We start from the raw sequence: 115101 nt of genomic DNA, 5'->3' as shown, positions 1-115101 counted from the left end.
CACGAAACACAGCGCGTCTCGCCAGTACATCGCGATCCTGCCAGGTGAATATGAAGGCACCGTGTATGTTCCGGCGGCACCGGGCAGCATTACGCTTTACGGTCTGGGCGAAAAAGCGATCGACGTAAAAATTGGCCTGGCGATTGATTCCGAAATCGACAGCAACACCTGGCGTCACCTGGTGAACCCGGCCGGTAAATATATGCCGGGTAAACCGGCGTGGTACATGTTTGATAACTGCCAGAGCAAGCGTGCCGCCACCATTGGCGTGATGTGCTCTGCGGTGTTCTGGTCCCAGAATAACGGTCTGCAGCTGCAGAACCTGACCATTCAGAATACCCTGGGTGACAGCGTTGACGCCGGTAACCACCAGGCCGTCGCGCTGCGCAGCGATGGCGATAAGGTGCAGATTAACAACGTCAACATTCTGGGTCGTCAGAACACCTTCTTCGTGACCAACAGCGGTGTACAGAACACGCTGCAGAATAATCGTCTGACCCGTACGCTGGTGACCAACAGCTACGTTGAAGGTGATGTGGATCTGGTGTCCGGCCGCGGCGCGGTGGTATTTGATAACACCGATTTCCGCGTGGTGAACTCACGTACTCAGCAAGAAGGTTACGTGTTTGCTCCGGCAACCCAGTCGAACCTCTTCTTCGGCTTCCTGGCCGTGAACAGCCGCTTTAACGCTGCCGGTGACGGCGTGGCGCAGCTGGGACGCTCCCTGGACGTGGACGCTGCGACCAACGGTCAGGTTGTGATCCGCGACAGCGTGATCAACGAAGGCTTCAACATGGCGAAGCCGTGGGCGGATGCGGCAATCTCCAAACGTCCGTTCTCCGGCAATACCGGTGCGGTGGACGATAAAGGGAACGTGCAGCGTAACCTGAACGACGCTAACTTCAACCGCATGTGGGAGTACAACAACCGCGGTCTGGGTAGCAAAGTGGTTGCTGAGCCGAAGCAGTAAGCTGTCCTTTTGCCGGGTGGCGGCTTCGCCTTACCCGGCCTACAGGTTATGTAGGCCCGGTAAACGCAGTGCCACCGGGCATAAAAAAACCTCGCATTCGCGAGGTTTTTTGTTTTAAGCCGCTTAGTGAGCGTTAACCACCACCCACATCGGCCCCTGGCCTACGGCGTAGCGCCCTTTCTCTTTCAGCAGCCCCTGCTCGCCTTTAATTTCATACAGCGCGATATGGTGGGATTTCTGCCCCGCCGCAATCAGGTATTTGCCGCTGTGATCGATATTAAAGCCGCGCGGCTGGGTTTCCGTCGGCTGGAAGCCTTCTACCGCCAGCACGCTGCCGTCTTCGGAAACGCTAAACACGGTAATCAGGCTGGAGGTACGGTCACAGGCGTACAGATGACGGCCATCTGGCGTAATGTGGATATCTGCCGCCCAGCGGGTGTCGGAGAAATCAGACGGCATCATGTCCAGCGTCTGCACGCACTCAATCTGACCGTTTGGATCTTTCAGCTCCCATACGTCCACAGAGCTGTTCAGTTCGTTGACCACGTAGGCGTACTGCTGGTTCGGATGGAAGACCATATGACGCGGACCTGCACCTTCTACCGTCGTGACTTCAGCTGGATTCTGCGCCACCAGGTGACCATCGTCGCTCAGGGTGAACAGGCAGATACGATCCTGCTTCAGCGCAGGCACCCACAGCGTGCGGTTATCCGGAGAGATATTCGCCGAGTGGCAGCCTTCAAGCCCTTCCACCACATCCACGGTTTCGACCGGAATGCCATCTTCAAGACGGGTTACGCTGACGCAACCCGCGTTATAAGAGCCGCTGAAGACAAAGTTGCCTTTACGATCGGTTGAGATATGGGTTGGACTGCCCGGCAGCGGCGCTTCGGCAGTGTAAGTCAGCGCGCCGTCGTCCGGAGAGATGCGATAGGCCAGCACGCGAAACTCCGGGCGCACACCCACGTACAAGAAACGTTTATCCGGGCTGATAACCATCGGTTGCACCTGACCTGGCACATCAACAACCTGAACCAGCGTGAGTGTCCCCTCGGTATTTAAACGCCAGACGTGGATCTGCTGGCTTTCAGGACTGGCGGTATAAACGGTTTGTTTCATGAATATTCACTCCTCACTGCGCATGAAAGTAGTTAACTTTTGACGGTGAATGCTGAATTGTCGACAGGAGTTTTGAAGCGTTCGCCTCTCGGTGTACCATCCCATCAAAACGTAAATTCAATATTAACCCGGAAAAACAAATGACCTCGCGTGTGATTGCTCTGGATTTAGACGGTACCTTACTGACGCCGCAAAAAACCCTTCTCCCCTCTTCTCTGGAAGCGCTTAAACGCGCACAGGAAGCGGGATATCAACTCCTTATCGTAACGGGTCGACATCACGTTGCCATTCACCCTTTTTATCAGGCACTCGCGTTAGATACACCTGCAATTTGTTGTAATGGCACTTATTTGTATGATTATCAGGCAAAAAAGGTTTTAGCCTCCGACCCGCTGCCGGTTCCCCAGGCTCTGCAACTGATTGATCTGCTGGATGAGCATGCCATTCACGGCCTGATGTACGTGGATAACGCGATGGTGTACGAGCGCCCAACCGGCCATGTGGTGCGCACCAGCAACTGGGCGTTGTCCCTGCCTGAAGCGCAGCGTCCGGTCTTTACTCAGGTAACTTCCCTGCGTCAGGCAGCCCAGGACGTTGAGGCTATCTGGAAATTCGCCCTGACGGATGAAGACACCACCAAACTGAATGCCTTCGCGAAACACGTGGAACAGACGCTGGGTCTGGAGTGTGAATGGTCCTGGCACGATCAGGTGGATATTGCCCGCAAAGGCAATAGCAAAGGCAAGCGTCTGACGCAGTATGTGGAATCGCAGGGCTGGTCAATGCAGGACGCGATCGCCTTCGGCGACAACTACAACGACATCAGCATGCTGGAAGCCGTCGGCACGGGCGTGGCGATGGGCAATGCCGACGACGCGGTAAAAGCGCGCGCTAACGTGGTGATTGGCGACAACACCACCGACAGCATCGCGCAGTACATTTATACCCACCTGCTGTAATCAGGCGGTGATCGAGACGCTCTTGATTTGCGCGTAGAGCCACAGGCCAGGTTTGATCCCTAACTCATCCCTGGCCCACGGGCTGATGCGTGCCCAGAGCGTTCTGCTTCCCACCTCGAGCTTCACTTCCACCTGGCCGTTATCATCAAAACACTCCGCGACTTTGGCGCGCAGGATATTTCGAATACTGGTTTGCAGCGGCGGCTGCAGCACCAGCGAAACGTCAGATGCCTGAATACGAATACGCAGCGCGGACTGTAATGGCTTGTCGATCTTATTGACCCACAGGTGCTGATCGCCCAGCGCCAGCGCCGTCATCGCGTAGTGCGGATGATGTTCCAGCACGCTCACTTTCAGGATGCTGCTCTGCTGTTCCCTGGGTAACCACGGGTGCATTACGCTGCTGCCCCACACCTCTTCAAGGTTGCCGAAGGCCTTGACGCTGCCCTCTTCCAGCACCAGCACTTTGTCGGCCAGATGCAGGATCTCATCCAGCGAATGGCTGACGTAGAGCATCGGAATATTAATTTCCCGCGTCAGGCGCTGCAGGTAGGGCAGGAGCTCACGTTTGCGCGGAATATCCAGCGAGGCCAGCGGTTCGTCGAGCAGCAGCAGTTCGGGTGCGGTCAGCAACGCGCGGCCAATGGCCACGCGCTGTTTTTCTCCGCCGGAAAGCGAGGATGGCAGCCTGTCGAGCAGTGGCTCAATGCCTAAAAGCGTCACCAGCTTATCAAACTGCCCGGCCATGCTTTTCGCCATGCCGTAACGCAGGTTGCCGCGCACGCTGTAGTGCGGGAATAAGCGCGCGTCCTGGAAAACATAGCCAATGCGGCGTTTATCCGGCGACAGATACACCTTGTTTTCCACGTCATTCAGAACGCGGTTATTCAATACAATCCGTCCTGACTGCGGGCGCGTCAGGCCGCTGATGGCATTTATCAGCGACGTTTTTCCCGCCCCCGACACGCCGAAAATGGCGGTGATACCGCTTGCAGGCAGCGTCTCGTTAAGCGTCAGGGTATGGTTTCCCAGCGTCTGAGTGAAATTCAGTTCCAGCATGCTTATTTCCCCATCCGCTCACGGCTCAGCCGCGCCAGCCATTCCGACACCAGCAGCGATACCAGGGCTAATACGATTGAGATGATACAGAGCCGCGCCGCCGCGCCCTCTCCGCCCGGCGTTTGAATCAGGGTATACATGGCCGATGGAATGGTTCGCGTCTCGCCAGGGATGTTCGACACAAACGTGATCGTCGCACCAAACTCGCCCAGCGAGCGGGCGAAGGCCAGTACCGTCCCGACAATAATGCCGGGTAACGTCAGGGGAAGCGTGATGGTGAAAAAGACGCGCCAGCGCCCGGCACCCAGCGTACGCGCCGCCTGTTCGAGCTTTATGTCCACGCCTTCCAGCGCGAGGCGGATCGCCCTCACCATCAGCGGGAATGACATTACCGCTGCCGCCAGTACCGCACCGCGCCAGCTAAAAGCGAACGTCAGCCCAAACCAGTCGTAGAGCTTCTCGCCGATAAAACCGCGCCGCCCCATCGAAACCAGCAGCAGATAACCGACCACCACGGGCGGCAACACGAGCGGAAGATGAAGCACGCTGTCGAGCAGCGCTTTACCGGGAAACTGACAGCGAACCAGTAACCAGGCAAAGAAGATCCCAAAGGGCAAACTCAGCGCAACCGCCAGGGAAGAGACTTTAAGGCTCAGCAGAACAGCCTGCCATTCAGGATCGGTCAATATCATCAGTGAGTCGTAAATCCGTAACGTTTAAAGATTGCGGACGCTTCCGGCCCCTTCAGATAATCGCGGAAAGCCGTCACGGTCGCATTTTTATGTCCATCAACAATCGCAACAGGATATTCCACTTTCTTGTGGGAGTCTTCCGGGAACGTAGCCACCACTTTCACACCCTTACTGGCTACGGCATCAGAGCCATACACAATGCCCAGCGGGGCTTCGTTGCGTTCCACCAGCGCCAGCGCGCCGCGGACATCTTCCGCCGGAGCCAGCTTCGGTGACAATGTTTCCCACGCGCCCAGCTTTTGCAGCGCTTCTTTGGCGTAGATCCCGGCCGGAACGTGCTCCGGATCGCCCACCGCCAGACGCCCGCCGTTCAGCAGACTTATCCAGTTGGTCTCTTTGTTGATAGTGAAGTCAGCCTGAGCGCTGGCTTTTGGTGCCACGACAACCAGGCTATTCCCCAGCAGCGTTTCGCGGGTTGCCGCATCAATCGCTTTCTTCTCCACCGCGTAATCCATCCACTTCTGGTCAGCCGAGATGAACAGATCCGCCGGTGCGCCCGCTTCTATCTGGCGCGCCAGCGTCGAGGAAGAGGCAAACGAGGAGACAACCTCGACGTTTTTCTCTTTTTTATACGCCGCCGCGATATCCTGCAGCGCGTTGGTCAGCGACGCCGCCGCAAAGACCGTGATTTTACCGTCGTCCGCCAGCGCGTGGCCGGTAAGTGAAAGCGTCAGCGTTGCCCCTGCGAAAAGGCGTACCCAGGTACGTGCCATTTTTAACTCCTGTGAGTAGCGTTATATACACGTTAATATAACGGTAACGTCAGGGAGATCCCAGCGTTAAATCGTACCGCTGAAGAGGTAAACCGGTGTGATACGTTAAATATTATCGGCGAAAACGGGAAAATCTTGAGAGCAAAACGCCCGGGCAAGCCGGGCGTTTTGGGGGGAATCAATGCTGCTTTTTAGCCTGGTCTCTGTGACCAATGTTCGAAAAGACGTTGAACACTTCACCCAGGCCGTAGATGGCACCGAGGATGATGGCCATCACTACTGGTACCATGATCACGGCGAATACCAGACTTTTCAACAACTCTAACATGGTTTTCTCCAGATATTGTGAATAGCGTATTCTACCCTTTCAACTGAGAAAAACATCCCCTTTTGTGCGGTACCCTTTGCACCCTGCACCATTTGGGCCACAATACCCTTTTTGCCAGGACACTGTTATGCAGGCCGAAATTCTCCTCACACTCCGACTTCAGCAAAAGCTTTTCGCCGATCCGCGACGTATCGCCCTGCTTAAACAAATAGAACAAACGGGCTCGATTAGCCAGGGGGCGAAAAACGCGGGCATCAGTTATAAAAGCGCCTGGGACGCCATCAATGAAATGAACACCCTGAGCGAACAGCCGCTGGTGGACAGAGCCACGGGCGGCAAAGGTGGCGGCGGTGCGATCGTGACACGTTATGGACAGCGCCTTATTCAGCTTTACGATCTGCTGGCCCAGATTCAGCAAAAAGCGTTCGATGTGTTAAGCGATGACGATAACGTGCCACTGGACAGTCTGCTGGCCGCCATTTCCCGCTTCTCGCTACAAACCAGCGCCCGCAACCAGTGGTTTGGAACGGTGACGGCGCGCGATAATCTGCAGATACAGCAGCATATTGAGATCCTGCTTGCCGATGGCACCACCCGCCTGAAAGCCGCCATAACGGCGCAAAGCGCGGAACGTCTTGAACTGGATGAAGGTAAAGAGGTGCTGGTGCTGCTGAAGGCGCCGTGGGTCACTATCACGCGCGATCCCGACGCGGCAAAGGCAGCAGATAACCAGTTGCAGGGCACAATCAGCCACATCGAACGCGGCCAGGCGCAGTGCGAAGTGCTCATGACCCTGGCAGACGGGCAACCCCTTTGCGCGACCCTACCGCTCAGCGAGTCGGACGACTTAGAAGAAGGTGCTGTCGTCACCGCGTATTTCAACGCGGACCGGGTGATTATCGCCACTTTGTGCTGAGCGCATTGACAATCGTACCGACAGTGCGTATCCCTGATATCTATTGCTGCAAAAACAGGGATAAATCATGTCATCATTGCATATTTCGCAAGGCACGTTTCGTCTTAGCGATACCCGAACGCTGACGATTGCTGATTTGACACTACGCGCGGGTGAAAGCTGGGCGTTTGTCGGCACCAACGGCAGCGGTAAATCTGCGCTGGCCCGTGCGCTGGCGGGAGAGCTCAACCTCCTCAAGGGCGAATACCAGAGCGACTTTACGCGCCTGACGCGCCTGTCGTTTGAACAACTGCAAAAGCTGGTCAGCGACGAGTGGCAGCGCAACAACACCGATTTGCTCAGCCCTGGCGAAGACGATACCGGCCGTACGACCGCAGAAATTATACAGGATGAGGTGAAAGACCCCGCCCGCTGTGAGCACCTGGCAGAACAGTTCGGTATCACCCCTCTGCTGGACCGGCGCTTTAAATACCTTTCGACCGGCGAGACGCGAAAAACGCTGCTTTGTCAGGCGCTGATGAGCCAACCTGAACTGCTTATTCTGGACGAACCGTTTGACGGTCTTGACGTGCAGTCCCGGGCGCAGCTGGCGTCCCTGCTGGCATCGCTTAATCAGCAGGGATATACCCTCGTGCTGGTGCTTAACCGCTTCGATGAAATTCCGGACTTTATCCAGCACGCGGGCGTCCTGGCCGACTGTAACCTGACCGAGACCGGCGAAAAAACCGCGCTGCTTAAGCAGGCGCTGATTGCCCAGCTCGCCCACAGCGAACAGCTCGACGGTATTACCCTTCCAGAACCTGACGCCCCTTCGGCCCGCCATGCGCTTGATCCCCACCAGCCGCGCATCGTGCTGCGTGACGGGATGGTTGCTTATGACGATCGCCCGATTCTTAACCGCCTCAGCTGGACGGTCAATCCGGGCGAGCACTGGCAGATTGTTGGCCCCAACGGCGCGGGGAAATCCACGCTGCTGAGCCTGATCACCGGCGATCACCCGCAGGGCTATAGCAACGATCTGACGCTGTTCGGTCGGCGTCGCGGCAGCGGCGAAACCATCTGGGATATTAAAAAACATATCGGCTATGTCAGCAGCAGCCTGCATCTGGATTATCGGGTCAGTACCACGGTACGCAACGTGATCCTCTCCGGCTATTTTGACTCGATCGGCATTTATCAGGCGGTGTCGGACAAACAGCACAAGCTGGCCCAGCAGTGGCTGGATATCCTGGGCATGGACAACCGGTTCGCTGACGCGCCGTTTCATAGCCTGTCGTGGGGGCAACAGCGTCTGGCACTGATCGTTCGCGCGCTGGTGAAACACCCTACGCTGCTGATCCTCGACGAACCGCTGCAGGGACTCGACCCGCTGAACCGACAGCTTATCCGCCGCTTTGTGGACGTGCTGATTAGCGAAGGTGAAACGCAGCTGCTGTTTGTTTCACATCATGCCGAAGATGCCCCCTCCTGCATCACGCATCGCCTGGAGTTTGTTCCGGATGGCGAGCACTATCGTTATCTGCAAAGCAAAATCGATTGACCCCCGGAGGGCACCGCCCTCCGTTTTTCAGATAACCTGCACTAATACATTGCTATCCCGTTGATCTACAATGCCTCATAGCAGCTGAAAATCGGATTTTAAAAACAGTGTAAACGATTCCACTATTTTATCCCATGTCACACTTTTTGCGTCTCTGTTATGCTATGGTTATTACATACCATAAGCCCAATGGAGCGAAATATGCGAGTTCTGGTAACAGGTGGTAGCGGTTACATCGGTAGTCATACCTGCGTGCAGCTGCTGCAAAACGGCCATGACGTCATCATTCTCGACAACCTGTGCAACAGTAAGCGCAGCGTGCTGCCTGTGATTGAACGTCTTGGCGGTAAACAACCGACTTTCGTGGAAGGCGACATCCGCAACGAAGCGTTGATGACCGAGATCCTTCACGACCACGCTATTGAAGCGGTGATCCACTTCGCGGGTCTGAAAGCCGTCGGGGAGTCCGTTGCAAAACCGCTCGAGTATTACGACAACAACGTCAACGGTACCCTGCGTCTCATCTCCGCCATGCGTGCGGCCAACGTCAAAAACTTCATCTTTAGCTCTTCCGCCACCGTCTACGGCGATCAGCCCAAAATTCCTTACGTTGAAAGCTTCCCGACCGGGACGCCGCAGAGCCCGTACGGCAAAAGCAAGCTGATGGTGGAGCAGATCCTGACCGACCTGCAAAAAGCCCAGCCGGAGTGGAGCATCGCGCTGCTGCGCTACTTCAATCCGGTCGGTGCCCATCCGTCAGGCGATATGGGTGAAGATCCGCAGGGCATTCCGAACAACCTGATGCCGTATATCGCGCAGGTTGCCGTCGGTCGTCGCGATTCGCTGGCGATTTTTGGCAATGATTACCCCACCGAAGATGGCACTGGCGTGCGCGACTATATCCACGTGATGGATCTGGCAGACGGCCACGTTGCCGCCATGCAGCAGCTGGCGGATAAACCTGGCGTGCATATTTACAACCTCGGCGCCGGGGTCGGCAGCAGCGTGCTGGACGTGGTCAATGCTTTCAGCAAAGCCTGCGGCAAGCCGGTGAACTACCACTTCGCACCGCGTCGTGAGGGCGATCTGCCTGCTTACTGGGCCGACGCCACCAAAGCCGACAAAGAGCTTAACTGGCGTGTTACGCGCACGCTTGATGAAATGGCACAGGATACCTGGCACTGGCAGTCACGCCACCCGCAAGGCTATCCGGACTAAGGATCCGTCATGACGCAATTTAATCCCGTCGATCATCCGCATCGTCGCTTTAACCCGTTAAGCGGGCAATGGATTTTAGTTTCTCCGCATCGCGCCAAGCGCCCCTGGCAGGGGGCGCAGGAGACGCCTGCAAAACAGACCTTGCCGCAGCACGACCCGGACTGCTTCCTCTGTCCGGGCAACACGCGCGTGACCGGGGATAAAAACCCGGACTACAAAGGCACCTTCGTGTTTACCAACGATTTTGCCGCCCTGATGACCGACACGCCGGACGCGCCGGAAAGCCACGATCCGCTGATGCGCTGTGAAAGCGCGCGCGGTACCAGCCGCGTGATCTGCTTCTCTCCCGATCACAGCAAAACGCTGCCGGAGCTGAGCGTTGAGGCACTGAAAGAGGTGGTCAGCACCTGGCAGGCGCAAACTGCCGAGCTGGGTCAAACTTACCCATGGGTGCAGGTGTTTGAAAATAAAGGTGCGGCAATGGGCTGCTCCAACCCGCATCCGCATGGCCAGGTCTGGGCGAACAGCTTCCTGCCTAACGAAGCCGAGCGTGAAGACCGTCTGCAAAAAGCGTATTACGCGGAAAACGGCTCGCCGATGCTGGTGGATTACGCGCAGCGTGAGCAGGCAGACGGCAGCCGTACCGTGGTGGAAACCGAACACTGGCTGGCCGTCGTCCCTTACTGGGCCGCCTGGCCGTTTGAGACGCTGCTGCTGCCGAAAGCACACGTGCTGCGCATCACCGAACTCAGCGACGCGCAGCGCGACGACCTTGCCCTGGCGCTGAAAAAACTGACCAGCCGTTATGACAACCTGTTCCAGTGCTCCTTCCCGTACTCCATGGGCTGGCACGGCGCACCGTTTAACGGGGAAGAGAATCCGCACTGGCAGCTGCATGCCCATTTCTATCCGCCGCTGCTGCGCTCTGCGACGGTACGTAAATTTATGGTGGGCTACGAAATGCTGGCGGAAACCCAGCGTGATCTGACGGCGGAACAGGCGGCAGAACGTCTGCGTGCCGTTAGCGACGTCCACTATCGCGAATCAGGAGTTTAAAAATGAGTCTGAAAGATAAAACACAATCCCTGTTTGCTGAGAAATTTGGCTACCCTGCCACCCACGTAATTCAGGCGCCTGGCCGCGTTAACCTGATCGGTGAACACACCGACTACAACGACGGTTTTGTGCTGCCGTGCGCCATCGATTACCAGACGGTCATCAGCTGCGCGAAGCGCGACGACCGCCAGGTTCGCGTGATTGCGGCGGATTACGGTAATGAGACGGACGCGTTTTCCCTCGATGCCCCGATTGTGACGCACGACAGCCAGCAGTGGTCTAACTACGTGCGCGGTGTGGTGAAGCATCTGCAGAAGCGTAATAAAAACTTCGGCGGCGCCGATTTGGTTATCAGCGGCAACGTGCCGCAGGGGGCGGGCTTAAGCTCCTCTGCGTCTCTGGAGGTCGCCGTGGGCACCGTGTTCCAGCAGCTCTATCATTTACCGCTGGATGGCGCACAAATCGCCCTGAATGGTCAGGAAGCGGAAAACCAGTTCGTGGGCTGCAACTGCGGCATCATGGACCAGCTGATCTCCGCGCTGGGCAAAAAAGAACACGCGCTGCTGATCGACTGCCGCTCGCTTGGCACCAAAGCCGTTCCTCTGCCAAAAGGCGCGGCTGTCGTGATCATCAACAGCAACTTTAAGCGCACGCTGGTGGGCAGCGAGTACAACACCCGCCGCGAGCAGTGCGAAACTGGCGCCCGCTTCTTCCAGCAGCCCGCCCTGCGCGACGTGACGCTCAATGAATTTAACAAAGTGGCGCACGAGCTGGATCCGATTGTCGCCAAACGCGTTCGTCACGTGCTGACGGAAAATGCCCGTACCGTTGAAGCCGCCTCCGCGCTGGCGAAAGGTGACCTGAAACGCATGGGTGAGCTGATGGCAGAATCGCACGCCTCTATGCGCGATGATTTCGAGATCACCGTTCCGCAAATCGACACCCTGGTGGAGATCGTCAAAGCGGTCATTGGCGACAAAGGCGGTGTACGCATGACAGGCGGCGGTTTTGGCGGCTGCATCGTTGCGCTGGTCCCGGAAGAGCTGGTCCCTGCCGTACAGGACGTCGTGGCGAAGCAGTACGAAGCGAAAACAGGTATCAAAGAAACCTTCTATGTTTGCAAAGCATCACAAGGAGCCGGACAGTGCTAAACGAAACACCTACCCTCGCACCGGATGGTCTGCCGTATCGCCTGTTAACCCTGCGCAACCGCGCGGGGATGGTGGTTACGCTTATGGACTGGGGTGCAACCCTGCTTTCAGCCCGCGTACCGATGCCGGACGGCAGCGTGCGCGAAACCCTGCTCGGCTGCGCATCGCCCGAGCAGTATGTTAATCAGTCCGCCTATCTGGGCGCATCCGTAGGACGCTATGCTAACCGCATCGCGAAGAGCCGCTTTGAGCTCGACGGCGTACAGTACACCCTGCTTCCAAGCCAGGGTGAAAACCAGCTTCACGGCGGCCCGCAAGGCTTTGATAAACGCCGCTGGAAGATTGTTCGTCAAAACGACGGCGAAGTGCTGTTCTCGCTGGATTCTCAGGACGGCGATCAGGGCTTCCCGGGTAACCTTATCGCCTCCGCGCGCTTTACATTGACCGACGACAACCGTATCGCCATTGAATACCGTGCGACGGTCGACAAGCCGTGTCCGGTCAACCTGACCAATCACGCGTACTTTAATCTGGACGGCAACCAGTGCGACGTGCGTGAGCACAAGCTGCAGATCCTGGCGGATGCGTATCTGCCGGTTGACGAAATGGGCATTCCGTATCAGGGGCTCAAAGACGTGAGCGGGACCAGCTTTGATTTCCGCCGCGCGAAAACGATCGCCCAGGATTTCCTGAGCGATGACGATCAGCGCAAGGTGAAAGGTTACGACCACGCGTTCCTGCTGCAGGCCAAAGGTGATGTGAAACAACCTGCCGCACAGGTCTGGTCTGCGGATGAGAAGCTGCAGATGACGGTTTATACCACTGCCCCTGCCCTGCAGTTTTACTCAGGTAACTATCTCGGCGGCACAACGGCGCGCGAACACGAAGAGTACAGCGACTGGCAAGGCCTGGCGCTGGAGAGCGAGTTCCTGCCGGACAGCCCGAATCATCCGGAATGGCCGCAGCCAGACTGCGTGCTGCGCCCGGGGGAAGAGTATGTTAGCGTGACGGAATATCATTTTATTCCACATTAATATTCAGCCCTCCCTCTGGAGGGCTTTTTTCTGCGCGCCTTGCTGAAAATAGCGCCGATCGCAGACAAAATCATAACCCTGGATTCACAAGCATCTTACACTCAGAGACTATTTTCGCTATGGTTAGGGTTAAGCGTTGCTGCTGGCACGGCCACGGCAATATAATGAGAATTGTTATCATTCTAAAAATGCTTGAGGAGTAAGAGATGGCTATTACTAAGCTGGTTCTGGTGCGTCACGGCGAAAGCCAGTGGAACAACGAAAACCGCTTTACCGGTTGGTACGACGTTGATCTGTCCGAGAAAGGCGTAAGCGAAGCAAAAGCAGCAGGTAAACTGCTGAAGGAAGAAGGCTTCAGCTTTGATTTTGCTTACACCTCTGTGCTGAAACGTGCCATCCACACCCTGTGGAACGTGCTGGACGAACTGGACCAGGCCTGGCTGCCGGTTGAGAAATCCTGGAAACTGAACGAGCGTCACTACGGTGCGCTGCAGGGCCTGAACAAAGCGGAAACCGCTGAGAAATATGGTGACGAGCAGGTTAAACAGTGGCGTCGCGGCTTCGCGGTCACCCCACCAGAGCTGACCAAAGATGACGAGCGCTACCCGGGCCACGACCCGCGTTACGCGAAACTGACCGACGCTGAGCTGCCAACCACCGAGAGCCTGGCGCTGACCATCGACCGCGTTGTGCCTTACTGGAACGAAACCATTCTGCCACGCCTGAAAAGCGGCGAGCGCGTGATTATCGCGGCTCACGGTAACTCCCTGCGTGCGCTGGTGAAATACCTGGACAACATGGGTGAAGACGAAATTCTCGAACTGAACATCCCAACTGGCGTACCGCTGGTGTATGAGTTCGACGAAAACTTCAAGCCAATCAAACACTACTACCTGGGTAACGCGGACGAAATCGCAGCGAAAGCGGCGGCCGTTGCGAACCAGGGTAAAGCGAAGTAATTTTCGCTGACCATAAAAAAAGCGCGGAACCGTCCGCGCTTTTTTATTTGAGCCGTCAGAATTAACCGCGACGCGCTTTCACTGCGTTAGCCAGCTGGCGCAGGATGGCGTCGGTATCGTCCCAGCCGATGCAGGCATCGGTCACGCTCTTGCCATATACCAGCGGCTCGCTGCCTTCCAGGTTCTGGTTACCTTCAACCAGATGACTTTCGATCATCACCCCAATTACCGCCTTCTCACCGCCGGCAATCTGCTGACAGACATCTGCGCCCACTTCCATCTGCTTTTTAAACTGCTTGCTGGAGTTGGCGTGGCTGAAATCGATCATCACCTGCGGTGGCAGCCCGGCTTTTTCCAGCCCGACTTTGACTTCGGCCACATGTTTTGCGCTGTAGTTCGGCTCTTTGCCGCCGCGCAGAATGATATGACAGTCACCGTTACCGCTGGTGTTAACGATGGCAGAGTGACCCCACTTGGTCACGGACAGGAAGCAGTGCGGTGCACCCGCTGCGTTGATGGCGTCGATAGCCACCTTAATGGTGCCGTCAGTGCCGTTTTTGAAGCCCACCGGACAAGAGAGACCGGACGCCAGCTCGCGGTGAACCTGAGATTCAGTAGTGCGGGCACCAATTGCCCCCCAGCTCATCAGGTCTGCCAGATACTGGGGCGTAATCATGTCCAGGAATTCACCGGCCGCAGGCAGACCGCTGTCGTTGATCTCCAGCAGCAGCTTGCGCGCAATGCGCAGACCGTCGTTGATCTGGAAACTGTTATCCATGTGCGGATCGTTAATCAGCCCTTTCCAGCCAACGGTGGTGCGCGGTTTTTCAAAATAGACGCGCATGACGATTTCCAGCTCGTCCTTCAGCTCTTCACGCAGGGTGAGCAGACGGGCTGCGTATTCTTTCGCGGCAGCAGGATCGTGAATCGAGCACGGGCCAATCACCACCAGAAGACGATCGTCATTACCTTTCAGGATCTTATGGATCGCTTTACGAGCATGAGAAACCGTGTTTGCGGCATTTTCAGTGGCGGGGAATTTCTCAAGGAGTGCTACAGGAGGTAATAACTCATTGATCTCTTTAATGCGTAAATCGTCGTTCTGATAATTCATCTTCGTTCCAGCTCTGCCATATCTTTAGTAATGAAAGCAATCCTTTCAATCTATCTTGTCGACCAGGAAGTGTAAACACGGTTTTACACTTCACGCAGATAATTCCTGGAATTCGCCTAAAAATCGCCACAAAATAGCGAAAAATGAGATCTAACCTAAGCTTTTTAACTGTAACAACCAATTTTAAACGCTTAAACGCGATTCCCTACTGACGTAAGTCCGTAAGGCGGAATCTTTCGCCTCAAAAAAGATGCACTGTTGGAGAATGTTATCCAGCGTAACGACAAGAACAGGAGCACCATGATGAAAATGACAAAACTGGCAACCCTCTTCCTGACCGCCACCCTTACCCTGGCCAGCGGCAGCGTCCTGGCCGCCGAAACGGGCACCTCAGAGAGCAACGGTGACGCGAATGCGGCTGCGGCGGCAGGTCAGCCTGCGCCTGATGCAAAACAGAATATTGCCCCGAATAACGTCGACAACGGCCAGATCAATACCGGCAATACCAACACGGGCGGCACCATGCTGCATCCAGACGGTAGCGGTTCCGGCACCATGAACCATGACAATATGAGTTCAGACGAGGTCCACAAGAACTCCATGTGTAAGGACGGCAAATGCCCGGACCCTAACGACAAAGTGGGTAACGACGCCAATACCAAAACGGATGGTACCACACAGTAATTTGTATGAACCGTCAGAAAAAGGAGAGCCCAGGCTCTCCTTTCTTTTTGGAGTAACCTATTAAAAACGCTACACTAAAAACAATAACACTTCAGGAAAGCAGACATGGCGCACTCCCATTCCCACTCGCATGCACCCGGCAACGACAACGCTAAACGACTGATGCTGGCCTTTGGCGTCACGGCAACGTTTATGATTATCGAGGTCATTGGCGGCCTGGTTTCCGGCTCTCTGGCGCTTCTGGCCGATGCCGGACATATGCTGACCGATGCCGCCGCCCTGCTCTTCGCCCTGCTGGCCGTGCAGTTTGCGCGCCGCCCACCGAATGCGCGCCACACCTTCGGCTGGCTGAGGCTGACCACCCTGGCCGCGTTTGTTAACGCCATAGCGCTGGTGGTCATTACCGTGCTTATCGTCTGGGAGGCCATACAGCGCTTTCGGCATCCACAGCCGATCGCCGGGGCGACAATGATGGTCATTGCCGTGGCAGGGTTGCTGGCGAATATTCTGGCCTTCTGGATCCTGCACCGCGGGAGCGGGGAAAAAAACCTCAACGTGCGCGCGGCGGCACTGCATGTGCTGGGGGATTTGCTCGGTTCTGTCGGGGCGATTGTCGCCGCGCTGGTGATCCTCTATACCGGCTGGACGCCTGTCGATCCGATTCTGTCCGTACTGGTGTCGTGTCTGGTCTTGCGTAGCGCCTGGCGGCTGCTGAAGGAGAGCGTGAACGAACTGCTTGAAGGGGCGCCAGCATCCCTGGACATCGACGAGCTGAAGCGTAACCTGCGCCGTACTGTCCCGGAAGTCCGTAATGTCCATCACGTGCACGTCTGGCTGGTGGGAGAGAAACCGGTCATGACGCTGCACGTCCAGGTGATCCCACCTCACGACCACGATGCGCTGCTCGATCGCATTCAGCACTTCCTGGAGCACCACTACGACATTAGCCACGCTACCGTCCAGATGGAGTATCAGCCCTGTAGCGGACCGGACTGCCACCTTAACGAGGCGCAGTCCGGTCATTCACATCATCATGACCACTAGCTGGAAAGCGCGCGAGAGCCTCGCTCACGCGCGCTGTTAATCCACATTCGGCTGCCGTTCAGTGCGATGAAGGTCAGCAGCAGATATTCCAGCGACATGGCATACACGCCCTGCAGGGCGAAGATCGCCACGCTGATCACGTTGATGATGACCCACAGCAGCCAGTTCTCAACGTATTTGCGGGTCATCAGAATCATTGCCGCAATCGACAGCACCATCATGCAGGAATCCCAGAACGGGAAAGCATCCGGCTGGAGTTCTGGCATCGTCACGTTCAGGCCGATGCCAGACATGACCGAAACAGCAACGCGGGTCAGGAAGGCAAACACCGGGTTGATGTAAACGGTCATTAAGCCAATGGCCACCACGCAGGCGACGAACCAGGCGATGGCTTTCGGCAGGGGCAGCCAACGGATCTGCAGCTCGGCCTCCTGCTGGCTGTTCTGACGCGACCAGGCATACCAGCCGTAAATATTGGCGGCAAAGAAGAACAGCTGCAAAAGCAGGCTGGCGTACAGCTGGATCTGGAAGAAGATAATCGCAAACAGCGTGACGTTAATCAGCCCGAACGCGTAGTTACTGATCTTCTCAAGGCTTGCCAACCAGATACACAATAAGCCCGCCAGCGTACCAACGGCCTCAATCCATGACAGGTCATAGCCACCTGCACCAATCGGTATATGAACCAGAATGTTATGTGTGCTAAAAAAATCCATCTTTTCCCCGGGGCGAGTTGAATTAAGTACGTAGTGTAGCCGCAAAATCCAGCATGCGGTTAAGCGGAATTAACGCGCCTTCACGCAGGGCGGCATCCACATGGATTTCATGCGCCGCACCACCGGTTTCTAACCCTTCGGCAATTGCTTTCAGGCCGTTCATCGCCATCCAGGGACAATGCGCGCAGCTGCGGCACGTTGCGCCCTCGCCCGCCGTTGGTGCTTCAAGAAGCTCTTTCTCCGGCACGGCCTGCTGCATCTTATAGAAGATACCGCGATCGGTCGCGACAATGAGCTGCTTGTGAGGCAACGTCCTGGCCGCGTTGATAAGCTGGCTGGTTGAGCCCACGGCATCCGCCATGTCGACAATTGACTGCGGTGACTCGGGGTGAACAAGAATGGCGGCGTCAGGATAAAGCGCCTTCATGCGCGCCAGCGCCTGAGTTTTGAATTCATCATGCACAATGCAGGCACCCTGCCAGCAAAGAACGTCAGCCCCCGTCTGCTTCTGAACATAATTGCCGAGATGACGGTCAGGCGCCCAGATAATTTTTTCCCCCAGGCTGTCCAGATGTTCAATCAGCTCAACGGCGATGCTCGACGTGACCACCCAGTCAGCCCGCGCTTTTACCGCCGCAGAGGTGTTAGCGTAGACCACCACGGTCCGGTCAGGGTGAGCGTCACAGAAGGCCGTGAATTCGTCAATCGGACAGCCGAGATCCAGGGAACACTCCGCGTTAAGCGTGGGCATCAGAATGGTTTTTTCCGGGCTCAGAATCTTTGCCGTCTCGCCCATAAAACGCACGCCGGCAACCAGCAGCGTGGAAGCGGGATGTCGTGCACCGAAGCGCGCCATCTCCAGTGAGTCAGAAATGCAGCCGCCGGTCTCTTCCGCCAGCTGCTGGATTTCCGGGTCGGTGTAGTAATGGGCCACCATTACCGCATCGCGCTCTTTAAGAAGACGTTTGATCTTCTCGCGGTAGAACTGCTTTTCGTCCTGGCTCAGCGGGACAGGCTTTGGCGGAAACGGATAGATTGCGGCTTCAGGATCAAACATCACACTCATTATGGCTTCTCGTTTTACGGGCTTAACAATATTGCCTTTCATTTGCCTGACATAGCAAAACGCGTGGCAATTGTGTTTTGTATACTAAACAAGATAGCGAATCTGGCGTGAAAAGTCACCGGGAATAGATGGGCGGAGCATTTGTTGTACCGCAGATAGCAAAAAGGCGCCTTTAGGGCGCCTTTCTACACTGGTGGGTCGTGCAGGATTCGAACCTGCGACCAATTGATTAAAAGTCAACTGCTCTACCAACTGAGCTAACGACCCCTTGCGGGATTTTTTTCTTCGAAGTGGTGGGTCGTGCAGGATTCGAACCTGCGACCAATTGATTAAAAGTCAACTGCTCTACCAACTGAGCTAACGACCCATTCGGGTGCTGACTTCGAAGATTTTTACTCGGTACCACTTTAAAGTGGTGGGTCGTGCAGGATTCGAACCTGCGACCAATTGATTAAAAGTCAACTGCTCTACCAACTGAGCTAACGACCCGAGTGGTGGGTGATGACGGGCTCGAACCGCCGACCCCCTCCGTGTAAAGGAGATGCTCTACCAACTGAGCTAATCACCCACTTCTGTACTGCCGGAACTGCGTTAAGTGGTGGGTCGTGCAGGATGACTCGGCTTCGCCTCGCCCTACGGGCCGTTGCTGACGCAACGTTATCCTTCACGTTTTACTACTACTTCCACCTGACTTAGTGGTGGGTCGTGCAGGATTCGAACCTGCGACCAATTGATTAAAAGTCAACTGCTCTACCAACTGAGCTAACGACCCACTTTTATGCTGCTTTCACGTTGTTTGATATCCCGTGGCAACGGCGGCATATATTACTGATTTAAGAATTCTGCGCAACAAAAATTTCGATGAAGATCACTTAACTGCTTAGTAATCATGCTGCACGACCAGAAATAACGCGATTTCTGGTCATGCGATAATCATCCCATCGAATTCAGACGTTTTTGCGCCTGCTTAGCACCTTCGGTACCCGGGAATTTTGCGACCACCTGCTGATAAACCGCTTTGGCTTTCGCGGTGTCGCCTTTGTCCTGCATGATCACGCCAACCTTATACATCGCATCGGGCGCTTTCGGCGATTTTGGGTAATTTTTCACCACTGAGGCAAAATAAAACGCCGCATCGTCCTTTTTACCCTTGTTGTAATTCAACTGACCGAGCCAGTAATTGGCATTTGGCTGATAAGTGGAATCAGGGTATTTCTTAACAAAGCTCTGAAACGCTGCAATCGCGTCATCCTGACGAGATTGATCCTGCACCAGGGCAATGGCCGCATTGTAGTCCGTATTCGCGTCACCGCTCTGTACAGGCGCGCCTGTTGAGGCTGACGTATCAGCAGATGGCGCTGGCGTAGACGTCGCCGCACCACTCTGATCGCCTGCGGCTGGCTGTGCTGCTGCACCACCACCACTGCTCAGGCTATCGATCTGCAACAAGATTTGCTTCTGACGTTCCACAACCTGGTTAAGCTGATACTGGCTTTCCTGAATCTGACCGCGGAGAGAGTCAATATCATTCTGGTTATCGGAAAGTTGTTGCTGGAGTTGGGTTAAAAGCTGGCTGTGAGCGTTAGAAATACGCTCGAGTTGAGTGACCCGGTCTTCTACCGAGCCTGAGCCGACACTACTGATTGGTGCCTGAGCAAAAGCGGCCCAGGGGGCCGCTATTCCAACCAGTAACGACAGACTCAACAGATGATGTCTGAAGTTACTGCTCATGCAATTCTCTTAGTAAACCAGTACGGCACGACGGTTTTTGGAGTAAGCCGCTTCGTCGTGACCCAGTACTGCAGGTTTTTCTTTACCGTAAGAAACGATGGAGATCTGGTCAGCAGAAACGCCTTTACCCTGCAGGTACATTTTAACAGCGTTAGCACGACGTTCACCCAGGGAGATGTTGTACTCTGGAGTACCACGTTCGTCCGCGTGACCTTCTACGGTGACTTTGTAAGATGGGTTGCTACGCAGGAAGTTAGCGTGCGCATCCAGCATCGCAGCGAAGTCAGAACGGATGTCGTATTTATCCAGATCGAAGTAAACGATGTTGTTCTGCTGCAGCTGCTGCATCTGAAGACGCGCCTGCTCTTCAGAAGACATGTTGCCATTGCCGTTCGCGTCCATACCGGTGCCGGCACCCATCATGCCTTCGCCGCTCTGGTCATTGCTGGCGTTCTTGTTAGAAGAACACGCTGCGATTGCCATTACAGGCAGAGCGATCATCAGCCCCTTCAGCACTTTGTTCAGTTGCATTTCTATGATTCCTTTAGTAATCAATTAATTATTATTTACAGATACGGCGACCAGGCAGGTGATTTTACCTGTCCATCAGTAGCCGGAATACGCGCTTTGAAACGCCCATCTGTAGAAACCAGATTCAGCACAGATCCCATCCCCTGAGAAGAGCTGTAGATTACCATCGTGCCGTTAGGTGCCAGACTTGGCGTTTCATCCAGGAACGTTGACGACAGAACTTGAACGCCACCCGCTACCAGATCTTGTTTGGCAATGTGCTGCTGCCCACCGTTAGAGCTGACCATTACCATAAATTTACCGTCGCTGCTCACGTCTGAGTTCTGGTTCTGTGAACCTTCCCAGGTAATACGCTGCGGAGCACCGCCGTTGATGTTGACTTTATAGATTTGTGGACGGCCGGCCTGGTCAGAGGTAAACGCCAGGTTTTGACTGTCCGGGAACCATGAAGGTTCGGTGTTGTTGCTGCGACCGTCGGTCACCTGACGGATCTGGCCAGAGCCAATGTCCATCACGTACAGGTTCAGGCTACCGGTTTTAGACAACGCAAACGCCAGTTTAGAGCCGTCTGGAGAGAACGAAGGCGCACCGTTGTGACGTGGGAAAGACGCCACCTGACGAACCGCACCGTTTGCCAGCGTCTGGATAACCAGCGCAGAACGGCCGCTTTCGAAGGTGACATACGCCAGCTTAGAACCGTCCGGAGACCAGGCTGGAGACATCAGTGGCTGCGAAGAGCGTTTCACCAGGAACTGGTTGTAGCCATCGTAATCAGATACGCGCAGCTCATACGGGAATTGACCACCGTTGGTCTGCACCACGTATGCAATACGGGTACGGAACGCACCTTTAATGCCGGTCAGTTTTTCAAATACCGCATCGCTGGCAGCGTGTGCCGCGTAGCGCAGGTACTGCTTAGTGACCTTGTAAGAGTTCTGGGCCAGAACGGTACCCGGTGCACCGCCGGTATCCACCAACTGCCAGGCCACGTTGTATGAACCGTCTGGATTAGGGGTAACCTGACCCACAACCACGGCATCAATACCCAGTGCAGACCATGCTGCAGGCTGAACTTCCTGCGCGCTACCCGGCTGCTGAGGCAGACGAGAACGATCTAACGGGTTGAATTTACCGCTGTTACGCAGGTCAGCCGCCACGATGCCACCGGCATCTTCAGGTGCAGCGCCAGGACCGGCCCACTGGAACGGAACAACACCGATTGGGCGTGCCGAGTCCACCCCCTGGGTGATCTCGATACGTACTTCTGCGTGCAGTACTGCTGCCCACAGCATTAAAAAACTAAATGCTACACGTAATGCCTGCTTCATCATATCTCCCTTATCCGGGTAACCTTACCCACGATAATTTAGCAGAATGTTAACAAACTCAAATAGACAAAACTACCCGAACCCTGTGACTAAACCTGGTCTATTTTTCCCCGTTTGCACGGGGAAAATGTAACTTAAGGTTTGAAGTCCAGCGGCGCATTTTTGAAGACTTCGTAGACTGCCTGCGAAGGCGGTTTAGGCATCTTCGCCTGACGCGCTGCAGCCAGGGCCGCAGTACATAAAGCCGGGTCGCCACCTTCAGACTTAATATCCAGCAGCATGCCATCCGGAGCCAGTTTTATACGTAACGTACACGTTTTACCGGTATAGGAAGACGCATCATAGAATCGGCTTTCAATAGCGGATTTAATCTGCGCGGCATAACCGTTGATTTCAGCCCCTGTCGCACCGTTACTCTTAGTGTTACCACTTCCGGTCGGCGCTGCGTTGTTTCCTTTCGCCCCACCGCCCGTTTTCGGCGCATTCTTACCGGAGCTCAAATCGCCCAGCAGATCGTCAACCCCTGCGGCAGCAGCGGCTTTTTCAGCGGCGGCAGCCTTTTTAGCAGCCGCTTTTTCAGCTGCTGCTTTCTTATCGGCAGCGGCCTTCTCAGCAGCAGCTTTTTTGTCAGCAGCGGCTTTTTCGGCGGCTGCCGCTTTTTCTGCCGCGGCTTTTTCTGCTGCTGCTTTCTCGGCAGCAGCCGCTTTCTTCGCGGCCTCGGCAGCAGCTTTCTTCTCTGCTTCCTGAGCGGCCTTCTTCGCGGCTTCCGCTTCTGCTTTCTTCTGAGCATCAGCTGCGGCTTTCTTCGCGGCTTCGGCTTCCGCTTTCTTCTGAGCATCAGCGGCGGCTTTCTTCGCGGCTTCGGCTTCCGCTTTCTTCTGGGCATCAGCAGCCGCTTTCTTCGCCGCTTCTGCCGCTAATTTCGCCTGGGCATCAGCCTGTGCTTTCGCGTCCGCTGCGGCTTTTGCTGCCGCCTCTTCCGCCTGCTTTTGCTGTTCCTGTGCTTTTTTCGCGGCCTCTTCGGCTTGTTTCTGCTGTTCTGCCTGCGCTTTCGCGGCTTCCTGCGCCTGCAAACGCTCTTTCTCAAGCTGCTTCAGACGCTCCTGCTCTGCGGCCTGCTTTTCACGCAGTTCTTCCGCTTGCTGTTGCGCCTGTTTTTCACGCTGCTCTTCAGCCCGTTTTGCACTCGCCTTCTGCTGTTGTTGGCGATTATAGTTCTGTACTACCGCACCGGGATCCACCATCACGGCGTCAATGGAAGACCCTCCACCGCCGCCGGCTGATGCATCAATATGCTCGTCGAACGAACTCCAGATCAGCGCTGCAAAAAGAATAACGTGCAGCACTGCGGAGACGATTATCGCTCGCTTAAGCTTGTCGTTCTGTTCGGTTGCCTTTGACACTATCGGTTCCCAAAAACTACGCGGATGATCAAATAGGTTGGGTCATTAAGCCAACTGACTTAACACCCGCACTATGTAGCAAGTTCAGCGCTTTAATAATTTCATCGTAGGGTACGTCTTTCGCGCCACCGATTAAGAAGACCGTTTTCGGATTTGACTCCAGGCGACGCTGCGCTTCGGCAATAACCTGCTCAGGTGGCAGCTGATCCATACGATCCTTCTCTACCACGACGCTGTATTGCCCTACGCCGGAAACCTCAATGATAACCGGAGGATCGTCATTGGTGCTCACCGCCTGTGATTCTGTCGCATCCGGCAGATCCACTTCCACGCTCTGGGTAATGATTGGCGCTGTTGCCATGAAGATCAGCAGCAGTACCAGCAGGACGTCCAGCAGTGGAACGATATTGATTTCGGACTTGAGCTCGCGACGACCTCGTCCACGCGATCTGGCCATGGTTTACCCCTTGTTGCTCTCGGTGCTGGTAAACGCCTGACGGTGCAGAATCGCAGTGAACTCTTCCATAAAGTTGTCGTAGTTCAGTTCCAGTTTGTTCACGCGCTGGTTCAGACGGTTATAGGCCATAACTGCCGGAATTGCCGCAAACAGACCGATAGCGGTCGCAATCAGTGCTTCAGCGATACCCGGTGCAACCATCTGCAACGTCGCCTGCTTCACCGCGCCCAGCGCGATAAAGGCGTGCATGATCCCCCACACGGTACCAAACAGACCGATATACGGGCTGATGGAACCGACAGTACCGAGGAAAGGAATATGCGTTTCAAGGTTTTCCAGCTCGCGGTTCATCGAGATGCGCATCGCACGCGAGGCACCTTCCACCACCGCTTCCGGCGCATGATTGTTTGCACGATGCAGACGGGCGAACTCTTTGAAACCGCTATAGAAAATTTGCTCGGAGCCGGTCAGGTTTTCACGGCGTCCCTGGCTCTCCTGATACAGACGAGAAAGCTCAATGCCCGACCAGAACTTATCTTCGAACGCTTCTGCTTCACGGCCAGCGGCATTGAGGATACGCGTTCTCTGGATGATGATGGCCCAGGATGCGATTGAAAAACCAATCAAAATCAACATGATAAGTTTAACCAGAAGGCTTGCCTTCAGGAACAAATCAAGGATATTCATGTCAGTCACTGCTTAAACTCCGCGACAATAGACTTAGGAAGCGCACGAGGCTTCATTATGGTTGGATCAACACAAACAATCAGTACTTCAGCTGAGTTCAGTACGGTGTTCTCTGCGTTGACTATCCGCTGCGTGAAAACCAGTGAGGTCCCGCGCATTGATGTAATTTCAGTTTGGACTTCGAGCATATCGTCGAGTCTGGCAGGCGCAAAATACTCAAGCGTCATCTTGCGTACCACGAAGGCAACTCGCTCAGCCAACAGCACCTGTTGACTAAAGTGATGATGGCGCAGCATCTCTGTGCGTGCCCGTTCATAAAAAGCAACGTAGCTGGCGTGGTAAACCACACCACCGGCATCGGTATCTTCGTAATAGACACGAACCGGCCATCGAAACAGCGTTGTATTCACTTTACATCCCAGTAATGCAACAAAAGTTAGAGCTTTTAAACTTCGCTACTATACGCGCGGGAAAGATGGTTTGGAATGGGGGAAAGTAAACGGAGAGTAAATTTTTATGGGCTCGGGTAAGCCCATAACGTTAACGGACATTTCTTATTCAGAAGAAGAAGAAAATCAAACCGGCGAGAAGCACCAGATCGGCAATCAGCGGGCAGAAAATTCCCTGCCAGTGAACGGCTTTCGGACGAAAGCCCACGCCGTGGATCACGCCTGCGCACACCGCCCACATGATGAGGAAGCCGTGCCAGATTTCAAGCTCGCTGGTTTTCGCTGCAAAGCGCGAAGGGTCCCAGAAGATACAACCTGCCAGCAGTAATGCCATCACTAAAGAAAGCGCCCGTAACGGGCGCTTGTCCATTACCGCGTAAAGTTTCGCGATAATATTCATCAGTGTTTTTCTTCACCCGCTTTGGTCGCTTCTACGTGCTCAAGCGCCAGGGCAGTGATGACACCAAATGCACAGGCAAGAAGCGTCCCTAAAATCCATGCGAAATACCACATATTCAGCTCCTTACTTAGTACATAGAGTGGGTGTTGCTTTCGATATGTTCTTTCGTGATACGACCGAACATTTTCCAGTAACACCAGATGGTGTAGGCCAGAACGATCGGAACGAACACGCATGCAACATACGTCATCAGGTTCAGCGTCATATGGCTGGACGTTGCATCCCACATAGTCAGGCTAGCATTCAGCATGGTGCTGGATGGCATGACGAATGGGAACATCGCAATACCCGCCGTCAGGATAATGCATGCCAGGGTCAGTGAAGAGAACACGAACGCCAGCGCGCCTTTTTCCAGACGAGACGTCAGCACGGTCAGCAGCGGCAGCAGCACGCCCAGCGCCGGGATCGCCCACAGCACAGGGGTATTGTTGAAGTTCACCAGCCATGCCCCCGCCTGACGCGCCACTTCTTTGGTCAGCGGGTTAGACGGTGCGGTGTGGTTGATCGCAGACGTCACCACGTAGCCATCAATACCGTACACCACCCACACACCAGCCAGCGCGAAGCAGACCAGCGTAACCAGCGCAGCAACCTGAGCCGTCGCGCGAGAACGCAGATGCAGCTCACCCACGGTACGCATCTGCAGATAGGTTGCGCCCTGAGTGATGATCATCGCCACGCTCACGACGCCGGCCAGCAGACCAAACGGATTCAGCAGCTGGAAGAAGTTACCGGTGTAGTAAAGACGCATGTATTCGTCCAGGTGGAACGGCACGCCCTGCAGCAGGTTACCGAACGCCACGCCAATCACCAGCGGTGGAACGAAGCTACCGATGAAGATGCCCCAGTCCCACATGTTACGCCAGCGGGTATCTTCAATCTTGGAACGGTAGTCGAAACCGACCGGACGGAAGAATAAAGAGGCCAGCACCAGAATCATCGCCACATAGAAACCGGAGAACGCAGCCGCGTAGACCATCGGCCAGGCAGCGAACAGCGCGCCGCCTGCGGTGATCAGCCACACCTGGTTACCGTCCCAGTGCGGGGCGATGGAGTTGATCATGATTCGACGCTCGGTGTCATTACGACCGAGGAAACGGGTGAGCATCCCCACCCCCATGTCGAAACCATCCGTGACGGCGAAACCGATCAGCAGAACGCCAACCAGCAGCCACCAGATAAAACGCAATACTTCATAATCGATCATTTGATGACTCCTGTCTTAGCGTGCCGGCTGAGTAGTCGCAGTGGACTGCTCGTAGTGATAGCGACCGGTTTTCAGGCTGCTTGGGCCAAGGCGCGCGAACTTGAACATCAGGAACAGTTCAGCCACCAGGAACAGGGTGTACAGACCACAAATCAGCAGCATGGAGAAGATCAGGTCGCCTGCGGTCAGGGACGAGTTCGCTACCGCCGTTGGCAGCACCTCACCGATCGCCCATGGCTGACGGCCATACTCCGCCACAAACCAGCCGGATTCAATTGCGATCCACGGCAGTGGAATACCGTACAGCGCAGTGCGCAGCAGCCATTTTTTCTCGCCGATACGGTTGCGAATCACGGACCAGAAGGACGCCGCAATGATCAGCAGCATGATGATGCCGCAGCCCACCATGATACGGAATGCGAAGTACAGTGGCGCAACGCGTGGAATCGAGTCTTTGGTTGCCATCTGGATCTGGGCTTCCGTCGCATCAGACACGTTCGGGGTATAACGCTTCAGCAGCAGACCGTAACCCAGATCTTTCTTCACATCGTTAAACTGGTCGCGAACGGCCTGGTCGGTAGAACCGGCACGCAGCTGTTCCAGCAGCGAGTAGGCTTTCATACCGTTACGGATACGCTCTTCGTGCTGCACCATCAGCTCTTTCAGACCCGTCACCTGCTTATCAACAGAACGGGTGGCGATAATACCCAGCGCGTAAGGGATCTGAATGGCGAAGCGGTTTTCCTGCGCGTCCTGATCGGGAATACCGAACAGCGTAAAGGCAGCAGGCGCCGGCTGGGTTTCCCATTCGGCTTCGATGGCGGCCAGTTTGGTTTTCTGCACGTCACCCATTTCGTAACCGGATTCATCACCCAGAACGATAACGGAGAGGATAGCAGCCATACCGAAGCTTGCAGCGATAGCAAAGGAGCGCTTAGCAAACGCGAAGTCACGACCGCGCAGCATATAGTAAGAACTGATGCCCAGTACAAACATAGCGCCGCACACATAGCCAGAAGCGACGGTGTGAACGAATTTAACCTGAGCAACCGGGTTCAGGACCAGCTCGGCAAAGCTGACCATCTCCATACGCATGGTTTCGAAGTTAAAATCAGACGCGATAGGGTTCTGCATCCAGCCGTTCGCGACCAGGATCCACAGCGCGGACAGGTTCGAACCTAATGCCACCAGCCAGGTCACCGCCATATGCTGGACTTTACCCAGACGGTCCCAACCGAAGAAGAACAGACCTACAAAGGTGGATTCGAGGAAGAATGCCATCAGACCTTCAATGGCCAGCGGCGCACCGAAGATATCCCCGACATAGTGGGAATAGTAAGACCAGTTAGTCCCGAACTGGAACTCCATGGTCAGACCGGTGGCCACGCCCAGTGCGAAGTTGATACCAAACAACTTGCCCCAGAACTTGGTCATATCTTTATAAATCTGTTTGCCGGAGAGAACGTATACCGTTTCCATGATGGCCAGCAGGAACGCCATACCGAGCGTCAGTGGCACAAACAGGAAGTGGTACATCGCGGTCAAGGCAAACTGTAAGCGCGACAGTTCGACTATATCTAACATTATGACTCCTTGCTCATCGCATGAAGACTCCGAGAGTGAACCCCGTCAAAGCGATCCACACGCATGCCCCAATACAAATTATTCGCATCCTTGTCGTCGTTATTACCCTGAAGGAGGATAAAAACGATGACGTGAGGTTACAAATACGTTAATAAAAAACTCAAATTGATCCCGCAAATATAATACGCTGCAAAACCCTTACAATAAACAGGTTTTTATAGAGTCACATTTACGTTTTTCGACGGTGATCAATTTATAGCAAAATTACCACTTTTCGGCCATTTTGATCGGGGACAATTTAGCGCTTTTCAGCACCTTTTTCCAAGGATTAAACATTGATTTAAATCAAAAAACAATCCGTTATGTTAATTGTGTTTTGATGTGGTGAACATGGTAAAAACCATGTTAAAGATATGTATATGAAATACAATTAAGGTTATCGAATCGAATGATGAATATAAACAGAAGTGATTTTTATTAACTCAGTAGCGCTTAATGACTGATTTATTCAGGACATAAATTTTAGTGCGTTTTTCATTTTTTTCCATCTGCCCTCTTAAAGGCAAATAAATAACAATTATTTTACTTTTGCATCCTCTGTAATTAACACCACTTTGTGACTATTGCATGACACCCGGCAGGCAATAAAAAAGGCCGCTTTACAGCGGCCAACCATGTCGAAACGGACATTTTTATACTGCAACGCCCCCCTTTCGGGGAGCAGAGAGGACTTACTTAATGATGGATTTCAGTGCTTCGCCGATATCCGCCAGGCTGCGAACGGTTTTCACGCCTGCGGCTTCCAGCGCTGCGAATTTCTCATCAGCCGTACCTTTACCACCGGCGATGATCGCGCCTGCGTGACCCATACGCTTGCCTTTCGGCGCAGTCACACCCGCGATGTAACCCACTACTGGCTTGGTCACGTGTTCTTTGATGTAAGCAGCCGCTTCTTCTTCCGCGCTACCACCGATCTCACCGATCATCACGATCGCTTCGGTCTGTGGATCTTCCTGGAACAGCTTCAGGATGTCGATGAAGTTAGAACCCGGGATTGGGTCACCGCCGATGCCCACGCAGGTGGACTGGCCGAAACCGTAGTCGGTGGTCTGCTTAACCGCTTCATAGGTCAGGGTACCGGAACGGGACACGATGCCCACTTTACCCGGCTTGTGAATGTGGCCCGGCATGATGCCGATTTTGCATTCGCCCGGGGTGATAACGCCTGGGCAGTTCGGGCCGATCATACGCACGCCAGCTTCATCCAGCTTCACCTTCACGGTCAGCATATCCAGCGTCGGGATGCCTTCAGTGATGGTGATGATCAGTTTGATGCCTGCGTCGATCGCTTCCAGAATAGAATCTTTGCAGAACGGCGCCGGAACGTAGATCACGGTCGCGGTTGCGCCCGTCGCTTCTACGGCTTCACGCACGGTGTTGAACACCGGAAGGCCCAGGTGGGTAGTGCCACCTTTACCTGGCGTTACGCCGCCAACCATCTGCGTGCCGTAGGCAATCGCCTGTTCGGAGTGGAAAGTCCCCTGGCTACCGGTGAAGCCCTGGCAGATAACCTTGGTATCTTTATTAATTAAAACTGACATTATTTCCCCTCCACTGCGGCAACAACCTGCTGAGCTGCATCCGTCAGACTTTTCGCTGCAATAATATTCAGGCCGCTGTCAGCCAGTTTTTTCGCGCCGAGTTCAGCGTTGTTACCTTCCAGACGCACAACCACCGGAACGTTAACACCTACTTCTTCTACCGCGCCGATGATACCGTCGGCGATCAGGTCACAACGGACAATACCGCCGAAGATGTTAACCAGAACGGCCTTCACGTTGTCGTCGGAGAGAATGATTTTGAACGCTTCGGTTACGCGCTCTTTGGTAGCGCCACCGCCCACGTCGAGGAAGTTTGCTGGCTCACCGCCGTGCAGCTTAACGATGTCCATGGTGCCCATTGCCAGGCCCGCACCGTTAACCATGCAGCCGATGTTACCGTCCAGCGCCACATAGTTCAGTTCCCACTGTGCCGCCTGCGCTTCACGCGGGTCTTCCTGAGACTGGTCGCGCATTTCGCGCAGATCCGGCTGGCGGAACAGCGCGTTGCCGTCAGCGCCCAGCTTGCCGTCGAGGCAGATCAGATCGCCCTGGGTCGTGATCACCAGCGGGTTGATCTCGATCAGCGCCAGATCGCGCTCCAGGAAGATGGTCGCCAGACCCATGAAGATCTTGGTGAACTGCTGAACCAGTTTACCTTCCAGACCCAGCTTGAACGCCAGCTCGCGACCCTGGTAAGGCATTGGGCCTGCCAGCGGATCGATAGCCACTTTGTGGATCAGGTGTGGGGTTTCTTCCGCCACTTTTTCGATTTCCACGCCGCCTTCGGTAGACGCCATGAACACCACGCGACGGGAGCTACGGTCAACCACCGCGCCCAGATAAAGTTCTTTCGCGATATCGGTCGCCGCTTCCACCAGGATCTGGTTAACCGGCTGGCCGTTCGCATCTGTCTGGTACGTTACCAGACGCTTGCCGAGCCAATGTTCAGCAAACGCACGAATCTCTTCTTTGCTCTTAACAACCTTCACACCGCCCGCTTTACCACGGCCACCAGCGTGAACCTGACACTTAACTACCCACGGGCCGGAACCGATTTTAGATGCGGCTTCTTCTGCTTCACGCGGGGTAGTACAGGCATAACCCACCGGAGCCGGTAAGCCATACCGGGCAAACAGCTGTTTGGCCTGATATTCATGTAAGTTCATGTGTTCTATCCATCCTTCAGGGTAATCGTTATCTTCAAACCTGTAGACCGGCGCAGCGTGTGCCGGTCCACGGGGCAGGTGATGCTAAATCGTGACTAGACGTCCAGCAGCAGACGCGTTGGATCTTCCAGCAGCTCTTTAATGGCAACCAGGAAGCCCACGGACTCGCGGCCGTCGATCAGGCGGTGGTCGTAAGAGAGCGCCAGGTACATCATCGGCAGGATCTCAACTTTACCGTCTACCGCCATCGGGCGATCTTTAATGGCATGCATACCCAGGATCGCGCTCTGCGGCGGGTTAATGATCGGGGTAGACATCAGCGAGCCGAATACGCCGCCGTTGGTAATGGTGAAGTTACCGCCGGTCAGATCGTCTACGGTCAGCTTGCCGTCGCGGCCTTTCACAGCCAGCTCTTTAATGTTTTTCTCGATGTCAGCCATACCCAGGGTATCCACATCACGCAGAACCGGCGTTACCAGGCCACGTGGGGTCGAAACCGCCATGCTAACGTCGAAATAGTTGTGGTAAACCACATCATCGCCATCGATAGACGCGTTCACTTCCGGGTAGCGTTTCAGCGCTTCAACCACCGCCTTCACGTAGAAGGACATAAAGCCCAGACGGATACCGTGACGTTTTTCAAACGCGTCACCGTACTGCTTACGCAGGTCCATGATTGGCTTCATGTTTACTTCGTTGAAGGTGGTAAGCATCGCGGTAGAGTTTTTCGCTTCCAGCAGACGCTCGGCCACGCGCTTACGCAGACGGGTCATTGGCACGCGTTTTTCGCTGCGTGCGCCCAGAGCAGGCTGTGCTGCCGGTGCTGCCGCAGGGGCTTTCGCTTCTGCCTGAGCTGGCGCTTTCGCCAGATGCTTGTCGATGTCTTCGCGGGTCAGACGACCGCCCACACCGGTGCCTTTAATGGCTGCCGGGTCAAGGCTGTGTTCCGCCAGCAGGCGACGGATCGCCGGGCTGAGGGCGTCGTTAGACTGCTCTTCCAGAGAGGCCTGCTGGCGCTGCGCTGGCGTAGACGCTTTCTCTTCAGATTTCGCGCTGGACTCTTTGCCCGCGCTGTTGCCTTCACGCAGGCGACCCAGGATCTGACGAGAAGTAACGGTAGTACCTTCATCTTCCAGCACCGCGTCCAGAACGCCATCCGCCGAAGCCGGTACTTCCAGTACCACTTTGTCAGTTTCGATTTCTACCAGCACTTCATCGCGCTTAACGGCATCGCCTGGTTTTTTGTGCCAGGTAGCGACGGTCGCATCTGCTACAGATTCAGGCAGGTCGGGAACAAGAATATCTACGCTACTCATTATGTATCCTTTAATTAATCGACGTTCAGCGCGTCATTGACCAGATCTTGTTGCTGCTTCTGGTGAACGGACATATACCCTACCGCCGGAGAGGCGGAGGCCGGGCGACCTGCATAACGCAGGGCTGACCCAAATGGAATCACTTCACGGAAATGATGCTGGCTGCAGTACCATGCGCCCTGGTTGAGCGGCTCTTCCTGGCACCAGACAAAATCATGAACGTGAGCGTACGGTTTCAGCGCTTCCTGCACCGCCTGGTGCGGGAACGGATAAAGCTGTTCGATACGCACGATGGCGACATCTTTCTGATCGTTCTTACGGCGCTGTTCCAGCAGGTCGTAATAAACCTTACCAGAACACATCACCACACGCTTCACGGCCTGTGGATCCAGCTCGTCAATTTCGCCGATGGCTGGCAGGAAGGTACCGTTAGCCAGCTCTTCCAGGCTGGACACCGCCAGCGGGTGACGCAGCAGGGATTTCGGCGACATGACCACCAGCGGACGACGCATACCGCGCAGCGCCTGACGACGCAGCATGTGGTATACCTGCGCTGGGGTCGACGGTACGCAAACCTGCATGTTCTGCTCAGCGCAGAGCTGCAGATAACGTTCCAGACGCGCGGAGGAGTGCTCCGGACCCTGGCCTTCATAGCCGTGCGGCAGCAGCATCACCAGGCCACACATACGGCCCCATTTCTGCTCGCCGGAGGAGATGAACTGGTCGATAACCACCTGCGCACCGTTGGCGAAGTCGCCGAACTGCGCTTCCCAGATGGTCAGGGTGCGCGGTTCTGCCGTGGCGTAACCGTACTCGAAAGCCAGTACCGCTTCTTCAGACAGCACGGAGTCCCAGACCTTGAACTGGCCCTGACCGTTGTGCACGTGCTGCAGCGGGGTGTAGGTTGAACCGTTAGACTGGTTGTGAACGACCGCGTGACGGTGGAAGAAGGTTCCACGGCCCGCATCTTCACCGGACAGACGCACAGGAATGCCTTCGTCAACCAGCGTCGCGTAAGCCAGCGTTTCCGCGCCGCCCCAGTCGAACAGCTTCTCGCCTGCCGCCATGGCCTGACGGTCAGCATAAATTTTCGCTACGCGAGACTGCATCTCGATAGCGTCCGGCACGGTGCTGATGCGTTTAGCCAGCTCCTGCAGGCGCTTCATCTCCACCTTGTTCGGGTAACTCTCATCCCACTCGTGGTTGAGGTACGGCGACCAGGTAAAGGAGTGCATGTTCATCGGGCGCAGCTCTTTCACTACGCACTCACCCGCATCCAGCGCGTCGCGGTAGAGGTTGACCATTTCGGTCGCATCTTCCAGCGTCGCCACTTTGTCGCTCTCCAGCTTGTCAGCATAGATTTTGCGCGGGGTCGGGTGTTTTTTGATTTTCTGGTACATCAGCGGCTGGGTTGCACTTGGCTCATCCGCTTCGTTGTGGCCGTGACGGCGGTAGCAGAAGAGATCAATGAACACATCGCGTTTGAAGGTGTTACGGAAGTCCAGCGCCAGACGGGTAACGAAAGCCACGGCTTCCGGGTCATCCGCGTTAACGTGGAAGATAGGCGCCTGCACCATCTTACCGATGTCGGTGCAGTACGGGGTAGAACGCGCATCCAGCGGGTTAGAGGTGGTGAAGCCCACCTGGTTGTTGATTACGATGCGAACGGTACCGCCCACTTCATAACCACGCGCTTTCGACATGTTCAGGGTTTCCTGCACCACGCCCTGCCCTGTGACCGCCGCATCACCGTGGATGGTGATTGGCAGAACTTTGTTGCTGCTCGGCTCGTCCAGACGATCCAGACGCGCGCGCACGGAACCGATAACCACCGGGCTGACGATTTCCAGGTGTGACGGGTTAAACGCCAGCGCCAGGTGAACCAGACCGCCTTCGGTTTCGATATCAGACGAGAAGCCCATGTGGTACTTCACGTCGCCGGTGCCGAGGTGTTCTTTATGTTTGCCCGCGAATTCGTCGAACAGGTCCTGCGGTTTTTTACCCAGCACGTTGACCAGTACGTTCAGACGACCACGGTGTGCCATGCCCAGCACCACTTCACGGGTGCCGCTCTTGCCTGCGTGACGAATCAGCTCTTTCAGCATCGGCACCAGGGCGTCACCACCTTCCAGCGAGAAGCGTTTTGCGCCCGGGAACTTCGCGCCCAGATAGCGCTCAAGGCCTTCCGCTGCGGTCAGTTCGCTGAGGAAGCGTTTTTTCTCGTCAGCCGAGAAGGTCGCGTGGCCCGCTACGGATTCGATGCGCTGCTGGATCCAGCGCTTCTCTTCGGTAGAGGTAATGTGCATGTATTCCGCGCCGATGGAGCCGCAGTAGGTTTGCTTGAGCGCGTCAATCAGATCGCCCAGCTTCATCGTGTCTTTGCCGATGGCAAAGGAACCTACGTTAAAGCTTTCCTGGAAATCGGCCTCGGTCAGATCGTGATACGCCGGATCGAGATCGGCCACACGGTCTTGTTTCCACAGTCCCAGCGGATCGAGATTCGCATGCTGGTGACCACGGAAGCGATAAGCGTTGATAAGCTGCAGGACTTTAACCTGCTTCGCATTGGTGTCAGGGTCGGAAATCGCAGAAGAGTAACGTGAGGCATCCTTCGCCAGACGACGGAAATAATCACGTGTTTTGGAATGGAATTGATCCGGTTTGACCCCTGTACCAGGCAACTGCTGGAACATGGAACGCCAGTTTGCGTCCACTGAGTCAGGATCGGTTAAGAAGTCTTCATAGAGCTGTTCTATCCAGCTCTGGTTGGCACCAGAGAGGTAAGAAGAGTCCAGCCAGGCTTTCATTGCGCCGTTCTGCATCGTGATCCCTTAAGCATTTTTATGCTTACTTTCGCCGTAGAAACTACCACGCACACCACGTGTACGTGCCGGGGTTCACCTGCGAGCTCTTTGTGGCCCGCGAAGGAACCTTTAGAAACTGTCTAGACTTCAGGGCAGTTTTTAAAGGTTTCTGCATTTTGCCCGGTGGCGCTACGCTTACCGGGCCTACAGTTTCGTAGGCCGGATAAGCGCAGCGCCATCCGGCAAATTTACTTACGCACTGCGCTGCAGCAGCATCGACTTAATATGGCCGATGGCGCGCGTCGGGTTCAGCCCCTTCGGACACACACTGACGCAGTTCATGATGCTATGGCAGCGGAATACGCTGAAAGCGTCACTCAGTCCTTCCAGACGGCTGTCGGTTTCGGTGTCGCGGCTATCGATCAGGAAGCGATAGGCAGCCAGCAGACCGGCCGGGCCGATAAACTTGTCCGGGTTCCACCAGAACGACGGGCAGGACGTAGAACAGCATGCGCAGAGAATACACTCGTACAGACCATCGAGTTTTTCACGCTGCTCAGGCGACTGTAAGTGCTCACGAGCAGGTGGATTTTGCCCATTATTCAATAAGTAAGGCTTAATCTTCTCATATTGTGCATAGAATTGCCCCATGTCTACCACCAAATCACGCACGACCGGCAGGCCTGGCAGAGGACGGATAACAATTTTCTGACCAGGACGCTGCAACGCTGAAATTGGCGTGATGCAGGCCAGGCCATTTTTGCCGTTCATATTCACACCGTCAGAGCCACACACCCCTTCACGGCAGGAGCGGCGGAACGACAGGGTTGGATCTTTTTCTTTCAGCTGGATTAAGGCATCCAGCAGCATCATGTCACGACCTTCTTCCGCTTCCAGCGTGTAATCCTGCATGCGCGGAGCGTCGTCTACATCCGGGTTATAACGATAAACTGAGAATTCGAGTTTCATTATCCTGTCTCCGCATTAGTAAGTACGAATCTTCGGCGGGAACGCCGGACGCAGTTTCGGTTCCATGTTGACGCTACGACGCGTCATGGTTTCCGACTCTGGCAGATACAGGGAATGGCACAGCCAGTTTTCGTCATCACGCTCCGGGAAGTCGAAGCGGCTATGCGCGCCACGGCTTTCGGTACGGAAGTTTGCCGACATCGCGGTCGCGAACGCGGTTTCCATCAGGTTATCCAGCTCCAGGCACTCAACGCGCTGGGTGTTGAACTCGCTGGAGGTATCGTCCAGACGGGCATTTTTCAGACGCTCGCGGATCGCTTTCAGCTGCTCAAGACCTTTGGCCATCGCGTCGCCTTCACGGAATACCGAGAAGTTGTGCTGCATGCACTCCTGCAGCGCTTTGCGGATTTCCACCGGATCTTCGCCGTTACGGTTGCCGTTCCAGCGGTTGAGGCGCTCAAGAGAGGCATCAATTTCGTCGTCGGTTGCGTCACGCAGCGCGCCCTGCTCGGCAATGGATTCCTGCAGATGCAGACCCACCGCACGACCAAACACCACCAGATCCAGCAGCGAGTTGCCGCCCAGACGGTTTGCGCCGTGTACGGATACGCAGGCAATTTCGCCTACCGCGAACAGGCCAGGAATGACCACGTCTTCGCCCTGCTCGTTCACGGTCAGCGCCTGACCGGTCACTTTGGTCGGAATACCGCCCATCATGTAGTGGCAGGTTGGGATAACCGGAATCGGCTCTTTCACCGGATCGACGTGCGCGAAGGTGCGGGAGAGTTCAAGGATACCCGGCAGACGGGACTCCAGCACTTCTTTACCCAGATGGTCGAGTTTCAGCTTGGCGTGTGGACCCCATGGGCCGTCGCAGCCGCGACCTTCACGGATTTCGATCATGATGGAGCGCGCCACCACGTCACGACCCGCAAGGTCTTTCGCATTCGGGGCATAACGCTCCATGAAGCGCTCGCCGTGTTTGTTCAGCAGGTAGCCACCTTCACCACGGCAGCCTTCCGTCACCAGAACGCCCGCACCGGCGATACCGGTTGGGTGGAACTGCCACATCTCCATATCCTGCACCGGCACGCCCGCGCGGATAGCCATACCGACACCGTCACCGGTGTTGATGTGGGCGTTGGTGGTGGACTGGTAAATACGGCCTGCACCGCCGGTCGCCAGCACGGTAGCACGGGCTTTGAAGTAAACCACTTCACCGGTTTCGATACACAGCGCGGTACAGCCAACAATTGCGCCATCGGCGTTTTTCACCAGATCCAGCGCATACCACTCGGAGAAGATGGTGGTGTGGTTTTTCAGGTTCTGCTGATACAGGGTGTGCAGCAGCGCGTGACCGGTACGGTCAGCCGCCGCCGCGGTGCGTGCCGCCTGCTCGCCGCCGAAGTTTTTCGACTGGCCGCCAAACGGACGCTGATAGATGGTGCCATTTTCCAGACGGGAGAACGGCAGACCCATATGGTCCAGCTCCAGAATCGCTTCCGGGCCGGTTTTACACATATATTCGATGGCATCCTGGTCGCCGATGTAATCGGAACCTTTTACCGTGTCATACATGTGCCATTCCCAGTTATCTTCATGGGAGTTACCCAGCGCAACGGTGATACCGCCCTGCGCGGACACAGTGTGGGAACGGGTCGGGAAAACTTTAGAGAGCAGCGCACAGCTCTGGCCGCTCTGGGAAATTTGCAGTGCGGCACGCATACCTGCGCCACCGGCACCAATCACAACAGCATCAAATTCTCTGACTGGCAGTTTCATTACACACCCCACACCACAACGAATCCATAAATAACGTAAACCACCAGTGCAACGACAATGGCCAGCTGCAGTGGGAGGCGAATCGCCAGCGGTTTAACGTAATCGGTCAACACCTGCCACATGCCAATCCAGGCATGAATAAGGATGGAGAACAGGGCCAGCAGGGTGAACACTTTGGTGAAGGCGGATCCGAAGAACCCACTCCAGATTTCCCACGTCAGCGTGCCGCTGGTCGCGAAGAAACCGATCATATAGATGATGTAGAGGGTGAGAACGATGGCGGTAGCACGGACCAGAATGAAGTCATGTACGCCGTTGCGTCCTAATGCGGAGGCGTTGCTTACCATACGAGAACTCCTGCGAGAAGTGAAAGCACGACTGTAATCACAAATGAAATGTTAGCGGAGCGTTTTCCGGCTTCGAAGGTTTCTTCCAGGTAGCCAAAGTCCATCAGCATATGGCGAACACCCACCACAACGTGGTACGCCAGTGCGGTCAGAATGCCCCACATGATGAATTTCACGAAGAAGCTGTTCATGATGGCTGAGGCCTGGAGGAATCCTTCAGGGGAAGAGAGGCTGGTGCCCAGTAACCACAGCAGAATACCGACCGCCACAAACGTAATCACACCAGAAACACGGTGCAGAATGGACGCTATTGCTGTTACGGGGAACCGGATCGTTTTGAGATCCAGATTGACAGGTCTTTGTTTTTTCACATTTCTTATCATGAATAACGCCCACATGCTGTTCTTATTGTTTCCTTCCTCCGGACTGCGATGCGGGTCAGACAGCGTTCCTTTTCTATAACTGCGCGTCATGCAAAACAGTGCTTACAGATGCTTAAACGACACATTACAACGCTGGGTGGCTCGGGATTGCAGGGTGTTCCGGAGACCTGGCGGCAGTATAGGCCGTTCACAAAATCATTACAATTAACCTACATACAGTTTGTCGGGTTTTCTCTGGAACAGTGATCAGGGTCACGATAACAACATCTTTTTAATTTTTAATCATCTGATTTGACAAATGTTAAACAATATTGTTACAAACATCATCAGAAAAGGCATATAATGCGCAAAAGTTATGAGGTCTCTCTTTCACCTGACAAATAGTTATGTAACAGTGTGATGGTATTGACCGAAGTTATCAGGACAGTTATTAGTGATATACAGGTTTGAATAATTCGGACTGCAAAAACGCTGATTTGCTGTTGTTTCACTGATATTTCATTCGTTTACCTGCAAGGCGCCATAGCTCTGTACCCTGGTTTGTCCTCGTGAGCTGAGCGGTAAGCCAAATAACAATCTGGTAACGGTGATTAACAGCTGAAAGCAAATCCGGTAAAGCGCAGTCTTAAGCATAAGGCGCTAAGGAGACCGTAAATGGCTGATACAAAGGCAACGCTCACCCTAAATGGTGACACTGCTATTGAACTGGATGTGCTAAAAGGCACGCTCGGTCAGGATGTTATTGATATCCGTACGCTGGGTTCCAAAGGGATGTTTACCTTTGACCCTGGATTTACCTCTACCGCATCTTGCGAATCCAAAATCACCTTCATTGACGGTGACGAAGGTATCCTGCTCCATCGCGGCTTCCCTATCGATCAGTTAGCCACCGAATCCAACTACCTGGAAGTGTGCTACATCCTGCTGAACGGCGAAAAACCGACGCAGGCCCAGTTCGATGAATTTAAAACCACCGTGACCCGTCACACCATGATCCATGAGCAGATTACCCGTCTGTTCCATGCGTTCCGTCGTGACTCTCACCCAATGGCTGTGATGTGCGGAATTACCGGTGCGCTGGCAGCGTTCTACCACGATTCCCTTGACGTAAATAATCCGCGTCACCGTGAAATCGCCGCTTACCGTCTGCTGTCCAAAATGCCGACCATGGCGGCGATGTGTTACAAATACTCCATCGGTCAGCCGTTTGTGTATCCGCGCAACGACCTCTCCTACGCGGGCAACTTCCTGCGCATGATGTTCTCCACGCCGTGCGAAGAGTATGAAGTGAACCCGGTTCTGGAACGCGCGATGGACCGTATTCTGATCCTGCATGCTGACCACGAACAGAACGCCTCGACCTCCACTGTCCGTACCGCGGGCTCTTCAGGCGCGAACCCGTTCGCCTGTATCGCTGCGGGCATCGCCTCCCTGTGGGGACCGGCGCACGGCGGCGCGAACGAAGCGGCACTGAAGATGCTGGAAGAGATCAGCACCGTTGAGCATATTCCTGAGTTCGTGCGTCGCGCGAAAGACAAGAATGATTCCTTCCGCCTGATGGGCTTCGGTCACCGTGTTTACAAAAACTACGACCCACGCGCCACCGTGATGCGTGAGACCTGCCACGAAGTGCTGAAAGAGCTGGGTACCAAAGATGACCTGCTGGAAGTGGCGATGGAGCTGGAACACATCGCGCTGAACGACCCGTACTTCATCGAGAAGAAACTCTACCCGAACGTCGATTTCTACTCTGGTATCATCCTGAAAGCGATGGGCATTCCGTCTTCCATGTTCACCGTCATCTTCGCGATGGCCCGTACCGTAGGATGGATTGCGCACTGGAACGAAATGCACAGCGAAGGCATGAAGATCGCCCGTCCTCGTCAGCTGTATACCGGCTACGAGCAGCGTGATTTTAAGTCTGACCTGAAGCGCTAAAAGTTAAGCCCGGTGGCGCTACCGCTTACCGGGCCTACAATTAAATGCGAAACGTAGGCCGGGTAAGGCGTAGCCGCCACCCGGCTTTTTTACATCTGGCACCCTGGACACCAGTAAAACGGTCTGGAAGAGATCGTAGCCTTCTCAATCACGCCGCCGCACCGCTCGCACTTTTTCCCCGCCCGATGAAACACCTTGAACCGGAACAGCGCCCCGTGGTGCTTGTTTTCATCTACGATGCCGCGCGTGTTGTACGACAGCCGCGGGATGTCCAGCAGCGCGTGGGACAGCGCCTCCAGCTGTTCATCGCTCAGCTGAGAGGCTTTGTGCTGCGGCGCCAGCCCGACTTCCCAGAGGATTTCCACCCGCAGGTAGTTGCCAAGCCCGGCCAGAAACGCCTGGTCAAGAAACAGGCCGGAAAACTGCCGGTTGCGGAATGTGGGCGATAGCAGTCGGGCCTTCACATCGCTCGCCGTCAGACGCATATCCAGCACGTCCGGCCCCACTCGCTGTAGAAACGGGTGCGTGAGGAGTTGCTCCGGCGTTAACATTTCGATATCAGAGGCGCTATAGAGCAGGATCGCCTTATCGGCCGTTTGCAGCCTGACGCGCAGCACGCGGGTAGTCTGCGGCTGTTCACCCGCCTCCACCACTCGCCAGACGCCGTAAAGCTGGTTATGGCTATATAACGTCAGGTTATGGGAAAAATGCGTGAGCAGCGCTTTGCCGCGCGTTTCAATATGCGTTACCGACTGCCCCACCAGCTGTGATTCAAACGGTTTCAGTTGAGGAAAAGCAAACCAGACCTCCGTCAGGGGTTTGCCCTTTATCGCCGCCTCGAGGCTATCCGCCGCGCGGCGGATCTCCGGGCCTTCTGGCATTTTTCCGTCCTTTCATGATTAGTCTGCGCTGACAAGAATGCCCTCTTCAGAGAACGCTGCCCGCAAGCGGCGCGCGAACTGGAGCGCATGCTCGCCATCACCATGTAAACATACCGTATCAGCCTGAACGTGCGCCGTTGTGCCATCCACGGCGGTCACTCGTCTGTAGCGCACCATCTCCAGCGTCTGCGCCAGCGCTTGACCTTCGTCCGTTATCAACGCACCAGCTTGCGTACGCGGTACAAGACTGCCATCGGGTTGATAACCCCGGTCGGCAAACACCTCCTGCCGCGTGGTTAACCCCAGACGCTGGCCGGCGCGAATAAGCTCGCTGCCTGCCAGCCCCACAAGGATCAGCTGCGGGTTGCAATCGCGTACCGCGCGGGCAATCGCCTCCGCCAGCGCCGGATCTTTTGCCGCCTGGTTATAGAGCATGCCGTGCGGCTTCACGTGGCGCAGCACGCCCTTCCCGGCGCGAACCATCGCCTCCAGCGCGCCAATCTGGTAGAGCACCTGAGCGTAGACCGTCTCAGGCGGCAGGTCCATCGCGGTGCGGCCAAAGTTTTCCCGGTCAGGGAAGCTCGGGTGAGCGCCAATCGCTACGCCATTTTTGATGGCATGGCGCACGCTCTCTAGCATGGTTTGCGCATCGCCCGCGTGAAAGCCGCAGGCGATATTGACCGAGGAGACCAGCGTCATCAGCGCCGCATCGGCGCTGCCGCCCTCGCCCAGATCGGCATTCAAATCAATCTTTACCATCGAGCCTCCACGCCAGCTGTTCGAGATAGCGCTGCTGATCCTGCCGCGCCTTTAGCGCCTCCTCCAGCGAACACTGCACAAAGTGAATCGGCTGTCCGAGGGGAATTTGCGCCAGATGGTAGCGATCGGCTTCAATGATGCAGGCAATTCGCGGATAGCCGCCCGTCGTCTGCGCGTCGTTCATTAACACGATCGGTTGCCCGTTGCCCGGCACCTGAATAACCCCAGGCAGTAAACCGTGGGAAAGCAGTTCCCTGTCGGTCGTCCGGATCAGCGGCTGCCCCTGCAGGCGGTAGCCCATACGGTTACTCTGCGGACTGAGCTTCCACGGCGAGCGCCAGAAGGACTCTTTGGAGGCCTCGTCGAACTCATGATATTCCGGCCCCGGTAAGGCGCGGATCTGGTTTCCCCAGAGAAGTTGTTTCACCCCCTGCGCCGTCGAGAAGTGACGCGAGGAGGGCTTAATCGCCAGGCGATCGCCATCGCGCAACAAACGTCCCTGATGACCACCAATCCCGGCTTTCTGATCGGTACTGGATGAGCCCAGCACCTCAGGCACATCAATGCCACCAGCCACCGCGAGATAGCTACGTACGCCGTGCAAAGGACGCTTTAAGGTCAGACGCTGTCCGGCTTTCGCCCGCAGACGCCAGCCGGTCCACACCGCTTTGCCGTCCAGCGTGGCATCACAGCCTGCGCCGGTGAGCGCGAACCAGGTCTCCTGACCAAACTCAATGACGCACTGGCCGAGCGTAATTTCGAGCGCCGCCGTGCTGCCGGGGTTGCCCACCAGCACGTTAGCGATTTCCAGCGCAGGACGGTCCAGCGCGCCACAATAGCTCACGCCCGACTGGCGCATGCCAAAGCGGCCGGCATCCTGTACGGAGGTATAAAGCCCGGCGCGAATAAGCGTTAACATACCCCCTCCTTCTGCGGGATAAAGCGAAGTGTATCGCCCGGGCGCAGGAGTATTGGCGACGCCAGCCCGGGGTCAAATAACGGGGTGGCGGTATGCCCAATAAGCTGCCAACCACCGGGCGAAGTCAGCGGATATACGCCGGTCTGCTCGCCACCAATCGCGACCGTCCCCGCCGGTACGCTCAGGCGCGGTTCAGCGCGGCGCGGCGTATGCAGCCGGGGAGATAAGCCCCCCAGATACGGGAATCCGGGCTGGAATCCCAGGAACCAGACGACGTAATCCACCGAACTGTGCAGCTCAACAACCTGCTTTTCGGTGAGTCCGCAATGGTCTGCGACCACACCAAGATCCGGTCCCCCCGTACCGCCATAAACGACCGGGATCTCAATGGCACGCGATTCCGGCTCCAGCGCCTCGCTCTCTTCCCACCAGCGCTGTAAACGTTCAATGGCATCCAGCGCCAGCGTATGCGGACTACGCAGCACCACCGTGATGTTATTCATCCCCGGAATGGCTTCAACTACGTCCGGCAGTTCGACCAGACGCTGGGTTAGTCGCCAGATACGCTTTTGCGTGGCAAGGGTCACCGGCGGCTCGAGCTCCAGAACCACTGCCGTTTCTCCCAGAAGATAACAACGCGCTCGCTGCACTCAGGCACCTCTCATCAGGCCGGATTAGTGATATCAATAAAGGTTACATCCAGTTCGGTATTTTCCGTCAGCCACTCGCTGAGGGCACGAATACCGCCGCGCTCGGTGGCATGATGCCCGGCCGCGTAGAAATGCAGCCCCTGTTCACGTGCCGAATGAATGGTCTGCTCGGAAACCTCGCCGGTGATAAAGGCATCGACACCGAAGCGCGCGGCGCTGTCGATAAAGCCCTGCCCGCCCCCGGTGCACCAGGCAACACGCTTCACCGTATCCGGACCGGTATCGCCGCTCCACAGTGGACGACGTCCCAGGCGCGCTTCAATCCACGAGGCAAGCTCCAGTCCGGGAACCGGCATCGCCAGCTCGCCCCACGGCACCAGCGGCTCAATTTCGCCCATTACGGTGATCCCCAACAGTCGGGCAAGCTGAACGTTGTTGCCAAGCTCCGGGTGCGCGTCCAGCGGCAGGTGGTAACCGTACAGGTTGATGTCATTTGCCAGCAACGTTTTCAGGCGGTTGCGCTTCATGCCGCGAATAATCGGTGATTCGTTTTTCCAGAAGTAACCGTGATGGACAATCACCGCATCGGCTTCCTGACGGACAGCCTCGTCCAGCAGCGCCTGGCTTGCCGTGACGCCGGTGATAATTTTCTGCACCGTTTCGCGCCCTTCTACCTGCAGGCCATTTGGACCGTAGTCGCTAAAGGAGGCGGTATTGAGTTTTTCGTTAATCAGGCGTTCCAGTTCGCTGTTTTTCATCATCACTCTCTTATGCTTTGCGGGCCGCTTCGTACGCAGCCAGCGTGGCGACACGCGCCTGTTTATGGTCAACGATCGGACGGGGATAATTCAGTTTTACACGCTGTTTATCCGCCCATGCCCACGGTTCGTGGATCGCTTTAGCCGGTATCTCTTTTAGTTCAGGGAGCCAGCGGCGGATAAACTCGCCGTTCTCATCAAATTTTTGTCCCTGAGTGGTTGGATTAAATATCCGAAAATAGGGAGCCGCATCGGTGCCCGTAGAGGCCGCCCACTGCCAGCCGCCGTTATTCGCGGCGAGATCGCCGTCGATCAGCTGAGAAATAAAATAGCGCTCTCCGATACGCCAGTCGATAAGCAGATCCTTCACCAGAAAGCTCGCGGTAATCATTCGCAGGCGGTTGTGCATCCACCCCGTCTCATTGAGCTGACGCATCGCGGCATCAACAATCGGATAGCCCGTCTCCCCTTTTTTCCAGGCCTGTAAAAGTGCCTCATCATGCTGCCATTTTACGTTGTCGGTCCAGGGAATGAACGGACGATGCTTACAGAGATCGGGATGATACGTCATCAGATGGCGGTAGAACTCACGCCAGATAAGCTCGTTCAGCCAGACAGAACCGGTGCCTCCATCCAGCGCCTGCGGCTGCTCGGCCAGAAGACGGTGTAAACACTGGCGAGGAGAGATCGCGCCCAGCGCCAGACAGGCCGACAGGCGGCTGGTGCCCTCGATGGCCGGAAAATCCCGCCGCGCGTCGTAGTTGGCCGCGTCCTGTTTGCAGAACTGGCGGAGTTGAGCGATGGCCGCTTTTTCATCGGCGGGGAACAGCGTTTTATCAAACGGCTCCTGTGGGTAGTCAAACGTCAGTTCAGACAGGTCCTTCAGGGGTTCGCCCCTCGCGGCAGGCGCGGCAACGCACTCCGGCAGCGACTCTTTCAGACGCTTGATAAAGGCATTTTTAAACGGAGTGAAAACTTTATACATCTCACGGTTGCCGGTCATCACGCTGCCCGGCGCCAGCATCACGCTGTCATCAAATCCTTCACAGACCACATCTTCCAGTATCTTCTCCAGCTGACGGTCGCGCTGCTGCTCGTTGAATTCGTACTGATAGTTGTAAAAAAGATGCGTGACGTTGTGCTGCTTACAGGTCTCCTGCACCGTCTGCAGCTGTGCGGCAAAATCACTTACCTCTTTATAAATCAGCGGTATGCCTTTTCCGGCAAGCGAATGCTGCAGATCGGTCAGATACGCACGCAGCAAGGCCGCCTGGCGTGGCGCCATATCATGCTGCCGCCACTGCTCGGGCGTAGCCACAAACAGAGCCAGTACGTTAGCGTCTTTGGCGCGGCAGGCCGCCGCCAGGGCGATGTTGTCATGTACGCGCAGGTCCGCGCGAAACCAAACCAGATGGGTGGGCATAAAACTCCAGGCAAATATCCATTATGTCCGTAAGGGCATGCCGTAAAAGGAAAAAGCATGTATTGAACTACTTTGCCATGAAGTGTAGACGGGATGAAATAAAAAAGGCCGCCCAAGGCGGCCTTAACGCTACTTGTCCTGCGCTATCGTGGTAAATGCAACAAACCCGATCGGTTCATCACTTTTGACAACGAGTACGCTGGCGACAATGAACGCGATGCAAAAATAGCGTTTCATTATGCGGTCCCTGCTGCTAACCGCTCCACCGTTCACCACCGGTGATAAGTCGGTGGACACAAGCCCGGGTAGGCGGGCTGCTTTACGGCTGTAAAAGTACCTTTCCCAGGACCGATGCCCATTTGCGAGATGGCGGAAAGGGACGCCGCATCATAATGAACATCCGCTGCAAAGGTAAGATACTCGAAGAAAATTAGGATTTTATAAAGGCCTGGAGGGATTGCCATCTGCTTACAGGAGGGTATGATAAAAATCCCGGGTAGGGGCTGCAAGACCACCCAACGGACCGCGAATCCCGAGGGACAAAAAAACCGCCACATTGCTGTTGGCGGTTTTTTTATTGCTGTGTGTAGTCTTAGTAGAAGTCGCAGGTCGCTTTCTCGGCCTGATCCATCCATACCGGCTTCTCGCTGGTTTTCGCCCAGACGCGGTGCAGATAGCTATAAAAACGTGCACGATCTTTCCAGAACAGCATCACCGGCAGAGCCAGCACGCCAGCCACTACGGCGAAAGCGCGGCGCATGAACACGATATGAGCCGGAAACTCTTTATAAAGATCCATATTTTTCTCCCCTATAGTTGGCCGGAAACGTCATCCGGAAAATTCAAAATCTGTGACCTGGCTAAAATAATATCGCTTTGTTTGTAATTTTACTACTCATCCGACCACTTATTTTCGTCCGTTTAGCCAAAATTTACATTCACGCCGTAATTAAGTTACAAAAAAGTTAACGATTTACTTATCAATAGTTAAATTGTGGACTTTGCCATTTTTATACTTTTTTTACACCCACCCTTCTCATTTTTGCGAAATCTTTGCGCCATAAATCCTACCGTTAGCACAACAACAAAAGTCACCCGGAGGTGGATTGTGAGTGCAGGTCTTATTGCCGGTATCGTGCTGGTGTTCCTGTTATTGGGTTATCTGGTTTATGCCCTGATTAATGCGGAGGCATTCTGATGGCTGCTCAGGCGTTTTTGCTTATTGCCAGTTTCTTAGTGGTGTTGTTCGTCCTGGCAAGGCCACTGGGCTCGGGGCTGGCACGGCTGATCAATAACGTTCCCCTGCCCGGCACGGGAAGCGTTGAAAAAGGGATCTGGCGTGTACTGGGTGTAGACGATCGGGAGATGAACTGGCGTGATTATCTGATCGCCATTCTGCTGCTGAACATTGTCGGGCTCATTGCGCTTTTTGCCATGCTGATGTTGCAGGGTATCCTGCCGCTGAATCCGCAACAATTACCGGGCCTGTCCTGGCATCTTGCGCTGAACACGGCAGTCAGTTTTGTCACCAACACCAACTGGCAGTCCTATTCCGGTGAAACCACGCTCAGCTACTTCAGCCAGATGGTCGGATTAACCGTGCAGAACTTCCTCTCTGCCGCCAGCGGTATTGCGGTGATCTTCGCGCTGACGCGTGCGTTTGCACGTCAGAAAGTGAGTACGTTAGGTAACGCATGGGTAGACCTGACGCGCATTACGCTGTGGATCCTGCTGCCGATTGCGCTGCTGATCGCGCTGTTCTTCATTCAGCAGGGCAGCCTGCAAAACCTGCTGCCTTACGCCCCTTATACCTCGCTGGAAGGCGCAAAACAGCTCTTGACGATGGGGCCAGTAGCGTCGCAGGAAGCCATCAAAATGCTCGGAACGAACGGTGGCGGCTTCTTCAACGCCAACTCCTCGCACCCGTTTGAAAACCCTACCGCCCTGACCAATTTTGTGCAGATGCTGGCGATTTTCCTGATCCCCGCCGCGCTCTGCTTTGCCTTTGGCGACGTGGTTAACGATCGCCGTCAGGGGCGTACCCTGCTCTGGACCATGTCGCTTATCTTTGTGGTCTGTGTTGCGCTGGTGATGTGGGCCGAATGGCAGGGTAATCCGCACTTCCTCTCACTCGGGGCCGATAGTGCAATCAATATGGAAGGTAAAGAGAGCCGCTTTGGCATTCTCGCCAGCAGCCTGTATGCGGTGGTCACCACGGCTGCGTCGTGCGGGGCCGTCAATGCCATGCATGATTCCTTTACGGCGCTGGGCGGCATGATCCCGATGTGGCTGATGCAGATTGGCGAGGTGGTGTTTGGCGGCGTGGGCTCCGGTCTTTACGGCATGCTGCTGTTCGTGCTGCTGGCGGTGTTTATTGCCGGTCTGATGATTGGCCGCACCCCGGAATATCTGGGTAAAAAAATCGACGTCCGCGAGATGAAATTAACCGCGCTGGCAATCCTGGTCACCCCGGCTCTCGTGCTGCTCGGCACCGCGCTGGCGCTGATGACCGAGGCCGGACGCAGCGGCATCTTTAACCCCGGCATTCACGGTTTTAGTGAAGTGCTGTATGCCGTCTCCTCTGCCGCCAACAACAACGGCAGCGCCTTTGCAGGCTTAAGCGCCAACTCTCCGTTCTGGAACTGTCTGCTGGCGTTCTGCATGTTCGTGGGCCGCTTCGGGATCATTGTGCCGGTTATGGCGATAGCCGGATCGCTGGTGAACAAAAAAATCCAACCGACCACCACCGGGACATTACCGACCCACGGCGCGCTGTTTATCGGCCTGCTGACGGGCACCGTGTTGCTGGTCGGCGCCCTGACCTTTATCCCCGCCCTCGCGTTAGGCCCGGTCGCGGAATACCTCTCTTTACGCTGATTTTGCGGAGAAATTGTCATGAGTCGTAAACAACTGGCCCTGTTCGAACCGTCATTAGTTCGCCAGGCGCTCATGGATGCGGTGAAAAAGCTGAGCCCGCGCGTGCAGTGGCACAACCCGGTGATGTTTATCGTCTGGGCGGGAAGCGTCCTGACCACCGCCCTGGCGATTGCCATGGGAACGGGCCATATGCCGGGAAATGCGATGTTTACCGGCGCCATCAGCCTGTGGCTGTGGTTTACCGTGCTGTTCGCCAACTTTGCAGAAGCGCTGGCGGAAGGCCGGAGTAAAGCCCAGGCCAACAGCCTGAAAGGGGTGAAAAAAACCGCCTTCGCGCGCAAGTTACGTGAGCCGAAATACGGTGCCCAGATGGACCACGTTCCGGCGGATGAACTGCGTAAAGGCGATGTGGTGCTGGTGGAAGCCGGTGACATCATCCCTTGCGACGGCGAAGTCATTGAAGGGGGCGCATCGGTGGATGAAAGCGCCATCACCGGCGAATCCGCGCCGGTGATCCGTGAGTCCGGCGGCGATTTCGCCTCCGTGACGGGCGGGACGCGCATTCTCTCCGACTGGCTGGTGATCCAGTGCAGCGTTAACCCGGGTGAAACCTTCCTCGACCGGATGATCGCCATGGTGGAAGGCGCACAGCGCCGGAAAACGCCAAACGAGATTGCCCTGACCATCCTGCTGGTGGCCCTGACCATTGTCTTCCTGCTGGCAACCGCCACGCTGTGGCCGTTCTCCGCCTATGGCGGCACCGCGGTCACCGTCACGGTGCTGGTGGCGCTGCTGGTTTGTCTGATCCCTACCACCATCGGCGGCCTGCTGTCGGCCATCGGCGTGGCTGGCATGAGCCGTATGCTCGGTGCCAACGTCATCGCCACCAGCGGGCGTGCCGTAGAAGCCGCCGGTGACGTGGATGTGTTGCTGCTGGATAAAACCGGCACCATTACCCTCGGTAACCGCCAGGCGTCGGATTTCTTACCCGCCCCGGGCGTGGATGAAAAAACGCTGGCGGATGCCGCCCAGCTCTCATCCCTTGCCGATGAAACCCCGGAAGGCCGCAGTATTGTGATCCTCGCCAAGCAGCGCTTTAACCTGCGCCAGCGCGACGTTCAGAGCCTGCACGCCACGTTCGTGCCCTTCACGGCACAAACCCGCATGAGCGGCATCAACATTCAGGATCGCATGATCCGTAAAGGCTCGGTTGACGCGATTCGCCGCCACATTGAGGCCAACAACGGTCACTTCCCGCCGGAAGTGGACAGTCTGGTCGAAAGCGTGGCCCGTCAGGGGGCGACGCCGCTGGTGGTGGCCGAAGGCGCGCGCGTGCTCGGGGTGATTGCGCTGAAGGATATCGTCAAGGGCGGCATTAAGGAGCGCTTTGCCCAGCTGCGTAAGATGGGGATCAAAACGGTAATGATCACCGGGGATAACCGTCTTACCGCCGCGGCGATTGCCGCCGAAGCGGGCGTGGATGATTTCCTTTCTGAAGCCACCCCGGAAGCCAAGCTGGCACTGATTCGTCAGTATCAGGCGGAAGGCCGTCTGGTGGCGATGACCGGCGACGGGACCAACGATGCCCCTGCCCTGGCACAGGCCGACGTGGCGGTGGCGATGAACTCCGGAACCCAGGCGGCAAAAGAGGCGGGCAATATGGTCGACCTCGACTCTAACCCAACCAAGCTGATTGAGGTGGTGCACATCGGCAAGCAGATGCTGATGACGCGCGGTTCGCTGACCACGTTCAGCATCGCCAACGACGTGGCGAAGTATTTCGCCATCATTCCGGCCGCGTTTGCCGCGACCTATCCGCAATTAAATGCGTTGAACGTGATGCACCTGCACTCTCCGGCCTCGGCCATTCTGAGCGCAGTCATCTTTAACGCCCTGATTATTGTCTTCCTGATCCCGCTGGCGCTGAAGGGCGTGAGCTACAAGCCGCTCACGGCGGCCGCCATGCTGCGCCGTAACCTGTGGATTTATGGCCTGGGCGGTCTGGTGGTGCCCTTCGTCGGTATCAAGGTTATCGACCTGCTGTTGACGCTGTTCGGCCTGGTTTAAAAGGTGAATCAAATGACCATGTTACGCCCCGCTATACTTCTGTTTATTCTGCTGTCTCTCATTACCGGCGGGCTGTACCCGCTGGTGACCACCGCGCTGGGCCAGTGGTGGTTTAAGGATCAGGCTAACGGCTCGCTGATACTGCAAAACGGTGAAAACCGCGGCTCTCGCCTGATTGGTCAGAACTTTACGGATGCCCGCTACTTCCAGGGACGCCCTTCCGCCACTGCCGAAAGCCCGTATAATCCGATGGCATCCGGCGGCAGCAACCTGGCGGGCAGCAACCCTGAGCTGGACAAAGCCGTCGCTGAGCGCGTAGCAGCCCTGCGCGCCGCGAATCCGCAGGCCAGCCGTGACGTCCCCGTGGAGCTGGTGACCGCCTCGGCCAGCGGGCTGGACTACAGCCTGACGCCGGCAGCGGTGGCATGGCAGATCCCGCGCGTTGCCGCTGCCCGTCAGCTGACCGTCGAACAGGTGAGCAGGCTTGTGGCAGAGCACACGCAAAAGCCGCTGGTCAGCTTCATCGGCATGCCCGTGGTAAATATTGTTGAGCTGAATCTGGCGCTGGACGCGCTAAGGAAAAACTAAATGACCGACGAGCCCATGCGCCCGGATCCGGACAGGCTGCTCGAACAAACAGCTGAAGCCCATCGCGGCAAACTGAAAATTTTCTTCGGCGCCTGCGCGGGCGTCGGGAAAACCTTCGCCATGCTGACGGAAGCCCAGCGGCTTCGGGCGCAGGGGCTCGATATTCTGATCGGCGTGGTTGAAACCCACGGACGTAAAGAGACAGCATCACTGCTGAAGGGGCTGGCTACCCAGCCGCCCCGCCGCATCAGCCATCGCGGTCGGTTAGTTACTGAATTCGATCTCGATGCCGCCCTCGCCCGCCGTCCCGCGCTTATCCTGATGGACGAGCTGGCGCACAGCAATGCGCCTGGCTCACGCCATCCAAAACGCTGGCAGGATGTTGAAGAATTACTTGAAGCCGGTATCGATGTGTTCACCACGGTAAACGTTCAGCATCTCGAAAGTCTGAACGACGTGGTCAGCGGCGTGACCGGCATTCAGGTGCGCGAGACGGTGCCCGATCCCTTCTTTGATTCCGCGGACGAGGTGGTGCTGGTCGACCTTCCGCCCGATGATTTGCGCCAGCGCCTGCACGAAGGCAAAGTGTATATCGCCGGCCAGGCCGAGCGCGCCATCGAACATTTCTTCCGTAAAGGCAACCTGATAGCCCTGCGCGAGCTGGCCCTGCGCCGAACCGCCGACCGGGTGGACGATCAGATGCGTGCCTGGCGCGACCTGCAGGGCCAGGAACGCGTCTGGCACACGCGGGATGCCATCCTGCTGTGCGTGGGCCACGGCAGCGGCAATGAAAAGCTTGTCCGCACCGCCGCACGCCTGGCGGCCAAATTTGGCAGCGTCTGGCATGCGGTGTATGTCGAAACGCCGCAGCTGCACGCGCTGCCCGAAAACCAGCGTCGCGCGATCCTGAGTTCGCTGCGCCTGGCGCAGGAGTTGGGCGCGGAGACCGCCACCCTTTCCGATCCGCAGGAAGATAAAGCGATTCTGCGCTACGCGCGCGAGCATAACCTGGGGAAAATCGTCATCGGCCGTCGCCAGCATCGCCGCTGGTTTAGCCGCGAATCCTTTGCCGACAAGCTGGCCCGTCGTGCGCCGGATCTGGATCTGGTGATCGTGGCGCTGGATGACAAACCTACCCCCTTACCCAATCGTGCGCCGGACAGCCGCACCTTCAGCGATAAATGGCGCATTCAGCTTCGCGGCTGTCTTGTCGCCGTCGTGCTCTGCGCCCTGATTACCGTGATTGCCAGCCAGTGGCTGATTGCGTTTGATGCCGCCAACCTGGTGATGATCTACCTCCTGGGCGTGGTAGTGGTGGCCCTCTTTTACGGGCGCTGGCCGTCGGTCCTGGCGACGGTTGTTAACGTCATCAGCTTCGATCTGTTCTTTATTGCCCCCCGCGGGACGCTGGCCGTCTCGGACGTACAGTACATCCTCACCTTCGCGGTGATGCTCACCGTCGGGCTGGTGATCGGGAATCTGACGGCGGGCGTGCGCTATCAGGCGCGTATCGCCCGCTATCGCGAACAGCGTACGCGTCATCTCTACGAGATGTCGAAATCGCTGGCGGTGGGCCGTACGCCGCTGGATATCGTGCAGACCAGCGAGCAGTTTATTCGCTCGACGTTTCATGCCAGCAACCTGATTTTACTCCCGGACGAACACGGTAAGCTGCGCCCGCTGACCTCGGCCACCGGCATGACGCCCTGGGACGAGGCCATCGCACGCTGGAGCTTTGACAAAGGCTTACCGGCGGGCGCAGGGACCGACACCCTCCCCGGCGTGCCCTATCAAATTCTGCCGCTGCGCAGTGCCGATAAAAATCAGGGGCTGGTCATCGTGGAGCCTTCCAACCTGCGCCAGCTGATGATCCCCGAACAGCAGCGTTTACTGGAGACATTTACCCTACTGGTGGCCAGCGCGCTGGAACGACTGGCCCTCACCGCCAGCGAGGAACAGGCCCGGCTGGCGAGCGAGCGTGAAAGCATTCGTAACTCGCTGCTGGCGGCGCTGTCTCACGATCTGCGTACCCCGCTCACCGTCCTGTTTGGTCAGTCAGAAATTCTGACGCTGGACCTGGCGGCGGAAGGCTCTAAACATGCCCTTCAGGCCAGCGAGATCCGCCAGCACGTGCTGAATACCACGCGCCTGGTGAATAACCTGCTCGACATGGCGCGTATCCAGTCAGGCGGATTTAACCTCAAAAAAGAGTGGCTAACGCTGGAAGAGGTGGTGGGCAGCGCGCTGAAAATGCTCGAGCCGGGCCTGGGCGGACGACATATTGCGCTGAACATGCCCGAGCCCCTGACCTTAATTCACGTTGATGGGCCCTTGTTCGAGCGGGTGCTGATCAACCTGCTGGAAAATGCCGCCAAATATGCGGGTGCCAGTGCTCAGATTGGGGTGGATGCGACAGTGGAAGATGGCACGCTTCGCCTTAACGTCTGGGATACCGGCCCCGGCATTCCAGCCGGGCAGGAGTTGGCTATTTTCGAGAAATTTGCACGCGGCAATAAGGAGTCGGCCATTCCGGGTGTGGGGCTGGGGCTGGCAATATGCCAGGCAATCATTGACGTCCACGGCGGGTCCATTTCCGCAGAGAATCGTCCCGAAGGCGGCGCACGTTTTTGTGTTACACTTCCTCTGGAAACCCCGCCAGAACTTAATGAATTACCAGAGGATTTGTGATCAACGTTCTGATTGTTGAAGATGAGATCGCCATTAGCCGTTTTCTGCGCGCTGCGCTGGAAGGAGACGGTCTGCGCGTCCATGATGCGGGTACGCTTCAGCGGGGTTTAATTGAAGCCGCCACCCGCAAGCCGGACCTGGTGATCCTCGATCTTGGACTCCCGGACGGCGACGGCATCGATTTTATTCGTGAAGTCCGGCAGTGGAGCCAGATGCCGATCCTCGTGCTCTCCGCCCGTACTGAAGAGACGGATAAAATCGCCGCGCTGGATGCCGGGGCGGATGACTATCTGATTAAACCGTTTGGTATCGGCGAGCTACAGGCTCGCCTTCGCGTGGCGCTGCGTCGCCACAGCGCCACCACGCCTGCCGATCCAACCTACACGTTTGGGGATATCCGGGTTGACCTGGCCGCGCGGCGCATTGTGCGCGGCGAAGAGGAAATTCACCTCACGCCCATCGAATTTCGCCTGCTCGCCGTGCTGCTTAACAATCACGGCAAGGTTCTCACCCAGCGCCAGCTGCTAAGTCAGGTATGGGGACCTAACGCCGTGGAACATAGTCACTATTTACGCATATATATGGGACACCTTCGTCAGAAACTCGAAGTCGACCCCGCTCGCCCTCGCCATTTATTAACTGAAACCGGTATCGGTTATCGGTTTATGCTCTGAATAACTATTCATTTTATTTTTAAATAGTATCTAAACATCTCAGAAAATATGTCAAAAATAATCCAGTCAGTGTTTTTTCGGATTATTTATGCCCATTTAAAACATTGATAAAACATCCTGTTAACTCATCGATAACAAATCAGAGTTTTGATCTGCGATATTCATCAAAAACGACTATTTATTTCTAAAATGATCGGTTAACGGTGATCTTCTTCACAGTTAATCGCCTTTTCCTAGATAAAATGACCGTGCTTTCAATTACTGAAAGGAAAATGAATCATGGAAAACAACAATCGTTTAATGCCACATATAAGGCGGACAACACATATCATGATGTTTGCCCACCGAAACTGCTTTGACTTTCATCTCTTTAATGCCCGGTAGTCCTTCGACTTCTGGCGCACTCGCTTACAGGTTACCCTGAAACATCTTATTTTACAGGCTATTGCCTGTGAACTCGTGCGCTCATTCATTTTGATTCAGACTCATCCGCACCGGGCGGACTGAATTTCAATCATCAAAAAAGCAATGTACTGATTTTAATCAGCGGCCACCCTTTGCTTTTTTTCCGGAAAATTATCGATTTCTTTTTTGCAAGAAATCGAGGGACGCTTATTACCTAAAATAAAGAGAGAAAGATGAAAAGTTTAAAAATCGCAGCCAGCCGTGCATGCCCGGATTGCTTTATCACCCAGCGTGAACTAGTAGATGTCAGAACCTCTGATTATATCGACGTTGCCGCTATTGTGCTGGCGGTCAGTGATATTACCGACGGCATACTGGAGGAAATAGAAGCCACCGGATTTGGCATTCCTGTTTTTGTTGCGACGCATAAAGAAGAGATCATTCCGGCAGACTATTTATCGCGCATTCATGGCGTATTTGAGTATTCAGACACCAGCAACGACTTTTATGGACGCCAGCTGGAAGCGGCTGCCCTGCGGTATGAAACCCAGCTGCGCCCGCCGTTTTTCCGCGCCCTGGTCGACTACGTGAAGCAGGGCAACAGCGCGTTTGACTGCCCGGGCCATCAGGGCGGCCAGTTCTTCCGTCGCCATCCAGCCGGTAACCAGTTCGTTGATTTCTTTGGCGAGACGCTTTTCCGCGCCGATCTGTGTAACGCCGACGTCGCAATGGGCGATCTGCTGATTCACGAGGGCGCGCCGTGCATTGCGCAGCAACATGCGGCGAAGGTCTTTAATGCCGATAAGACCTACTTCGTGCTGAACGGCACCTCGTCATCTAACAAAGTGGTGCTTAACGCTCTGCTCACCCCGGGCGACCTGGTACTGTTCGACCGTAATAACCACAAATCCAACCATCACGGTGCCCTCCTCCAGGCAGGCGCAACGCCGGTCTATCTGGAAACGGCGCGCAACCCGTACGGCTTTATCGGTGGCATTGACGCCCACTGTTTTGAAGAACATTACCTGCGCGAGCTGGTGGCCGAAGTTGCACCGGGCCGTGCGCGCGATGCGCGTCCGTTCCGTCTGGCGGTGATCCAGCTGGGCACCTATGATGGCACCATCTACAACGCCCGTCAGGTGGTGGATAAGATTGGGCATCTGTGTGATTACATCCTGTTTGACTCCGCCTGGGTGGGTTACGAGCAGTTTATTCCGATGATGGCCGACTGCTCGCCGCTGCTGCTGGAGCTGACCGAAAACGACCCGGGGATTTTGGTTACCCAGTCCGTGCATAAACAGCAGGCTGGCTTCTCGCAGACCTCGCAAATTCACAAGAAAGACAGCCACATCAAAGGCCAGCAGCGCTATGTCCCGCATAAGCGGCTGAATAATGCCTTTATGATGCACGCCTCCACCAGCCCGTTTTATCCGCTGTTTGCCGCGCTGGACATCAACGCCCGTATGCATGAAGGCCAGAGCGGCCGCAACATGTGGATGGACTGCGTGGTGAACGGTATTGAAGCGCGTAAGCTAATCCTGGAGAACTGCCGGTATCTGCGCCCCTTCGTGCCGGAGACGGTGGAGGGCCGTCCGTGGGAAAGCTGGGACACGGCGGAGATTGCGACCAATCTGCGCTTCTTCCACTTCGTGCCGGGTGAAAACTGGCACGCTTTTGAAGGTTACGCTGAGCATCAGTATTTTATCGACCCGTGCAAGCTGCTGCTAACCACGCCGGGCATTAACGCCCGCACCGGCGAGTATGACGATTTCGGCGTGCCCGCCACCATCCTCGCCAACTTCCTGCGTGAAAACGGCATCGTGCCGGAGAAATGCGATCTCAACTCGATCCTGTTCCTGCTCACGCCTGCGGAAGATATGGGCAAACTGCAGCAGCTGGTGGCGCAACTGGTGCGCTTCGAAAAACTGCTCGAGAGCGATGCTCCGCTGAAAGACGTCCTGCCTTCTCTTTACAAACAACATCCGGAACGTTACGCGGATTACACCCTGCGCCAGATCTGCCAGGAGATGCATCACCTGTACGCCCGTCACAACGTGAAACAGCTGCAGAAAGAGATGTTCCGCAAGTCCCATTTCCCACGCGTGATGATGAACCCGCAGGACGCGAACTATGCCTATCTGCGCGGAGAAGTGGAACTGGTCTCCCTGCGCGACGCGGAAGGCCGCATCGCCGCGGAAGGCGCCCTGCCTTATCCGCCGGGGGTGCTGTGCGTTGTCCCTGGGGAGGTCTGGGGCGGCTCCGTGCTGCGCTACTTCACCGCGCTGGAAGAAGGCATCAACCAGCTGCCGGGCTTTGCGCCGGAGCTGCAGGGTGTGTACGTCGAGGAGTGCGAGGGCCGTAAACAGGTTCGCTGTAATGTCATCAAACAACCCGCCGCTCAGCCCGCGCTGCTGAAAGGAGAGAAATTATGAGTAAGTCCAATAAGATGGGCGTGGTGCAGCTGACCATCCTCACCATGGTGAACATGATGGGCTCCGGCATCATCATGCTGCCCACCAAGCTCGCCGAAGTAGGAACTATTTCAATCATCTCCTGGCTGGTGACGGCCGTCGGCTCGATGGCGCTGGCGTGGGCATTTGCCAAGTGCGGGATGTTCAGCCGCAAGTCAGGCGGCATGGGAGGCTACGCCGAGTATGCCTTTGGCAAGTCGGGCAACTTTATGGCCAACTATACCTACGGGGTATCACTGCTGATCGCCAACGTGGCGATTGCCATCTCCGCCGTGGGCTACGGTACGGAGCTGTTTGGCGCGACGCTCAGCCCGGTACAGATTGGTTTAGCCACCATCGGCGTGCTGTGGATCTGCACCGTGGCTAACTTTGGCGGCGCGCGTATCACCGGACAGCTCAGCAGCATCACCGTCTGGGGCGTGATTATTCCGGTTGTCGGCCTGTGCATCATCGGCTGGTTCTGGTTCAGCCCGACCCTGTACGCCAACTCCTGGAACCCGCACCATGTGCCGTTCTTCAGCGCAGTCGGCTCTTCTATCGCCATGACGCTCTGGGCCTTCCTCGGTCTGGAATCCGCCTGCGCGAACGCAGAAGTTGTTGATAATCCGGAAAAGAACGTCCCGATTGCGGTCCTCGGCGGTACGCTGGGCGCGGCGGTGATCTATATCGTCTCGACGAACGTCATTGCGGGCATCGTTCCAAACATGGATCTGGCCAACTCCACGGCGCCGTTCGGGCTGGCCTTCGCGCAGATGTTCACGCCGGAAGTCGGGAAAGTGATTATGGGTCTGATGGTCATGTCGTGCTGCGGTTCACTCCTTGGCTGGCAGTTCACCATCGCGCAGGTGTTTAAATCCTCGGCTGATGAAGGTTACTTCCCAAAAATCTTCTCCCGCGTCACCAAAGCCGATGCGCCGGTGCAGGGCATGCTGGCGATTGTCATCTTCCAGAGTGGATTGTCGCTGATGACCATTAGCCCGTCGCTGAACAGCCAGTTTAACGTGCTGGTCAACCTGGCGGTCGTGACGAATATCATTCCGTATATCCTGTCGATGGCGGCGCTGGTGATTATTCAGAAAGTCGCGAAGGTTGATCCACGCAAGGCGCGTGCGGCAAATATCGTGGCGCTGATTGGGGCAATCTACAGCTTCTATGCACTCTATTCCTCCGGCCAGGAAGCGATGCTGTATGGCGCGATGGTGACCTTTATGGGCTGGACGCTGTACGGTCTGGTGTCACCGCGGTTTGAATTGAAGAATAAGCACAGTTAGGTAAAAGCAAAACGGCAACCCATGGGTTGCCGTTTTTAGTGTTTTCTCCCTCTCCCTGTGGGAGAGGGCCGGGGGTGAGGGCATCAGCCCGCACCCGAACACCACTTACGCGTTTTTCAGCACTTCGCTGACAATCTCTACCGCTTCTTTCTCAATCTGCTGACGATGCTCAGCGCCGAGGAAGCTTTCGCAATAGATTTTATACGCATCTTCCGTGCCGGATGGACGCGCAGCGAACCAGCCGTTTTCGGTCATTACTTTCAGCCCACCAATGGAGGCGCCGTTACCCGGTGCCGCCGTCAGACGCGCGGTGATCGGGTCACCGGCCAGGGTGCTTGCGCTGACCATCTCAGGAGAGAGTTTGGACAGGGCTGCTTTCTGGGCTGACGTTGCGCTGGCCTGAATACGGTTATAGCTTGGCGCACCAAAGCGTGCCGCCAGGTCGTTGTAATGTTCCTGCGGGTTTTTACCGGTGACCGCGGTGATTTCCGCCGCCAGCAGGCACATGATGATGCCGTCTTTATCGGTTGACCACGGCGTGCCGTCGAAGCGCAGGAAAGAAGCTCCCGCGCTCTCTTCACCACCGAAGCCAAAGCTGCCGTCGTGCAGACCGTCAACAAACCATTTGAAGCCCACCGGCACTTCCACCAGCTTGCGGCCCAGCGCGTCCACCACGCGGTCGATCATCGCGGAGGAAACCAGCGTCTTACCGACAGCCACCTCTTTGCCCCACTGCGGACGGTGCTGGAACAGGTAGTTAATCGCGACTGCCAGATAGTGGTTCGGGTTCATCAGCCCGGCAGGGGTGACGATACCGTGGCGGTCGTAATCCGGGTCGTTAGCAAACGCCAGATCGAATTTATCACGCAGCGCCAGCAGGCCCGCCATTGCGCACTCGGAGGAGCAGTCCATGCGGATCGCGCCGTCTTTGTCCAGGTGCATAAAACGGAAGGTCTGATCGACGTGATCGTTCACGATGGTCAGATCCAGCTTGTAGTGCTCGGCAATACGTTTCCAGTATTCAATACCGGAGCCGCCCAGCGGATCCACACCCAGCTTCAGGCCGGCTTTCTGGATGGCCGCCATATCGACGATATCCGCCAGACCTTCCACGAACGGCTGAACCAGATCCTGCTCTTTTACGTGGCCGGACGCCATGGCCGCATCCAGAGAGATGCGCTTCACGCCTTTCAGACCGTCGGCCAGCAAGGCATTCGCACGATCTTCAACCACTTTGGTGACGTTGGTGTCTGCCGGGCCACCGTTAGGCGGGTTGTATTTAATACCACCGTCTTCCGGCGGGTTGTGGGATGGCGTGATAACGATACCGTCAGCCAGCGCGCCACCTTTTTTGTTGTGTACCAGGATGGCGTTAGACACCGCAGGCGTTGGGGTGAAGCCGTTGTTCTCCTGAACAATCACATCAACGCCGTTCGCTGTCAGAACTTCCAGCACGGAAATAAAGGCCGGTTCAGACAGGGCATGGGTATCTTTCCCCACGTAGCACGGACCGGTAACGCCGTTTTTAGCGCGCTCTTCCGCAATGGCCTGAGCAATGGCCAGAATGTGCGGTTCGTTAAAGCTGTGGCGCGCCGCGCTGCCGCGGTGACCAGATGTACCAAACTTCACTGCGTGTTCTGCGTTGCCCACGACCGGCTTCAGCACGTAATACTGCGCGGTCAGCTGAGCGACGTTAATCAAATCGCTTTGTTGTGCAGGTTGGCCTGCACGGCTGTGATTTGCCATTACCGGGTCCTTCTGATGCAAGGGTTAAATTGTACCGCAAACCTTTTCAATCAATTCCGCCGGGAACTGCATGGACTGCATGATGTGTTCAATCATGCTGCACTTGCGGCCCGTATTGGTATTGGTGATCACCCAGTACGGGGTGCCAGGAACATGTTTGGGTTTGGTTTGATTGCCATTTTGCAGCAGCGTCTGCTCGTCGCCCGCGAAGTAGACGCGAGTACGACCGTGCAGCGACTCGGTCGCTTCAGCAAACGCTTTGTTATCCAGTGAATAAAGTGTAGACAGCACCAGCATAAAGCGGTTAACCGCCTTTTTCTGCTCCGCGTATTCATCGGAGAGCAGCAGCTCGCGCATCGCGCGCACTTTATCTTTTGCCGGCGTCACGGCAGGTTTTGCTTGTGCAACAACGCTTGGCTGAGACACGACATCTTTGGTGACTGGGGTAGCAGGCTGTGAAGCGGCGGAAATTTTAAGCATGCGCCGTAAAATGTCGGACGCGCTCTCCCCGATATGCCGCGTCTGGCTGGCAATATACTGATAGAGTTCGTCATCAACTTCGATTGTTTTCATCTTAATCCAGTGCGATATCTTATCTGAATACAAGTCATTGGGATTATAAGGTCAAATCCCAACAGCGGATAGCGTCAAACCAGGTTGGCGGCAAAAGTCAGATTAAACTGGAACCTTGCAGCCGGGCGGCAGAATGGTCAACATGATACCCTAACCTGACATACGTAAAAAAAGAACTTTGCCATGAAATTGAATACCCGAGCGCAAACTGCACAATCGCCGAACAATAATTCTCCCATCGTACTGGTTCACGGGCTTTTTGGCAGCCTGGATAACCTGGGCGTGCTGGCGCGCGATCTGGTTACCGATCACGATATCTTACAGGTTGATATGCGCAATCACGGTCTTTCCGGCCGTTCCGACGAGATGACCTACGCTGCGATGGCGCAGGATCTGCTGGATACGCTGGATGCCAACGATCTGCAAAAGGTCACCCTCATCGGGCATTCAATGGGCGGCAAAGCGGTGATGGCCCTGACGGCGCTGGCCCCGGAGCGTATTAACGGCCTGGTGGTGATTGATGTTGCGCCCGTGGATTACGACGTGCGCCGTCACGACGAGATTTTTGCCGCCATCAATGCGGTCACCGAAGCGGGTGTCGCGACCCGCCAGCAGGCCGCTACCGTCATGCGTGAGCATCTTGATGAAGAAGGTGTCGTGCAGTTCCTGCTGAAGTCGTTTGTTGACGGCCAGTGGCGTTTTAACGTGCCGGTGCTCTGGAACCAGTACAACAATATTGTGGGCTGGCAAACCGTGCCCGCCTGGCCGCACCCTACCCTCTTTATTCGCGGCGGTAACTCCCCTTACGTTACCGACGCGTACCGCGACGCCATACTGGCGCAATTCCCGCAGGCTCGCGCCCACGTCATTGCCGGAGCCGGGCACTGGGTGCATGCGGAAAAACCTGACGCCGTACTGCGCGCCATTCGCCGCTATCTTTCTGATACTGCAAATTGATTAAAAAGAGAGCGACTGGAAGGCTGCGGGCTTCCAGTCGTTGGCGCGCCGTTTTTGGTGATGTATGATGGCGCGCTTATCGCCCGGGCATTAGCAGGGCGGCGTGTTTCCCCCGAAGTCTCAGAATCATGGCCAAAGAACAAACGGACCGTACGACACTAGATCTGTTCGCGAATGAGCGTCGCCCGGGACGACCGAAGACGAATCCGCTTTCGCGCGATGAACAGCTGCGTATCAATAAACGCAATCAGCTTAAACGCGATAAAAATCGTGGGCTTAAGCGTGTCGAACTGAAGCTCAACGCTGACGCGGTCGATGCACTTAACGAGCTGGCCGAGGCGCGAAATATCAGCCGCAGCGAGCTCATTGAAGAGATGCTGATCGCCCAGCTTGAGACATTGCGCGGCCAGGCATAAGTCTGAAAATTCCCTTAATTACCCTTTTCATGTAGCACAGAGTGCAGTCCTGCGCGATAGCTGTTTCCGCAGGGTTGCCAGTTCTGCTATTATTGCCCTTATCCGTGGCCGAATTGCGCCACCATACTATTAAGTTTCAAGAGGTTATTTTACTCATGGCAATCATCGGCATTTTCTTTGGCAGTGATACCGGCAATACCGAAAATATCGCGAAAAACATTCAAAAACAGCTCGGTAAAGACGTTGCTGATGTGCATGACATCGCCAAGAGCAGCAAAGAAGATCTCGAAGGCTATGACATTCTGCTGCTGGGTATTCCGACCTGGTACTACGGTGAAGCCCAGTGTGACTGGGATGATTTCTTCCCGACGCTGGAAGAAGTGGACTTCAACGGTAAGCTGGTCGCCCTGTTTGGCTGCGGCGATCAGGAAGACTACGCCGAATACTTCTGTGACGCGCTGGGTACCATCCGCGACATCATTGAGCCGAATGGCGCAGTGATCGTCGGCCACTGGCCGACCGCCGGTTACCACTTCGAAGCGTCTAAAGGCCTGGCCGATGACGATCACTTCGTGGGCCTGGCCATCGACGAAGACCGTCAGCCAGAACTGACCGCAGAGCGCGTTGAGAAATGGGTTAAGCAGATTCGTGAAGAACTGCACCTGGACGATATTCTTAACGCCTGATTTTTCTCGCGGCGCAACGGCGGTTGCGCCCGTGCACCAGGTCAAACCGATTAAATTAATTGCTACAATCTTTTAACTTTTTCGCCCAGACCTGTACAATGTCTCCCTGATAAATGTGGTTTTCCATCGAGCAAGTTTGTTGGTGATACCCCATTTTTATAAGCATATTTTGCCTGAGACTTGCAGTTTTCATTTAGCCATGGCAGTTCTATAATGAGACGCATTATCCCAGGTGCATTTTCTGTCACTTCCTACAGAAGTGAATCGTTTAGCAACAGGACAGATTCCGCATGACTGACAACAATACCGCATTAAAGAAGGCTGGCCTGAAAGTTACGCTTCCTCGGTTAAAAATCCTCGAAGTGCTTCAGGGTCCAGACAATCACCATGTCAGTGCGGAAGACCTTTATAAACGTCTTATCGACATGGGTGAAGAGATTGGGCTGGCTACCGTCTATCGCGTGCTGAACCAGTTTGATGACGCGGGCATTGTCACCCGTCATAATTTCGAAGGCGGTAAATCTGTATTCGAACTGACCCAGCAGCAGCACCACGATCACCTGATCTGCCTCGACTGTGGCAAGGTCATTGAATTTAGCGATGATTCCATCGAAGCTCGCCAGCGTGAAATCGCCGCGCGTCACGGTATCCGCCTCACCAACCACAGCCTGTACCTTTACGGTCACTGCGCTGAAGGCGACTGCCGTGAAGATGACCACGCGCACGACGCAAAATAAGCGAGTATTCATACTCTGAGCCAGCCGCAAGGTTGGCTTTTTTTTGCCAGAAAAAAGCCCGGTGGCGCAGCGCCACCGGGCGTAAAGCAACTTATTTATTGTTATTGCGTATCTCGGTCCAGATCTTGTCGCAACGCTTCGCCACTTCCTGATCGTTACCGGTTTTACGCGCCTGGATACAGGCCTGGTAATCCATCACCCGGACATTTTCCTGCGTCGCAAACTGCTCGTGCGCTTTTTCTTTCTTCAGCACATTCAGCACGCTCTGGCAGGCTTCAATTTTCTCCGGCGAGCCTTCCGCAGTATTAATACAGGCGCTGTAGGCCTCCCTGAGACGGGAGTCCTCTTTCGGCGCCTGAGTCTGGGCACACGCCACCAGCCCCGATGCCAACAGCGCGACGATTACGATTTTTTTCATCATATGCAGTCTCCGGTCCGGCGGGAGCTGGCCCGCCGGACGATTCATCAGAAGATGGTGAACGGTGCGATAACCATGAATTTCACGTCACGTTCATCCTGGAAGATGTTGCCGTAACCGCCCGCGTAGCTCGGGATATCGGAGTGGTTGTCGTACTGGGTGAAGTGCAGTTTGAACATCGTGCCTTTCGCGCGGCCATCCTGCAGGGTATAGATTGCATCCAGACTGTAGGAAGACTCTTTCAGGCGATAGTTTGGATCGTAGTAAGCATCCGGTGTTGCCATGTCGGCAGGTTTTGCATCCCAGGCGTAAGCGTAAGACGCGCCCACCGCCCAGCCAGGCAGGTTCCAGTTTTTCAGATCGTACATTGCGCCGAAGAAGACCGCTTTCTCACCGTCGGCGTTGAAGTCGGAGCGGTTATCCCACCAGATATCAAGACGACCGTTGGAGGAGGCGTAGGTCGGGGTCATACGCTGCAGGAAGTAGCCCTGCTGCCCTTCCGCTTTCACCCATGTGCCTTCCAGACGCAAATCAACCTGACCGACCTTGTAGCCAAAGGTGAGCGCCTGCAGCCACGCGGTGCCGTCGTAGATGTCGTTGACACCACCGTTACTGACTTTGTCGCGCGTACCGTAGAACTGGTAGCTGGTACTCAATGGGCTACCCGCGATATCGAACTTATAGCTGGCCTTGGCAAAGTATTGATCGATATACCCTTGCGCCTGGCCAAATGCCGCTTCGAGAACCAGATCGTTTTTGAAGTCGTATTTCGCACCCAGCGAGTGGAGGTAATCGACCTTGGTTTTCTTGTCGTTCTGGTAGAACTTGTCCATCTCAATGTGCCACGGTGCTTTGTACTCGTTGGTCCACATATAGGAGAAACTCAGCGTACCCGCATCGCCGTAGTCAAAGTTAGCCCCTGCTTCCGCCCCCTGATAGGTACCCGGCATAAAGCTCCAGTGTGGGGCTAACAGCGTCTGGCCAGTTGGCTGAATATACCCCCCGCGGGCCCAGACCGGGCCGTATTTGAATTTCGCTGCGGCTTTGTAAAGGCTGATTCCGCTCTTATCCCCGGACCAGTCTTCATCATAGGCTTTGTTGCTGGAGGAGAAGGCGATTTCGTTCGGATGGCCGCTGTCGCCGTTTTCCGCCATTTCGATCGCGGTGAACGCGGCAATATCCAGACCGAACATATCCGCGGCGTAGCCTGACTGGAAGTCCAGGTTGGCGTTCCAGGTGGAGTGCGAGAGGTTGGTTTTGTATTTATCTTCAGTGACGTCTTTACGGTCACGCTCACGCTGCCAGTAATAAATACCGCCCGTGAGGGTAGAATCTTCGATGAAACCCGCTGCTTTTGCCTCTGGCGCAATCACCAGGCCCGACATTGCTGTCACACCGGCAATAGCCAGCGCCAGCGCACTACGTTTGCCACTGAACGTACGCATAGATTATTCCTCTTTGACGAATTAAAACGCCTGAAACGGCGTAAATAAAAAAGACCAAATGGTCAGGGGTAGTTTTAAATACCCTCGAATTAACTACCGTCTTTAGGTTATTTTTCGCGACGCGAATTATCAATGCTTTTCAGCGGGCAAAAGTCAGGATTATGACGAAGTGCACATAATTGGTAGTGCTTTGTAACATTTACAGGAAGGCGAGGAATGACGGGCAATTCTCAGGTTTTTCAGTGGCAAGGCGCGGGATCGCTTTCCTTTTTTATCACCTTTTTAATTTTGGCAATGATACAAACTTTTTTTTAAAAAATAAGTAGCACCTCATTGACCTGTTATTTTCAGAACGCCTCTTTAGTCCCAGGCTTAATACTCTGATCGTTAAATAAAAAAAACGCCGCATAATGCGGCGTTTGTCTCTCATTGACCAGAACAGGAATATTATTCGCCGATCTTCGTCCAGGTATCACGCAGGCCTACGGTACGGTTAAATACCGGTTTTTCCGCCGTGCTGTAACGGCTGTCCAGGCAGAAGTAACCTTCACGTTCGAACTGGAACGCTTTGCCCGCTTCAGCCGCTTTCAGGGACGGCTCCGCATAACCCTGCTTAATCACCAGCGATTCCGGGTTGATGGTCGCCAGGAAGTCTTCCGCCGCACCTGGGTTAGGCACGCTGAACAGACGATCGTAAAGACGGATCTCGACCGGCAGCGCGTGGGTTGCGCTCACCCAGTGGATAACGCCTTTCACCTTGCGGCCATCCGCCGGATCTTTACTCAGCGTTTCAGCGTCATAAGAACAGAAGATGGTGGTGATATTCCCTTCCGCATCTTTTTCAACGCGCTCGGCTTTGATGACGTAAGCATTACGCAGACGCACTTCTTTACCCAGCACCAGACGCTTGTACTGCTTGTTGGCTTCTTCACGGAAGTCAGCGCGGTCAATCCAGATCTCGCCGCTGAACGGCACGTCACGGCTTCCCATTTCCGGTTTGTTCGGATGGTTAGGCATGGAGACCAGTTCGCTCTCGCCCTGCGGATAGTTCTCGATGACCAGTTTCACCGGATCGATAACGGCCATCGCGCGCGGGGCGTTTTCGTTGAGATCTTCGCGAATGCAGGATTCCAGTGAGGCCATCTCAATGGTGTTGTCCTGCTTGGTCACGCCGATACGCTTGCAGAATTCACGGATTGACGCCGCGGTGTAACCACGACGGCGCAGACCGGAGATGGTCGGCATACGCGGGTCATCCCAGCCTTCAACGTGCTTGTCGGTCACCAGCAGGTTCAGCTTACGCTTGGACATCACGGTGTATTCCAGATTCAGACGAGAGAACTCGTACTGGCGCGGATGCACCGGAATGGTGATGTTATCCAGCACCCAGTCGTACAGACGACGGTTGTCCTGGAACTCCAGCGTACACAGCGAGTGGGTGATGCCTTCCAGCGCATCGCTAATGCAGTGGGTGAAGTCGTACATCGGGTAGATGCACCACTTGTTGCCAGTCTGGTGGTGTTCAGCGAACTTAATACGATACAGCACCGGATCGCGCATCACGATGAACGGCGATGCCATGTCAATTTTGGCACGCAGGCAGGCTTTGCCTTCTTCGAAACCACCTGCGCGCATTTTTTCAAACAGCGCCAGGTTCTCTTCCACGCTGCGATCGCGGAACGGGCTGTTTTTGCCCGGCGCGGTCAACGTACCGCGGTACTCACGGATCTCATCTGCAGACAGTTCGTCAACATACGCCAGACCTTTGTTGATAAGCTCTACCGCGTAGGCATACAGCTGATCAAAGTAGTCAGAGGAGTAGCAGATATCGCCAGACCAGTTGAAGCCCAGCCATTGCACGTCATTTTTGATGGACTCAACGTATTCGATGTCTTCTTTTACTGGGTTGGTGTCATCGAAACGCAGGTTGCACTGTCCCTGGTAGTCTTGCGCAATGCCAAAGTTCAGGCAGATGGACTTCGCATGCCCGATATGCAGGTAGCCATTCGGCTCCGGCGGAAAACGGGTATGAATTGTGGTGTGCTTACCACTGGCCAGATCTTCATCGATGATCTGACGAATAAAGTTACTCGGGCGGGCTTCAGCCTCACTCATCGTGGATTCCTCAAAGCGTAAACAACGTATAACGGCATATGATCTTATAAGCCGGACGTAGTGACAACCCTTAAAACGTCTCTGAAGAAAATAATGGGGGCATTTGCTGCAAAAAAAAGCGGCGGAGGATATCCCCCGCCGCTTAAGGCATGACTCTACTCAGGAGCGATTACTTGCCTTTAATCTCGTACAGCGGGGTTTGACCCGCAACAACCTGACCTTTCGCCTGGATGACCAGACCGCTGAAGTCGTCGATGTTGCTGCAAACCACCGGGCTAATCATGGAACGCGCGTTGACATTCAGGAAGTCCAGATCCATTTCCAGAATCGGCTGCCCGGCCACCACTTCAGCACCCTCTTCCACCAGGCGAGTAAAGCCCTGACCATTCAGCGCAACGGTATCGATACCCATGTGGACAACGATCTCCGCGCCCTTTTCGGTTTCGAGGCAGAACGCGTGGTTGGTGTTGAAGATTTTCACGATGGTACCTGCCGCCGGAGACACCACGGTTTTATCCGTTGGTTTCACCGCCACACCGTCACCGACCGCTTTGCTGGCGAACGCTTCATCAGGTACCTGCTCAAGGTCAACCACGTCACCCGTTACCGGAGAGACCAGCGCGGCCACCGTCACGGCGTTAGGCACGGCCTGCGGCTTCGCTACCGGGGCAGCCGTCGACGCAGGTGCGCTGTCGGTTGACGCCGCCGCGACCGGTCCACGGGCAACCACTTTTTTCATTTCGTCACCGATGGATTCCGCTTTGGCACCCACGATAACCTGGATAGTTTGTTTGTTCAGTTTAACCACGCCCGATGCACCAAGGCGTTTACACATTGCGTCGCTGACGCGCGCAGAGTCACCCACCGTCAGACGCAGACGGGTGATGCAGGCATCAATGGCTTTCAGGTTGTCAGTCCCCCCGACGGCAGCGATATAGCTGGTCGCCAGTTGAGTCAGACCCTCTTCGGTATTGCTGTTGGCTTCGTTGGTGACCACTTCGTCTTTGGTGTCCTCGCGGCCCGGCGTTTTGAGGTTAAACATACGAATAACCGCAGTGAACAGCACGAAGTAGATGACGAAGAAGACCAGACCCATTACCACCAGCATCCAGACGTTCTTGCTTGCCGCCGGCAGGTTGTACATCAACACGTAGTCGATCGCGCCAGCAGAGAAGGAGAAGCCAGCATGGATACCCAGCAGGGTCGCCACAAACAGGCTGATACCGGTAAGCACCGCATGCATGAGGTACAGCACCGGCGCCAGGAACATGAACAGGAATTCCAGCGGCTCGGTTACGCCGGTCAGGAACGCGGTAATCGCAACGGACAGCAGCATGCCGCCAACCATTGGGCGACGCGCTTTTGGCGCAGCCAGGTACATTGCCAGCGCAGCGCCCGGCAGACCAAACATCATGATTGGGAAGAAGCCAGACATGAACATGCCTGCGGTGCCGTCACCCGCGTAGAAGCGGTTGATGTCGCCGTGGAATACGGTGCCCGCAGCATTGGTGAACTCACCAATCTGGAACCATGCGATAGTGTTCAGCACCTGATGCAGACCGGTTGGGATCAGCAGACGGTTGATAAAACCAAAGATACCTGAGCCCACTGCACCCGCTGAAACAATCCACTCACCGCCCGCATGGATCGCATGCTGTACCGGTGGCCAGACGTAGCCAAAGATAGCGGCCAGAACCAGACAGAAGAAGCCCGTCGCGATCGGCACGAAACGTTTGCCGCCAAAGAAACTCAGGAAGTCTGGCAGCTTAATGTTTGCCCAGCGGTTGTACACAGCACCACCGACCAGACCGGTAATGATACCTGCCAGCACGCCCATGTTGATTTCCGGGTTAATCGTTACCATCGCTTTCGTCAGGATGAAATAACCGACTGCCCCTGCCAGCGCTGCAGCACCCGCGCTGTCTTTTGACCAGCTTGAGGCAACACCGATGGCGAAAATCAGCGCCAGGTTGTCAAAAATAGCACCGCCAGCCTGAGCAATAAACGGTACGTTAAGAAGATCGGGTTGCCCGAATCGCAGCAGCAATGCTGCAACCGGTAGCACGGCGATAGGGAGCTGCAAAGCCCTACCGAGGCGCTGGAAAAAACCTAAAATATTCATCCTATTCCCCCTACGAGACCCGTTTTTCAGGCTCGCGCATAAACTATGTTTTTATTGTGTCACGAACGATAGATACCGTTGATAATTCACTGGCAGTCTGAGTGTGTGAAAAATTAATTCGTATCGCAAATTAAACACCTATTTTTTGTGATTTTTGTCACCAAATATCGTATTCAGCCCTCCCTTACACTGGCTAACAGCGAAAACTTATTTTATCATTCAAAAAATCAAGACGGATTGATCCGGCCTGAAAGTTTCCAGGTTACGCTTTAGTATCAGGTTCCGAAGCCATCCGCCCACTCTTCTACTTAAACTTTGAGGTGAACAATGAGACTGATTCCCTTGGCAACTGCTGAACAAGTCGGTAAATGGGCCGCTCGCCATATCGTAAACCGCATTAACGCGTTCAAGCCGACCGCCGATCGTCCTTTCGTTCTTGGCCTTCCGACTGGCGGCACGCCGCTGACCGCCTACAAGGCGCTGGTTGAGATGCATAAAGCAGGCCAGGTTAGCTTCAAACATGTTGTGACCTTCAATATGGATGAATACGTTGGCTTACCGAAAGACCATCCGGAAAGCTACCATAGCTTTATGCACCGCAATTTCTTTGATCACGTTGATATCCCTGCTGAAAATATTAACCTGCTGAATGGAAACGCGCCGGATATTGACGCAGAATGCCGTCAGTATGAAGAAAAAATCCGTTCCTACGGTAAAATCCACCTGTTCATGGGTGGCGTAGGTAATGATGGTCATATCGCGTTTAACGAACCGGCGTCCTCTCTGGCTTCCCGTACCCGTATTAAAACGCTGACCCATGACACGCGCGTGGCAAACTCCCGCTTCTTTGACGGTGACGTTAACCAGGTTCCAAAATACGCCCTGACCGTAGGCGTAGGCACCCTGCTGGATGCCGAAGAAGTGATGATTCTGGTGCTGGGCGGCGTGAAAGCGCAGGCGCTCCAGGCTGCTGTTGAAGGCAACGTTAACCATATGTGGACCATCAGCTGTCTGCAGCTGCATCCTAAATCAGTCATCGTCTGCGACGAGCCGTCCACGATGGAGCTGAAGGTTAAGACGCTGAAATACTTCAACGAGTTAGAAGCCGAGAACATCAAAGGTCTGTAATTGAATAACCGCCTCTTTCTCAAGAGGCGGCCGCTTTTTTTAACCGGGGGTCGTTATGTACGCTTTAACCCACGGTCGGATTTATACCGGCCATGAAATTCTGGATGACCACGCGATTGTTATCGCGAATGGCCTGATTGAACGTGTTTGCCCGCTGGCAGAACTGCCGCCGGAGATTGAACAGCGCTCACTCAATGGAGCAGTAATCTCCCCCGGTTTCATCGACGTACAGCTCAACGGCTGCGGCGGTGTGCAATTCAATGATACCGCCGATGCGGTAACGGTAGAAACGCTGGAGATCATGCAGAAAGCCAACGAGAAATCGGGCTGCACCAGCTATCTGCCGACGCTCATCACCAGCAGTGATGACCTGATGAAGCAGGGTATCCGCGTGATGCGCGAATATCTGGCCAAACATCCAAATCAGGCGCTCGGTCTGCACCTTGAAGGGCCATGGCTGAACATGGTCAAGAAAGGAACGCATAACCCGGATTACGTGCGTAAGCCCGATGCAGAGCTGGTTGACTACATGTGTGCCAACGCCGATGTGATCACCAAAGTGACGCTGGCACCGGAAATGACCGGCACGGACGTCATCAGCAAGCTAGCCGCCGCCGGAATTGTGGTTTCAGCAGGCCACTCAAACGCCACGCTGAAAGAAGCGAAAGCCGGTTTCCGCGCGGGTATTACCTTTGCGACGCACCTGTATAACGCGATGCCGTATATCACGGGGCGTGAACCGGGTCTGGTCGGGGCGATTCTGGATGAGCCAGACGTCTACTGCGGCATTATTGCTGACGGCTTACACGTCGATTACACCAACATTCGCAATGCCAAGCGGCTGAAAGGTGACAAGCTTTGCCTGGTGACGGACGCTACCGCGCCGGCAGGTGCAAATATTGAGCAGTTCATTTTTGCCGGTAAAACAATATACTACCGCAATGGACTGTGTGTGGATGAAAACGGTACGCTGAGCGGTTCCTCTTTGACCATGATTGAAGGGGTACGTAACCTGGTTGAGCACTGCGGGATTGCGCTTGAGGAAGTCCTGCGCATGGCAACCCTTTATCCGGCCCGCGCAATCGGCGTGGATAAACAGCTCGGCGGAATTGCACCAGGTATGGTTGCAAACCTGACGGCATTCACACACGATTATAAAATTATTAAGACCATCGTTAATGGTAACGAGGTCGTCACTGAGTAAGTAAAAGTATGACACCTGGCGGACAAGCTCAAATCGGTAATGTCGATCTCGTTAAACAACTTAACAGTGCGGCGGTGTATCGCCTGATTGACCAACACGGACCCATCTCGCGAATTCAGATAGCCGAACAAAGCCAGCTTGCTCCCGCCAGCGTGACAAAAATTACCCGCCAGCTCATTGAGCGCGGTCTGATCAAAGAAGTCGATCAGCAGGCCTCCACCGGGGGCCGCCGCGCCATCTCTATTATTACCGAAACCCGCAATTTCCAGGCGATTGGCGTCCGGCTCGGCCGTCATGACACCACGCTCACGCTGTACGATCTGAGTAGCAAAGCCATTGCGGAAGAGCATTATCCCCTTCCGGAACGCACCCAGGAGACGCTGGAGCATGCGCTGCTGAATACTATCGCGCAGTTTATTGAAAGCTGTCAGCGTAAGATCCGCGAACTCATCGCCATCTCGGTGATACTGCCCGGTCTGGTCGACCCGGAAAGCGGCGTGATCCGCTATATGCCGCACATTCAGGTTGAAAACTGGGGGCTGGTCGACGCGCTGGAAAAGCGCTTCAAAGTGACCTGCTTTGTGGGCCATGACATCCGCTCTCTGGCGCTGGCAGAGCACTACTTTGGTGCGAGCCAGGACTGCGAAGACTCTATTCTGGTGCGTGTCCACCGCGGTACGGGCGCAGGCATTATCTCTAATGGCCGAATCTTTATTGGTCGCAACGGTAACGTCGGTGAGATCGGCCACATTCAGGTTGAGCCCCTCGGGGAACGGTGCCACTGCGGCAACTTTGGCTGCCTTGAAACCATCGCCGCCAACACGGCCATCGAGCAGCGCGTTCGCCATCTGCTTGAACAGGGTTATCAAAGCCGCGTCACGCTGGACGACTGCAAGATAGGCACCATCTGCAAAGCCGCTAATAAAGGCGACGCGCTGGCCTGTGAAGTGATCGAGCAGGTGGGGCGCCATCTGGGGAAAACCATCGCCATCGCCATTAACCTGTTTAACCCACAAAAAGTGGTGATCGCCGGTGAAATTGTGGAAGCGGAAAAGGTGCTGCTCCCCGCGATTGAAGGCTGTATTAACACCCAGGCGCTGAAAGCATTCCGCCAGAATCTTCCGGTGGTTCGTTCAAAGCTTGACCATCGTTCGGCGATTGGCGCGTTCGCGCTGGTCAAACGCGCCATGCTCAACGGAATTCTGCTCCAGCATTTGCTGGAAAGTTGATCGGACCTTATAGTAACGCCTTCTTTTTTTAATGTCGGACTGTCCATGACCATTAAGAATGTAATTTGTGATATCGACGGCGTGCTGATGCACGACAACGTTGCCGTGCCGGGTGCTGCGGAGTTTCTTCACCGCATCATCGACAAAGGAATGCCTCTGGTTCTTCTCACGAACTACCCTTCTCAGACCGGTCAGGATCTGGCAAACCGCTTTGCCACGGCAGGGGTCGACGTCCCGGACAGCGTGTTTTATACCTCGGCGATGGCCACGGCGGATTTTCTGAAACGTCAGGAAGGAAAAAAAGCCTATGTGGTGGGTGAAGGTGCGCTGATCCATGAACTATACAAAGCGGGCTTTACCATCACCGACGTCAACCCGGACTTTGTGATTGTGGGTGAAACGCGCTCCTACAACTGGGAGATGATGCATAAGGCATCCTTCTTTGTGGCTAACGGCGCGCGCTTTATTGCGACCAACCCGGATACCCACGGTCGTGGTTTTTATCCGGCCTGCGGTGCGCTGTGTGCCGGTATCGAGAAGATCTCCGGGCGCAAGCCGTTCTACGTCGGCAAGCCCAGCCCGTGGATCATCCGTGCCGCACTCAACAAGATGCAGGCCCACTCAGAAGAGACCGTGATTGTCGGCGACAACCTGCGCACCGATATTCTTGCCGGTTTCCAGGCAGGTCTGGAGACGATTCTGGTCCTCTCTGGCGTCTCTCAGCTTGATGACATTGATTCGATGCCGTTCCGGCCAAGCTGGATTTACCCCTCCGTCGACGAAATCGACATTATCTGATTCCGAACCACGCCTCAGGGCGTGGTTTTTTATTTTCTCGCCTGCAAAACATGGCCATATCTAAAGAAAAAGCGTTTTCATTGCATAATCATCAATAAAACCGCTCATGGCATACGCATTTTTCACCGATCCGCAACCGCCATTGCACTATTTCCGTTTTCATCCGTAAAACGCTTGCGCGCCCTGCCCCTTTGCGGCATTTTCATAAGCAAGCAACATTACAAAGCAACAGGGTTAACGGAGAAGGTTATGTGTTCAATTTTTGGCGTACTGGATATTAAAACTGACGCAGGCGAACTGCGTAAAAAGGCACTCGAACTGTCCCGCCTGATGCGCCATCGCGGACCGGACTGGTCAGGCGTTTACGCCAGTGACAAAGCGATTCTGGCTCACGAACGTCTGTCTATTGTTGACGTCAACGCCGGTGCACAGCCGCTGTATAACGAGAAAAAAACGCACGCGCTGGCTGTCAACGGTGAGATCTACAACCATCAGGCGCTGCGCGCCGAGTACGGCGACCGCTACGCGTTCCAGACCGGGTCCGACTGTGAAGTGATCCTGGCGCTGTATCAGGAGAAAGGTCCCGAGTTTCTGGACGACCTGCAGGGTATGTTTGCCTTTGCCCTGTACGACAGCGAAAAAGACGCTTACCTGATTGGCCGTGACCACATCGGTATTATCCCGCTGTACATGGGCCACGATGAACACGGCAACTTCTACGTTGCCTCTGAAATGAAAGCCCTGGTTCCGGTCTGCCGCACCATCAAAGAGTTCCCGGCGGGTAGCTACCTGTGGAGTAAAGACGGCGAGATCCGTCCATACTACCAGCGTGACTGGTTCGATTACGACGCGGTAAAAGACAACGTCACGGACAAAGCCGAGCTGCGTCAGGCGCTGGAAGATTCCGTGAAAAGCCACCTGATGTCAGACGTACCTTACGGCGTGCTGCTCTCTGGCGGTCTGGACTCCTCCGTGATCTCCGCAATCACCAAGAAATTTGCGGCTCGTCGCGTGGAAGATCAGGAGCGCTCAGAAGCCTGGTGGCCACAGCTGCACTCCTTTGCCGTGGGCCTGGAAGGCGCGCCGGATCTGAAAGCCGCGCAGGAAGTTGCAAACCACCTCGGCACCGTGCACCATGAAATTCACTTCACCGTCCAGGAAGGCCTGGATGCGATCCGCGATGTGATCTATCACATTGAAACCTATGACGTAACCACCATCCGCGCTTCAACGCCGATGTACCTGATGTCGCGTAAGATCAAGGCGATGGGCATCAAAATGGTGCTCTCCGGTGAAGGTTCTGACGAAGTGTTTGGTGGCTACCTGTATTTCCATAAAGCGCCAAACGCCAAAGAGCTGCACGAAGAGACCGTGCGTAAACTCCAGGCGCTGCATATGTTTGACTGCGCGCGTGCCAACAAAGCGATGTCGGCATGGGGTGTCGAAGCGCGCGTGCCGTTCCTGGATAAGAAATTCCTCGACGTGGCGATGCGCATCAACCCGCAGGACAAGATGTGCGGCAACGGAAAAATGGAAAAACATATCCTGCGTGAATGTTTTGAATCCTACCTGCCAGCGAGCGTGGCATGGCGTCAGAAAGAGCAGTTCTCCGATGGCGTAGGCTACAGCTGGATCGACACCCTGAAAGAGGTGGCGGCGAAACAGGTTTCTGACCAACAGCTGGAAACCGCAAGCTTCCGCTTCCCGTACAACACGCCGGGATCGAAAGAAGCGTATCTCTACCGTGAAATCTTTGAAGAATTGTTCCCGGTACCGAGCGCTGCGGAGTGCGTACCGGGTGGCCCGTCCGTCGCCTGCTCGTCTGCCAAAGCGATCGAATGGGATGAATCGTTCAAATCCATGAACGATCCGTCAGGACGTGCGGTAGGCGTTCACCAGTCAGCCTACAAATAATCGCGCATTTCATCATCAGGCCCTGCGGGGCCTGATTTTTTTTGCCCCGCTTTTGCACAGCTAAAACCGATTAATAACCAATAATTGCCGAATATTCGGCCACGCTGTTCGCAACCTAACCAAACAGTCACATTCCGGCTATTTTCGTTGAAAAAGGTGTTGACGCTGCAAGGGTCTATACGCATAATGCGCCCCGCAACGCCGATAAGGTAACGCGAAAAAAGATGGCTACGTAGCTCAGTTGGTTAGAGCACATCACTCATAATGATGGGGTCACAGGTTCGAATCCCGTCGTAGCCACCATCTTTTTTGCGGGAGTGGCGAAATTGGTAGACGCACCAGATTTAGGTTCTGGCGCCGCAAGGTGTGCGAGTTCAAGTCTCGCCTCCCGCACCATTCCCGGGTAAGCGTTGCACGGATGGGGTATCGCCAAGCGGTAAGGCACCGGTTTTTGATACCGGCATTCCCTGGTTCGAATCCAGGTACCCCAGCCATATTTCTTCGATTTTGCGGTTCTCCGCGGTATTGGGGTATCGCCAAGCGGTAAGGCACCGGTTTTTGATACCGGCATTCCCTGGTTCGAATCCAGGTACCCCAGCCATCGAAGATTGCAGTACTGGCTACGTAGCTCAGTTGGTTAGAGCACATCACTCATAATGATGGGGTCACAGGTTCGAATCCCGTCGTAGCCACCAAATTTAGATTATCGATGTTGTTCGATAATGAAAAAAATTGTTGGGGTATCGCCAAGCGGTAAGGCACCGGATTCTGATTCCGGCATTCCGAGGTTCGAATCCTCGTACCCCAGCCAATTTAAAAAGTCGTTAAGCAGCTTGTTTAACGCAATTGGGGTGTCGCCAAGCGGTAAGGCTCTGGTTTCTGATACCAGCATTCCGGGGTTCGAATCCCTGCACCCCAGCCACTTAGTAACAAAAAAGCCCGCTCTGCGGGCTTTTTTGTTTTTGTACAAAATTGTGCGGCCTGATTCCCCCTCACCCTAACCCTCTCCCCAAAGGGGCGAGGGAAAAGTCGGAGCAAAGATTAAAGTCCGAGGGCGTACTTCAGGGCCTGACGCTTCAGGCCACCGGCGCGTTCCGCTGCCATCAGGCCTATGTTACGCAGAATACGCACCGGGGCTACGTCATTGCTAAACCCGGCATAGAACAGATCCATTCCCGACTGCATGAGGAAGTTATCCGCCATACGCCGCGTCTGATAACGCTTCAGCACCTGATGACTGGCCCAGTTTTCCGCGTGTCCGCGGGCGAAGCCCAGCACATCCAGTAAGGCATCGACGTCACGATACCCCAGGTTCACGCCCTGCCCGGCCAGCGGATGAATGGTGTGTGCCGCATCCCCCACCAGCGCTAAGCCTTCGCGGGCATACTGCAACGCATGACGGCGCGTGAGCGGGAACGCCCCGGCGGCGACCGGCGTGACGTGTCCCAGACGGCTCGGGAAGTGCAGCAGAATTTCGCGCTGCAGCTGTTCCATGTTCATTCCCTGCAGCTGGCGAATGCGCGCCGGTTTGTCGTACCACACCAGCGACGCCCAGTTATCGAAGAGCGGTAAAAAGGCGTGCGGGCCGTTCGGTGTAAAGTGCTGCCAGGTGCTTTCACCCGGCGCATTCTCGCACCTGGCGGTAATCAGCATACAGGACTGTTCATACTGCCAGGCATGAACCCCGATCCCCGCCATCTGTCTGACCTGCGAGTTAGCGCCATCCGCCCCGATGACCAGCTTCACGGACAGCTCATCGCCGCTGTCGAGTGTCAGTAGATAGCCGCTCTCGTGAGGATGCAGCGCCTTAAGCGACGCAGGAACGCGCAGCGTCACCTTCGGGTGCGCCTCCAGCGCCTGCCAGAGCGCCAGCTGGAGCACGTTGTTTTCCACCATATAGCCCAGGCGCGGCAGCTTCAGCTCAGCGGCATCAAACGCGACGTGGGCATTTTCCCATTCCCAGGTTTCAAGACGGCTGTAAGGATGAGCGCGCATCGCCAGCACCGTCTCCCAGACGCCCAGCCCGCGCAGCAGATCGACGGACGACGCGCTGATAGCGGAAATGCGCACATCCGGTTTACTGGCGGGATCGTAGGCTGGCGGAGCCGCCTGTTCGATTACCGTTACCTCAAATCCCTGCTGCGCCAGCCCCAGCGCCAGCGCGCCGCCGACCATACCGCCGCCGACAACGGCAACTTCGGTGTGTTGGAGTGTCATGGTCAATTTTCCTTATTGGAGAATCCCTTAAGTTTACCGGATTTTTGCGGTCCTGAGACACACAACCTTCATACTGGTCACAACCCCACCAAAGCATTACAATACGCGGCTTGCAATCCTGAGCTGAGCAAGTCGATGACTAAAAAACTCCATATAAAAACCTGGGGCTGTCAGATGAACGAATACGATTCATCCAAGATGGCCGATCTGCTGGATACCACCCACGGATACCAGCTGACTGAAAATGCGAAAGAAGCCGATGTGCTGCTGCTGAACACCTGTTCAATTCGTGAAAAAGCGCAGGAAAAAGTCTTTCACGTGTTAGGCCGCTGGAAACTTCTTAAACGAAAAAATCCGGACCTGATCATCGGCGTGGGCGGCTGCGTCGCGTCGCAGGAAGGCAAGCTGATCCGCCAGAGAGCCCCGTATGTGGACATTGTCTTTGGCCCTCAGACCCTGCACCGTCTGCCTGAGATGATCAATCAGGTTCGCGGTAACCGTAGCCCGGTCGTTGACGTCAGCTTCCCGGAAATCGAAAAATTTGACCGTCTGCCTGAGCCACGTGCCGATGGCCCGACCGCCTTCGTCTCCATCATGGAAGGCTGCAACAAATACTGCACGTACTGCGTGGTGCCGTACACCCGTGGTGAAGAGGTCAGCCGCCCGGCAGATGACATTCTGTTTGAAATCGCGCAGCTTGCCGCGCAGGGTGTGCGAGAAGTGAACCTGCTGGGCCAGAACGTTAACGCCTGGCGCGGTGAGAACTATGACGGCACGACCGGCAGCTTTGCCGAGCTGCTGCGTCTGGTGGCCGCAATTGACGGCATCGACCGCATTCGCTTTACCACCAGCCATCCGATGGAATTTACCGACGACATTATTGACGTCTATCGCGATACGCCAGAGCTGGTGAGCTTCCTGCACCTGCCGATCCAGTGCGGCTCGGACCGCGTGCTGAACCTGATGGGCCGCCCGCATACGGTGCTGGAGTATAAATCCACCATCCGCAAGCTGCGTGAAGCGCGTCCGGATATCCAGATTAGCTCTGACTTTATCGTCGGCTTCCCTGGCGAAACCGCTGATGACTTCGAGCGCACCATGAAGCTCATCGGCGAAGTGAACTTTGACGTCAGCTACAGCTTCATCTTCTCCGCGCGTCCTGGAACACCGGCGGCCGATATGGTTGACGATGTGCCGGAAGAAGAGAAAAAGCAGCGTCTGTATATTCTGCAGGAGCGTATCAACCAGCAGGCCAACGCCTGGAGCCGCCGCATGCTCGGCACCGTTCAGCGCATTCTGGTGGAAGGCACCTCCCGCAAGAGCATTATGGAACTCTCCGGTCGTACCGAAAATAACCGCGTGGTGAACTTTGAAGGCACCCCGGATATGATCGGTAAGTTTGTGGACGTCGAGATTGTCGAAGTGCTGACCAACTCGCTGCGCGCGAAGGTCGTACGCACCGAAGACGAAATGGGCCTGCGTATCGCAGAGTCACCGCAATCCGTGATCTCGCGTACCCGCAAAGAAAACGATTCTGGCGTTGGGATTTACCAGCCCTAATCCTTCAGGCCTGCCTCTTTTGGCAGGCCTTGTATTTCCTCTCATCGCCCCCAATATCTTCCGCAACGCTTGCGCCTTTATTCTGTGGCGTGAATAATTTCGGTAATGACCGTTTTATTGCGCCGTGTGGCAGCGGGTCAGTTAATCAATCAAAGAGGAACAGTTTGAACATAGATACGCGTGAAATTAGCCTTGAGCCAGCAGACAACGCTCGCCTGCTGAGCCTGTGCGGGCCGTTTGATGACAACATCAAACAACTGGAGCGACGTCTGGGTATCGAAATCAATCGTCGCGATAATCATTTCAAACTCACCGGACGCCCTATCTGCGTCAACGCCGCTGCGGACATTCTGCGTAGCCTGTATGTCGACACCTCCCCCATGCGCGGCGAAATTCAGGATATCGAACCGGAGCAGATTCACCTCGCCATTAAAGAGGCGCGCGTGCTTGAGCAGAGCGCGGAGAGCGTGCCGGACTATGGCAAGGCGATCAACATTAAGACCAAGCGTGGCGTCATCAAGCCGCGTACCCCAAACCAGGCGCAGTACATCGCCAATATTCTCGACCACGACATCACCTTCGGCGTGGGGCCGGCGGGTACGGGTAAAACCTATCTTGCTGTTGCCGCAGCGGTCGATGCGCTGGAGCGTCAGGAGATCCGACGTATCCTGCTGACCCGCCCTGCCGTTGAAGCCGGTGAAAAACTGGGCTTCCTGCCAGGCGATCTGAGCCAGAAGGTCGATCCGTATCTGCGTCCTTTATACGATGCGCTGTTCGAAATGCTGGGCTTTGAGAAGGTCGAGAAGCTCATTGAGCGTAACGTTATCGAAGTGGCCCCGCTCGCCTACATGCGCGGCCGCACGCTGAACGATGCGTTCATCATTCTCGATGAGAGCCAGAACACCACCATCGAACAGATGAAAATGTTCCTGACGCGTATTGGCTTTAACTCGAAAGCGGTGATTACCGGTGACGTCACCCAGATTGACCTGCCGCGCAGCACCAAATCGGGCCTGCGCCACGCCATCGAGGTGCTGGCCGAGGTCGACGAAATCAGCTTTAACTTCTTCCACAGTGAAGACGTGGTACGCCACCCGGTGGTCGCGCGTATCGTTAACGCTTATGAAGCCTGGGAAGAGGCGGATCAGAAGCGTAAGGCCGAACTGGCCGCAGAACGTAAGCGCGAAGCGCAGGAGCAAGAACAGAAATGAGTCAGGTGATCCTCGATTTACAGCTGGCCTGTGAAGACAATTCCGGCATGCCAGATGAGGCACAGTTTCAGAAATGGCTGGATGCCGTTATCCCGCAGTTTCAGGAAGAATCAGAAGTCACGATTCGCCTGGTGGATGAAGCAGAAAGCCATGAGCTTAACCTGACCTATCGCGGGAAAGATAAGCCGACCAACGTGCTCTCTTTCCCGTTCGAAGCCCCACCGGGCATCGAGATGCCGCTGTTGGGCGATCTGATCATCTGCCGTCAGGTGGTTGAACAGGAAGCCAAAGAGCAGCAGAAACCCCTTGAAGCCCACTGGGCGCACATGGTGGTACACGGCAGCCTGCATCTGCTCGGCTACGATCATATCGAAGACGACGAAGCGGAAGAGATGGAGTCCCTCGAGACAGAGATAATGCTTGCTCTGGGCTATGAGGATCCGTACATTGCCGAGAAAGAATAGTCCGTCACCTGACTGACTCACCTGCCGCCACGAAAGGACATCGCGTGGCGGTAAACGTTGAACTAACAAGAGAACCCTTAACAAACGCCATGAGCGACGACAATTCACACAGTAGCGACACGACAACCAGTAAAAAGGGATTTTTCTCCCTCATTCTGAACCAGCTTTTCCACGGCGAACCCAAAAACCGTGATGAACTGCTGGAGCTGATTCGTGATTCCGGGCAGAACGACCTTATCGACGAAGATACGCGCGAAATGCTCGAAGGGGTTATGGACATCGCCGACCAGCGCGTTCGCGATATCATGATCCCCCGCTCGCAGATGATCACCCTGAAACGTAACCAGACCCTGGACGAGTGCCTCGATGTGATCATCGAATCCGCTCACTCACGTTTCCCGGTTATCAGCGAAGACAAAGATCACATCGAAGGGATTTTGATGGCGAAAGATCTGCTGCCGTTTATGCGCAGCGATGCCGAAGCCTTCAGCATGGAAAAAGTGTTACGCCAGGCCGTGGTTGTGCCGGAAAGTAAACGTGTGGATCGGATGCTGAAAGAGTTTCGCTCTCAGCGTTACCACATGGCGATTGTTATTGATGAATTTGGTGGCGTCTCCGGTCTGGTCACGATCGAGGATATCCTTGAGCTGATCGTGGGCGAAATCGAAGATGAGTACGACGAAGAAGAGGATATCGACTTCCGTCAGCTCAGCCGTCACACCTGGACCGTGCGCGCGCTGGCCTCCATCGAGGACTTCAACGACGCCTTCGGGACCCACTTCAGCGACGAAGAGGTCGATACCATTGGCGGGCTGGTGATGCAGGCCTTTGGCCATCTCCCGGCGCGCGGTGAGACCGTTGACATCGACGGTTACCAGTTCAAAGTAGCCATGGCCGACAGCCGACGTATTATACAGGTTCACGTCAGAACGCCGGACGACTCACCGGTGCCAAAACTGGAAGATTAATGTAAATGGCATTTGCCCCATTGCTTGAACGCCAGCGCGTCCGTTTGCTGCTGGCGCTGTTACTCGGAGCCAGCGGTACGCTGGCTTTTTCTCCTTACGACATCTGGCCTGCGGCCATACTCTCCCTGATGGGGCTTCAGGGTCTGACCCTGAACCGTCGTCCGGTACAGGCTGCCGCTATCGGCTACTTCTGGGGACTGGGGCTGTTTGGCTCAGGTATTAACTGGGTCTACGTCAGCATCGCCCAGTTTGGCGGTATGCCGGGCCCGGTAAACGTCTTCCTGGTGGTACTGCTCGCCGCCTATCTCTCGCTCTATACTGGCCTGTTCGCCGGCATCCTTTCTCGCCTGTGGCCCAAAACCAGCTGGCTGCGCGTCGCGATTGCCGCACCGGTGGTCTGGCAAATCACGGAATTCCTGCGCGGCTGGGTGCTGACCGGCTTCCCGTGGCTGCAGTTCGGCTACAGTCAGATTGACGGCCCGCTCAAAGGCCTGGCGCCGGTCATGGGCGTTGAGGCCATTAACTTCCTGCTCATGGTGGTCAGCGGCCTGTTGGTCCTGGCGCTGGTCTCACGTGGCTGGAAGCCGCTGGCTGTGGCGCTGGTGCTGTTCGCTCTTCCCTTCCCGCTGCGCTATATCCAGTGGTTCACGCCTGAGCCCGCGCGCGCTATGCAGGTTTCCATGGTTCAGGGCAACATCCCGCAGTCCATGAAGTGGGACGAGAAAGAGCTGTTGAATACGCTGAAGATCTACGCCAACGCCACCGAAGAGGTGATGGGTAAATCGCAGCTGATTATCTGGCCGGAGTCTGCCATTCCCGATCTGGAGATCAACCAGCAGCCGTTCCTCAACATGATGAACGACCTGCTGCTCTCGCGTGGCAGCACGCTGATCACCGGGATTGTCGACGCGCGTCTGAATCAGCAGAACCGCTACGACACTTACAACACCATCATTACGCTCGGCAAAGACAGCGAATACAGCTACCACTCCACTGACCGGTACAACAAGAACCACCTGGTGCCGTTTGGTGAATTTGTGCCGCTGGAGTCGATTCTGCGCCCGCTGGCCCCCTTCTTCGATCTGCCGATGTCCTCCTTCAGCCGCGGCCCGTACGTTCAGCCTCAGCTGCACGCGCACGGCGTTGCCCTGACGGCGGCCATCTGCTACGAAATCATCCTCGGCGAGCAGGTGCGCGATAATTTCCGCCCGGATACGGACTATCTGCTGACCATCTCTAACGATGCCTGGTTTGGTAAGTCAATCGGCCCGTGGCAGCACTTCCAGATGGCACGCATGCGCTCCCTGGAGCTGGCGCGTCCGTTACTGCGCAGCACCAACAACGGCATCACCGCCGTGATTGGTCCGCAGGGTGAAATCCAGGCCATGATCCCACAGTTCACCCGTGAGGTACTGACCACTCACGTCACCCCGACCACGGGGCTGACGCCATACGCCCGTACCGGCAACTGGCCGCTGTGGATCCTGACCGCGCTGTTCGGCTTTGGCGCGGTGCTGATGAGCCTGCGCCAGCGTCGTAAATAACCTTCCCTTCTGTTGCCGGGTGACGGCTACGCCTTACCCGGCCTACCTTCAACATTTCCGTTCCCGTAGGTCGGGTAAGGCGCAGCCGCCACCTGACAATTCCTTCCAGACTCCAATTCTGGCACGCCTATTGCTTTGTTTATTCAGGTAAACGCAGTTTGGCTTAACGTGCAACTTTGTCGCACCAGCGTAGATCATCGGTAGCACCGAAACGGTGCAACGGGAGATATTTGCCTCTGAATGGTGCGGCGCGCTTCGCAAAAATAAACAATAACGCAGCAAAATCTTTACATTAAGCCAGACTAAATGTTAACAAGCTTGCATAACACTGCACTCGCATTGCGCGAGATATAACAACATCACAATGGGTATCAATGCGTCTCTGGCGCTGATAAGAAAGGAGTTGGGTATGCAATTACGTAAACTGGCCACAGCAATGCTGGTTATGGGAATGTCTGCAGGCGTGGTTCACGCTGAAGATGCGCCAGCAGCAGGCAGCACTCTCGACAAGATTGCCAAAAACGGCGTCATCGTGGTCGGCCACCGTGAATCTTCTGTCCCGTTCTCTTACTACGACAACACGCAAAAAGTCGTGGGTTATTCACAGGATTACTCCAACGCTATCGTTGAAGCCGTGAAGAAAAAGCTGAACAAACCTGACCTGCAGGTGAAGCTGATCCCAATCACTTCACAGAACCGTATTCCACTGCTGCAAAACGGCACCTTTGATTTCGAGTGTGGCTCCACCACCAACAACCTCGAGCGTCAGAAACAGGCAGCCTTCTCTGACACCATCTTTGTTGTAGGCACCCGCCTGCTGACGAAGAAAGGCGGTGAGATTAAAGACTTCGCTGACCTGAAAGGCAAAGCGGTCGTTGTCACCTCCGGTACCACGTCTGAAGTGCTGCTGCACAAGCTGAACGACGAGAAGAAAATGGATATGCGCATCATCAGCGCGAAAGACCATGGCGACTCCTTCCGTACCCTGGAAAGCGGCCGTGCCGTCGCGTTTATGATGGATGATGCCCTGCTGGCGGGCGAGCGTGCGAAAGCGAAGAAACCTGACAACTGGGATATCGTCGGCACCGCGCAGTCGAAAGAAGCCTACGGCTGTATGCTGCGTAAAGACGATCCGCAGTTCAAAAAGCTGATCGATGACACCATCGCTCAGGTGCAGACCTCCGGCGAAGCGGAAAAATGGTTCGACAAATGGTTCAAGAACCCGATTCCACCTAAAAACCTGAACATGAATTTTGAACTGTCTGACGACATGAAAGCGCTGTTCAAATCTCCAAATGACAAGGCTCTTAACTAATTAGAACAACAGGGGCGGGATCTCCTGCCCTCTCGATTGTCGGGAAGCATGGACAGACTATACGTTGAGTGGTCGTTCCCCACTCAGCGCGAAAAATGAGCTTCTCACCAATCTTCGAGGGTAGCGCTGCTACCCTTTTTTTTCTGGAGTTTATTATGTCAATCGACTGGAACTGGGGCATATTTCTGCAACAAGCCCCGTTCGGCAACACCACCTATCTTGGCTGGCTGTGGAGCGGCTTTCAGGTCACCGTGGCATTATCGATAACGGCGTGGATCATCGCGTTTCTTGTCGGTTCTCTGTTCGGTATTCTGCGCACCGTCCCTAACCGTTTTCTTTCAACGCTTGGCACCCTCTATGTGGAACTGTTCCGTAACGTTCCGCTGATCGTGCAATTCTTTACCTGGTATCTGGTTATCCCGGAACTGCTGCCGGAAAATATTGGCATGTGGTTCAAGTCGGAACTGGATCCGAATGTGCAGTTCTTTGTCTCCTCCATGATGTGTCTGGGGCTGTTTACCGCTGCGCGCGTTTGCGAGCAGGTGCGTGCCGCCATTCAGTCATTACCCCGTGGACAAAAAAATGCGGGTCTGGCGATGGGATTAACCCTGCCACAAACCTACCGCTACGTGCTGCTGCCTAACGCCTACCGCGTCATCGTTCCGCCGATGACCTCCGAGATGATGAACCTGGTGAAAAACTCGGCCATCGCCTCAACCATCGGCCTGGTCGATATGGCTGCACAGGCGGGCAAGCTGCTGGATTACTCCGCTCACGCGTGGGAATCCTTTACCGCGATCACGCTCGCCTATGTTCTGATTAACGCTTTCATCATGCTGGTGATGAACCTGGTTGAACGCAAAATTCGCCTGCCGGGCAACATGGGGGGCAAATAATGTACGAATTTGACTGGAGTTCTATCGTTCCATCCATGCCTTATCTGCTTGATGGACTGATGATTACCTTAAAAATCACCGTCATTGCCATTATTGTCGGTATCGTCTGGGGCACCCTGCTGGCCGTCATGCGCCTGTCGAGCTTTAAGCCGCTCGCCTGGTTCGCGACCGCCTACGTTAACGTGTTCCGCTCCATCCCACTGGTAATGGTGCTGCTGTGGTTTTACCTGATCGTGCCCGGCTTCCTGCAAAACGTGCTGGGGCTGTCGCCGAAAACCGATATCCGTCTGATCTCGGCGATGGTGGCGTTCTCGATGTTTGAGGCCGCTTACTACTCGGAGATTATCCGTGCGGGCATTCAGAGTATCTCCCGCGGGCAATCCAGCGCCGCGCTGGCGCTGGGGATGACGCACTGGCAGTCCATGCAGCTCATTATTCTGCCGCAGGCGTTTCGCGCCATGGTTCCGCTCCTGCTGACCCAGGGTATCGTGCTGTTCCAGGATACCTCTCTGGTCTACGTGCTGAGCCTGGCAGACTTCTTCCGTACCGCGTCAACCATCGGTGAGCGTGATGGTACGCAGGTTGAGATGGTGCTCTTTGCGGGTGCGGTCTATTTTGTGATTAGTTTAAGCGCGTCGCTGTTGGTCAGCTGGCTGAAGAAAAGGACGGTACAATGATTTCCCTGAAAAATGTTTCTAAATGGTATGGGCACTTTCAGGTGCTGACCGACTGCTCCACCGAAGTGAAAAAAGGCGACGTGGTAGTGGTGTGCGGACCGTCCGGTTCCGGTAAATCGACGCTGATCAAAACCGTCAATGGTCTGGAGCCGGTCCAGCAGGGCGAGATCGTCGTCAACGGTACCAAAGTCAACGACAAGAAAACCAATCTTGCCCAGCTTCGCTCTCACGTTGGTATGGTGTTCCAGCATTTTGAGCTGTTCCCTCACCTCTCCATTATTGAGAACCTGACCCTGGCCCAGGTGAAAGTGCTCAAGCGTGATAAAAAAGCGTCGCGCGAGAAAGGCCTGAAGCTCCTGGAACGCGTTGGCCTCTCTGCGCATGCCGATAAGTTCCCGGCGCAGCTTTCCGGCGGCCAACAGCAGCGTGTGGCGATCGCCCGCGCGCTGTGTATGGATCCGGTTGCCATGCTGTTTGATGAGCCAACGTCGGCGCTCGATCCGGAGATGATCAACGAAGTGCTGGACGTGATGGTCGAACTGGCGCACGAAGGGATGACCATGATGGTGGTGACCCACGAAATGGGCTTCGCCCGTAAGGTGGCCAACCGCGTAATCTTTATGGACGAAGGGAAAATTGTCGAAGATTCCCCGAAAGAGGAGTTCTTCGCCAACCCGAAATCCGAACGTGCGAAAGATTTCCTCGCCAAAATCCTGCACTAATCTTCTCGGTGCGCAATCTGCGGATTGCGCACTGCTTCACGCTTTAGCTCTCTTTATCTATTCGGCGTCACATTGCAGCGTTAACCTTGTCACAAAATAACGCTATGAATGGAGAACGCTATGGCACAACCCATCATTTTCGATTGCGATCCGGGTCATGATGACGCGATCGCGCTCGTTCTTGCACTTGCCTCCCCAGAACTCGACGTCAAAGCCGTCACCTCTTCCGCCGGAAACCAGACGCCGGATAAAACCCTGCGTAACGTTTTGCGCATGCTGACGCTGCTCGGGCGCACCGATATTCCCGTCGCCGGTGGCGCCCTCAAGCCCCTGATGCGTGAATTAATTATCGCGGATAACGTGCATGGTGAAAGCGGTCTGGACGGTCCGGCGCTGCCTGAACCGGGCTTCACGCCGCAAAACTGCACCGCCGTGGAGCTGATGGCGAAGGTGCTGCGCGAGAGCGCGGAACCCGTGACGCTGGTGGCTACCGGGCCGCAAACCAACGTCGCGCTGCTGCTGAACAGCCACCCTGAACTGCACAGCAAAATCGCCCGTATCGTCATCATGGGCGGGGCCATGGGTCTGGGAAACTGGACGCCGTCCGCAGAATTCAACATTTTTGTCGACCCGGAAGCGGCGGAGATCGTCTTCCAGTCCGGTTTGCCCGTCGTGATGGCGGGGCTGGACGTGACCCATCGCGCGCAGATTATGGCTGACGACATTGAGCGCTTCCGTTCCGTTGGTAATCCGGTCGCGACAACCGTGGCTGAGCTGCTCGACTTCTTTATGGAGTATCACAAAGCCGAGAAATGGGGATTCCACGGCGCGCCGCTGCACGATCCATGCACCATTGCCTGGCTATTAAAGCCGGAGATGTTTACCACCGTCCACAGGTGGGTTGGCGTCGAAACTCAGGGGAAATACACCCAGGGGATGACGGTGGTGGACTACTACTCGCTGACGGGAAATAAGCCGAATACCACGGTGATGGCGGATATTGACCGTGAGGCGTTTGTGGATTTGCTGGCGGAGAGGCTGGCTTACTATAGTGCGGCCTGATGCCCTCACCCCGGCCCTCTCCCACGGGGAGAGGGAGCACACACTAAAAACGGCAACATGGTTGCCGTTTTGCTTTTACCTTGTGCGGCCTGATGCCCTCTCCCACGGGGAGAGGGCGCAAACCTGCGCTTTTACCTAGGGCTCAAACGGACGACGCTGGAACTGATCGTGGCCGCATTTCGGACACAGCGACAGAACCTCCGGCGTATACACCGCAATATGGTGGTGGCAATTCTCGCACACCAGATTTCCCAGCCCGACCACCTCACCGCTGTGGTACACACCGTGGTGGTTCAAATCCTGAAAGACTTCACGCCACTCCAGCTGCGTTTTATCCGTGATATCGGCCAGCTCCTGCCACAGGCTCTCTTTGATCACCCGCATGAAAACGCTGTCCGTGACCTCCTCCTGGCTCTCCTGGTAGCTGCGCGCGAACTCTTCCAGATCGCGACGCACGGCACGCGTCACCTCTTCCACTTCGGTTCGCGTTAACTCACCCGTTTGCGACACGCGGGCACGCGCCTGCTCCACCAGCGCATCGATATCGCGCTCGCCGTTACGCAGCCGTTCCGTCAGTGTCGCCACCAGTTCGCGGTAAAATTGAGCAACCTTGTTCATCATTTTGCCTCCCGGGTAAGTAACTATTTCTAATAATAGACCTTATTTCATCGCCGCTTTGTCAGGTGAAGCACAGACCCGGTAAATTCCTGCAAAGCGCATTTGTGCGAAAGGCTGTTTTGACGCGGGCGTTTGGGCTATGCTATGCGGATCTGAATTACCACATCCATTGGCTACATTTGTAGCTGTATTGAAAACAGGACCACTGGCTGCCATGCAAGAGCAATACCGCCCGGAAGAGATAGAATCAAAAGTCCAGCAACACTGGGACGAGAAGCGCACCTTTGAAGTAACCGAAGACGAGAGCAAAGAGAAGTATTACTGCCTGTCGATGCTTCCCTATCCTTCTGGTCGACTACACATGGGCCACGTGCGTAACTACACCATCGGTGATGTGATTGCGCGTTACCAGCGCATGCTGGGTAAAAACGTTCTGCAACCCATCGGTTGGGATGCGTTCGGTCTGCCTGCGGAAGGCGCGGCGGTAAAAAATAATACGGCGCCGGCACCGTGGACGTACGACAACATCGCGTACATGAAAAACCAGCTCAAAATGCTGGGCTTCGGCTATGACTGGAGCCGCGAGCTGGCAACCTGTACGCCGGAATACTACCGCTGGGAACAGAAGTTCTTCACCGAGCTGTACAAAAAAGGCCTGGTGTACAAGAAGACCTCTGCCGTTAACTGGTGCCCGAATGACCAGACCGTTCTCGCGAACGAACAGGTTATCGATGGCTGCTGCTGGCGCTGTGACACCAAAGTAGAGCGTAAAGAGATCCCGCAGTGGTTTATCAAAATCACCGCTTATGCTGATGAGCTGCTGAACGATCTGGATAATCTGGACCACTGGCCAGATACCGTTAAGACCATGCAGCGCAACTGGATCGGCCGTTCCGAAGGCGTGGAAATCACCTTCAACGTTGAGAACTACGACCAGACTCTGACCGTCTACACCACCCGTCCGGACACCTTCATGGGCGCGACCTACCTGGCCGTGGCCGCAGGTCACCCGCTGGCGCAGAAAGCGGCAGAAAACAATCCGGAACTGGCTACCTTCATCGACGAATGCCGCAACACCAAAGTGGCCGAAGCCGATATGGCAACGATGGAGAAAAAAGGCGTTGATACCGGCTTTAAAGCCATTCACCCGCTGACGGGCGAAGCGATCCCTGTCTGGGCCGCCAACTTTGTACTGATGGAATACGGCACGGGCGCCGTGATGGCCGTTCCGGGTCACGACCAGCGCGACTACGAATTTGCCACCAAATATGGCCTGACCATCAAGCCAGTTATCCTGGCGGCTGACGGTTCTGAACCAGACCTGTCCGAACACGCGCTGACCGAAAAAGGGACCTTGTTCAACTCCGGCGAGTTCAGCGGTCTGAGCTTCGAAGAGGGCTTCAACGCCATCGCCGACAAGCTGGCCTCCCTTGGCGTGGGCGAGCGTAAAGTTAACTTCCGTCTGCGCGACTGGGGTGTTTCCCGTCAGCGTTACTGGGGTGCGCCAATTCCAATGGTGACGCTGGAAGATGGCACCGTGATGCCAACGCCAGAAGATCAGCTGCCGGTGATCCTGCCGGAAGACGTCGTCATGGACGGCATCACCAGCCCGATCAAAGCCGATCCTGAGTGGGCTAAAACCACCGTCAACGGCCAGCCTGCGCTGCGCGAAACCGACACCTTTGACACCTTTATGGAGTCATCCTGGTACTATGCTCGCTACACCTGCCCGCAGTATCAGGATGGCATGCTGGATTCCAACGCGGCGAACTACTGGCTGCCGGTAGATATCTACATCGGTGGTATCGAACACGCCATCATGCACCTGCTCTACTTCCGCTTCTTCCACAAGCTGATGCGCGATGCGGGCATGGTGAACTCTGACGAACCTGCAAAACAGCTGCTGTGCCAGGGCATGGTGCTGGCGGATGCCTTCTATTACGTCGGTGCAAACGGCGAGCGTAACTGGGTGTCTCCGGTTGACGCGATCGTTGAACGCGACGAGAAGGGCCGTATTGTGAAGGCCAAAGACGCCGAAGGTCATGAGCTGGTCTACACCGGCATGAGCAAGATGTCTAAGTCGAAAAACAACGGTATCGACCCGCAGGTGATGGTTGAGCGTTACGGTGCGGATACCGTGCGTCTGTTCATGATGTTTGCATCTCCGGCAGACATGACGCTGGAGTGGCAGGAGTCTGGCGTAGAAGGCGCAAACCGCTTCCTGAAACGCGTCTGGAAGCTGGTTTACGAGCACACCTCACTGGGCGATGCCCCGGCGCTGAACGCCGCCGCCCTGACTGAAGATCAGCAGGCGCTGCGTCGCGATGTTCATAAAACGATTGCGAAAGTGACCGATGATATTGGTCGTCGTCAGACCTTCAATACCGCAATTGCGGCTATTATGGAACTGATGAACAAGCTGGCGAAAGCCCCGCAGGACGGCGAGCAGGATCGTGCCTTAATGCGTGAAGCACTGCTGGCCGTCGTTCGCATGCTGAACCCGTTCACGCCGCACGTTAGCTTTACCCTGTGGCAGGAGCTGAAAGGCGAAGGCGATATCGACAACGCGCCGTGGCCGCAGGCTGACGAAGCCGCGATGGTGGAAAACACCACGCTGGTCGTAGTCCAGGTGAACGGCAAAGTCCGCGGTAAAATTACCGTGGCGGTCGATGCAACCGAAGAACAGGTTCGCGAGCGCGCGGGCCAGGAACCACTGGTCGCTAAATATCTTGAGGGCGTTACCGTACGTAAAGTGATCTACGTACCGGGTAAACTGCTGAATCTGGTCGTTGGCTAAGCGCGGGAGGAAACGTGCGACAACTGGCAACAATACTCTTATCACTGGCGGTGCTTGTCACCGCTGGCTGTGGCTGGCACCTGCGCAATACCACGGCGGTGCCTGCTCAGATGAAAACCATGATCTTTGATTCCGGGGATCCGAATGGTCCACTCAGCCGGGCAATTCGCAATCAGCTGCGTCTGAACGGCGTTGAGCTTGTTGAGAAACAGACCCTGCGTCAGGATGTACCGTCCCTGCGTGTGACAGGAAGTGGTCTGTCGAGAGATACCGCGTCTATCTTCCAGGATGGCCGTACCGCAGAGTATCAAATGGTGTTGACGGTCAACGCGGCAGTTCTGATCCCGGGTAAAGACATCTATCCGATCAGCACGAAAGTGTACCGTTCGTTCTTCGATAACCCGCAGACGGCGCTGGCAAAAGATGCCGAACAGCAGATTATCATCAACGAAATGTACGACAAGGCGGCGGAACAGCTGATCCGTAAACTGCCAAGTATTGCAGCGTCAACCAAACAAGGATCTGACATTGTTGATAAACCGGTTGATGGCACGCTTCCTGCTGCTAACTCTCTGGGTAAATGATGATCAGGCTGTATCCTGAACAACTCCGCGCGCAGCTCAATGAAGGGCTGCGCGCGGCGTATCTGCTTCTTGGAAACGATCCGTTATTGCTTCAGGAAAGCCTGGATGCCGTGCGGCATGCCGCCGCCACGCAGGGCTTTGATGAACATCACACCGTCCAGCTGGATAACAACACCGACTGGAACGCCCTCTTCTCGCTCTGTCAGGCGATGAGCCTGTTCGCATCGCGCCAGACAATTCAGATCCTTCTGCCGGAGAACGGCCCTAACGCGGCGATAAACGAGCAACTCGCAACGCTGGTCAGCCTCTTACACAGCGATCTGCTCCTTATTGTGCGTGGCAACAAGCTGACCAAAGCGCAGGAAAACGCGGCCTGGTTTACCCAACTCGCGACCCACGCGGTGCTGGTCACCTGTCAGACGCCTGAGCAGGCACATCTGCCTAAATGGGTCGCCGCGAGAGCGAAACAGCACAACCTTCAGCTGGATGACGCGGCAAATCAGCTGCTCTGCTACTGCTATGAAGGTAACCTGCTGGCCCTGGCGCAGGCGCTTGACAGACTCTCCCTGCTCTGGCCGGACGGCAAGCTGACCTTGCCGCGCGTCGAGCAGGCCGTTAACGACGCGGCGCACTTCACGCCGTTCCACTGGGTGGACGCGCTGCTGTCGGCAAAAAGTAAACGCGCCCTGCATATTCTGCAGCAGCTGCGCCTCGAAGGCAGCGAACCGGTTATTCTGCTGCGAACCCTGCAGCGCGAATTACTGCTGCTGATTACGCTCAAGCGTCAGTCTGCCCATACGCCTTTGCGTTCGCTGTTTGATAAACACCGGGTGTGGCAAAATCGCCGGGCTTTGACCACCGAGGCCATCAACCGCCTGAGTCATGAACAGCTTCGCCAGGCGGTACAGCTTCTGATGCGCGCCGAGCTTACGCTCAAGCAAGATTACGGCCAGTCGGTCTGGGCGGAGCTGGAAAGCCTTTCTCTGCTGCTCTGCCACAAGGCGCTGGCAGACGTTTTTATTGATGGATAGTATGCATTCTTTACAGGCCCTGTATGGCGGCACCTTCGACCCGGTACACTACGGGCATCTGAAGCCGGTTGAAATTCTGGCGAATCTGATCGGCCTTCAGCGCGTTACCATCATGCCCAATAATGTCCCGCCCCACCGTCCACAGCCCGAGGCGACCAGCGAGCAGCGAAAAGAGATGCTTGCCCTGGCCATCGCAGATAAGCCGCTCTTCCGGCTTGACGAGCGTGAACTGCGTCGCGACACACCCTCATGGACCTCGCAGACGCTTCAGGAGTGGCGCGCAGAACAGGGGCCAGACCAGCCGCTGGCTTTTATCATCGGTCAGGATTCCCTGCTGAACTTCCCCACATGGCATAAATATGAAACCATTCTGGAGAACAGCCATCTGCTCGTCTGCCGCCGTCCTGGCTATCCGCTGACCATGCGCGAAGCACAGTACCAGCAGTGGCTGGAAGATCATCTCACCGCCAATGTTGAAGATCTCCACAATCAGCCTGCCGGGAAGATTTATCTGGCGGAAACGCCGTGGTTCGATATCTCTGCGACCCTCATTCGCGAGCGTTTACAGCAGGGTTTAGCATGTGACGATCTGCTCCCCGCACCGGTGCTGGCCTATATCCATACGCACGGTTTGTATCAGAAAAGCGCAGATGAATAGCGGGAAGGCATAAAAAGCGGCTTATTGTTTATCCTGCCTTGACAGGGTAAGCCATACTGTTATTCTCCGCTGCCAGACTTTCCCGCCAGTCATTGCTTTACAGAAATTGTTTTACAAAAATGGCGATGCAATCTCAGGCGGAGGGTGGGATGATACCCGCCTTCAAAAGCCCGGCCGGAGACATTTGTCCCGACACAGGCATGAGTTCAGGTATACTGCCTGGCTACGAATTCAAAGTTTTACAATCTCATTCACCCCAGGGGGAAAACTTGCAGGGTAAAGCACTCCAGGATTTTGTTATTGACAAAATTGATGACCTGAAAGGTCAGGACATCATCGCGATTGACGTGAAGGGTAAATCCAGTATTACCGACTGCATGATTATCTGCACCGGTACGTCCACGCGTCATGTTGTTTCGATTGCCGATCACGTGGTTCAGGAATCGCGTGCAGCAGGGCTGTTACCGCTGGGTGTTGAAGGTGAAGCGACGGCTGACTGGGTGGTTGTCGATCTCGGCGATGTGATTGTCCACGTCATGCAGGACGAGAGCCGTCGCCTGTATGAACTGGAAAAACTCTGGGGTTAATGCGTGAAGTTGCAGCTGGTCGCCGTCGGCACCAAAATGCCGGACTGGGTACAAACCGGTTTTACTGAATATCTGCGCCGTTTTCCAAAAGACATGCCGTTCGAACTGGTGGAAATTCCCGCCGGTAAGCGCGGCAAGAACGCCGATATCAAACGTATTCTCGATAAAGAGGGCGAACTGATGCTGGCTGCCGCAGGCAAGAACCGCATCGTCACCCTCGATATTCCAGGAAAACCCTGGGATACGCCGCAGCTGGCGCACGAACTGGAGCGCTGGAAGCAGGACGGTCGTGACGTCAGTCTGTTGATTGGCGGCCCCGAAGGGTTGTCCCCTGCCTGCAAAGCGGCAGCAGAACAAAGTTGGTCCCTCTCCGCGCTGACGCTTCCCCACCCGCTCGTTCGGGTACTGGTGGCAGAAAGCCTGTATCGCGCGTGGAGCATTACTACCAACCACCCCTATCACCGCGAGTAATGACTGACCAGGGTAGATTAAGCAGCGGATGAAACTACAGAATTCTTTTCGCGACTATACGGCTGAGTCCGCGCTGTTTGTGCGCCGGGCGCTGGTCGCCTTCACCGGGATTTTGCTGCTTACCGGCGTGCTGATCGCCAACCTTTATAATCTGCAAATTGTCCGCTTTACCGATTACCAGACGCGTTCCAACGAAAACCGTATCAAGCTGGTACCTATCGCACCCAGCCGCGGCATTATTTACGATCGTAACGGCACCCCGCTGGCGTTAAACCGCACCATCTATCAAATCGAGATGATGCCGGAAAAAGTCGATAATGTTCAGGATACGCTGGAAGCGCTGAAAAGCGTTGTTGACCTTAACGACGACGATATCGCCGCCTTTAAAAAAGAGCGCGCCCGCTCACACCGATTCACCTCCATCCCGGTTAAAACCAACCTGACGGAAGTCCAGGTGGCCCGCTTTGCGGTGAACCAGTACCGTTTCCCCGGTGTGGAAGTAAAAGGTTACAAGCGTCGCTACTACCCCTACGGCTCCGCGCTGACGCATGTGATTGGCTACGTCTCCAAGATTAACGACAAAGACGTCGACCGCCTCGATAAAGACGGCAAGCTGGCGAACTACGCCGCAACGCATGATATCGGTAAGCTGGGCATTGAACGCTACTACGAAGATGTCCTGCATGGGCAAACCGGCTATGAAGAGGTTGAGGTTAATAACCGTGGCCGCGTGATCCGCCAGCTTAAAGAGGTACCGCCGCAGGCGGGACATGACGTCTATCTGACTCTCGACCTTAAGCTGCAGCAGTATATTGAAACCCTGCTGGCGGGCAGCCGTGCAGCCGTTGTGGTCACCGATCCTCGAACCGGCGGCATCCTGGCGATGGTGTCAATGCCAAGCTATGACCCGAACCTGTTTGTTGACGGCATTTCCAGTAAAGACTACTCCGGTCTGCTGAATGACCCCAACACGCCGCTGGTGAACCGCGCGACGCAAGGGGTTTACCCACCGGCATCAACGGTTAAACCGTACGTGGCGGTCTCTGCACTGAGTGCTGGCGTCATCAACCGCAATACCAGCCTGTTTGACCCGGGCTGGTGGCAGCTGCCGGGTTCAGATAAGCGCTATCGCGACTGGAAAAAATGGGGCCACGGTCATCTGAACGTCACCAAATCGCTGGAGGAGTCTGCGGATACCTTCTTCTATCAGGTGGCGTATGACATGGGGATCGACCGCCTGTCAGAGTGGATGAGCAAATTCGGCTACGGACACTACACCGGCGTTGACCTTGCGGAAGAACGCTCCGGCAACATGCCGACGCGCGAATGGAAGCTGAAGCGCTTTAAAAAGCCGTGGTATCAGGGCGACACAATTCCGGTGGGTATCGGTCAGGGCTACTGGACGGCAACGCCGCTTCAGATGAACAAAGCCATGATGATCCTCATCAATGACGGCGTGGTGAAAGTGCCGCATCTGCTGCAGAGTACGGTTGAAGACGGCAAAAAAGTGCCGTGGAACCAGCCGCACGAAGCCCCGGTGGGTGACATTCATTCCGGCTTCTGGGAAATCGCGAAAGACGGTATGTACGGCGTGGCAAACCGCCCGAACGGTACCGCACACAAGTATTTCGCCGGGACGCCGTACAAAGTGGCGGCGAAGTCCGGTACTGCGCAGGTATTTGGCCTGAAAGCCAACGAAACCTATAACGCGCACCGCATTGCCGAACGTCTGCGTGACCATAAGCTGATGACGGCGTTTGCCCCTTATGACAACCCGCAGGTCGCGGTGGCAATGATTCTGGAGAACGGCGGTGCCGGGCCTGCAGTAGGGACCATCATGCGCCAGATCCTTGACCACATCATGCTGGGTGATAACAACACCGAACTGCCGGCTGAAAACCCGGCCGCCGCTGCGGCGGAGGACCAATAATCATGACGGATAATCCAAATAAAAAATCGCTGTGGGACAAAATCCACATCGACCCAGCCATGCTGCTGATCCTGCTGGCTCTGCTGGTTTACAGTGCGCTGGTTATCTGGAGCGCCAGCGGCCAGGACATCGGGATGATGGAGCGCAAAATCGGCCAGATCGCCATGGGCCTGATCATTATGGTGGTAATGGCGCAGATCCCGCCACGTGTCTACGAAGGCTGGGCGCCCTACCTCTACATCTTCTGTATTATTTTGCTGGTTGCGGTCGATGCGTTTGGCGCCATTTCAAAAGGGGCGCAGCGCTGGCTGGATTTGGGTATTGTCCGCTTCCAGCCCTCCGAGATTGCCAAAATCGCCGTGCCACTGATGGTGGCACGCTTTATCAACCGCGACGTCTGTCCGCCGTCTCTGAAGAATACCGCCATCGCGCTGGTGCTGATTTTCCTGCCAACGCTGCTGGTTGCGGCACAGCCTGACCTTGGCACCTCAATCCTTATCGCGCTCTCCGGCCTGTTTGTCCTCTTCCTTTCGGGCCTGAGCTGGCGCCTGATTGGCATCGCGGTGGTGCTGATAGCGGCGTTCATCCCTATTCTCTGGTTCTTCCTGATGCATGATTACCAGCGCCAGCGCGTCATGATGCTGCTCGATCCGGAAACCGATCCGCTGGGCGCAGGCTATCATATTATTCAGTCCAAGATTGCGATTGGCTCCGGCGGCCTGCGCGGGAAAGGCTGGCTGCACGGTACGCAGTCGCAGCTGGAATTTTTACCGGAACGCCACACCGACTTTATCTTTGCCGTACTCGCGGAAGAGCTGGGGCTGGTGGGCATCTTAATACTCCTGGCGCTATACGTTCTGCTGATCATGCGGGGATTGTGGATTGCAGCACGCGCGCAAACGACCTTTGGTCGCGTCATGGCTGGCGGGTTGATGCTGATTTTATTCGTTTATGTCTTCGTAAATATTGGTATGGTGAGTGGTATTCTGCCGGTGGTAGGCGTACCGCTGCCGCTGGTGAGTTACGGGGGCTCGGCACTGATCGTGTTGATGGCCGGGTTTGGTATCGTGATGTCGATCCATACCCACAGAAAAATGTTGTCAAAAAGCGTATAAAAATAAGGGGATCGGAATGCGTAAGCAGTGGCTGGGGATCTGCATTGCGGCAAGTTTACTTGCGGCCTGCACAAGTGATGATGGTCAGCAACAGGCAACCGTCGCGCCGCCGCAGCCTGCGGTGTGTAATGGCCCAATCGTAGAAATCAGCGGTGCCGATCCCGTTTATGAACCGCTGAATGCCAGTGCCAATCAGGATTACGAGCGCGACGGCAAAAGCTATAAAATTGTTCAGGATCCTTCCCGTTTCAGTCAGGCGGGCTTTGCCGCCATTTACGATGCCGAGCCAGGCAGTAACCTGACGGCCTCCGGGGAGACGTTCGACCCGATGCAGCTGACGGCGGCACACCCAACGCTGCCGATCCCGAGCTACGCCCGTATCACCAACCTGGCAAACGGCCGTATGATTGTCGTGCGTATCAACGACCGCGGCCCGTACGGAAATGACCGGGTGATCTCCCTGTCTCGCGCGTCAGCCGATCGTCTGAATACCTCGAACAACACCAAAGTCCGTATTGACCCAATTATCGTGGCACAGGATGGTTCGCTGTCCGGGCCAGGTACCGCGTGTACGACGGTGGCGAAACAGACCTATGCCCTGCCCGACCGCCCAAATCTTGACGGCGGAATGGGCAGCGTCTCTTCTCCGGCCGAGCCTGCTCAGCCGGGGGGAGAAATACGCCCAATCAGCAATGACACGCTGCAAAGCGACGATTCAACGGGCGCACCGGTAAAGAGTAGCGGCTTTCTTGGCGCACCGACGACCTTAGCCTCGGGCGTGCTGGAAGGCACTGAGCCTACCCCAGCCCCCGCTCCCGTTGCTGCGCCAGCGACCCAGTCGGCTCCCGTAACGGCGCCCGCGGCCACGCAAAGTGCAGCGGTGACGGCTCCAACAGCGGCCAGCGGCAGCTATGTGGTTCAGGTCGGCGCAGTGAGCGATCAGGCCCGGGCCAAACAGTATCAACAGCGTCTGAGCCAGCAGTTTGGCGTACCAGGACGCGTTGAGCAGAACGGTGCGGTCTGGCGCATTCAGATGGGGCCGTTTGCCAGCAAATCGCAGGCAGCCTCCCTGCAGCAGCGTCTGCAGAATGAAGCTCAGCTTCAGTCATTTATCGCTGTTGCGAAATAATTAACCGGCGGTATCCGAATTGTCAGTTTGTGTAAAACACATTCACAAACTCATGCTTAAAGTCGGATGCCTGCCTGAATAGCATTTGCTATAGTAAGGCACTTTTTTTAATTCCATCACGGATGTCGTAGTTCTGACCATGAAGACCACTTTTTCTGCTCGTTTTGTGCAGCGCATGGCGCTGACCACGGCCCTTTGCGCGGCTGCGCTCTCTGCAGCTCACGCCGATGACCTGAATATCAAGACCATGATCCCTGGCGTTCCGCAAATCGACGCGGAATCCTACATCCTGATCGATTACAACTCTGGCAAAGTGCTGGCAGAACAGAATGCCGATGCCCGCCGTGACCCGGCCAGCCTGACCAAAATGATGACCAGCTACGTTATCGGCCAGGCGATGAAGGCAGGTAAATTCAAAGAAACGGATCTGGTCACCATCGGTAACGATGCGTGGGCGACCGGGAACCCGGTCTTTAAAGGTTCCTCTCTGATGTTCCTGAAACCGGGTATGCAGGTTCCTGTTTCCCAGCTGATTCGCGGTATCAACCTGCAGTCGGGTAACGATGCCTGCGTGGCGATGGCCGATTTTGCCGCCGGTAGCCAGGATGCTTTCGTGGGCCTGATGAACAGCTACGTGAACGCGCTGGGTCTGAAAAACAGCCATTTCCAGACCGTACACGGCCTGGACGCAGACGGTCAGTACAGCTCCGCACGTGATATGGCGCTGATTGGTCAGGCGCTTATCCGCGATGTCCCTAATGAGTACTCTATCTATAAAGAGAAAGAGTTCACCTTCAACGGTATCCGTCAGACCAACCGTAACGGCCTGCTGTGGGATAACAGTCTGAACGTTGACGGCATCAAAACCGGTCACACCGACAAAGCGGGCTACAACCTGGTCGCCTCCGCCACTGAAGGCCAGATGCGTCTGATCTCTGCCGTGATGGGGGGTCGCACCTTTAAAGGCCGCGAAACAGAGAGCAAGAAGCTGCTGACCTGGGGCTTCCGTTTCTTCGAAACCGTGAATCCACTGAAAGCAGGCAAAGAGTTTGCGTCTGAACCCGTCTGGTTCGGTGACAACGACCGTGCTTCTCTCGGCGTTGATAAAGACCTCTACCTGACCATTCCGCGCGGTCGTATGAAGGATCTGAAAGCCAGCTACGTACTGAACAGCACCGAGCTGCACGCCCCGCTGCAGAAAAACCAGGTTGTGGGTACCATCAACTTCCAGCTGGATGGTAAAACGATCGATCAGCGTCCGCTGGTGGTCCTGCAAGAAATTCCTGAAGGCAATTTCTTCGGCAAAATCATTGATTACATTAAATTGATGTTCCACCACTGGTTTGGTTAAAAATTGAACACTTGAAAGTGTGATTTTGATCCCCATATACTAAGTATCCTGATAACTCCCACCTGACGTGGGAGTTATTATTTTTTGACGTTACGCCGGAGCTGACATGAAAACCAAACTTAACGAACTGCTTGAATTCCCTACCCCATTTACCTACAAAGTAATGGGTCTGGCGAAACCTGAGCTGGTTGATCAGGTGGTTGAAGTGGTACAGCGCCATGCGCCGGGTGACTACTCTCCGTCAGTAAAACCAAGCAGCAAGGGCAACTACCACTCGGTTTCTATTACCATCACTGCGACACACATTGAGCAGGTTGAGACGCTGTACGAAGAGCTCGGCAATATCGAAATCGTTCGTATGGTGCTGTAGTCCCTTTGCGGTTACCCGGTTTGCCGGGTAACCCCTCTCCCCGCTGTGATATACTCCCGCATACCTTTTGTCCCTCGTCTTCGGAGACGCAGTTTTGTATCAGGATAAAATTCTGGTCCGTCACCTCGGGCTGCAACCTTACGAGCCTGTCTCCCAGGCTATGCATGACTTCACCGACTCACGCGATGATACAACCCCCGATGAGATCTGGCTGGTCGAACACCTGCCGGTCTTTACGCAAGGTCAGGCGGGAAAAGCAGAACATTTATTAATGACGGGCGATATCCCGGTTATCCAAAGCGATCGCGGCGGTCAGGTCACGTACCATGGGCCCGGGCAGCAGGTGATGTACGTCCTGCTCAATCTGAAGCGCAGAAAACTGGGCGTCCGTGAGCTGGTTACCCTACTGGAACAAACCGTCGTCAACACGCTGGCGGAATATGGTATTGATGCGCATCCGCGTGCCGATGCGCCTGGGGTTTACGTTGGGGAAATGAAGATCTGCTCTCTTGGGCTGCGTATTCGTAAAGGCTGCTCATTCCACGGCCTGGCATTGAATATTAATATGGATCTTGCCCCTTTCCAGCGCATAAACCCCTGCGGCTACGCCGGTATGGAAATGACGCAAGTGCGCCAGTGGGTTGAAACCGCTACGCCAGACACTATTCGCCCCGTGCTGTTGAAGAACGTGTTAGCACTACTTAACAATCCCCCGCACGAATATATCCCTGCTTAATATATCCTACAACAGGGCTCGCTAATTTGGCGGGCCACCGTTTATTTACCGTTTTTGCACTTTACAATAATCCACAGATTCTATATTTTCGAAGCGCCCGAATATTACCGCTACATATTATTTAGCCTCCAGCAAGCACGGCAAACACGGCATAAGTAACGTGAGCAATTATCACACAAGTGTTTGCTTTTGATAAACAAGTGAAACAAAACCAACACTTTACGAATCTCTACAAGCATAATAAATAAATTCAACTATCATTCATATTGTGAATGTATACGGAGTGAAAGCGTGGAGTATAATAATTTACCAGCCAAACGACTGAATGAACCTGGTGGCGAAGACAAGCCGCAAATTTTTCGGACTTTACGTAATATTGATCTCAATTTACTGACTATTTTTGAGGCAGTATATGTCCATAAGGGTATCGTTAACGCTGCGAAAATTCTTAATCTCACGCCATCAGCAATTAGCCAGTCCATCCAAAAGCTACGCGCTATATTTCCTGACCCGTTATTTATCCGTAAGGGTCAGGGGGTAACGCCGACGGCCTACGCCACGCATCTCCATGAGTACATCAGCCAGGGGCTGGAGTCGATTCTGGGCGCACTGGATTTAACCGGGAGCTACGATAAGCAGAGAACCATCACCATCGGCTGTTCCCCTTCGGTGGGTGTGCTGGTCATGCCTGCGATCTTCCAGGCCGTGAAAGAGCATGCTCCGCAGCTCCTGCTTCGCAATGTGCCTCTCCATGAACCTGACGTTCAGCTTGCCCAGTTCCAGACGGATCTGATTATTGAAAGCGGCAGCTTCAGCGCCAGAGCGCTGGGGCAAAATGTGCTTTATACGGACAACCTGGTACTGGTTTGCCGGCAGCAGCATCCGGTTCTCAGCGAACCGCTGACCCTCGAAAACCTGCGCAACTACGACCACTCGTCTTTTATGACCGAAGGGCAGTCTAACCATGCCCTTCGTCAGCGTATTGATGAAATTTTCCCGGAACGTCAGATCAGCTTCAGCAGTTACAATATGTTCACCACCGCCTCTCTGATTGGCAGCAGCGATATGCTGTGCGTGATGCCATCGCGCCTGTATAACCTGCTCCGGAAATGCTGGCCGCTGGACAGTATTCCCCTCAGTCAGCTTAATGCGGAATCAGTTGAGATTTCACTGCATTATAACAAGCTGAGTTTGCGCGATCCGGTCCTGGAAAACGTCATCCGCATTATCCGTCAGGCCTTCTGACAGGTTGAGCCAGCATAAGCCCCTGTGACAGGCAGGGCAAAAGGCACAAAACAACAACTATTTTACAAATTGGCGATCTGGCAGGCTGCTTTAACGACCGTTTCAATGATATACTGCCTGTCGTTCGTTCAAAAATAGTTGATAAATACAACATTCCCTTGAATTGAAACGCTTTCCTTCGATATTCGCAACTGGAACACGCACGCTATGAGTAAACCCATTGTGATGGAACGCGGTGTTAAATACCGCGATGCCGATAAAATGGCCCTTATCCCGGTTAAAAACGTGGCTACAGAGCGCGAGGCGCTGTTAAGAAAACCGGAATGGATGAAAATCAAACTTCCGGCCGACTCTTCGCGTATCCAGGGGATCAAAGCGGCGATGCGCAAGAATGGCCTTCACTCCGTTTGTGAAGAAGCCTCTTGTCCGAACCTTGCTGAATGTTTCAATCACGGTACCGCGACGTTTATGATTCTGGGTGCGATCTGTACCCGCCGCTGCCCGTTCTGCGATGTTGCTCATGGCCGCCCGGTCGCACCTGATGCTAACGAACCCCAGAAGCTGGCGCAGACCATCGCCGACATGGCGCTGCGTTACGTGGTTATCACGTCCGTTGACCGTGACGATCTGCGCGACGGCGGAGCGCAGCACTTCGCTGACTGTATTACGGCCATTCGCGAGAAAAGCCCAAACATCAAAATCGAGACGCTGGTGCCTGACTTCCGCGGCCGTATGGACCGCGCGCTGGATATCCTGACCGCGACGCCACCGGATGTGTTTAACCACAACCTGGAAAACGTGCCGCGTCTCTATCGTCAGGTGCGCCCGGGCGCTGACTATAACTGGTCTCTGAAACTGCTGGAACGTTTCAAAGAAGCGCATCCGCATATTCCGACCAAATCAGGCCTGATGGTGGGTCTGGGTGAAACTAACGATGAAATCATCGAGGTGATGCGCGATCTCCGCCGCCACGGTGTGACTATGCTGACCCTGGGCCAGTATCTGCAGCCAAGCCGTCACCACCTGCCGGTACAGCGCTACGTGAGCCCGGACGAGTTTGATGAAATGAAAGCCGAAGCGATGGCGATGGGCTTCACCCACGCAGCCTGCGGCCCATTCGTTCGCTCCTCATACCATGCCGATATGCAGGCTAAAGGCGAAGAAGTTAAATAAAGCTGTAATATTCATTTACAGTAATACAAAAAAACCGGCCTCATGAGCCGGTTTTTTTTCGCAAGCCCTCAGGCGTTGCTGTCACTCTTTGTGAGAAAGCTTATCTGCCGGGACGTCATCCTCAGCGCTTTTCTTCGCGGCTGCATCATCGTCGTTCATCGCTTTCTTAAAGCCTTTGATGGCAGCCCCCAGGTCACCACCCAGCGTGCGTAACTTCTTGGTACCAAACAGCAGGACGACCAGTGCGGCAACCACCAGCAGTTTGGTAATACTAATCTCACCCATAGATACCTTCTTTACTTAAAACAGGCTGCATTCAGCGCCAAAACCTGACTGTATTAACGGTCATTTAGCGCGTGCACACAATAGCAATCTGTAACAAGGTGAATCAAGCATTGTTGAAAAAAACATCACAATAATTGCGGTGGCGCAAACCGACGATTGCGAAGAACAGGTAATTGCTGACGTGCAAGCGCAATTCTGTCTATGTTTATCTCCGCCACCAGCAAATCCGGCGCTTCCGCAGCAGCGGCAATCGTCACACCCAGCGGATCGACCACCCTGCTTTGCCCGATGTTTTTCGTGCCGCACTCTCCTGCAGCAACAACATAGCAGGTGGTATCCAGCGCGCGTGCCGCCAGCAGCGTTGCCCAGTGGTGCTCTTTTAACGGTCCTTTGACCCACGCGGCAGGCAGTACCAGTACGTCCGCCCCTTGCAGCGCCAGATGGAGCGCCAGCTCCGGAAAACGCAGGTCATAGCACGTCATCAGCCCGATCTTGAATCCGTCAATCTCCAGAAGCGGTGGGATACTGTCTCCTGGGTCAACGCGCCGCGACTCCTGAATGCTGAACGCATCATAGAGATGGAGCTTGGCGTAACGTGCGACAATGGCTCCGCCGCGAATCGCCACCAGCGTATTCACTGCACGGCCCGGCGTGGAGGGAACATGGATCGTTAAGATCGTCGTCATCGTATTGCCCACGCTCTGGGCGAGCAGTTGCTGCAAGAACTCGCCGTCCAGCGGTTGCGCGGACTTCACCGATAAATCCGGATCATTATCATCCCTGGCCAGCAGCGCCTCGGGGAGCACCAGCAGCGACGCGCCTTTCTGCCGGGCCTGCATCATCAGGTTGACGCATGTTATCGCGTTCGCCTGCCAGTCTGGCGTGACCGCAAATTGCCCTACCGAAACATACATATTTGTCCCCTCATCATAAACGGCGTTAAACTCGCATCTCTTACACATCAAATAGCAGGTATTTAGCGTGTTACAACTACTTTTAGCCGTTTTTATTGGTGGGGGAACGGGTAGCGTTGCGCGATGGTTTCTGAGTATGCGGTTTAACCCGCTGCATCAGGCGATTCCCATGGGAACACTGGCTGCAAACCTGATTGGTGCCTTTATCATTGGCATGGGGCTGGCCTGGTTTAACCGAATGACGCACATTGATCCAATGTGGAAAGTCCTGATTACCACCGGCTTCTGCGGCGGATTAACCACCTTTTCGACGTTCTCTGCGGAAGTGGTGTTTCTCTTTCAGGAAGGCCGTATCGGCTGGGCGCTGGCGAATATCGCAATTAACATGCTCGGCTCGTTTGCGATGACGGGGATCGCATTTTGGCTCTTTTCCTCCGCAAGCACGCATTAACAGACGGACCGTTAATGTTGGCTTAATTTTTCTCTGTCACTCTGAGTGCAGTACTGAACGAGGGTGACAGAATGAAACAGAGTCTGATGAGCGCAGGCATGGTGTTGTTGAGCGTGCTGATCGTTGCAAGCTTCCTGAAAATGTATCTGCTTGGCTGATTCAAAACGAAAAAAACCCGCTCAGTGAGCGGGTTTTGAAATTCTTGCTGACGCGTCTGAATTACAGAGCGATTACGTTAGCAGCAGAAGGGCCTTTGGCACCGTTAGTGATTTCGAACTCTACACGCTGACCTTCAGCCAGAGTTTTGAAACCATTAGACTGGATTGCAGAGAAGTGTACGAACACGTCTTTGCTGCCATCTTCAGGAGTAATGAAACCGAATCCTTTGGACTCATTAAACCACTTAACGTTACCTTTAATCTTAGACATCAAAATTACCTTTACATTAAAAAACGACACAAATGCTGTGTCGGTTACCAGTACATCAATTGTGAGACCTTTTGTCCAGCGGATCTTTGATAAAAAGTGACTAAAGTCGCGTTAATTTTCACTGGCCGATTTTTATCGTTTATGAATCAACGCCTGCACGTTTTTTCACCAGACTGTGACGTTTTTTCAGTTAAAACTGAAAACGCATCCAGGCGAAGTAGACGTTGCCGTTGTTATACGTGCCCGGAATGTAGGTCATCTGGAACGTTGCGGGACCGTAGCCGATAGAAGCCAAAGGCAGCAGCACCGGGATCGGAATGTAGTTCCAGTTGTCACGCGCGGTGACCCCCGCGGTATAGCCCAACCCAACATGGAAGTTCTCGTCGGCTAGCGGGCGCCAGGTTTTCTCCCAGCCGTAGCCTCCAATCGGCTCCCATTTATTAAAGGAATCTTTAAAGGCCATCAGATAGATGCCATGCCAGTTTCCCTTTTCATCCCAGCGCGACTGACCAAAACCGGCGCCCCACGGACGCTCGTTGTATTTATCGGTCTTCTCTTTGTCATATGCAAAACGCGCATGCCACGTTATTGCCGGAACATAGAGATCATAATGTTCCGGCGACGTCCAGGTCTGGGAGACATTATCCGTAAAGGTTGAGAACCACCCTTTATCCGTCGCGTTGCCCTCTGCCTGTGCAACAGAAGAAAACGTTAACTGCCCAAAAATAAACAATAAAATTGAGAAAAATGTATTACGTACGATCACAATGCAATTACCATTCTTAGTATTCGAGGCAAAGTTTACCATAAAATAGTTGAATCAAAGCTTAACGGCATCAGCGTTATTCCTAATTATTCGGCCTTTTTCCGGGAATATTCTTAATAAAACCGGACAGCAAGGTCGAATAAGCACATACAGGGTGGGTCTTTAGCCTGTTTCACCTTCTTTATCAGCAACATGCCGCATTATACAAAATATTAACAATCTGTTATCATTGTAAGGACATATTGCGCTATTTCTGACGGTCAAGACCCGCATGGCATAAATGTATGAGCCATGGCAAAAACACGGTTGTTCTGCTCTCTAGTCGTCTGTTTATTGATTTTAATCAGCAAGAACAGGCCATTTATTCGGCACATTTTCATCCTTCTTTTTTTTATTGATTTTTTGTGCTCCATAGCAGCAGAGATACAGGGGAAATCATGCTTACGTTATTCGAGCTCCTTATTGGAGTCGTCGTCATTGTCGGTGTCGCACGCTACATCATTAAAGGCTACTCGGCCACGGGCGTATTATTTGTTGGCGGTTTAACGCTGCTGATTATCAGCGCACTGATGGGGCATCAGGTGTTGCCTGCCAGCGCAACCAGCACCGGTTACACCGCCACCGATATTGTGGAATATATTAAAATATTGCTCATGAGCCGCGGCGGTGACCTGGGCATGATGATCATGATGCTGTGCGGTTTTGCGGCCTACATGACCCACATCGGCGCCAACGACATGGTCGTTAAGCTTGCCTCCAAACCCCTGCAATACATCAACTCGCCGTATCTGCTGATGGTCGCCGCCTATTTCCTCGCCTGCCTGATGTCACTGGCCGTTTCGTCGGCTACCGGACTTGGCGTACTGCTGATGGCCACGCTGTTCCCGGTCATGGTGAACGTCGGTATCAGCCGCGGCGCGGCAGCAGCCATTTGCGCGTCTCCGGCTGCGATTATTCTCTCCCCGACCTCCGGCGACGTCGTGCTGGCGGCAAAGGCTGCGGAGATGTCGCTCATCGACTTCGCCTTTAAAACCACGCTGCCGATCTCCATTGTTGCCATTGTCGGCATGGGTATCGCGCATTTCTTCTGGCAGCGCTATCTCGATAAGAAAGAAAACATCAGCCATGAAATGATGGACGTGAGTGAAATCACCACCACCGCTCCCGCGTTTTATGCCATTCTGCCCTTCACGCCGATTATTGGGGTGCTGATTTTTGACGGCAAATGGGGCCCGCAGCTGCACATTATCACCATTCTGGTGATCTGCATGCTGCTGGCTGCCGTGCTGGAATTTGTGCGTGGTTTTAACACACAAAAGGTGTTCTCGGGTCTGGAAGTGGCCTATCGCGGCATGGCGGATGCCTTCGCTGGCGTGGTGATGCTGCTGGTGGCAGCGGGCGTTTTTGCCCAGGGTTTGAGCACCATCGGCTTTATCCAGAGCCTGATCTCTATCGCCACCTCGTTCGGATCGGCCAGTATTATCCTGATGCTGGTCCTGGTGGTACTCACCATGCTGGCGGCGATGACCACCGGTTCCGGTAATGCGCCTTTCTACGCTTTCGTTGAGATGATCCCGAAACTGGCTCACTCCTCCGGTATTAACCCGGCCTATCTCTCCATTCCCATGCTGCAGGCGTCAAACCTGGGCCGTACCATCTCCCCGGTATCAGGCGTAGTGGTCGCCGTTGCCGGGATGGCAAAAATCTCCCCATTCGAAGTGGTAAAACGCACCTCCGTACCCGTTCTGGTTGGGCTGATTATCGTAATTATCGCCACGGAGGTGCTGGTTCCCGGCGCAGCCTAACCTAAATTAGGGATATCCAGAAAGCGCCTGCGGGCGCTTTTTGTGCTTTAATAACCCCCAGAAATTAATCACGCTCATTCGATCAGGAAATCATATGTTCAGGAAGGATATTGTTATCCCGTCCGGCGCAATCGCGCTTGCACTCTGTGTCTTCTCCACACAGGCAGAACCGCTCAAGGCAACCCAGTATGGCGATTTCGATCGCTATGTGCTGGCTCTGTCCTGGCAAACCGGGTTTTGCCAGAGCATGGTCGAGCGCAACCGCAATGAACCTGACGAATGTCGTCTGCAAAAAGAGCGCGAAAATAAAGCCGATTTTCTGACCGTTCACGGGTTATGGCCCGGCCTGCCGAAATCCATTGCCGCACGCGGGGTAGATGAGCGTCGCTGGATGCGTTTTGGTTGCGCCACGCGTCCCATTCCGAACATGCCGGAAGTGAAGGCCAGCCGCAAATGCGAAGCCGCCGAAACCGGGCTGTCGCTTTCCGCTGCCGCAAAGCTCAACGACGTGATGCCGGGCGCGGGCGGTAACTCCTGCCTGGAGCGTTACGAATACGCTAAACACGGCGTCTGCTTTGGTTTCGATCCCGATGCCTATTTCGGCACGATGGTGCGGATGAATCAGGAAATTAAAAACAGTGCGGTCGGTAAATTCCTTGCCGGTCACTACGGGAAAACCGTCACTCGCAGCGATTTTGACAGTGCCGTGGCCAGGAGCTGGGGCAACGAGAACGTCAAAGCGTTCAAGCTGACCTGCAGCGGCAACCCGGCTTATCTGACCGAGATGCAGATTTCGCTGAAGGCAGACACCATTAACAACCCGCTTTCTGCGACCTCATTTGCCCCGCAGCCACATCCGGGTAACTGCGGTAAACAATTTGTGATTGATAAAGCCGGCTACTGATCCACCGTTGGGCGCACCATATCAAACCGGTTTTCATCGCTGATGCCATAGTACGCCGTCGGCCCACCCGCACGAAGGATGGGCTGCGCTTTCGCCGTCTGGTATATCCCCTCTTCCAGCAGCGTTTCGGCAATATGGATACCAACCACTTCCCCCAGCACCAGCCACGTGTCCACCGGCGTACCGTCAGCCCCCGTCAACTGAATGCACTGCGACAGGCGACACTCAAAATTCACCGGGCTTTCAGCAACGCGAGGGGCGTTCACCAGCTGGCTGGCCGCTGGCGTGAGCCCGGCAAAGCTAAATTCATCCCGGTCGTGGGGAAGCATCGCGGAGGTTTGATTCATCGCCTGGGCAAGATCGCGCGTTGCCAGATTCCAGACAAACTCTTTTGTCTCAGTAATATTACGCACGCTGTCCTTCCAGCCATTGCTGGAAAAGCCGATGATCGGTGGGCGATAGTTAAAGCAGTTAAAGAAGCTGTACGGTGCGAGGTTCAGCTGACCGGCCTTATCGCATGAGGAGATCCAGCCTATCGGACGCGGACCAATAATGGCGTTCAGCGGGTCATGCGGCAGGCCGTGTCCCTGAGACGGTTGATAGAAGTACATAATTCTCTCTCGTTGGCGGGCAACGCCCGGATTCAGGACACTCAGCGTAACGTATTCCGCCAGGAATGAAGACTGAATAAATTTCAGCAAAATTCATATGGCCCATGAATGTGACTTTCATCACTTCAAACTTGCGCGCTCAGCCAGTATCATCGGGAGAGTTAAACCCTCGCTGCCAGACGGCGAGGGTTTTCTTTTGGATCAGTTTCTGCGTAAGACGCAGCATTAACGACATGGAGTAAAAAATGTCCAGACCTACCATTATCATCAATGAGCTCGACGCAGAACGTATCGACAGGCTGCTGGAAAAAGCGGAGTTCGCCTCGCTCCCCGTGGCCGACGCCCTGAATGAGGAGCTCGACCGGGCACAGATGTGCACGCCTGAGACGATGCCGCATAACGTGGTCACCATGAACAGCCAGGTGAAATTCCGCAACCTGACCACCGGTGAAGAGTTGACCCGTACGCTGGTTTACCCCGCTCAGATGACCGACAGCAGCGCACAGCTTTCTGTTCTGGCCCCTGTGGGTGCCGCACTGCTGGGGCTGCGTACGGGGGATACGATCCACTGGGAATTGCCGGGCGGTGCCTCGACCCATCTGGAAGTGCTGGAGCTGCTCTACCAGCCAGAAGCCGCGGGCGATTACCTGCGTTAATCTCTTCTGAATAAGCGCCTACCCGCTTTGCACAGAGGATGCAGCCGCATCCTCTTTCCGCAAATTCACCCGATTTTCCTATACCGCGCAAAATGGCCTTAATCCACGCTTAATCTGTTTTGGTGCCGCGGGGACGGTCATGAGTGAGATAGGCGTTATCACACTTATCTTTCTGATTTTTGTGGCGATTATCGTCACGGCCGTGCTCTATCTTGAACGCCACTGGTAAGCGAACATTCTCAGGCCACCCCACCCGGGAAGGCGTTCACCAAGCCCTTAACGGTCTGCTCTGCGGCTTCGGGCGTGTCTGCCCCCGGGACCAAAATCACCTTCCGGCACTCCTCCTCCCGTTTTTCGAAAATCTTATAGGCACGCTCCGCATCCGCAAGGGGGAGATAATGGGTCACGATCTCTTCCGGCGTAAGCAGCCCTTTTTCGATCAGCGGTAACAGTTCCCCCAACCAGGCATGGACGTGCGTCTGGCCCATCTTAAACGTCAGCCCCTTATCAAAGGCATCGCCAAACAGGAAGCCATGGATAAACCCTGCGTATACGCCGGGTACGCTGACCACCCCACCGCGCCGCACGGCAGCAATGCACTGACGCAACGCTTTGCCGCTGCTGCCTTCAATTTTAAGATTGCTGAGGATCGTTTCCGTGGTGCTGCCTTTCGCTTCAAACCCGACCGCATCAATCACAGCGTCAACGCCGCGCTGGCCCGCGGTCTGCTCGATGATTTTTTCCGCGGCGTCGTTATCATCATCGAAGTTGATGGGAATTGCGCCGTATCGTGCCTCGGCAAATCGCAACCGGTAAGGATGGTGATCGATGACAAAGATCTGCTCAGCCCCCAGCAGCCGCGCGCAGGCAATGGTCAGTAGCCCCACCGGCCCGGCACCGAAAACGGCTACGCTTGAGCCTTTTTCAATCTGTGCATTTTTTGCCGCCTGCCAGGCCGTGGGTAAAATGTCGGACAGGAACAGTGCTTTATCATCAGAAAGAAGCTGCGGGACTTTAAACGGCCCGACGTTCCCCTTTGGCACGCGAACGTATTCCGCCTGTCCCCCCGGCACACCGCCGTAGAGGTGGCTATAGCCAAACAGCGCGGCCGGCGCGGGGATTTGCTTTTTGTTCAGTGCAGCACCCTGCCCGGCGTTGGTATTCTCACAGGCCGCGTATTGCTGCAGACGACAGAAGAAACAGTCTCCGCAGGCGATGACAAAGGGGATCACTACGCGATCGCCTTTTTGCAAATTCTTGACCTCTGCACCGCACTCGACGATTTCCCCCATAAACTCATGGCCAAAAATATCGCCGTGCTGCACCTTCGGGATCTTTCCGCGATAGAGATGCAAATCGGAGCCGCAGATAGCCGTGGCCGTGACGCGCAGAATGATATCGTCGGGCTGTTCGATGATGGGGTCGGGGACATTCTCGACGCGAACATGGTGTGGACCGTGATACGTAAGTGCTTTCATGCGACCTCCGAAAGGTTCCAGGTAAGTGTATAAGGGTAGCTACCCCTGAAGGTCTGCCCGTGAATACGGTTCTTTTGAGATTTATCCTGGCAAGATAAGAAAACTGACGGGGCGCTTACAGAAACCATGACTATTTTGTGGTTGAATGAGTACAGCGTTTATAAACAAGGAGAAACGGGTATGTATCAGAGAATCATTATGCCGGTTGATGTTTTTGAGATGGAGTTGAGCGACAAGGCCGTACGCCACGCGGAGTTCCTGGCGCAGCAGGACGGGGTTATCCATCTGTTGCACGTGCTCCCGGGCTCCGCCAGCCTGAGCCTGCACCGCTTTGCTGCCGATGTGCGCCGCTTCGAAGAGCATTTGCAGCACGAGGCGGAAACGCGCCTGCAAACCATGGTCAGCCACTTCAGCATCGACCCTTCACGGATCAAAACGCATGTCAGATTCGGCAGCGTACGTGATGCGGTAAATGAACTGGCGAACGAGCTGAAAGCAGACGTGGTGGTCATCGGTTCGCGCAACCCTTCCATTACCACGCATCTGCTGGGATCTAACGCCTCCAGCGTGATCCGCCACACGCATATACCGGTGATGGTCGTCAGATAAAAAAAGAGGCCACCTTTCGGTGGCCTCTCGCTATTGCAGGTGTAGCCTTACTTTCTTTTCTTATGCGGTTTTGGTGCGGATCAGGTAGTCAAACGCGCTGAGAGACGCCTTCGCCCCTTCACCCGTGGCGATAATGATCTGTTTGTACGGCACGGTGGTGCAGTCGCCCGCCGCAAACACGCCCTTCACGCTGGTTTCACACTTCGCATCGATGATGATTTCGCCCATGCGGTTGCGCTCAATCGCGCCTTCCAGCCAGGTGGTGTTTGGCAGCAGACCAATCTGCACGAAGATCCCTGAAAGCTGCACGCTGTGCACGTCGCCACTTACGCGGTCGCGGTATTCCAGACCGGTCACCTTGCTGCCGTCGCCCTTCACTTCCGTGGTCTGCGCGTTCAGTATGATGTCGACGTTTTTCAGGCTGCGAACTTTGTCCTGCAGCACCTGGTCGGCTTTCATTTCTGGCGCGAACTCCAGCAGGGTTACGTGTTCAACAATCCCCGCCAGGTCGATAGCCGCTTCCACGCCGGAGTTTCCGCCGCCGATCACCGCCACGCGCTTGCCTTTGAACAGCGGGCCGTCGCAGTGCGGGCAGTAGGTCACGCCTTTGGTGCGATACTGATCTTCACCCGGGACGTTCATGTTGCGCCATTTCGCCCCGGTGGCAATGATGATGCTGCGTGCTTTCAGCACTGCGCCGGAGGCGGTTTCAATCTGGTGTAACCCCCCCTCAACCGCAGCAGGCACCAGCTTGCTGGCGCTCTGGCTGTCGATCACGTCTACGTCGTAATCGCTGACGTGCGCCTTCAGCGCGCCGGCCAGTTTCTGGCCTTCGGTTTTCGGCACGGAGATATAGTTTTCAATGTCCACGGTATCCAGTACCTGGCCACCGAAGCGCTCGCCCATCAGGCCGGTACGGATCCCTTTGCGTGCAGAGTACACCGCTGCCGCCGCGCCCGCCGGACCGGAACCGACAATCAGCACGTCATAGGCATCACGTTTGTTCAGCGCTTCTGCGGCACGTTTTTCGGCACCGGTATCCACTTTGGCGACGATTTCGGTCAGCGTCATACGACCCTGACCGAATTCCTGACCGTTCAGATACACCGCCGGAACGCCCATCACGTTGCGATCGGTGATTTCATTCTGGAATGTACCGCCGTCAATTGCCGTGTGCTTGATGCGCGGGTTGAGGACCGACATCAGGTTCAGCGCCTGCACCACGTCCGGACAGTTGTGGCAGGAGAGCGAGTAATAGGTTTCAAACTCAAAATCACCGTCGATATCGCGGATCTGCTCCAG

At 55.2% G+C, this 115101-nt stretch carries 109 protein-coding genes and 12 tRNA genes (2 of these 121 running past the window's edge); 67 read left to right on the top strand and 54 right to left on the bottom strand.

Annotation, left to right across the window (positions count from 1 at the left end):
• Window positions 1-970 carry the 3' portion of a putative acyl-CoA thioester hydrolase gene (locus tag LJA86_RS02255; protein WP_045909473.1) on the top strand. Its footprint begins 314 nt before the window's first position, so only the last 970 of its 1284 coding nucleotides appear in the window; its start codon lies beyond the left edge, outside the window; its stop codon occupies window positions 968-970.
• Between the two features lie 123 nt (window positions 971-1093).
• Here LJA86_RS02255 and pgl read toward each other — a convergent pair whose 3' ends face one another.
• On the bottom strand, window positions 1094-2089 hold the full coding sequence (gene pgl / locus LJA86_RS02250; protein ID WP_229225515.1) for a 6-phosphogluconolactonase: 996 nt from the start codon (window positions 2087-2089) through the stop codon (window positions 1094-1096).
• Window positions 2090-2229: 140 nt separating this feature from the next.
• Between pgl and LJA86_RS02245 the strand changes: the two genes are divergently transcribed.
• Window positions 2230-3048 (top strand): pyridoxal phosphatase, encoded by an 819-nt coding sequence (locus LJA86_RS02245; RefSeq protein WP_045909471.1) that lies wholly within the window; start codon window positions 2230-2232, stop codon window positions 3046-3048.
• On the opposite strand, the gene modC is transcribed toward LJA86_RS02245, so the two are convergent.
• The 4 genes from modC to LJA86_RS02225 all read right to left on the bottom strand — a co-directional run bounded on the left by modC (window position 3049) and on the right by LJA86_RS02225 (window position 5900).
• Window positions 3049-4107, bottom strand: a complete 1059-nt coding sequence (gene modC, locus LJA86_RS02240) for a molybdenum ABC transporter ATP-binding protein ModC (RefSeq protein WP_023292995.1) — start codon at window positions 4105-4107, stop codon at window positions 3049-3051. It abuts the gene before it with no gap.
• 2 nt (window positions 4108-4109) lie between these two features.
• Window positions 4110-4799, bottom strand: a complete 690-nt coding sequence (modB, locus tag LJA86_RS02235) for a molybdate ABC transporter permease subunit (protein ID WP_063621189.1) — start codon at window positions 4797-4799, stop codon at window positions 4110-4112.
• Window positions 4799-5572: a molybdate ABC transporter substrate-binding protein gene (gene modA, locus LJA86_RS02230; RefSeq protein ID WP_196346001.1), complete on the bottom strand. Its 774-nt coding sequence runs from the start codon at window positions 5570-5572 to the stop codon at window positions 4799-4801. The genes modB and modA overlap by 1 nt, the downstream gene beginning before the upstream one ends.
• A gap of 178 nt (window positions 5573-5750) precedes the next feature.
• Window positions 5751-5900 carry an AcrZ family multidrug efflux pump-associated protein gene (locus LJA86_RS02225; protein ID WP_008501118.1) on the bottom strand — a complete coding sequence of 50 codons (150 nt, stop codon included), beginning with the start codon at window positions 5898-5900 and terminating at the stop codon, window positions 5751-5753.
• A gap of 127 nt (window positions 5901-6027) precedes the next feature.
• On the opposite strand from LJA86_RS02225, the gene modE reads away from it, so the two are divergent.
• The 7 genes from modE to gpmA all read left to right on the top strand — a co-directional run bounded on the left by modE (window position 6028) and on the right by gpmA (window position 13774).
• Window positions 6028-6816, top strand: a complete 789-nt coding sequence (gene modE, locus LJA86_RS02220) for a molybdenum-dependent transcriptional regulator (RefSeq protein ID WP_069719590.1) — start codon at window positions 6028-6030, stop codon at window positions 6814-6816.
• A gap of 67 nt (window positions 6817-6883) precedes the next feature.
• Window positions 6884-8356 (top strand): molybdate ABC transporter ATP-binding protein ModF, encoded by a 1473-nt coding sequence (gene modF / locus LJA86_RS02215; protein WP_229225513.1) that lies wholly within the window; start codon window positions 6884-6886, stop codon window positions 8354-8356.
• A 201-nt stretch (window positions 8357-8557) separates the two neighbouring features.
• Window positions 8558-9574 carry a UDP-glucose 4-epimerase GalE gene (galE, locus tag LJA86_RS02210; RefSeq protein ID WP_048026980.1) on the top strand — a complete coding sequence of 339 codons (1017 nt, stop codon included), beginning with the start codon at window positions 8558-8560 and terminating at the stop codon, window positions 9572-9574.
• Between the two features lie 9 nt (window positions 9575-9583).
• Complete coding sequence (gene galT / locus LJA86_RS02205; RefSeq protein WP_045909465.1) at window positions 9584-10630, top strand: galactose-1-phosphate uridylyltransferase; 1047 nt, start codon at window positions 9584-9586, stop codon at window positions 10628-10630.
• A gap of 2 nt (window positions 10631-10632) precedes the next feature.
• Window positions 10633-11781 (top strand): galactokinase, encoded by a 1149-nt coding sequence (gene galK, locus LJA86_RS02200; protein WP_229225511.1) that lies wholly within the window; start codon window positions 10633-10635, stop codon window positions 11779-11781.
• The gene (galM, locus tag LJA86_RS02195) at window positions 11775-12815 is read left to right on the top strand and encodes a galactose-1-epimerase (RefSeq protein WP_229225505.1); all 1041 of its coding nucleotides are present in this window, start codon (window positions 11775-11777) and stop codon (window positions 12813-12815) included. The genes galK and galM overlap by 7 nt, the downstream gene beginning before the upstream one ends.
• Before the next feature lie 206 nt (window positions 12816-13021).
• Complete coding sequence (gpmA, locus tag LJA86_RS02190) at window positions 13022-13774, top strand: 2,3-diphosphoglycerate-dependent phosphoglycerate mutase (protein WP_008501111.1); 753 nt, start codon at window positions 13022-13024, stop codon at window positions 13772-13774.
• Between the two features lie 61 nt (window positions 13775-13835).
• On the opposite strand, the gene aroG is transcribed toward gpmA, so the two are convergent.
• The gene (gene aroG, locus LJA86_RS02185) at window positions 13836-14888 is read right to left on the bottom strand and encodes a 3-deoxy-7-phosphoheptulonate synthase AroG (protein ID WP_008501110.1); all 1053 of its coding nucleotides are present in this window, start codon (window positions 14886-14888) and stop codon (window positions 13836-13838) included.
• 303 nt (window positions 14889-15191) lie between these two features.
• Between aroG and LJA86_RS02180 the strand changes: the two genes are divergently transcribed.
• Window positions 15192-15572, top strand: coding sequence for a protein YbgS (locus LJA86_RS02180; protein ID WP_069719594.1), 381 nt, complete (start codon window positions 15192-15194; stop codon window positions 15570-15572).
• A gap of 105 nt (window positions 15573-15677) precedes the next feature.
• Window positions 15678-16616, top strand: a complete 939-nt coding sequence (gene zitB, locus LJA86_RS02175; RefSeq protein ID WP_229225504.1) for a CDF family zinc transporter ZitB — start codon at window positions 15678-15680, stop codon at window positions 16614-16616.
• On the opposite strand, the gene pnuC is transcribed toward zitB, so the two are convergent.
• The 26 genes from pnuC to sdhC form a co-directional block, all read right to left on the bottom strand.
• Complete coding sequence (gene pnuC, locus LJA86_RS02170; protein ID WP_048026975.1) at window positions 16613-17332, bottom strand: nicotinamide riboside transporter PnuC; 720 nt, start codon at window positions 17330-17332, stop codon at window positions 16613-16615. The two genes, zitB and pnuC, sit on opposite strands and share 4 nt — an antisense overlap.
• A 22-nt stretch (window positions 17333-17354) precedes the next feature.
• Window positions 17355-18398: a quinolinate synthase NadA gene (nadA, locus tag LJA86_RS02165; RefSeq protein ID WP_008501105.1), complete on the bottom strand. Its 1044-nt coding sequence runs from the start codon at window positions 18396-18398 to the stop codon at window positions 17355-17357.
• A gap of 191 nt (window positions 18399-18589) precedes the next feature.
• A tRNA-Lys gene (locus tag LJA86_RS02160) sits at window positions 18590-18665 on the bottom strand.
• Window positions 18666-18689: 24 nt separating this feature from the next.
• A tRNA-Lys gene (locus tag LJA86_RS02155) sits at window positions 18690-18765 on the bottom strand.
• Window positions 18766-18811: 46 nt separating this feature from the next.
• Window positions 18812-18887: transfer RNA gene (locus tag LJA86_RS02150), tRNA-Lys, on the bottom strand.
• 3 nt (window positions 18888-18890) lie between these two features.
• Window positions 18891-18966: transfer RNA gene (locus tag LJA86_RS02145), tRNA-Val, on the bottom strand.
• Between the two features lie 128 nt (window positions 18967-19094).
• A tRNA-Lys gene (locus LJA86_RS02140) sits at window positions 19095-19170 on the bottom strand.
• 161 nt (window positions 19171-19331) lie between these two features.
• Window positions 19332-20129 (bottom strand): cell division protein CpoB, encoded by a 798-nt coding sequence (cpoB, locus tag LJA86_RS02135; protein WP_021241013.1) that lies wholly within the window; start codon window positions 20127-20129, stop codon window positions 19332-19334.
• Window positions 20130-20138: 9 nt separating this feature from the next.
• Window positions 20139-20660, bottom strand: a complete 522-nt coding sequence (pal, locus tag LJA86_RS02130) for a peptidoglycan-associated lipoprotein Pal (RefSeq protein ID WP_003858578.1) — start codon at window positions 20658-20660, stop codon at window positions 20139-20141.
• A gap of 35 nt (window positions 20661-20695) precedes the next feature.
• Window positions 20696-21988: a Tol-Pal system beta propeller repeat protein TolB gene (gene tolB / locus LJA86_RS02125; RefSeq protein WP_008501103.1), complete on the bottom strand. Its 1293-nt coding sequence runs from the start codon at window positions 21986-21988 to the stop codon at window positions 20696-20698.
• Window positions 21989-22122: 134 nt separating this feature from the next.
• On the bottom strand, window positions 22123-23391 hold the full coding sequence (tolA, locus tag LJA86_RS02120) for a cell envelope integrity protein TolA (RefSeq protein ID WP_008501102.1): 1269 nt from the start codon (window positions 23389-23391) through the stop codon (window positions 22123-22125).
• Between the two features lie 28 nt (window positions 23392-23419).
• The gene (gene tolR / locus LJA86_RS02115) at window positions 23420-23848 is read right to left on the bottom strand and encodes a colicin uptake protein TolR (RefSeq protein ID WP_003858589.1); all 429 of its coding nucleotides are present in this window, start codon (window positions 23846-23848) and stop codon (window positions 23420-23422) included.
• 3 nt (window positions 23849-23851) lie between these two features.
• The gene (gene tolQ / locus LJA86_RS02110) at window positions 23852-24544 is read right to left on the bottom strand and encodes a Tol-Pal system protein TolQ (RefSeq protein WP_008501101.1); all 693 of its coding nucleotides are present in this window, start codon (window positions 24542-24544) and stop codon (window positions 23852-23854) included.
• Entirely contained in the window at window positions 24541-24945 is a 405-nt protein-coding gene (gene ybgC / locus LJA86_RS02105; RefSeq protein ID WP_003858593.1) for a tol-pal system-associated acyl-CoA thioesterase, read from the bottom strand. Before ybgC ends, tolQ begins: the two co-directional genes overlap by 4 nt.
• A gap of 148 nt (window positions 24946-25093) precedes the next feature.
• A complete protein-coding gene (gene ybgE / locus LJA86_RS02100) occupies window positions 25094-25384 on the bottom strand; it encodes a cyd operon protein YbgE (protein WP_008501100.1) in 291 nt (96 codons plus the stop codon).
• On the bottom strand, window positions 25384-25497 hold the full coding sequence (cydX, locus tag LJA86_RS02095; protein WP_003858598.1) for a cytochrome bd-I oxidase subunit CydX: 114 nt from the start codon (window positions 25495-25497) through the stop codon (window positions 25384-25386). Before cydX ends, ybgE begins: the two co-directional genes overlap by 1 nt.
• Before the next feature lie 14 nt (window positions 25498-25511).
• Entirely contained in the window at window positions 25512-26651 is a 1140-nt protein-coding gene (gene cydB, locus LJA86_RS02090) for a cytochrome d ubiquinol oxidase subunit II (protein ID WP_048226125.1), read from the bottom strand.
• A gap of 15 nt (window positions 26652-26666) precedes the next feature.
• Window positions 26667-28235 (bottom strand): cytochrome ubiquinol oxidase subunit I, encoded by a 1569-nt coding sequence (gene cydA / locus LJA86_RS02085; RefSeq protein WP_008501098.1) that lies wholly within the window; start codon window positions 28233-28235, stop codon window positions 26667-26669.
• A 731-nt stretch (window positions 28236-28966) separates the two neighbouring features.
• Window positions 28967-29836 (bottom strand): succinate--CoA ligase subunit alpha, encoded by an 870-nt coding sequence (sucD, locus tag LJA86_RS02080; RefSeq protein WP_008501094.1) that lies wholly within the window; start codon window positions 29834-29836, stop codon window positions 28967-28969.
• Window positions 29836-31002: an ADP-forming succinate--CoA ligase subunit beta gene (gene sucC, locus LJA86_RS02075; RefSeq protein ID WP_006809579.1), complete on the bottom strand. Its 1167-nt coding sequence runs from the start codon at window positions 31000-31002 to the stop codon at window positions 29836-29838. Before sucC ends, sucD begins: the two co-directional genes overlap by 1 nt.
• A 95-nt stretch (window positions 31003-31097) precedes the next feature.
• Window positions 31098-32318 carry a 2-oxoglutarate dehydrogenase complex dihydrolipoyllysine-residue succinyltransferase gene (gene odhB / locus LJA86_RS02070; protein WP_008501093.1) on the bottom strand — a complete coding sequence of 407 codons (1221 nt, stop codon included), beginning with the start codon at window positions 32316-32318 and terminating at the stop codon, window positions 31098-31100.
• 14 nt (window positions 32319-32332) lie between these two features.
• A complete protein-coding gene (gene sucA / locus LJA86_RS02065; RefSeq protein ID WP_008501092.1) occupies window positions 32333-35140 on the bottom strand; it encodes a 2-oxoglutarate dehydrogenase E1 component in 2808 nt (935 codons plus the stop codon).
• 234 nt (window positions 35141-35374) lie between these two features.
• A complete protein-coding gene (gene sdhB, locus LJA86_RS02060; protein WP_008501090.1) occupies window positions 35375-36091 on the bottom strand; it encodes a succinate dehydrogenase iron-sulfur subunit SdhB in 717 nt (238 codons plus the stop codon).
• 15 nt (window positions 36092-36106) lie between these two features.
• Window positions 36107-37873, bottom strand: a complete 1767-nt coding sequence (gene sdhA, locus LJA86_RS02055; RefSeq protein ID WP_008501089.1) for a succinate dehydrogenase flavoprotein subunit — start codon at window positions 37871-37873, stop codon at window positions 36107-36109.
• Window positions 37873-38220 (bottom strand): succinate dehydrogenase membrane anchor subunit, encoded by a 348-nt coding sequence (gene sdhD, locus LJA86_RS02050; protein ID WP_008501088.1) that lies wholly within the window; start codon window positions 38218-38220, stop codon window positions 37873-37875. The genes sdhA and sdhD overlap by 1 nt, the downstream gene beginning before the upstream one ends.
• A complete protein-coding gene (gene sdhC, locus LJA86_RS02045) occupies window positions 38214-38618 on the bottom strand; it encodes a succinate dehydrogenase cytochrome b556 subunit (RefSeq protein WP_020684965.1) in 405 nt (134 codons plus the stop codon). Before sdhC ends, sdhD begins: the two co-directional genes overlap by 7 nt.
• 639 nt (window positions 38619-39257) lie before the next feature.
• Between sdhC and LJA86_RS02040 the strand changes: the two genes are divergently transcribed.
• The gene (locus tag LJA86_RS02040) at window positions 39258-40541 is read left to right on the top strand and encodes a citrate synthase (RefSeq protein WP_045909567.1); all 1284 of its coding nucleotides are present in this window, start codon (window positions 39258-39260) and stop codon (window positions 40539-40541) included.
• An 89-nt stretch (window positions 40542-40630) separates the two neighbouring features.
• Here LJA86_RS02040 and nei read toward each other — a convergent pair whose 3' ends face one another.
• From nei to LJA86_RS02005, 7 genes are all read right to left on the bottom strand, one after another.
• Window positions 40631-41422 carry an endonuclease VIII gene (nei, locus tag LJA86_RS02035; RefSeq protein ID WP_045909568.1) on the bottom strand — a complete coding sequence of 264 codons (792 nt, stop codon included), beginning with the start codon at window positions 41420-41422 and terminating at the stop codon, window positions 40631-40633.
• Window positions 41423-41440: 18 nt separating this feature from the next.
• Window positions 41441-42181, bottom strand: a complete 741-nt coding sequence (pxpA, locus tag LJA86_RS02030; protein ID WP_229225502.1) for a 5-oxoprolinase subunit PxpA — start codon at window positions 42179-42181, stop codon at window positions 41441-41443.
• Window positions 42168-43100, bottom strand: a complete 933-nt coding sequence (pxpC, locus tag LJA86_RS02025; RefSeq protein WP_229225500.1) for a 5-oxoprolinase subunit PxpC — start codon at window positions 43098-43100, stop codon at window positions 42168-42170. Before pxpC ends, pxpA begins: the two co-directional genes overlap by 14 nt.
• Window positions 43094-43750, bottom strand: a complete 657-nt coding sequence (gene pxpB / locus LJA86_RS02020; RefSeq protein WP_045909571.1) for a 5-oxoprolinase subunit PxpB — start codon at window positions 43748-43750, stop codon at window positions 43094-43096. The genes pxpC and pxpB overlap by 7 nt, the downstream gene beginning before the upstream one ends.
• 14 nt (window positions 43751-43764) lie before the next feature.
• Window positions 43765-44508 carry a type 2 GTP cyclohydrolase I gene (locus tag LJA86_RS02015; RefSeq protein WP_229226242.1) on the bottom strand — a complete coding sequence of 248 codons (744 nt, stop codon included), beginning with the start codon at window positions 44506-44508 and terminating at the stop codon, window positions 43765-43767.
• Window positions 44509-44518: 10 nt separating this feature from the next.
• Window positions 44519-45931, bottom strand: coding sequence for a deoxyribodipyrimidine photo-lyase (phrB, locus tag LJA86_RS02010; protein WP_229225498.1), 1413 nt, complete (start codon window positions 45929-45931; stop codon window positions 44519-44521).
• A gap of 592 nt (window positions 45932-46523) precedes the next feature.
• Window positions 46524-46730, bottom strand: coding sequence for a YbfA family protein (locus LJA86_RS02005; RefSeq protein ID WP_008501079.1), 207 nt, complete (start codon window positions 46728-46730; stop codon window positions 46524-46526).
• Window positions 46731-47039: 309 nt separating this feature from the next.
• On the opposite strand from LJA86_RS02005, the gene kdpF reads away from it, so the two are divergent.
• From kdpF to potE, 9 genes are all read left to right on the top strand, one after another.
• Complete coding sequence (gene kdpF, locus LJA86_RS02000; protein WP_014069365.1) at window positions 47040-47129, top strand: K(+)-transporting ATPase subunit F; 90 nt, start codon at window positions 47040-47042, stop codon at window positions 47127-47129.
• A complete protein-coding gene (gene kdpA / locus LJA86_RS01995; protein WP_111967391.1) occupies window positions 47129-48808 on the top strand; it encodes a potassium-transporting ATPase subunit KdpA in 1680 nt (559 codons plus the stop codon). Before kdpF ends, kdpA begins: the two co-directional genes overlap by 1 nt.
• An 18-nt stretch (window positions 48809-48826) precedes the next feature.
• Window positions 48827-50875, top strand: coding sequence for a potassium-transporting ATPase subunit KdpB (kdpB, locus tag LJA86_RS01990; protein WP_008501077.1), 2049 nt, complete (start codon window positions 48827-48829; stop codon window positions 50873-50875).
• 12 nt (window positions 50876-50887) lie between these two features.
• Window positions 50888-51463, top strand: a complete 576-nt coding sequence (gene kdpC / locus LJA86_RS01985; RefSeq protein ID WP_023343593.1) for a potassium-transporting ATPase subunit KdpC — start codon at window positions 50888-50890, stop codon at window positions 51461-51463.
• The gene (gene kdpD / locus LJA86_RS01980; protein ID WP_048226107.1) at window positions 51464-54151 is read left to right on the top strand and encodes a two-component system sensor histidine kinase KdpD; all 2688 of its coding nucleotides are present in this window, start codon (window positions 51464-51466) and stop codon (window positions 54149-54151) included.
• The gene (gene kdpE, locus LJA86_RS01975; RefSeq protein WP_008501074.1) at window positions 54148-54825 is read left to right on the top strand and encodes a two-component system response regulator KdpE; all 678 of its coding nucleotides are present in this window, start codon (window positions 54148-54150) and stop codon (window positions 54823-54825) included. Before kdpD ends, kdpE begins: the two co-directional genes overlap by 4 nt.
• Before the next feature lie 279 nt (window positions 54826-55104).
• Window positions 55105-55209 carry a leader peptide SpeFL gene (gene speFL / locus LJA86_RS01970; RefSeq protein ID WP_003858645.1) on the top strand — a complete coding sequence of 35 codons (105 nt, stop codon included), beginning with the start codon at window positions 55105-55107 and terminating at the stop codon, window positions 55207-55209.
• Between the two features lie 254 nt (window positions 55210-55463).
• The gene (gene speF, locus LJA86_RS01965; protein ID WP_229225497.1) at window positions 55464-57662 is read left to right on the top strand and encodes an ornithine decarboxylase SpeF; all 2199 of its coding nucleotides are present in this window, start codon (window positions 55464-55466) and stop codon (window positions 57660-57662) included.
• On the top strand, window positions 57659-58972 hold the full coding sequence (gene potE / locus LJA86_RS01960; protein WP_008501072.1) for a putrescine-ornithine antiporter: 1314 nt from the start codon (window positions 57659-57661) through the stop codon (window positions 58970-58972). Before speF ends, potE begins: the two co-directional genes overlap by 4 nt.
• A 105-nt stretch (window positions 58973-59077) precedes the next feature.
• Here potE and pgm read toward each other — a convergent pair whose 3' ends face one another.
• On the bottom strand, window positions 59078-60718 hold the full coding sequence (pgm, locus tag LJA86_RS01955) for a phosphoglucomutase (alpha-D-glucose-1,6-bisphosphate-dependent) (RefSeq protein WP_048026964.1): 1641 nt from the start codon (window positions 60716-60718) through the stop codon (window positions 59078-59080).
• 24 nt (window positions 60719-60742) lie between these two features.
• Complete coding sequence (seqA, locus tag LJA86_RS01950) at window positions 60743-61291, bottom strand: replication initiation negative regulator SeqA (protein ID WP_008501070.1); 549 nt, start codon at window positions 61289-61291, stop codon at window positions 60743-60745.
• A 183-nt stretch (window positions 61292-61474) separates the two neighbouring features.
• Here seqA and ybfF point away from each other — a divergent pair, with 183 nt between their 5' ends.
• The 4 genes from ybfF to fur all read left to right on the top strand — a co-directional run bounded on the left by ybfF (window position 61475) and on the right by fur (window position 64087).
• A complete protein-coding gene (ybfF, locus tag LJA86_RS01945; protein ID WP_045909580.1) occupies window positions 61475-62248 on the top strand; it encodes an esterase in 774 nt (257 codons plus the stop codon).
• 128 nt (window positions 62249-62376) lie between these two features.
• Window positions 62377-62664, top strand: coding sequence for a LexA regulated protein (ybfE, locus tag LJA86_RS01940; RefSeq protein WP_023310772.1), 288 nt, complete (start codon window positions 62377-62379; stop codon window positions 62662-62664).
• Window positions 62665-62819: 155 nt separating this feature from the next.
• The gene (gene fldA, locus LJA86_RS01935; protein ID WP_008501067.1) at window positions 62820-63350 is read left to right on the top strand and encodes a flavodoxin FldA; all 531 of its coding nucleotides are present in this window, start codon (window positions 62820-62822) and stop codon (window positions 63348-63350) included.
• 290 nt (window positions 63351-63640) lie between these two features.
• The gene (gene fur, locus LJA86_RS01930) at window positions 63641-64087 is read left to right on the top strand and encodes a ferric iron uptake transcriptional regulator (RefSeq protein ID WP_014169146.1); all 447 of its coding nucleotides are present in this window, start codon (window positions 63641-63643) and stop codon (window positions 64085-64087) included.
• A 91-nt stretch (window positions 64088-64178) separates the two neighbouring features.
• On the opposite strand, the gene chiQ is transcribed toward fur, so the two are convergent.
• From chiQ to nagE, 4 genes are all read right to left on the bottom strand, one after another.
• Window positions 64179-64505 (bottom strand): ChiQ/YbfN family lipoprotein, encoded by a 327-nt coding sequence (gene chiQ / locus LJA86_RS01925; RefSeq protein WP_048226135.1) that lies wholly within the window; start codon window positions 64503-64505, stop codon window positions 64179-64181.
• Window positions 64506-64552: 47 nt separating this feature from the next.
• Window positions 64553-65950: a chitoporin ChiP gene (gene chiP / locus LJA86_RS01920; protein WP_048226100.1), complete on the bottom strand. Its 1398-nt coding sequence runs from the start codon at window positions 65948-65950 to the stop codon at window positions 64553-64555.
• Window positions 65951-66397: 447 nt separating this feature from the next.
• Complete coding sequence (gene glnS / locus LJA86_RS01915; RefSeq protein WP_045909581.1) at window positions 66398-68065, bottom strand: glutamine--tRNA ligase; 1668 nt, start codon at window positions 68063-68065, stop codon at window positions 66398-66400.
• A 169-nt stretch (window positions 68066-68234) separates the two neighbouring features.
• Entirely contained in the window at window positions 68235-70187 is a 1953-nt protein-coding gene (gene nagE, locus LJA86_RS01910) for a PTS N-acetyl glucosamine transporter subunit IIABC (RefSeq protein ID WP_229225496.1), read from the bottom strand.
• A 327-nt stretch (window positions 70188-70514) separates the two neighbouring features.
• Here nagE and nagB point away from each other — a divergent pair, with 327 nt between their 5' ends.
• The 12 genes from nagB to LJA86_RS01850 all read left to right on the top strand — a co-directional run bounded on the left by nagB (window position 70515) and on the right by LJA86_RS01850 (window position 77382).
• Window positions 70515-71315: a glucosamine-6-phosphate deaminase gene (gene nagB / locus LJA86_RS01905; protein WP_008501061.1), complete on the top strand. Its 801-nt coding sequence runs from the start codon at window positions 70515-70517 to the stop codon at window positions 71313-71315.
• A gap of 55 nt (window positions 71316-71370) precedes the next feature.
• Window positions 71371-72519: an N-acetylglucosamine-6-phosphate deacetylase gene (gene nagA, locus LJA86_RS01900; protein WP_023343588.1), complete on the top strand. Its 1149-nt coding sequence runs from the start codon at window positions 71371-71373 to the stop codon at window positions 72517-72519.
• 8 nt (window positions 72520-72527) lie between these two features.
• On the top strand, window positions 72528-73748 hold the full coding sequence (nagC, locus tag LJA86_RS01895) for a DNA-binding transcriptional regulator NagC (RefSeq protein WP_021242995.1): 1221 nt from the start codon (window positions 72528-72530) through the stop codon (window positions 73746-73748).
• Window positions 73749-73793: 45 nt separating this feature from the next.
• The gene (gene nagD / locus LJA86_RS01890; RefSeq protein WP_008501057.1) at window positions 73794-74546 is read left to right on the top strand and encodes a ribonucleotide monophosphatase NagD; all 753 of its coding nucleotides are present in this window, start codon (window positions 73794-73796) and stop codon (window positions 74544-74546) included.
• Between the two features lie 249 nt (window positions 74547-74795).
• Window positions 74796-76460 carry an asparagine synthase B gene (gene asnB, locus LJA86_RS01885; protein WP_021242994.1) on the top strand — a complete coding sequence of 555 codons (1665 nt, stop codon included), beginning with the start codon at window positions 74796-74798 and terminating at the stop codon, window positions 76458-76460.
• A 226-nt stretch (window positions 76461-76686) separates the two neighbouring features.
• A tRNA-Met gene (locus LJA86_RS01880) sits at window positions 76687-76763 on the top strand.
• Between the two features lie 8 nt (window positions 76764-76771).
• Window positions 76772-76856, top strand: a tRNA-Leu gene (locus LJA86_RS01875).
• Window positions 76857-76879: 23 nt separating this feature from the next.
• Window positions 76880-76954: transfer RNA gene (locus tag LJA86_RS01870), tRNA-Gln, on the top strand.
• Window positions 76955-76986: 32 nt separating this feature from the next.
• Window positions 76987-77061, top strand: a tRNA-Gln gene (locus tag LJA86_RS01865).
• A gap of 17 nt (window positions 77062-77078) precedes the next feature.
• Window positions 77079-77155 (top strand) — tRNA-Met (locus LJA86_RS01860).
• A 41-nt stretch (window positions 77156-77196) separates the two neighbouring features.
• Window positions 77197-77271, top strand: a tRNA-Gln gene (locus tag LJA86_RS01855).
• Window positions 77272-77307: 36 nt separating this feature from the next.
• Window positions 77308-77382 (top strand) — tRNA-Gln (locus LJA86_RS01850).
• 119 nt (window positions 77383-77501) lie between these two features.
• On the opposite strand, the gene ubiF is transcribed toward LJA86_RS01850, so the two are convergent.
• On the bottom strand, window positions 77502-78677 hold the full coding sequence (ubiF, locus tag LJA86_RS01845) for a 3-demethoxyubiquinol 3-hydroxylase (protein ID WP_048226093.1): 1176 nt from the start codon (window positions 78675-78677) through the stop codon (window positions 77502-77504).
• A 135-nt stretch (window positions 78678-78812) separates the two neighbouring features.
• Here ubiF and miaB point away from each other — a divergent pair, with 135 nt between their 5' ends.
• The 10 genes from miaB to rihA all read left to right on the top strand — a co-directional run bounded on the left by miaB (window position 78813) and on the right by rihA (window position 89096).
• Window positions 78813-80237 (top strand): tRNA (N6-isopentenyl adenosine(37)-C2)-methylthiotransferase MiaB, encoded by a 1425-nt coding sequence (gene miaB / locus LJA86_RS01840; protein ID WP_045909585.1) that lies wholly within the window; start codon window positions 78813-78815, stop codon window positions 80235-80237.
• Window positions 80238-80401: 164 nt separating this feature from the next.
• Window positions 80402-81448 carry a PhoH family protein gene (locus LJA86_RS01835; RefSeq protein WP_008501053.1) on the top strand — a complete coding sequence of 349 codons (1047 nt, stop codon included), beginning with the start codon at window positions 80402-80404 and terminating at the stop codon, window positions 81446-81448.
• On the top strand, window positions 81445-81912 hold the full coding sequence (gene ybeY / locus LJA86_RS01830; protein WP_008501052.1) for an rRNA maturation RNase YbeY: 468 nt from the start codon (window positions 81445-81447) through the stop codon (window positions 81910-81912). The genes LJA86_RS01835 and ybeY overlap by 4 nt, the downstream gene beginning before the upstream one ends.
• A gap of 89 nt (window positions 81913-82001) precedes the next feature.
• Window positions 82002-82880: a CNNM family magnesium/cobalt transport protein CorC gene (gene corC, locus LJA86_RS01825; protein WP_021242574.1), complete on the top strand. Its 879-nt coding sequence runs from the start codon at window positions 82002-82004 to the stop codon at window positions 82878-82880.
• A 5-nt stretch (window positions 82881-82885) separates the two neighbouring features.
• Window positions 82886-84424 carry an apolipoprotein N-acyltransferase gene (gene lnt / locus LJA86_RS01820; RefSeq protein WP_048226091.1) on the top strand — a complete coding sequence of 513 codons (1539 nt, stop codon included), beginning with the start codon at window positions 82886-82888 and terminating at the stop codon, window positions 84422-84424.
• 409 nt (window positions 84425-84833) lie between these two features.
• Window positions 84834-85739, top strand: a complete 906-nt coding sequence (locus LJA86_RS01815; RefSeq protein WP_008501049.1) for an amino acid ABC transporter substrate-binding protein — start codon at window positions 84834-84836, stop codon at window positions 85737-85739.
• A 155-nt stretch (window positions 85740-85894) separates the two neighbouring features.
• Entirely contained in the window at window positions 85895-86635 is a 741-nt protein-coding gene (gene gltJ / locus LJA86_RS01810) for a glutamate/aspartate ABC transporter permease GltJ (protein ID WP_008501048.1), read from the top strand.
• A complete protein-coding gene (gene gltK / locus LJA86_RS01805; RefSeq protein ID WP_008501047.1) occupies window positions 86635-87312 on the top strand; it encodes a glutamate/aspartate ABC transporter permease GltK in 678 nt (225 codons plus the stop codon). The genes gltJ and gltK overlap by 1 nt, the downstream gene beginning before the upstream one ends.
• A complete protein-coding gene (locus LJA86_RS01800) occupies window positions 87309-88034 on the top strand; it encodes an amino acid ABC transporter ATP-binding protein (RefSeq protein ID WP_014883001.1) in 726 nt (241 codons plus the stop codon). Before gltK ends, LJA86_RS01800 begins: the two co-directional genes overlap by 4 nt.
• A gap of 120 nt (window positions 88035-88154) precedes the next feature.
• Window positions 88155-89096, top strand: coding sequence for a pyrimidine-specific ribonucleoside hydrolase RihA (gene rihA, locus LJA86_RS01795; RefSeq protein ID WP_229225495.1), 942 nt, complete (start codon window positions 88155-88157; stop codon window positions 89094-89096).
• A gap of 135 nt (window positions 89097-89231) precedes the next feature.
• On the opposite strand, the gene LJA86_RS01790 is transcribed toward rihA, so the two are convergent.
• Entirely contained in the window at window positions 89232-89714 is a 483-nt protein-coding gene (locus tag LJA86_RS01790; protein ID WP_023617134.1) for a zinc ribbon-containing protein, read from the bottom strand.
• 214 nt (window positions 89715-89928) lie between these two features.
• Here LJA86_RS01790 and leuS point away from each other — a divergent pair, with 214 nt between their 5' ends.
• The 14 genes from leuS to lipA all read left to right on the top strand — a co-directional run bounded on the left by leuS (window position 89929) and on the right by lipA (window position 104891).
• The gene (gene leuS, locus LJA86_RS01785) at window positions 89929-92511 is read left to right on the top strand and encodes a leucine--tRNA ligase (RefSeq protein WP_045909589.1); all 2583 of its coding nucleotides are present in this window, start codon (window positions 89929-89931) and stop codon (window positions 92509-92511) included.
• Window positions 92512-92525: 14 nt separating this feature from the next.
• Entirely contained in the window at window positions 92526-93095 is a 570-nt protein-coding gene (gene lptE, locus LJA86_RS01780) for an LPS assembly lipoprotein LptE (protein ID WP_008501042.1), read from the top strand.
• Window positions 93095-94126, top strand: coding sequence for a DNA polymerase III subunit delta (gene holA / locus LJA86_RS01775; protein ID WP_196346477.1), 1032 nt, complete (start codon window positions 93095-93097; stop codon window positions 94124-94126). The genes lptE and holA overlap by 1 nt, the downstream gene beginning before the upstream one ends.
• Window positions 94119-94784 carry a nicotinate-nucleotide adenylyltransferase gene (nadD, locus tag LJA86_RS01770; RefSeq protein WP_025912714.1) on the top strand — a complete coding sequence of 222 codons (666 nt, stop codon included), beginning with the start codon at window positions 94119-94121 and terminating at the stop codon, window positions 94782-94784. Before holA ends, nadD begins: the two co-directional genes overlap by 8 nt.
• Before the next feature lie 269 nt (window positions 94785-95053).
• Entirely contained in the window at window positions 95054-95371 is a 318-nt protein-coding gene (gene rsfS, locus LJA86_RS01765; RefSeq protein ID WP_023334893.1) for a ribosome silencing factor, read from the top strand.
• A gap of 3 nt (window positions 95372-95374) precedes the next feature.
• Entirely contained in the window at window positions 95375-95842 is a 468-nt protein-coding gene (gene rlmH, locus LJA86_RS01760; protein WP_003858701.1) for a 23S rRNA (pseudouridine(1915)-N(3))-methyltransferase RlmH, read from the top strand.
• Between the two features lie 28 nt (window positions 95843-95870).
• Window positions 95871-97772, top strand: coding sequence for a peptidoglycan DD-transpeptidase MrdA (gene mrdA, locus LJA86_RS01755; protein ID WP_008501038.1), 1902 nt, complete (start codon window positions 95871-95873; stop codon window positions 97770-97772).
• A 2-nt stretch (window positions 97773-97774) separates the two neighbouring features.
• The gene (mrdB, locus tag LJA86_RS01750) at window positions 97775-98887 is read left to right on the top strand and encodes a peptidoglycan glycosyltransferase MrdB (protein WP_008501037.1); all 1113 of its coding nucleotides are present in this window, start codon (window positions 97775-97777) and stop codon (window positions 98885-98887) included.
• Between the two features lie 16 nt (window positions 98888-98903).
• The gene (rlpA, locus tag LJA86_RS01745; protein ID WP_229225489.1) at window positions 98904-100016 is read left to right on the top strand and encodes an endolytic peptidoglycan transglycosylase RlpA; all 1113 of its coding nucleotides are present in this window, start codon (window positions 98904-98906) and stop codon (window positions 100014-100016) included.
• Window positions 100017-100155: 139 nt separating this feature from the next.
• Window positions 100156-101367, top strand: coding sequence for a D-alanyl-D-alanine carboxypeptidase DacA (gene dacA, locus LJA86_RS01740; RefSeq protein ID WP_008501035.1), 1212 nt, complete (start codon window positions 100156-100158; stop codon window positions 101365-101367).
• A 106-nt stretch (window positions 101368-101473) separates the two neighbouring features.
• Entirely contained in the window at window positions 101474-101737 is a 264-nt protein-coding gene (gene ybeD, locus LJA86_RS01735) for a DUF493 family protein YbeD (RefSeq protein ID WP_003858718.1), read from the top strand.
• A gap of 94 nt (window positions 101738-101831) precedes the next feature.
• Window positions 101832-102473: a lipoyl(octanoyl) transferase LipB gene (gene lipB, locus LJA86_RS01730; RefSeq protein WP_045909592.1), complete on the top strand. Its 642-nt coding sequence runs from the start codon at window positions 101832-101834 to the stop codon at window positions 102471-102473.
• A gap of 291 nt (window positions 102474-102764) precedes the next feature.
• Entirely contained in the window at window positions 102765-103718 is a 954-nt protein-coding gene (locus tag LJA86_RS01725) for a YbeF family transcriptional regulator (RefSeq protein ID WP_045909593.1), read from the top strand.
• 207 nt (window positions 103719-103925) lie between these two features.
• Window positions 103926-104891 (top strand): lipoyl synthase, encoded by a 966-nt coding sequence (gene lipA, locus LJA86_RS01720; RefSeq protein ID WP_013097595.1) that lies wholly within the window; start codon window positions 103926-103928, stop codon window positions 104889-104891.
• Between the two features lie 81 nt (window positions 104892-104972).
• On the opposite strand, the gene tatE is transcribed toward lipA, so the two are convergent.
• Window positions 104973-105176 carry a twin-arginine translocase subunit TatE gene (gene tatE / locus LJA86_RS01715; protein ID WP_023310742.1) on the bottom strand — a complete coding sequence of 68 codons (204 nt, stop codon included), beginning with the start codon at window positions 105174-105176 and terminating at the stop codon, window positions 104973-104975.
• Between the two features lie 125 nt (window positions 105177-105301).
• Complete coding sequence (locus tag LJA86_RS01710; protein WP_048026953.1) at window positions 105302-106090, bottom strand: deaminated glutathione amidase; 789 nt, start codon at window positions 106088-106090, stop codon at window positions 105302-105304.
• Window positions 106091-106157: 67 nt separating this feature from the next.
• Between LJA86_RS01710 and crcB the strand changes: the two genes are divergently transcribed.
• Complete coding sequence (gene crcB, locus LJA86_RS01705) at window positions 106158-106541, top strand: fluoride efflux transporter CrcB (protein ID WP_024907010.1); 384 nt, start codon at window positions 106158-106160, stop codon at window positions 106539-106541.
• Window positions 106542-106760: 219 nt separating this feature from the next.
• On the opposite strand, the gene cspE is transcribed toward crcB, so the two are convergent.
• Entirely contained in the window at window positions 106761-106970 is a 210-nt protein-coding gene (gene cspE, locus LJA86_RS01700; protein WP_002439184.1) for a transcription antiterminator/RNA stability regulator CspE, read from the bottom strand.
• A 190-nt stretch (window positions 106971-107160) separates the two neighbouring features.
• Window positions 107161-107778, bottom strand: a complete 618-nt coding sequence (pagP, locus tag LJA86_RS01695) for a lipid IV(A) palmitoyltransferase PagP (protein WP_080347338.1) — start codon at window positions 107776-107778, stop codon at window positions 107161-107163.
• A 395-nt stretch (window positions 107779-108173) separates the two neighbouring features.
• Between pagP and dcuC the strand changes: the two genes are divergently transcribed.
• Together dcuC and rna are read left to right on the top strand one after the other, a co-directional pair.
• Window positions 108174-109541 carry an anaerobic C4-dicarboxylate transporter DcuC gene (gene dcuC, locus LJA86_RS01690; RefSeq protein ID WP_048026951.1) on the top strand — a complete coding sequence of 456 codons (1368 nt, stop codon included), beginning with the start codon at window positions 108174-108176 and terminating at the stop codon, window positions 109539-109541.
• A gap of 94 nt (window positions 109542-109635) precedes the next feature.
• Window positions 109636-110445, top strand: a complete 810-nt coding sequence (gene rna, locus LJA86_RS01685; RefSeq protein WP_048226076.1) for a ribonuclease I — start codon at window positions 109636-109638, stop codon at window positions 110443-110445.
• Here the strand turns inward: rna and LJA86_RS01680 are convergent.
• Window positions 110439-111056, bottom strand: a complete 618-nt coding sequence (locus LJA86_RS01680) for a flavin reductase family protein (protein WP_048226075.1) — start codon at window positions 111054-111056, stop codon at window positions 110439-110441. The genes rna and LJA86_RS01680 overlap by 7 nt on opposite strands.
• Window positions 111057-111301: 245 nt before the next feature.
• Between LJA86_RS01680 and rnk the strand changes: the two genes are divergently transcribed.
• Window positions 111302-111712 carry a nucleoside diphosphate kinase regulator gene (gene rnk, locus LJA86_RS01675; RefSeq protein WP_045261020.1) on the top strand — a complete coding sequence of 137 codons (411 nt, stop codon included), beginning with the start codon at window positions 111302-111304 and terminating at the stop codon, window positions 111710-111712.
• A gap of 139 nt (window positions 111713-111851) precedes the next feature.
• Window positions 111852-111941, top strand: a complete 90-nt coding sequence (gene yldA / locus LJA86_RS22200; protein ID WP_008501020.1) for a small membrane protein YldA — start codon at window positions 111852-111854, stop codon at window positions 111939-111941.
• A 10-nt stretch (window positions 111942-111951) separates the two neighbouring features.
• On the opposite strand, the gene LJA86_RS01670 is transcribed toward yldA, so the two are convergent.
• A complete protein-coding gene (locus tag LJA86_RS01670) occupies window positions 111952-113190 on the bottom strand; it encodes a zinc-dependent alcohol dehydrogenase (RefSeq protein ID WP_045909599.1) in 1239 nt (412 codons plus the stop codon).
• Window positions 113191-113370: 180 nt separating this feature from the next.
• On the opposite strand from LJA86_RS01670, the gene uspG reads away from it, so the two are divergent.
• A complete protein-coding gene (gene uspG / locus LJA86_RS01665) occupies window positions 113371-113799 on the top strand; it encodes a universal stress protein UspG (RefSeq protein ID WP_023310731.1) in 429 nt (142 codons plus the stop codon).
• Window positions 113800-113859: 60 nt separating this feature from the next.
• Here the strand turns inward: uspG and ahpF are convergent, their stop codons facing one another.
• Window positions 113860-115101, bottom strand: partial view of an alkyl hydroperoxide reductase subunit F gene (ahpF, locus tag LJA86_RS01660; RefSeq protein WP_045909600.1) — the 3' portion only. It continues 324 nt past the right edge of the window; only the last 1242 of its 1566 coding nucleotides appear in the window; its start codon lies off the right edge, out of view; it ends in the stop codon at window positions 113860-113862.

The sequence above is a fragment of the Enterobacter sp. TCD1-1 genome (genome assembly GCF_020567405.1).
Taxonomy (GTDB): domain Bacteria; phylum Pseudomonadota; class Gammaproteobacteria; order Enterobacterales; family Enterobacteriaceae; genus Enterobacter; species Enterobacter quasiroggenkampii.
The sequence above is the reverse complement of the archived record's forward strand: the minus strand, read 5'-3'. Positions and strand labels throughout refer to the sequence as shown.

What these genes read in the sequence shown, in the direction of transcription:
- tolR (WP_003858589.1), bottom strand. Translation starts at nt 23,848, where the DNA reads ATGGCCAGATCGCGTGGACGAGGTCGTCGCGAGCTCAAGTCCGAAATC.
- sdhD (WP_008501088.1), bottom strand. Translation starts at nt 38,220, where the DNA reads ATGGTAAGCAACGCCTCCGCATTAGGACGCAACGGCGTACATGACTTC.
- gltK (WP_008501047.1), top strand. Translation starts at nt 86,635, where the DNA reads ATGTACGAATTTGACTGGAGTTCTATCGTTCCATCCATGCCTTATCTG.
- ybfE (WP_023310772.1), top strand. Translation starts at nt 62,377, where the DNA reads ATGGCCAAAGAACAAACGGACCGTACGACACTAGATCTGTTCGCGAAT.
- cpoB (WP_021241013.1), bottom strand. Translation starts at nt 20,129, where the DNA reads ATGAGCAGTAACTTCAGACATCATCTGTTGAGTCTGTCGTTACTGGTT.
- LJA86_RS02040 (WP_045909567.1), top strand. Translation starts at nt 39,258, where the DNA reads ATGGCTGATACAAAGGCAACGCTCACCCTAAATGGTGACACTGCTATT.
- gpmA (WP_008501111.1), top strand. Translation starts at nt 13,022, where the DNA reads ATGGCTATTACTAAGCTGGTTCTGGTGCGTCACGGCGAAAGCCAGTGG.
- modA (WP_196346001.1), bottom strand. Translation starts at nt 5,572, where the DNA reads ATGGCACGTACCTGGGTACGCCTTTTCGCAGGGGCAACGCTGACGCTT.
- pgm (WP_048026964.1), bottom strand. Translation starts at nt 60,718, where the DNA reads ATGGCAAATCACAGCCGTGCAGGCCAACCTGCACAACAAAGCGATTTG.
- leuS (WP_045909589.1), top strand. Translation starts at nt 89,929, where the DNA reads ATGCAAGAGCAATACCGCCCGGAAGAGATAGAATCAAAAGTCCAGCAA.
- zitB (WP_229225504.1), top strand. Translation starts at nt 15,678, where the DNA reads ATGGCGCACTCCCATTCCCACTCGCATGCACCCGGCAACGACAACGCT.
- pgl (WP_229225515.1), bottom strand. Translation starts at nt 2,089, where the DNA reads ATGAAACAAACCGTTTATACCGCCAGTCCTGAAAGCCAGCAGATCCAC.
- LJA86_RS02005 (WP_008501079.1), bottom strand. Translation starts at nt 46,730, where the DNA reads ATGGATCTTTATAAAGAGTTTCCGGCTCATATCGTGTTCATGCGCCGC.
- nadA (WP_008501105.1), bottom strand. Translation starts at nt 18,398, where the DNA reads ATGAGTGTGATGTTTGATCCTGAAGCCGCAATCTATCCGTTTCCGCCA.
- LJA86_RS02180 (WP_069719594.1), top strand. Translation starts at nt 15,192, where the DNA reads ATGAAAATGACAAAACTGGCAACCCTCTTCCTGACCGCCACCCTTACC.
- speFL (WP_003858645.1), top strand. Translation starts at nt 55,105, where the DNA reads ATGGAAAACAACAATCGTTTAATGCCACATATAAGGCGGACAACACAT.
- ybgE (WP_008501100.1), bottom strand. Translation starts at nt 25,384, where the DNA reads ATGAATATTATCGCGAAACTTTACGCGGTAATGGACAAGCGCCCGTTA.
- LJA86_RS02015 (WP_229226242.1), bottom strand. Translation starts at nt 44,508, where the DNA reads ATGAAAAACAGCGAACTGGAACGCCTGATTAACGAAAAACTCAATACC.
- gltJ (WP_008501048.1), top strand. Translation starts at nt 85,895, where the DNA reads ATGTCAATCGACTGGAACTGGGGCATATTTCTGCAACAAGCCCCGTTC.
- LJA86_RS01815 (WP_008501049.1), top strand. Translation starts at nt 84,834, where the DNA reads ATGCAATTACGTAAACTGGCCACAGCAATGCTGGTTATGGGAATGTCT.
- LJA86_RS02225 (WP_008501118.1), bottom strand. Translation starts at nt 5,900, where the DNA reads ATGTTAGAGTTGTTGAAAAGTCTGGTATTCGCCGTGATCATGGTACCA.
- sdhC (WP_020684965.1), bottom strand. Translation starts at nt 38,618, where the DNA reads ATGTGGGCGTTATTCATGATAAGAAATGTGAAAAAACAAAGACCTGTC.
- corC (WP_021242574.1), top strand. Translation starts at nt 82,002, where the DNA reads ATGAGCGACGACAATTCACACAGTAGCGACACGACAACCAGTAAAAAG.
- speF (WP_229225497.1), top strand. Translation starts at nt 55,464, where the DNA reads ATGAAAAGTTTAAAAATCGCAGCCAGCCGTGCATGCCCGGATTGCTTT.
- pxpA (WP_229225502.1), bottom strand. Translation starts at nt 42,181, where the DNA reads ATGGTAAAGATTGATTTGAATGCCGATCTGGGCGAGGGCGGCAGCGCC.
- kdpC (WP_023343593.1), top strand. Translation starts at nt 50,888, where the DNA reads ATGACCATGTTACGCCCCGCTATACTTCTGTTTATTCTGCTGTCTCTC.
- nagE (WP_229225496.1), bottom strand. Translation starts at nt 70,187, where the DNA reads ATGAATATTTTAGGTTTTTTCCAGCGCCTCGGTAGGGCTTTGCAGCTC.
- LJA86_RS01710 (WP_048026953.1), bottom strand. Translation starts at nt 106,090, where the DNA reads ATGTATGTTTCGGTAGGGCAATTTGCGGTCACGCCAGACTGGCAGGCG.
- cspE (WP_002439184.1), bottom strand. Translation starts at nt 106,970, where the DNA reads ATGTCTAAGATTAAAGGTAACGTTAAGTGGTTTAATGAGTCCAAAGGA.
- tolB (WP_008501103.1), bottom strand. Translation starts at nt 21,988, where the DNA reads ATGAAGCAGGCATTACGTGTAGCATTTAGTTTTTTAATGCTGTGGGCA.
- mrdA (WP_008501038.1), top strand. Translation starts at nt 95,871, where the DNA reads ATGAAACTACAGAATTCTTTTCGCGACTATACGGCTGAGTCCGCGCTG.
- rihA (WP_229225495.1), top strand. Translation starts at nt 88,155, where the DNA reads ATGGCACAACCCATCATTTTCGATTGCGATCCGGGTCATGATGACGCG.
- modB (WP_063621189.1), bottom strand. Translation starts at nt 4,799, where the DNA reads ATGATATTGACCGATCCTGAATGGCAGGCTGTTCTGCTGAGCCTTAAA.
- rlpA (WP_229225489.1), top strand. Translation starts at nt 98,904, where the DNA reads ATGCGTAAGCAGTGGCTGGGGATCTGCATTGCGGCAAGTTTACTTGCG.
- miaB (WP_045909585.1), top strand. Translation starts at nt 78,813, where the DNA reads ATGACTAAAAAACTCCATATAAAAACCTGGGGCTGTCAGATGAACGAA.
- nagC (WP_021242995.1), top strand. Translation starts at nt 72,528, where the DNA reads ATGACACCTGGCGGACAAGCTCAAATCGGTAATGTCGATCTCGTTAAA.
- pal (WP_003858578.1), bottom strand. Translation starts at nt 20,660, where the DNA reads ATGCAACTGAACAAAGTGCTGAAGGGGCTGATGATCGCTCTGCCTGTA.
- nagD (WP_008501057.1), top strand. Translation starts at nt 73,794, where the DNA reads ATGACCATTAAGAATGTAATTTGTGATATCGACGGCGTGCTGATGCAC.
- fur (WP_014169146.1), top strand. Translation starts at nt 63,641, where the DNA reads ATGACTGACAACAATACCGCATTAAAGAAGGCTGGCCTGAAAGTTACG.
- mrdB (WP_008501037.1), top strand. Translation starts at nt 97,775, where the DNA reads ATGACGGATAATCCAAATAAAAAATCGCTGTGGGACAAAATCCACATC.
- asnB (WP_021242994.1), top strand. Translation starts at nt 74,796, where the DNA reads ATGTGTTCAATTTTTGGCGTACTGGATATTAAAACTGACGCAGGCGAA.
- LJA86_RS02245 (WP_045909471.1), top strand. Translation starts at nt 2,230, where the DNA reads ATGACCTCGCGTGTGATTGCTCTGGATTTAGACGGTACCTTACTGACG.
- modF (WP_229225513.1), top strand. Translation starts at nt 6,884, where the DNA reads ATGTCATCATTGCATATTTCGCAAGGCACGTTTCGTCTTAGCGATACC.
- rna (WP_048226076.1), top strand. Translation starts at nt 109,636, where the DNA reads ATGTTCAGGAAGGATATTGTTATCCCGTCCGGCGCAATCGCGCTTGCA.
- kdpB (WP_008501077.1), top strand. Translation starts at nt 48,827, where the DNA reads ATGAGTCGTAAACAACTGGCCCTGTTCGAACCGTCATTAGTTCGCCAG.
- pagP (WP_080347338.1), bottom strand. Translation starts at nt 107,778, where the DNA reads ATGGTAAACTTTGCCTCGAATACTAAGAATGGTAATTGCATTGTGATC.
- modC (WP_023292995.1), bottom strand. Translation starts at nt 4,107, where the DNA reads ATGCTGGAACTGAATTTCACTCAGACGCTGGGAAACCATACCCTGACG.
- pxpC (WP_229225500.1), bottom strand. Translation starts at nt 43,100, where the DNA reads ATGTTAACGCTTATTCGCGCCGGGCTTTATACCTCCGTACAGGATGCC.
- ybfF (WP_045909580.1), top strand. Translation starts at nt 61,475, where the DNA reads ATGAAATTGAATACCCGAGCGCAAACTGCACAATCGCCGAACAATAAT.
- glnS (WP_045909581.1), bottom strand. Translation starts at nt 68,065, where the DNA reads ATGAGTGAGGCTGAAGCCCGCCCGAGTAACTTTATTCGTCAGATCATC.
- lipA (WP_013097595.1), top strand. Translation starts at nt 103,926, where the DNA reads ATGAGTAAACCCATTGTGATGGAACGCGGTGTTAAATACCGCGATGCC.
- cydA (WP_008501098.1), bottom strand. Translation starts at nt 28,235, where the DNA reads ATGTTAGATATAGTCGAACTGTCGCGCTTACAGTTTGCCTTGACCGCG.
- chiP (WP_048226100.1), bottom strand. Translation starts at nt 65,950, where the DNA reads ATGCGTACGTTCAGTGGCAAACGTAGTGCGCTGGCGCTGGCTATTGCC.
- ubiF (WP_048226093.1), bottom strand. Translation starts at nt 78,677, where the DNA reads ATGACACTCCAACACACCGAAGTTGCCGTTGTCGGCGGCGGTATGGTC.
- ybeD (WP_003858718.1), top strand. Translation starts at nt 101,474, where the DNA reads ATGAAAACCAAACTTAACGAACTGCTTGAATTCCCTACCCCATTTACC.
- ybeY (WP_008501052.1), top strand. Translation starts at nt 81,445, where the DNA reads ATGAGTCAGGTGATCCTCGATTTACAGCTGGCCTGTGAAGACAATTCC.
- galT (WP_045909465.1), top strand. Translation starts at nt 9,584, where the DNA reads ATGACGCAATTTAATCCCGTCGATCATCCGCATCGTCGCTTTAACCCG.
- phrB (WP_229225498.1), bottom strand. Translation starts at nt 45,931, where the DNA reads ATGCCCACCCATCTGGTTTGGTTTCGCGCGGACCTGCGCGTACATGAC.
- sucC (WP_006809579.1), bottom strand. Translation starts at nt 31,002, where the DNA reads ATGAACTTACATGAATATCAGGCCAAACAGCTGTTTGCCCGGTATGGC.
- sdhA (WP_008501089.1), bottom strand. Translation starts at nt 37,873, where the DNA reads ATGAAACTGCCAGTCAGAGAATTTGATGCTGTTGTGATTGGTGCCGGT.
- cydB (WP_048226125.1), bottom strand. Translation starts at nt 26,651, where the DNA reads ATGATCGATTATGAAGTATTGCGTTTTATCTGGTGGCTGCTGGTTGGC.
- sucA (WP_008501092.1), bottom strand. Translation starts at nt 35,140, where the DNA reads ATGCAGAACGGCGCAATGAAAGCCTGGCTGGACTCTTCTTACCTCTCT.
- LJA86_RS01790 (WP_023617134.1), bottom strand. Translation starts at nt 89,714, where the DNA reads ATGAACAAGGTTGCTCAATTTTACCGCGAACTGGTGGCGACACTGACG.
- potE (WP_008501072.1), top strand. Translation starts at nt 57,659, where the DNA reads ATGAGTAAGTCCAATAAGATGGGCGTGGTGCAGCTGACCATCCTCACC.
- fldA (WP_008501067.1), top strand. Translation starts at nt 62,820, where the DNA reads ATGGCAATCATCGGCATTTTCTTTGGCAGTGATACCGGCAATACCGAA.
- galE (WP_048026980.1), top strand. Translation starts at nt 8,558, where the DNA reads ATGCGAGTTCTGGTAACAGGTGGTAGCGGTTACATCGGTAGTCATACC.
- sucD (WP_008501094.1), bottom strand. Translation starts at nt 29,836, where the DNA reads ATGTCAGTTTTAATTAATAAAGATACCAAGGTTATCTGCCAGGGCTTC.
- sdhB (WP_008501090.1), bottom strand. Translation starts at nt 36,091, where the DNA reads ATGAAACTCGAATTCTCAGTTTATCGTTATAACCCGGATGTAGACGAC.
- holA (WP_196346477.1), top strand. Translation starts at nt 93,095, where the DNA reads ATGATCAGGCTGTATCCTGAACAACTCCGCGCGCAGCTCAATGAAGGG.
- LJA86_RS01670 (WP_045909599.1), bottom strand. Translation starts at nt 113,190, where the DNA reads ATGAAAGCACTTACGTATCACGGTCCACACCATGTTCGCGTCGAGAAT.
- kdpD (WP_048226107.1), top strand. Translation starts at nt 51,464, where the DNA reads ATGACCGACGAGCCCATGCGCCCGGATCCGGACAGGCTGCTCGAACAA.
- odhB (WP_008501093.1), bottom strand. Translation starts at nt 32,318, where the DNA reads ATGAGTAGCGTAGATATTCTTGTTCCCGACCTGCCTGAATCTGTAGCA.
- lnt (WP_048226091.1), top strand. Translation starts at nt 82,886, where the DNA reads ATGGCATTTGCCCCATTGCTTGAACGCCAGCGCGTCCGTTTGCTGCTG.
- nei (WP_045909568.1), bottom strand. Translation starts at nt 41,422, where the DNA reads ATGCCAGAAGGCCCGGAGATCCGCCGCGCGGCGGATAGCCTCGAGGCG.
- tatE (WP_023310742.1), bottom strand. Translation starts at nt 105,176, where the DNA reads ATGGGTGAGATTAGTATTACCAAACTGCTGGTGGTTGCCGCACTGGTC.
- galK (WP_229225511.1), top strand. Translation starts at nt 10,633, where the DNA reads ATGAGTCTGAAAGATAAAACACAATCCCTGTTTGCTGAGAAATTTGGC.
- LJA86_RS01800 (WP_014883001.1), top strand. Translation starts at nt 87,309, where the DNA reads ATGATTTCCCTGAAAAATGTTTCTAAATGGTATGGGCACTTTCAGGTG.
- seqA (WP_008501070.1), bottom strand. Translation starts at nt 61,291, where the DNA reads ATGAAAACAATCGAAGTTGATGACGAACTCTATCAGTATATTGCCAGC.
- dacA (WP_008501035.1), top strand. Translation starts at nt 100,156, where the DNA reads ATGAAGACCACTTTTTCTGCTCGTTTTGTGCAGCGCATGGCGCTGACC.
- cydX (WP_003858598.1), bottom strand. Translation starts at nt 25,497, where the DNA reads ATGTGGTATTTCGCATGGATTTTAGGGACGCTTCTTGCCTGTGCATTT.
- LJA86_RS01680 (WP_048226075.1), bottom strand. Translation starts at nt 111,056, where the DNA reads ATGTACTTCTATCAACCGTCTCAGGGACACGGCCTGCCGCATGACCCG.
- uspG (WP_023310731.1), top strand. Translation starts at nt 113,371, where the DNA reads ATGTATCAGAGAATCATTATGCCGGTTGATGTTTTTGAGATGGAGTTG.
- nadD (WP_025912714.1), top strand. Translation starts at nt 94,119, where the DNA reads ATGGATAGTATGCATTCTTTACAGGCCCTGTATGGCGGCACCTTCGAC.
- dcuC (WP_048026951.1), top strand. Translation starts at nt 108,174, where the DNA reads ATGCTTACGTTATTCGAGCTCCTTATTGGAGTCGTCGTCATTGTCGGT.
- nagA (WP_023343588.1), top strand. Translation starts at nt 71,371, where the DNA reads ATGTACGCTTTAACCCACGGTCGGATTTATACCGGCCATGAAATTCTG.
- rnk (WP_045261020.1), top strand. Translation starts at nt 111,302, where the DNA reads ATGTCCAGACCTACCATTATCATCAATGAGCTCGACGCAGAACGTATC.
- kdpA (WP_111967391.1), top strand. Translation starts at nt 47,129, where the DNA reads ATGGCTGCTCAGGCGTTTTTGCTTATTGCCAGTTTCTTAGTGGTGTTG.
- aroG (WP_008501110.1), bottom strand. Translation starts at nt 14,888, where the DNA reads ATGAATTATCAGAACGACGATTTACGCATTAAAGAGATCAATGAGTTA.
- nagB (WP_008501061.1), top strand. Translation starts at nt 70,515, where the DNA reads ATGAGACTGATTCCCTTGGCAACTGCTGAACAAGTCGGTAAATGGGCC.
- pnuC (WP_048026975.1), bottom strand. Translation starts at nt 17,332, where the DNA reads ATGGATTTTTTTAGCACACATAACATTCTGGTTCATATACCGATTGGT.
- yldA (WP_008501020.1), top strand. Translation starts at nt 111,852, where the DNA reads ATGAGTGAGATAGGCGTTATCACACTTATCTTTCTGATTTTTGTGGCG.
- chiQ (WP_048226135.1), bottom strand. Translation starts at nt 64,505, where the DNA reads ATGAAAAAAATCGTAATCGTCGCGCTGTTGGCATCGGGGCTGGTGGCG.
- modE (WP_069719590.1), top strand. Translation starts at nt 6,028, where the DNA reads ATGCAGGCCGAAATTCTCCTCACACTCCGACTTCAGCAAAAGCTTTTC.